A 113204-nucleotide genomic window follows, 5' to 3' on the forward strand; every position below is an offset into this window, starting at 1 on the left:
ACCGATCCGTCCCAGTCGGGCAGGCCGGCGGTGTGCGAGAGCAGCTGCCGTACCAGCACCTTCTCCTTGCCCGCCGCCGCGAACTCCGGCCAGTACCGGGCGACCGGTGCGTCCGGGTCGAGTGCGCCGCGGTCGGCCAGGACGAGGGCGCACAGCGCGGTCATCGTCTTGGTCACGGACCAGACGTTGACGATGGTGTCGCGCTGCCACGGGACGGTGCGGTCGGCGTCCGCGAATCCGCCCCAGACGTCCACGACCGGCCTGCCGTCCACGAACACGGCTGCGGAACCGCCCGCGTCACCCGCGTCCAGCATGGCGGCGAGCGCGTTCGGGACGGCGCGGAAGAGGTCGTCGTAGGACCCCTGGATGTCGGCCATGTGCCCCATCCAGCCCGCGCGGCCCCTCCCCGGTCAACCGAATTTCAGACCCGCGACCGGTACAGCCCGAACTCCACGAGCCGCGCCGCGGCGCGCGAACCGGTCACCCGCACCCGCCACCGCCGAGCCCGCACCGGTGCCGCCAGCAGGAGGATCCGGCTCGCGCCGATCACCCCGGCCCGGGTCACCTCCGTCCAGGCCCCGTCGCGCCGCGCCTCGACGACGAAGCTCTCCACCTGCTGCCCGTACCGGATGTCCTCCGCCAGCCGGATCCGGTCCACCTCCCGCTCCCGGCCGAGGTCGACCGTCACCCGGCCCGGCGAGGCGCTGGTCCGGGCGTCGCGGGCCAGGTCCTCCGGGAGTTCGCGGTCCACGCGCTCGCGGAACTCCCGCAGCCGCGCCACGTCGGCGGCGGGCAGCAGGCCGTTCGTGTCCGGTGGGACGTTGAGCAGCAGCACCGAGTTGCGGCCCACGGACCGGAAGTAGATGTCCGTCAACCGCTCGACGCTCTTGGGCTGTTGGTCGGCGTGGTAGAACCAGCCGTCGCGGATGGAGACGTCGCATTCGGCCGGCCACCACTGGAGGTGGTCCGCCGTCGGCCGCGCCTTGACCAGCGCGGCGCGGCTGCCCATGTCGGGGGCGTCGTACGCGAGGGCGTAGTCGGTCCGGCCGTAGTCCTTCTCCTGTACCGGGACGACGCTCCACTCGTCCTCGCGCGCCAGCCCGCCCTCGTTGCCGACCCAGCGCACGTCCGGTCCCGAGACGGCGATCACGGCGTCCGGCGCGAGCGAGCGGACGAGGGTGTACCAGCTGTCCCAGTCGTACTTCTCCACCTTGTCCGGCGGGATGCGCCCCTGCGCTCCGTCGAACCACACCTCGTCGATCGGCCCGTACTCGGTGAGGACCTCGTAGAGCTGGTTGAGCATATGGGCGCCGTAGTCGGTGGCCGGAAGGGTGTACGACCTCGGTGGTGTGCGGTCGTCGCCCTCGACGAGGGTGGGGATGGTGCGGTCGGCGCGGGCGCTGCCGTTGGCGTAGACGCCGTGGAGGTACTGGTTCTCGTCGGCGGGTGAGATGTAGACGCCGACCTTGACGCCGTGGCGGCGCATGGAGTCGGCGAAGGAGCGCAGGACGTCGCCCCTGCCGTCGCGCCAGGTGCTGGACGCCACCGAGTGGTCGGTGTAGCGGGACTGGTGGAGCACGAAGCCGTCGTGGTGCTTGACGGTGAGGATGGCGAGCTTGAAACCGCCGTCGCGCAGGGCGCGGGCCCACTGGTCGGTGTCGAGGCCGGCCGGCTGGAACACGTCCGGGTCCTCGTCGCCGGTGCCCCACTCCAGGCCGGTGAAGGTGTTCACGCCGAAGTGCAGGAACGCGGTGCGCTCCAGGCGCTGCCAGGCGATCTGCCGTGCGGTGGGGCGGACCTGGGAGGCTTTTCGGACGAGGTCGGCCTCGGTGTCGTCGGGGCCGACGGGGATGCGGTAGTGGGGGTCCTGCGACACAGGCGCGGGCGCCGCGAGGGCGGGTCCGGTGGCGCCGGTCGCGGCGAGGGCGGCGGCTGTCGCGACGAAGACGCGTCGGGAAACGGCCATGGGAAGGCTCCTCGGGTCAGGTCCTCAGGTCAGCTGCTCAGGTGCCATACGGCGGGGGTGCGCCGGTCCGGCGGGTACTGCACGAGCCGGCCGTCGTCCGTGACGCTCACCGTCATCCGGGTGATGGCGTTGACGAGGCGGTAGCCACCGGCCGCGGGCTCCAACTGCCAGCGCTGGAGGGTGTTCCCGGCTTCGCACGTCTGCGGCGCCGCTTCCACTGCGGGCTGCAGCGGCACGTTGAGCGTGAGCTTTCCGCCGCGGATCTCGAGGCAGCCGTCGGCCGTCCGTACGGTCGCGTAGCCGTCCGCGGTGCGCCTGACCTCGGCGTCGAAGGAACGGCCGTCCGTACGGAAGGTGTACGAGCCGTCCGGCACCGGCACCCGGGTCAGGTCCCGCCATCCCGGTGCGTGGCCGACGGCCGTGCCGCGCGCCCCGAACTCGGCGTACGTGGCGTCGGGGTGCGGATCGCCCCAGGTGGCCTGGGCGATGTGCCGCAGCGCCGGCCACAGGGCGACGGCGACCTCGTTCTCGGTCTCGCCCCGGCCGTTGTCGGGCCAGAGGCTGATCTTCGCGCCGGTGATGCCGTCGGCCGAGGCCAGTTTCTCGCCCTCGAAGCCGCGCGGGTCCCAGCTCTGGTCGTACAGCCCCTCGGTGTCGCTGTGGAAGCCGCCGCGGACCAGGTAGAGGGCGTAGGCGGCGTTCATCAACGGGTAGCCCTGGGCCAGGAGTCGGCTGGGTTTGACCGCCACGTTCAGCCAGTGCTCGACCGTCGTTCCCGCCGCCACCGGGACGGTGTTGGCGCCGGTGAGCCCGTCGTTCCAGATCCGCAGCTTCCTGCCCTTGCCGGCCGCGTAGTCGTGGACGCGGTTGACGAAGTCGATGAAGGCGTCCTGCGGGGTGGCGTCGGGGCCGTATCTGTCCTGGGCGTACTTCAGGATCTGCGGGTACTTGGCGAAGTCGGAGCCGAGCATGTACTCGTCGGCTCCCATGTGCCAGGACTTCGACGTGAAGACCTGGGCGTACTCGTCCATCAGGCTCGTGTAGTAGGCGAAGGCCTCCGGCCGGGTAATGTCCAGGCGCGAGGGCTGCTTGTCGCCGTCGGAGTCGGTGAGCTGCAGGTCGGGGCGGTTCTCGAGCCACGGGTCCATATGGCCCGGGGAGTTGATCTCGGGGATGATCTCGACGTGGTACCGCTTGCCGAGGGCGACCAGTCGGCGGATCTCGTCCTCGGTGTAGTAGCCCCAGGTGTTGGCCTCGGGGTGGGCGTCGCTCTTCACCTTCAGTTCGAGAAGCAGCTGGTTGAGCTTGTGGTACGCCATCTCGCGGACCAGGTTCTCCAGCCAGGGCATGGAGACGTGGATGTAGCAGGCGCAGACGCCGACGCCCCGCTCCTTGTAGCGCGGTACGTCGACCGTACGGCCGGCGGGGATGCGGTCGCCCTGGGCGAGGAGTTGGAGGACGGTACGGGTGCCGTAGAAGGCGCCGGTCTCGGTCGCCGCGGTCACCGACAGCCGCTTGCCCGCCCGGAGTTCGTAGCCCTCGCTGCCCAGGGAGGTCCGGGAGGGCTGTACGTCGATGACGATGTCGCCGGGGCGGGCGGCGCCCGGCACGACGGGCACCGTGCCGTGTCCCGCGTCGCGCAGGTCGTCGGCGAGGGTGTCGGCGACCCGCCGCTCGCTCGCGCCGTCGGCCACGAGGCGGGCGGAGCGCTCGTGGGTGTAGCTGCCGGATGCCGGTGTCCAGGCGGTCAGGGCGGGCACGGTGACCGGTGTGGCCGGCTCCTCCCGCGCGACCGCCGGCAGCGGTGCCGTGAGCAAGAGCGTCAGGGCCACGAGGACTCCGACCGTTCTCCAGCGTCTCCTCATAAGACACCCCCATTCATCGGATGTCTGATCATTGAGCCGGCCCCAAGGGCTGTCAATGGGAGCCGAGTTGGGCCGAGTTGGCTCATTGATCGGATGACGCGCAGGTCAGCAGGGCCGCGCGGATGAGGGACCGCGCGAAAAGTCCAAGAAGAGCCCCGCGAATATCCAAGCCCGACACCCTCTCGACGCCAGGCCCGCCGCCCGGCAGAGTGCTCCTAGATACTCGTGAGTAATCCTGAGGAGCGCCCGTGACCAGCTGGGTCGGCCGGACCGCCGCCGAGATCGCCGCCGCCGTACGCGAGAAGCGGGCCACGCCGCGTGAGGTGGTGGCCGAGCATCTCGCCCGGATCGAGCGGCTCGACGACCGCGTCGGCGCGTTCCGGGTGGTACGGGCCGAGGCGGCGCTCGCCGAGGCCGACGAGGTGGCCTCGCGGGGCGATCTCGCCGAACTGCCGCTGGCCGGTGTGCCGGTGGCCGTCAAGGACAACCTCGCGGTGCGCGGCGAGTCCAACCGCATCGGCTCCGCGGCGACGCCGGACACCCCGGCCGACCACGACCATGTGACCGTGGCCCGGCTGCGGGCGGCCGGCGCGGTGGTCGTGGGGCTGACTAACGTCCCCGAGCTGTGTGTCTTCGGCACCACGGAGGGTGTGCACGGCACCGCCCGCAACCCGTGGGACACCTCGCGCACGGCGGGCGGCTCGTCCGGCGGCAGCGCGGCCGCCGTCGCCGCGGGCATGGTGCCGATCGCCCTCGGCAACGACGGCATGGGCTCGCTGCGCATACCGGCGGCCAACTGCGGCCTGGTCACCATCAAGCCCGGCACCGGCGTGGTCCCGGCCGGCATAGGCGACGGCGACTGGTTCGGCATGTCGGAGAACGGGCCCCTGGCGACGACGGTCGAGGACGCGCGCCTGATGCTGTCGGTCCTCGCCGACACCGAGGTCGTACACCCCGACGCGCCGGGCGCCCTCAGGATCGCCGTGTCCCTGCGCAGCCCGCTGGCCGGGGTCACCATCAGCAAGCCGTACACCGCCGCCGCCCGCGAGGCCGCCGCGCTGCTCATGAAGGCAGGTCACCAGGTACGGCGCGCCGACCCGCCGTATCCGCTGTCGCTCGGGGTCACTTCGCTGGCCCACTGGACCGCCGGCACCTCCGTGGACGCCCAGGCCCTGGACCCGCGGCAGCTCACCCGCCGGACCCGGGTGCACGCCACCGTCGGCCGGCGCTTCGTCGACCGGGTGCGGGCCGGGGACAGCCGGGAGGAGCTGCGCCGGCGCATGGAGCCGTTCTTCGCCGAGTACGACGTGCTGCTCACCCCGGCTCTCGCCCGCCGCTCCCCCAGGTCCGAGCCCTGGCACGAGCGGGGCTGGCTGCGGAACGTCATGGCCAACACCAACTACTCGCCGCTGACGCCGCCGTGGAACCTCACCGGCTGGCCCGCGATGGCGATTCCGTGCGGCACGCTGCCGTCCGGCGCCCCCACCGCCGTACAACTGGTCGGGCGCCCCGGCTCCGAGGCCCGGCTGCTGGCGCTGGCGGAGCGGATCGAGGAGCTGCGGCCGTGGCGGCGGACGGCGCCGCTGGATTAGGAGGGCACGCCCGGTGCCGTCGTCGCGAAGGGGCCCTCGCCCGTGAACGCCAGCTGTGCGAAGCGCTCGCCGATGCGGCGGTGGGTGGCGGCGTCCGGGTGGAGGTTGTCGGGCAGGGGCAGTTCGGCGGAGTCGGTCTCGCCGTAGAGGTCGCGGCCGTCGAGGTAGTGCAGGTTCGGGTCGTCGGCCGTCCGCTGCTCGACGATGCGGGACAGCTCGTCCCGGATGACGCCCAACGTCAGCTTGCCGCTCGCGCGTTCCGCCGGGTCGCCCAGGGCGACGAACCGCAGTCGTCCGCCGCTGAGCCCGCTGAAGTCCGGGGCACAGGGGCCGGGCGTGTCCTCGTGGATCGGGCACAGGATGGGCGAGACGACCAGCAGCGGGGTCGTCGGGTGTCCGTCCCGGACGGTGTCGAGGAAGCCGTGGACGGCGGGGCCGAAGGCGCGCAGCCGCATCAGGTCGGCGTTGACCAGATTGATGCCGATCTTGACGCTGATGAAGTCGGTGGGGGTGTCGCGCAAGGTGCGGGCGGTGAAGGGGTCGAGCAGGGCACTCCCGGCCAGGCCCAGGTTGATCAGCTCCACGCCGCCGAGGGTGGCGGCGAGGGCGGGCCAGATGCCGGTGGGGCTCGCGGCGTCGGAGCCGTGGCTGATCGAACTTCCGTGGTGCAGCCACACCTTGCGGCCCGGGTCGCTCGCGGGCTCGACGGGGGCGTCGGTGCGCAGGGCGATCAGTTCGGTGGTCTCGTTGTGCGGCAGCCAGATCTCGACGTCCTTGTCGCCGGCGGGCAGCCCGGTGAAGCGGACGGTGCCGGGGCGACCGGGCCGGGGCTCGGCGGTTCCGGCCATCATGTCGATGGTCACGACATTGCCGCTGGTCACGGTGTCCTGTCCGGCCGGGCGGCCGTCGACGACCAGGTCGTAGACGCCGTCCGGGCGGGGCGGTGCGCCCACGTAACTGCGCTTGGTGGGCAGCGTGTCCAGTTCGATCGCGGTGGCCCGGGTGCGGAAGGCCACACGTACGCCGGAGGACTGCGACTCGGCCATGGCCAGCTGCCCGTCGGTGTTCTGGGCACGCGCCCGGGCCGGCAGCCGGTGCGGCAGTACGCCGTGCTCGGTGCGCTCGATCTCGAGGGCGCCGCGCAGGAGGGCAGCGGTGACGGGCGTGGTGATCCGGTCGTGGTGGGTGTCCATGTCCTCAGCCTGTCGATCAAGGGGTGGGCTCGGTGGGCCAGTTGCACAGCAGGGCGTCGAGGGCGTCCAGGATCCGGGACCAGGTCTCCTCGGAGTCGGGGGCGCTGTGACTGAAGCCCCCCGCCAGCTCCAGGCTGGAGTAGCCGTGGAAGACGCTGCCGAGCAGCCGTACGGCATGTGTCGCGTCCGGCTCCCTGAGGTCGTAGCCGCGCAGGATCGCCCGCGTCATCTGCGCGTGCCGGACGCCCGCGCTCGCGGCGGCCGTCTCGGGGTCGAGCTTCATGCGTGCGGCGGCGGCACGGCCGGGATGCTCACGGCCGTAGTCGCGGTAGACGTTCGCGAAGGCGACCAGGGCGTCCTTGCCGGCCCGCCCGGCCACCGCGTCGGCGGCCCGGTCGGCCAGCTCCTCCAGCGCGAACAGGGCGATCCGGGTCTTGAGGTCCTGGGAGTTCTTGACGTGCGAGTACAGGCTCGCGACCTTGACGTCGAACCGCCGGGCGAGTTCCGACGCGGTCACCTGCTCGAAGCCGACCTCGTCGGCCAGCTCCGCGCCCGCCTGGACCAGGCGTTCCGTACTGAGCCCCACGCGTGCCATAACCATCCTCTCGCTTGCCAAAAGCGAGTATGCATCTACCTAAAGTGTTTAGGCAAACGGAGAGGCTCGAAGGCTGTCGGCTACAGGGCTCGGTGCATGATGTGCAGCCCCACTCGACCGTGCCGGGGGCGGCCCCAGGACGGTCGGGTTGGTCTCGACGACGGCGTTGAAGACCATGCCGCGGCCGGTGCGGTCGGGGTCGACCATGAAGCCCGCGTTGGCGATCCGGGCGGCGGAGCCACCGTAGTTGGGGGTGACACAGGCGGAGCCGACGACGGCTCCGGCTCGCCCTCGACGACGTAGACCCGCTTGGCCGGGCTCATCCACAGGGCCCGGGCGGCGTCCTCGGAGGTGTCGGGGTCCCAGGCTCAGGTCTCGCCGGCGGCGACGATCCGGTGCCAGAAAGGCCAAATCCGCGGCCAGTCGTCGGCCGCGGCTTCTCTGATCAGCATGGGCGTGAGTCTCGCACGCCCATGCGGTCCGGCGATCGCGAAGGGCTCTGCCGCGTCAGTCGACGCTGGGCAGGATGTGGGGCTCGGCGAGGTCGTCCTCGTACCCCGCCAGACGGATGGGGGCGGACCTGGCCCACACATCGAGACTTCCGATCTCCTTCGACCGGCGGCCCGCGCGCTCCGTGCGTTCCTTGGGGCGCTGCTCACGATTCGTCTTCTCAGGTGTCACCGCGCACTCCTTCTGTGTCGGATCACCCTCGGGGCGGGCCGGCCCAGTCTGCGGTCCGGTACCTGACGCCCGCTCGGGTCTTACTCAAAGTCGGCTCGGACGCGGTGGCGCCGGTAACTGGTGTGAGAGCAGGCCGTTGTGCACCGGCTTGTCCCGGGACGGACCATGGGTGTGGGTTGGGACCCTGTATTGCTGTCCGTCCGCTACAGATTAACCAAATGAGCGGACGTCCGCTCGATGGGGCTGCAAACAAGCTGTAACTATCCGGAGTCGACCGGTTTTCATTGGGCCACTATCTCCCGTTTCTTGCTTAATGTGCCGTTTACACGTCACCCGTTCGGCTCAAACAGCCTCTTGCCGCCCGGCTCGGAGCCGGAGGACGCCGCGCAGTTCAAGTCCCGTTGGCCGATTCGCAAGGCGGCCATGATCTGCTGGCGCACGGCAACGGCTTGTCCGGCGGGAGGACTGACGCATGGAGCTGCGCAGTGTCGAAGAGCTGATGGATCTGCTGTACGCCTGCCGGGGCACCCGGGACGCTCCGGGCCTCGGGAACACCCGAGTCGATCTCCACCAACACGCCCTGCAGACCGCCGCACTGCTGCGCCGAGTCCGCCCCGCCGACAAGGAACTCCAGGTCGCGGGGCTTGTTCATGCCATCGGCCCGCTGTTGTGCCCCGGCGATGCGGACCTGCACTCCGACCGCGCGGCGGACGCGGTGCGGCCCCTCCTCGGCGAACGGGTCTCCCGTCTCGTCCGCGACCACTGCCGGGCCCGTGACGTGGCCGACGACGACCTGCTGCGCCTGCACCAGGCCGACGAGGAGGGCCGCGGCGCGGAGTTCGACGCCGGGGTCCTGGAGGACTGGCGGGCGGTACTGGAACTGGTGGCGGCCAGGAACTCGCCGCTCGGGGCTGTCAACTGACGCACCGTCATGAGACGGTACGGCGATGACGTCGTCGTACGGTCCGCAGGGCGGGGACGCCGGTCTTCGGGGCAGGGCCGCCATCGTCACCGGCGCCACGCGCGGCATCGGGCACGCCGTCGCCCGGCAGCTGGCGGCCGCCGGAGCGCGGGTGTGCGTGACCGCGCGGGACGCGGACGAGGTGCGGCACACGGCTGCCGAGCTGGGTGGCGTCGGGGCGGCGGGCAGCGTCGCCGACCCGGAACATCTGGCGTCGGTCGTGGAGCTGACCCTGCGAGAGTTCGGCCGGATCGACGTGATCGTGAACAACGCGGCGACCAACCTGCCGTACGGCCCGCTCATGGACGTCGATCCCATGGCGTGGCGCGAGGCGTTCACGGTGAACGTGGAGGCACCGCTGCGCCTCGTGCAGTGCGCCTGGCGTGCGTGGCTGCGCGAGCACGGCGGCTCGGTGGTCAACGTCTGCACGGAGGGCGCCGCGCATGTCGGCCCCAACGTCGGCGCGTACGGCACCAGCAAGGCGGCCCTCCTTCATCTGACCCGGCAGCTCGCGGGCGAACTGGCCCCGAGGGTGCGGGTCAACTCGGTCTCCCCCGGCCTGGTCCGCACGGAGATGGCGCGGTTCGTGTGGGAGCGGGGCGAGGAGGAGCTGGCCGCCGGGCTGCCGCTGGGGCGCATCGGGGAGCCGGAGGACGTGGCGCGGGCGGTGCTGTGGCTGGCGTCGGACGCGGCGGAGTGGGTGACGGGGGCGGATCTGCTGGTGGACGGGGGGACGCGGGTGCGTGCCGCGGGGGCGCCCGGCGCGTATGCGGTTCATGAACGTCTGCGGGCACACGGGCCGGCCCGGGGACGCGGGGCTGGGTAGACCGCGTCCCTCTCACGAGCATGCTTACGCGGCCGGCGCCCCGCTCTGTACCGCCTTGCGGTGGCGTGCGGTCAGGCGCGAGCCGGACTCGCGGCGGGCGGCGCGGCGCAGGAGGGGGACGGCGAGGAGGAAGCCGAGGACGGCCCAGGCGGTCAGCACCAGGGCGACCCTGGACAGCTCCCAGGAGCCGGCCGCCTCGGCGGCGCGTGCCGCGTCCGGCAGCAGTGCCGAGCGCAGGCCCTGGGCCATCCACTTCAGCGGGAACACTGCGGACACCTGCTGCACCGCCACGGGCAGCGAGGTGATCGGGAACATCACTCCGGAGGTCATCAGCAGCGCCATCACGGGCAGCATGATCAGCGCCAGCGCCTCGCGCGGGTTGGGCAGCACGGCGCCGATGGCCGCGCCCAGCGGGACGACCGCCAGCAGCCCGAGCGTGGTCACCCACAGCAGCGTCAGCCAGGCGCCCGGACCACGTGGCAGCGGCCCGTCCGCCAGCAGCGCCGCGGCTCCCACCAGCAGCGCCAGGGTGCCGATCGACATGGCGATCACCAGCACGCACTTGGCGACGAGATACGCCGTGATCCCGCCGGGCGTGGCCCGCATCCGCAGCAGGACGCCCTCCTCCCGCTCGGTGACGAGCAACTGCGGGAGGTTGATCAGGCCGACCTGGAACAGCAGATAGGCGGCGAAGCCCGCGATCACCAGGTGGGCCATGGGGGTTTGGGTGCCGGGCACGTCGCTGCTGACGTAGGCGGCGATCACGATCGCGACGACCACGTTGCTCACATGCCCGGACATCTCCTTGGGGTTGCGCAGGAGGTGCCGCAGCTCGATGCCGCCGCGGCGGAGGCCGACCCGCAGGTTCCCGTTCGTCACGTGTGCGCTCCTCATGCGGCCTGTGCCTCCCCGTCCGCGTCCTCGTCCGTGCCGTCGTCCTCCCGGTGCACCATGTGCAGATAGGTGTCCTCCAGCGTCGGGCGGCGGACCTCCAGGTCGGCGATCGGGCCGGGCGCGGCCCGGTGGAGTTCCCAGACCAACCGGGAGGGGTCCGCGGTGCGTTCACGCCGGGGCCTGCCGTCGGTGGCCGTCCAGCGGACCTCGGCCTGTGCGGCGGCCCGGCGGGCCAGTTCCGCCGGGGAGCCGCAGGCCCGGATCCGGCCGCCGACCAGCATGGCGATCCGGTCGGCGAGCCGCTCGGCCTCCGCCAGGTCGTGGGTGGTGAGCAGCACGGTGACGCCCTCCTCGCGGGCCAGCCGTTCGACCAGGACGTGGAACTCGCGCCGCGCCTGAGGGTCGAAGCCGGTGGTCGGCTCGTCCAGGAAGAGCAGCTCGGGGCGGCCGACGATGCCCAGCGCGACGTCCAGCCGCCGGCGCTGGCCGCCGGACAGCCGGTCCACCTGCCGGTCCGCCTGGGCGGTGAGGCCGACCAGGGCCATCAGTTCGGCCGGGTCGCGCGGGTCGGGGTAGTACGTCGCGAAGTGCGACAGCAGCTCGGCGACCCGCCAGCGACGGTGGTCGCGCCAGGACTGCAGGACCAGTCCGATACGGCCGCGCCAGGCGTCGTCGCCCCGCGCCGGATCCACACCGAGGACGACGGCCTCCCCGCCGGAGCGCTGCCGGAAGCCCTCCAGGATCTCGACGGTGGTGGTCTTCCCCGCGCCGTTGGGACCGAGCAGCGCGAAGACCTCGCCGCGGTGGATGTCCAGATCGACGCCGCGCAGGACGTCGACATCGCCGTACGCCATGGTCAGGTCGCGTACCTGGATCACGGGGTGCGCTCGGGTGTGCACGTGCGTCGTCACAGTCCCGCCTCCGTGCGGGGCTGCGGCTGGGCCGCCCCGGCGCTGTCGACGATCGCCCGGAGCGCCGCCACGTGTCCCTCGAAGGCGGCGCGGCCGCGGTCCGTCAGCCGTACCTTCGTACGGCGTTTGCGGCCGCCGCCCTCCTTCTGGATCTCCAGGTATCCGGCCTCCTGCAAGGTGTGCAGCTGCTTGGAGAGCGCGGAGTCGCTGAGCGAGAGGCTGTCGCGGATGAACGCGAAGTCCGCCCATTCGGTGGCGGTGAGCAGCGCGACCACCGACAGCCGCGTGGCGGGATGGATCAGCTCGTCGAAGCCGGCCGGGGTGCTCATCGGCCCGCCCCCTCGTCGGCCGCCCGGTCGCCGCGGCCACGCACCGAGTCGGCCGCCCAGCGGTTGGCCGGGCCGAGGCAGAGGAGGTTCACGGCCACCGCGGCCGTGGCCTGGATCGGGCCGGCGTACATCGGCTCCAGTGATTCGGTCAGGTGGCTGGCCAGCACGACAGTCCCGCCGACCAGCACCCCGGCCGCGCCGAACGCGGCCCATGTCCGCCCGGTGACGCGGGAGCGGTGCAGTTGCATCCGGCTCCTGCGGCTGCTCCTCACGATCAGCGCGACCAGCAGGCCGGCGTAGGTGGCCATGAGCAGCCCGACACCCCACAGGGGCGGGTCCATGCCGATGCCGGCCAGGAACACCCACATGAGCGCGGCCATGACGAAGGTCATGCCGCGCCCGCCGGACACGGAGCGCTCGAACTCGTCGTACACGCGCTCCTGCGGCACCCGGATACGTTGCAGATCTTTCCAGGCCTGTTCGGCATCCACCGGTGTGCTCATGACATCGCCCCCAGAAGAGTTATTACTTTCCCGACAGGAAAGTTACTCCTGACTTTCCTGGCGGGCAAGTCAGAAGGCGATGTCGATATTGGTGCCGGTGTCGGGCCGCTACCACTTACCGGGCGCGTAGTCCTTCAGGAAGACCCCGTACACGTCCTCCCCCGCCTCGCCCCGCACGATCGGGTCGTAGACCCGGGCCGCACCGTCCACCAGGTCGAGCGGGGCGTGGAAGCCGGCCTCGGCCAGGCGCAGCTTGTCGTAGTGCGGACGCTCGTCCGTGATCCAGCCGGTGTCGACGGAGGTCATGAGGATGCCGTCGCTCTGGAACATCTCCTGCGCGCTGGTCCGCGTGACCATGTTCATCGCGGCCTTGGCGGCGTTGGTGTTCGGATGGCCCGCGCCCTTGTAGCCGCGGCCGAAGACGCCTTCCATCGCGGAGACGTTCACGACGTAGGCGCGCCCGCTCGTCGCCTGCTGCGCCGCCTTGGCCATGACCGGGCGCAGCGCGCTGATCAGGATGAACGGCGAGGTGTAGTTGCAGAGCTGGGTCTCGAGGAGCTCCACCGGGGAGATCTGGTCGATGGTCTGCACCCAGGTGTTGCTGTCGACGACGTCGGGGACCAGGCCGCCCGCGTCGATCGCGGTGCCGTCCAGGTGCCGCTCGACGCTGGCGTTGCCCGCGACGAGGGCGAGGTCGGCGACCTTCTGGGCGTCGAGGCCGCTGGTGCCCAGGGGCAGCGCGGCGAGGCCGTCGACCGCGCCGGAGTTGAAGGCGCCGATGACGTGGTGGGCGGGGAGTTCACCGGCGGGCAGCGGGGCGCTCTCGCCCTCGACCAGGGCGGCGTAGGCGGAGGGCAGGCGGCGCACGGTCTGCGTGGCGTTGTTGACCAGGATGTCGAGCGGGCCCGCCTCGGCGACCTGCTCGGCGAGGGCCACGGCCTGGGCCGGGTCGCGCAGGTCGATGCCGACGACCTCCAGGCGGTGCATCCAGTCCGCGGAGTCGTCCATGGCCTTGAAGCGGCGGATGGCGTCCTTGGGGAACCGCGTGGTGATCGTGGTGTGCGCGCCGTCGCGCAGCAGCCTGAGCGCGATGTACATGCCGATCTTGGCACGGCCGCCGGTGAGCAGGGCGCGCTTGCCGGTGAGGTCGGCTCGGGCGTCGCGCTTGGCGCGGTTCAGTCGGGCGCAGTCGGGACAGAGCTGGTGGTAGAAGTAGTCGACCTCGACGTACCGGGTCTTGCAGGTGTAGCAGGAGCGCGGGCGCTGGAGTATCCCCGCGACCCTGCCCTCCTCGGTGCTCGACGACGGCAGCAGGCCCTCGGTCTCGTCGTCGATGCGCTGGGCGGAGCCGGTTGCCGTGGCCTCCGTGACCGCCTTGTCGTGGGCGGTCTTCGCGGCCCGGCGCTCCTGGCGGCGGCGCTGCTTGACGGTGCGGTAGATGCCGGCGGTGGCCCGGCGCACGGCGATGGCGTCGGGGTGGTCGACCTCCAGCCGGTCGAGTTCCTCGAGCACGCTGAGGCAGACGGCCAGCCGCTCCGGGTCGATGCCGGGCCCGTACACCACCTCGTCCGTGGTCGCCGAGCCTTCCTCTGTCACCGTCATCGCGCTGCCGTTTCCCTGCTGACCGTGCGGCGCTCCGACCGCGTCCGCTTTCGAACGGGGGATTCTACGGAGCGCCGGGCCGGTCCTCCAAAACCCGCCGGGGTCAAGGAGCGCAGGCGGTGATGAGCGTCTCCACCTCCTCGGACACGGCCCTGGCCAGCACATCGAGGTCCGGTACGGCCTCGGCGTCGGCGACGAACCCGTAGTGGACGCGCCCGCGGTACGTCGAGACCGCGATCGCCAGGGACTGGCCGCGGGCCAGCGGGGCGAAGGGATAGACCTCGGTGACGGGGTGGCCGCCGAGCTTCAGGCCGATGCCGGGCAGCGGCACGCTGGTGACGAGGATGTCGAACCAGAGCCGGGCGGCCCCGCCGACCAGCGGTCCGCCGAGCCGGTGGCCGAGCGCCGGGACGTGGTCGGCGAGCAGGGCCACGGCGCCCGCGCCCCGGTTGGGTCCCGCGTCCTTGTTGCGGTCCATGGCGGTGCGGACGGCGGCCAGGCGGCGCAGCGGGTCGGGGTCGTCCACCGGGAGCCGTATCAAGTAGCCGGAGAGCCGGTTGCCCTGGGGATGCGCGGTGCGCGGTCGGCGTTTGGAGACGGGGATCAGGGCGCGGGGCGCGACGCCCTCGCTGCCGTCGCCGCGCTCGTCGAGCCAGCGGCGCAGGGCGCCCGCGACGACCGCGATCAGCACGTCGTTGACGGTGCCGCCGACGGCCTTGCGGATCACGTGCACGTCGTCGAGGTCGACGACGACCCCGGCGGTACGGCGGGTGCCGCTGGGCTCGGCGGCCAGCGCGGCGGACGAGCGCATCCCCAGGGTCGACACGGCGACGGAGGCGCCGATGTCCAGGGCCCGGCCCGCGTCGGACAGGGCGCCGCGCACCAGTCCCGGCAGCCTGCGCACATCGGGCAGGCGGCTGCGCGCGGGCTCCTCGGGGCGGGCCTTGCGGGCGGGCAGGTCCATCGGGTCCAGGACGGCGGCGGCGAGCGTCAGCGCCCGCAGCCCGTCGGCCAGGGCGTGATGGAACTTGAACAGCACCGCGAACGACACACCGTCCTCGCCGGGCAGCACATGCGCCTCCCACGGTGGCCGGCCGCGCTCCAGCGGACGCTCCATCAGCCCGCCCGCCACCGCCTGGAAGTCGGCGGTCGGGGCGTGCAGCCGGACGTGGTCGAGCGGGTCGAAGTCCGGGGCGGGCTCGCGGGTGGCGCCGCCGAAGGAGAACGGCTGGAGCAGGGCGCGTGGCTGCCAGGCGTCCCGGATGCGCATCCGCAGCCCCGGCACGGCGGCGGCGCGGGCGGCGAGCAGGTCGGCCGCGTGGGCGCCGGCGGTCGGCGAGTGCGCCGCGAAGACACCGAGGGCGCCCAGGTGCATGGGGTGTTCCGCGGACTCGATGTTCCAGAACGCCAGGTCGAGAGGTGCGAGCAGGTCAGAAGTCAATGGCTTGCCTCGCGTCGACGACGGGTGGATCAGAAGTCAATCGCCCTGAAGCGATTACGGTCAAGTACGATCAAGCTACGCACAGTTAACAGCAGATTAAGTCCCGCCCCTCGTGAAAGGGGCGGGACTCATAGTGCATATGAGGTCACTTCACCACGGGTAGCGGCACCGGGCATCCCGAGGGAGTCACCCGGGAGGCGTCACGGATCAGCGCCTCGTGAGCCGCCCTCAGCCGTGCCGCGTCCGGTTTCAGCACCGCGCGGTCGTAGGTCAGGAGCCCGTTCAGCTCCCCCTCGACGTCCGTGATCTGGGTGTACACGGCGCCGTTGCTGCCCCGGCAGACCAGGGCGCGCACCTCGTCGAGCTTGGTGAGGTAGTCGTCGGTGTAGGTCGCCGGGTCGACGTCGACGTACGACTGCTGCACCGACCAGGCGTGCCCGGGCACCGCGAGGCCGAGGCCGCCGTACTCGCCGCTGACCAGTGCCCGTTCGCCGTCGGGGCGCGGTGGCAGGGCCGGGCTCGGATAACCGTGCTCGTCCATGATGTCGCCGGCGTGGCCGTCGTCCCCGAGGTTCAGCCCCGACTGGCCGTTGACCAGCCGCGTCGGATCCCAGGCCTTCGCCTGCTCGGCGATCCGGCCGATGTCGTACTGCCCCCACCCTTCGTTGAACGTCACCCACATGACCACCGACGGGCTGCTGACGTGCTCGTCGATCATCTGCTTCATCTCGCGCTCGTACTGCGCGCGGGCCGCGGCGCTCGGATTCACCCCCGCGGTCATGGCGGGCATGTCCTGCCACACCAGCAGACCCAGCCGGTCGGCCCAGTGGAACCAGCGGTCCGGCTCGACCTTGATGTGCTTGCGCACGGCGTTGAAGCCCAGCTCCTTGTGCGCCTTCAGGTCGTACGCGAGAGCCTCGTCGGTCGGCGCCGTGTGCAGACCGTCCGGCCAGAAGCCCTGGTCCAGGGTGGCCATCATGAAGATCGGCGCTCCGTTGAGGACCGTGCGCGGGACCCCGTCGATCTTCTCGACGGCGATGGAGCGCATGCCGAAGTAGCTGCCGACGCGATCGGCGCCGACTCTCACCTTGAGGTCGTACAGGAACGGGTCGTCCGGCGACCACAGGTGCGCGTCCGGGAGGGCGAGCGTCAGCGGCTGCCCGGTGCGGCCGCTCGCGGTCGCCACCTTGCGCCGTCCGTCGTACGCCGTCGCCGTGACGGGTACGCCGTCGCGCACGCCCTGTGGCTCGACGGTGAGCGTGCCCGCCTCGACGTCCGGGGTGAGCTTGAGTCCGGCCACGTGGTCGGGGGCGACCGGCTCCATCCACACCGTCTGCCAGATGCCGGAGGACGGGGTGTACCAGATGCCGCTCGGGTCCAGGCGCTGCTTGCCGAGCGGGGGGTTCTCGCCATCGGCCGCGTCGGTCGGGTCGTACACGCCGACGATCAGCTCCTGGGTGCGGCCGGGCTCGAGCGCATCGGTGATGTCGGCGCTGAACTTGTCGTAGCCGCCGGTGTGCTCGGTGACCTTGGTGCCGTTGACGAACACCTCGGTCCGCCAGTCGACGGCCCCGAAGTTGAGCTTGAGGCGCTTGCCGGAGCCGATGCGCCAGTCCGCCGGCACCGTGAAGGTGCGGCGGTACCACATGCGGTCCTCGTGGCGCTGCAGGCCGGAGAGCTGGGACTCGACCGGGTACGGGACGAGGATCCGCTCGGCGAGGTCCTTGCCGACCGGGGGCCGCTCGCCCTCCTCGGCCGCCGCGAACTGCCAGCGGCCGTTGAGGTTGCGCCAGGCGCTCCGGGTGAGCTGCGGACGCGGGTACTCGGGGTGGGCGTTGCCGGGGCCCACCTCGTCGGCCCACTTCGTGCGCAGCTCGTGGGTGGAGCGGTTGGGGCAACCGCTCACGAAGGCCTTGGCAACGTTGCCGTCGGCGTCGGTGAGGCCGCCTTCGCCGTCGTAGCGGACGTCGGCCGTGCCGCGTGCCGTGCCGGTCTTGTTGCCGACGACGGGCTCCTTCAGCGCGACGAGGAGGGCCTTGGAGTCGGCCGGGTCGACCTTGGCGGACCCGAGGGGCCACGCGGCGCCGCCGATGACCGCCTTCAGGTGGCCGGTGACGCCGGCCGGGGGTGCGGCGAGGGTGCGGGCGAAGTCGAGCTTGAGGGTGCGGCCGTCTCCGAGGACCGTGGTCGCGATCGCCCCGTCGTAGTCGTAGCCGTCGGGAAGGCGGAACGCGGACTGCGGGACCGGCTCCTTGGTGCCGCCGGGCTCGGTCCAGCGCAGGTGGAGATTGGAGCCGCCGTAGTGCTCGAAGTACTCGACCTTGATGTCGTAGGCGGTGCCGGCCGTCAACTCGACGGGGGCCGCGGTCTGTTCGCGGCCCCAGTCGTCGACCCAGTGGTCGATGGCGAGCTCTCCGTCGATCCAGAGGCGGAAGCCGTTGTCGCCGATGATCGAGAAGGTGTGGGCGCCGGTCCGCTCCGGCACGACCCTTCCGGTCCAGCGGACGCTGACGTCGTCCGAACGGCCGGTGGTGAAGGCCAGGCGCGGCTCCAGGTCGTCGAAGTCGAGGCCGGGGTCGAGGGCGGTCGCCTTGAGCTCGTGGAAGTCGAAGGCGCCGGGGGCGGACTGGGTGTAGTACTCGCCTTTCAGTCCGTGGATCTCCACGGGGTCGTCGGCCGCGGCGGGGGCGGGTGTCGCGGTCAGGCCCGCGAGGCCGAGAGCCCCGGCGAGGAGGAGCACGAGTCGGTTTCTGAGCCGTCGTGTGTGCACAGAGCCTCCATAACAACGTTGTCATGGACAGTAGTTGGCATGACAGCACGGAATCGACCACTCGTCCAGGAACATGACAAGTCAGCGCCGGACTTCGACTTCGTCAATTTGCGGTACCGAACAGACAATTGACGGTTCATCAGTTGCGATATCAAGTACAACTTTGCGAGTTCTTGGTGTAGCTCGGCCGTCGATTACGTGAGCCTCGTGGGCACCACGCACAACGAGAGGCAACAATCATGACGAGGAACCGCGCACTGCGGTACGGCGGCCGCACCCTGGTGCTGGGCGCGACGGCGTTCGGGATGGTCGCGGCGGCCGTGCCCGCCGTGGCCGAGGAGCAGCCCACCGCGGAGCAGATCGTGGCCGACTGCGCCTCCGGAGAAGGCAAGTGCAGCTTCAACTCCCCGGAGATCGGCCGGGCTTACCTCGGCGCACCGCGTCAGGTCTCGGACCTGCTCTACAACTGCACCACCTCGCCCGCCTCCCAGTCGATGACGTGGTCCGACACCGTGGGCTCCGCCCACTCGGTCGGAGGCTCGGTCACGGTCGGTGGGGGCATCGAAGGAATCATCACCGCCAGTGTGACCGCGACGTACAACTACACATGGCAGAGCTCGCACACGGAGACGAGTTCCTTCACCGTGAACATCCGGCCGGGAGAGGTGGGCTGGGTCTCCCGCTCGCAGGTGATGCAGCGGATATCCGGGACGTGGCAGACCCACTACGACGACCCCAAGTGGGACCACTACTACTGGTTCGTCCCCGATGTGATCACCGGCCCCGCCCCGAACGGCACCGACGGCATGCACAGCGCGGTCGTGGTCAAGTCCCGCAAGATGACGGCCGACGAGAAGAAGCTCTGTTCCACCGCCTCCACCCGGAACAAGGTCTTCACCCGCCACCCGCGCGAGCAGAACACCCCCTAGGGCACCCGCTGCCCCTTCCCCAGCGCGATCACCCCGCCCTTGGAGACGGTGTACAGCTCCGCGTCCCGCTCCGGGTTGACGCCGATCGTCGCGCCCGGGGGCACCTCGACGTTCTTGTCGAGCACCGCGCCCCGCACCACCGCGCCCCGCCCGATCCGCACGTTGTCGTGCAGCACCGCCCCCTGCACCACCGCCCCCGGGTCGACCACCACCCCCGGCGAGAGCACCGACCGCGTGACCTGCCCCCGGATCAGGCAGCCGGCGCTGATGATGGACTCGCTGGCCATGCCGCCCGCGTTGAAGCGGGCCGGGGAGAGCTGGTTGGAGTGGGTGTAGATGGGCCAGCTGGTGTTGTAGAGGTTGAAGGCGGGACGCTCGGCGATCAGATCCATGTGGGCGTCGTAGTACGCGTCCAGGGTGCCCACGTCCCGCCAGTAGCCCCGGTCCCGGTTGGTCTCGCCGGGGACGTGGTTGGCGCTGAAGTCGTAGAGCTGGGCCTCGCCCCGCTCGGTGAGCTGGGGCAGCAGCGAACCGCCCATGTCGTGCACGGAGTTCTCGTCCTCGGCGTCCCGCTGGAGCGCCTCGATGAGGACCTTGGTGGTGAAGATGTAGTTGCCCATCGAGGCGAAGACGGTCTCCGGGTCGTCGGGCAGACCGGGCGGGTCGGTGGGCTTCTCCAGGAAGCGCTCCACGGTCAGGCCGTCCGAGCCGGGGCTGATGACGCCGAAGGAGGAGGACTCGACACGCGGGACGCGTATGCCCGCCACCGTCACGCCGGCGCCGCTCTCGATGTGCTGGGCGAGCATCTGACGCGGGTCCATGCGGTACACGTGATCGGCGCCGAACACCGCGACGTACTCGGGGCGCTCGTCGTGGATCAGGTTCAGGGACTGCAGGATCGCGTCCGCGCTGCCGAGGTACCAGCGGGGTCCGAGCCGCTGCTGGGCCGGGACCGGGGTGACGTAGTTGCCGAGCAGGCTGGACATGCGCCACGTCGTGGTGATGTGCCGGTCCAGGGAGTGCGACTTGTACTGCGTGAGGACGCAGATGCGCAGGATGTCGCCGTTGACGAGGTTGGAGAGGACGAAATCGACCAGGCGATACGTTCCTCCGAAGGTGACCGCGGGTTTCGCGCGGTCCGTGGTCAGGGGCATCAGGCGTTTGCCTTCCCCGCCCGCCAGTACGATTCCGAGCACCGAAGGTCCGCCACGACGCATGGCCGCTCCCCTCACCGTGGTTGATCCCAGCCTGCCCCTGAGCAGCGCGCGCTAAGCCTGTTTGAGGATCTCCCGGTACAGCCGGACCGTCCGCCGCGCCACGGCGTCCCAGCCGAACTCCCCCACCGCGCGCTCCCGTCCGGCCTCGCCCATCCGGCGGGCGGTCTCCGGGTCGCCGATCACCGAGTCCAGCGCCCGCGCGAGGCCCGGCTCGAAGTCGTCGTCGAGCGGGACGAGCAGGCCCGTCTTGCCGTCGTCGACGACCTCGGGGATCCCGCCCACCTGCGAGGCCACCACGGGAGTACCGCAGGCCATCGCCTCCAGGTTGACGATGCCGAGGGGTTCGTACACCGAGGGACAGACGAACACGGCCGCGTGCGTGAGGAGTTGGATCACCTCGGGCCGCGGCAGCATCTGCGGGATCCAGTGCACGCCCTCGCGGATCCGGCTCAGCTCCTGGTAGAGGTCGCGGAACTCCTGGTCGATCTCCGGGGTGTCGGGCGCACCGGCGCACAGCACTACCTGCGCGGCCGGGTCGATGTCCCGCACGGCGCGCAGCAGATGGGGCACGCCCTTCTGGCGGGTGATACGGCCGACGAACAGCACGTACGGGCGGTCGGCGTCGAGGCCGAAGCGGGCCAGGACGTCGGTGCGGTGGTCCGGCCGGTACAGGGCGGTGTCGATGCCGTTGTGCACGACGTGGACGCGGGCCGGGTCCAGTGACGGATAGCAGCCGAGGATGTCCTCGCGCATGGCGCCGGACACGGCGATCACCGCGTCGGCGGACTCGATCGCGGTGCGCTCGGCCCAGCTGGACAGGGCGTAGCCGCCGCCGAGTTGCTCGGCCTTCCAGGGGCGCAGGGGCTCCAGGGAGTGGGCGGTCATCACATGCGGGATGCCGTACTGGAGCTTGCCGAGGTGGCCGGCGAGGTTGGCGTACCAGGTGTGGGAGTGGACGATTTCGCGGCCTTCGAGGCCCGCGGCCATGGCGAGGTCCACCGAGAAGGTGCGCAGCGCGTCGTTGGCGGTGTCCAGCGCGGACCAGGGGCGGTGACGCACGACGCCCACCGCGCGGCCCTCGCCCCAGCAGTGCACCTCCAGATCGACGAGGTCCCGCAACTCCCGGGCGAGGAACTCGACATGGACACCCGCGCCGCCGTACACGTCCGGCGGGTACTCCCGGGTCAGCAGTCCCACTCGCACCCGGAACCCCCTGTCTCAGCGGCTGGTTGCCTTCATGGTCACTCAGATGGGGCGCGTGGGGAAGAGCGCGGGGCTCGTGTGAAGCAACAGTCACCGCATAGGCCGCCGCCCGGCACCCGGTAGTAGAGGCAGCAGCTGCGGCGCCGGAAGGCGGTTCCGGTGAGGGTGCCGGTGCCGGCGAGCAGCGGGTGGGCGAAGAGCTCCGCGGTCAGGGCGTGGGCGTGTGCCGCGGCGTCCGTACGGCCGTGGGCGCGCGCCCACTGGACGAGTTGGCGGGCCGCGCCGGCGAGAGCGGATCCCGCGTTGCCCCACAGCAGTCCGGCGGCGACGCGGTGGCGGGCGTTCAGGGCGGCGGCCAGCGGTTCGAGGTGGCCGTGCAGGACGGCGTCCGCGACGGTGGCCGGATCCGCGGGCAGCGGGCGCACCTCGGCGAGCCACAGGTCGTCGGGGGCGCTGCCGTCGGGGTCCCAGTGCAGCAGGCGCGCGTCGAGGTCCGGGAGGTGGCCGTACAGGGCGGCGCAGCCGAGGGCCACCGACCACAGCCGGGCGGCCAGGCCCTGCTGGGCCACGGAGGCGGCGATCCGCGATTCGGGGGCGCGCAGGGTGTCCGCGACCTTGCGAACCCGGAACGTCAGGGGATCCGCGCGCCCCGCCGGTACCGGATTGCCGTACGCCCGCGCCAGGGTCGGAAGTGACTGAAGAGCTTCCCCTGCCGTGCGTAGGACGAAGAAGCCGCCGAGCGGCCGCAGCACGGCGAGATCAGGGTCGAGGTCCACGAACAGCAGTAGTAGCAGGGCCTGTCGGGACGTTCCCCTGAGGGTGTCCGCCTCGGGTCACCCGCCTGAGGGATGACCTCGGCGTCGTCGTACTCCATCGGCAGTACGACACAGTGCGTGCTCTGGTACGACGACGGGAAGAGGTTTCCGAGGCATCGTGTTGATTGTGAAAGCCGACCGTTCGCCGCGCCGGGGTGACCGCCCCCGCCTCTCGCAGAGGAGCAGCTCATGAGCGCCCTCGCGTTGTCCGTGCTCCTGTCGCTCGTCTCCGCGGTCGCCTACGCGGGCGGGGCGATCGTGCAGGAGCGTGTCGCGGTGTCCTCCCCGGGGCAGCAGTTCGCGCCGATGCGTCGGCCGGGCTGGTGGGCGGCGGTCGCGCTGAACGGTCTCGGGGGTCTGCTGCACGTGGTGGCGCTGGCCTTCGGTCCGCTGAGCCTGGTGCAGCCGCTGGGCGCCCTGACGATCGTGTTCGCGCTGCCGATGGCGGCGCTGTTCGTGGGCCGCAAGGCCGGGTCGACGGCCTGGCGCGGCGCCATCATGGCGACCGTGGGCCTCGCCGGGCTGCTGTCCCTGGTCGGCGCCTCCGAGTCGCAGTCGCTGGGCACCGCCGAGCGGGCGGCCGTGGCGCTGGTGACGGGCGGCATCGTCGTGACGCTGATGGTCGCGGGCCGGGCGGCCCACCGGCATCCGGCGGTGCGCAGCATGCTGCTCGCGACCGGCTCCGGCATAGCCTTCGGCATGTCCTCGGTGTTCACCAAGATCGTCGCGGTCGACTGGGACGGCGGGGTGTCGGCGGCCGACCTGCCCGCCCTGGCCACCATCGGCGTCTTCGCCACCGCGGGACTGCTGCTGTCCCAGGCCGCCTACCGGGGTGCGGGACTCGCGGCGCCACTGGCCACGCTGACGGTCGTGAACCCGGTGGTGGCGGCCGCGGTCGGCATCACGATGTTCGGCGAAACCTTCCGGTACGGCACGACCGGCACGATGCTCGCCCTGAGCTGCGGTGTGGTGGCGGCGGGCGGCCTGATCCTGCTGACGACGGAGCGGATCGCGCGTACGGAGGCGGCGCTCCCCGAGGCGGTGCCGGCCGACGGGGCCCCGGTCGGGACGGCCCTGGACACGATGCCCGCGGCGGAGCTGCTCGGCGGCGTGCCGGAGCAGGTCGGGGCGGGGCGGCACGAGGACATCGTCGTACCGGACGGGATCGAGGGGATCCTCATCCCGGCCCCGGCGGCGCAGGGGGCGTACGAGGATCCGCGGCCACCGCGTCCCGAGCACCACGGGCTCCCGAACCTCTACGGCCCCTTCTACGGCGGTCCGTACGTCCCGTTACCGGTCCTCGACCGGCACCGTACGCGCGTCAAATCCTGACGCCGCCCGCCCGGAGGTAGGCCACCGGGTCGATGTCGGAACCGAAACCGGGCCCCGTCCGCACCTCGAAGTGCAGATGCGGGCCCGTGCTGTTGCCCGTGGACCCGGACCGGCCGATGCGCTGGCCGGCGCCCACCGACTGGCCGTCCTTCACGGAGATCGCCGAGAGATGGGCGTACTGGCTGTAGCGGCCGTCGGCGTGCCGGATCACCACCTGGTAGCCGAAGGAGCCCTCCCACCCGGCGCTCACGACCCGCCCGGCGCCGACGGCCTTCACGGAGGTGCCGGTCGGCACGGCGAAGTCGACGCCGGTGTGGTAGCCCCTCGACCACAGGGCGCCGGCCTTGCGGTACGGCGTTCCGGTGGACGCGCTGACGGGGGCGACCATTGAGCGGCTGCTCGTCGTGGCCTGCTCGTCCCGGTCCCGGGAGGTCTTCTTGGGGGTGGATTTCGGCGTGGATTTCGGGGTGGCTTTGGGGGTGGTTTTGGGGGTGGACGCCGGTTCGGTCGTCGTGGCGGCCTTGCCGCGCAGTGCGAGCCGCTGACCCGGCAGGATCAGGTCGGGGTCGGCCCCGATGGCCTTGCGGTTCGCGGCGTACAGGCCGCGCCAACCGCCCCTGACCTCCTGTGACTCGGCGATCCCGGAGAGGGTGTCGCCGCGGACCACGGTGTACATCTCGGCGGTTCCCGCCCTTGACTGGGGCGTGGTCTGCGGCTGGACGTCCTGGACGGAGGTCTTCGGGGTCTTCGGGGTCTTCTTGGGGGTGCCGGCCGGCTGGACGGCGGGGGTGTCCCCACCCCGGGTCAGCCCGGCCCGTACCGAGCACACCGGCCAGGCGCCGGGCCCCTGCCCGTCCAGCACCTTCTCCGCCACGGCGATCTGCTGGTCCTTGGTGGCCAGATCCGCGCGCGCCGCGTACCGCGAACCGCCGTACGCCTCCCATGTCGACTGGGCGAACTGCAGTCCGCCGTAGAAGCCGTTGCCGGTGTTGACGTGCCACCTGTTGGTCGACTCGCACGCGGCGACCTTGTTCCAGGTGTCCAGGTCGGCCCCGTGCGCGACGCCGGTGCCCATGAGCGGGAGCGCCATTCCGGCGCCGCCCGCGGTGACGGTGAGTGAGGCGCGGTTGATCCTGTTCGGCTGGTACCGGCGGTGCCGGCCGCGTACGGCCATGAAGGAGCCCCCCATTGACATGCGTCAGGAGGGGCAAAAGTAAGCGCTGCGAACAGGCCATGACAAGACGGCAAATCAGCCGCTCGTTCACGCCAAGTGGCGCGGAACCGGCGCACGTTGTCCGGCAGCCGGGACGGCTGAGTGCGCCGGGGCGTTTCGTGCGTATGTGCCTGCGACATCGCGCCACCCCGGATGTGCGCTCGGAGTACCGGCACGTCAGGATGGACGATGGGGCAACACTGGCGGGCATGACCGGCACCGCTGATATATCGAGGTCACTAGGAGCCAACGCATGAGCACTTCGGCGCAGATCGGCGTCACGGGTCTCGCGGTCATGGGCCGCAACCTCGCCCGGAACTTCGCCCGCAACGGCTACACGGTCGCGGTGCACAACCGGACGCCGGCGCGTACGCGCGCGCTGGTGGAGGAGTTCGGCGGCGAGGGCGAGTTCATCGCGGCCGAGACCGCCAAGGAGTTCGTGGCGGCGCTGGAGCGGCCGCGCCGGCTGGTGATCATGGTGAAGGCCGGGGACCCGACCGATGCGGTGATCCAGGAGTTCGCGCCGCTGCTCGAGCCCGGCGACATGATCATCGACGGTGGCAACGCGCACTTCGCCGACACCCGGCGCCGCGAGCGGGACCTGCGCGAGCAGGGCATCCACTTCGTCGGCATGGGCGTCTCCGGCGGCGAGGAGGGCGCGCTGCACGGGCCGAGCATCATGCCCGGCGGCCCCAAGGAGTCGTACGACTCCCTCGGCCCGATGCTGGAGAAGGTCTCCGCGAAGGCGGCGGACGGCGCCCCCTGCGTGACGCATGTGGGTCCGGACGGCGCCGGGCACTTCGTGAAGATGGTCCACAACGGCATCGAGTACGCCGACATGCAGCTCATCGGGGAGGCGTACCAGCTGCTGCGCGATGTCGCCGGGTACCAGCCCGCCCAGATCGCGGAGATCTTCCGCACCTGGAACCGGGGCCGCCTGGACTCCTACCTGATCGAGATCACCGCCGAGGTGCTGTCGCACGTGGACGCGGCGACGGGCAAGCCGTTCGTGGACGTGGTGGTCGACCAGGCCGAGCAGAAGGGCACGGGACGCTGGACCGTGCAGATCGCGCTGGACCTGGGCGTGCCGGTGTCCGGGATCGCGGAGGCGGTCTTCGCCCGCTCCCTGTCGGGGCACGCGGCACTGCGCGAGGCCTCGCGCGGGCTGGCCGGTCCGAAGGCGACGCCGCTGAGCGAGTCGGAGGCGGCGGCCTTCGCCGACCGGGTCGAGCAGGCGCTGTACGCGTCGAAGATCGTGTCGTACACGCAGGGCTTCCACGAGATCGACGCGGCGCGCGCCGAGTACGACTGGGACATCGACCTGGGAGCCGTCTCGGCCATCTGGCGCGGCGGCTGCATCATCCGCGCGGCGTTCCTGGACCGGATCCGTGCCGCGTACGACGCCCGGGCCGACCTGCCGAGCCTGCTGTCGGACGACACGTTCGCGCAGGAGATCGCCGCCGCGCAGGACGACTGGCGCGAGGTGCTGATCGCGGCGACCCGTCAGGGCGTGCCCACGCCGGGCTTCGCGGCGGCTCTCGCGTACTACGACGCCCTGCGCGCCGAGCGTCTGCCGGCCGCGCTCACCCAGGGCCAGCGGGACTTCTTCGGCGCCCACACCTACCGGCGGACCGACCGGGACGGGTCGTTCCACACGCTGTGGGGCGGGGACCGCTCGGAGGTCTCGGCCTGAGGGCTGTGCCCCCTGTGTCGCTGTATCTGAAGGTCAGAAGGCCTGAAAGTCAGAAGGTCTGAAGGACTGAAAGGGGCCGTCGCCCGGAGAGGGTGACGGCCCCGGCCCGTGGCGTGCCCGGCGATCAGCCGGCGTACACCCGGCCCTCCTTCACGACGTAGTGCGCCGGCTCGGAGCAGCCGATGGACGGCGTGACCAGAAGGCTCACCGTCAGCGGCGCGGGCTCGGTGCTCGCGGTGCTGAACTCGCACACAGCGCCCTTGCCCGTGAGCGGGTACCAGAACCACCCCTCGACCTCGCCCACGGTGACCCGGTCGGACTCCTTCCAGACGCCGCCGCTGTGCGTGTAGACCTGCAGCCGGACGGAGGCGGCGTACTCGTCCCGCGTCGACCGGAGCGCGGTCAGCGTGATCTTGTAGTCGCTCCCGAGGACGGACGAGGCGATCCGCTGCTTCTGCGGTGCCGCGGCGGTGGCGTTGGAGGTTCCGGCGCCCGCGGCGCCGAGGGCGCCGGCCATCAGGAGCGTGACGGACGCGAGGGCGGCGCGGGTGGTGCGGTTGCGGTGACGTTTGCCGGTCAGGTTCATGTGTTCCCCCGTTGAACCGAGTTGTACCGAAGGGTCTGAATTGGTTCGTACGGTGGTGAAGACCGGTCACCCGGCCTCAGGGTTGTACGCCGAGAGACCCCGGGACCGCGAGCGGCACCTCAGCGCGGAGCGATCGCTGCTTCGGCCGCCGTCCTGATCCTCGCGCCGAACGCGTCGGCGTCCTTGCGGGCGGCGACGAGGGCGAGGCCGACGAGGAGTCTGCCGAGGCCGTGGCCTTCGAGGACGTTGAAGATACGGACCCGGGTCCTGCCGTCGGCCAGCGGCTCGAGATCGTAGCCGCCCTCGCTGACCGTCACGCTGTTCTTCGACACCTCGGCCCACCGGATCCTCGACGGGGCCGTGAGGTCGGTGATGCGGAACTCCCTGGCCGTCTTCATCCCGGCGTCCTTGACCGTGCTGCGGAAGACCGTGCCCACGGTGGTCGGGGCGTCGGGGACCCGCTCGATCTTCAGTACACGGGGGCTGAACTGCGGATCGTTGCGTCCGTCGGCAAGGTAGGCGAACACCTCCTCGACAGGTCGATCGACCTCGGCCGTCGCTTCGAACCGTCCTGACATGAGCACTCCCCAATCGTCCGAGCCTCAGCCGTGCCCTCCGGAGGTGAGGAGTGCCGGGAGGGCGCACGGGAGCGGGACTGTCGCCGGGTGTCCGGGGATGGTCCCGCTGTCCGCCGTGCGGCCATGGGGCTCAGGTGAGCGGCGGCCCGGGCTCGGGGTTCGGCACCGGCTCCGGTCCCGGCGGGATCGGGGACGGGGAGGGCTCCGGGGGCGGGGATGGCGGTGGTGGCGGCCCCGGAGGTGACGGTGGAGGCGGTCCCGGCGTGGGCGGGGGTCCCGGAGGCGGGCCCGGAGTGGGGGGCGGCTCGGGAGCCGGTGGAGGTTCCGGGGGCGGGACCGGGTGTGGCTCGGGGTGCTGGGGCTCCGGGCCCGGGGATGGACCCGGAGGGGCGGGGTCCGGATACGGGTTCGTCATGGTGTCCTCCAGCCAGTCCGTGGCGTCGGCTCTGGACTACTCCCCCACGTACCCGACGGCCGCGCGGCCAGTCACTCAGCCGCGTCAACGCGGGCGGCCAAGTGGGCCTGTCCGCGACGCCGTCGGCTAAGACACGGCGTCGTCAGAAGCGCTCGGGGTGCTGCCGCAGCCAGTCCTTCGCCGCCTCCAGCAGTTCCGGGTCGGCCGCCGGGGCCTCGTCGGGGTGGCGTTCGGCCCACTTCACGACGTACGGGCACAGCGGCGCGACGACGACTCCCTCGCGCGCCGCCATGCCGTACAGCTCGCGTGCCAGGGAGCCCGCGATGCCCTGCCCCTCATGGGCCGGTTCCACGATGGTGTGGACGGGGACGAGGGCGCGCGCCGGGGATTCGAGGACGAAGTACTCGATGCGGCCGGTGACTTCGTCGCCCTGCAGGGCCTCCAGTCGGCCCGCCGCCCGGTCGTCGCGGATCTCGATGTCGCTCATGGCACGCTCCTGGTCCGTCTCGGCGTATGACGACGAGTGCGCTCAGGCCACCGGCACGGCCTGCGGGCTGCGCTCCTGGTCGGAGCCCGGCACCGGCTCGGACGGGTCGGCGCCGAGGGCCACGATCCGGTTGGCGCCGTCCACGTGCACGACCCGCGGCCGGTACTCCCGCGCCTCGGCGTCGGTCATCTGAGCGTAGCTGATGATGATCACGAGGTCGCCGGGGTGGACGAGATGGGCGGCGGCACCGTTGATCCCGATGACCCCCGAGCCACGCTCGCCCTCGATGACGTACGTCTCCAGGCGGGCGCCGTTGGTGATGTCGACGATGTGGACGAGTTCGCCGGGCAGCAGGTCGGCGGCGTCGAGCAGATCCGCGTCGATGGTCACCGATCCCACGTAGTGCAGGTCGGCCTGGGTGACCGTGGCGCGATGAATCTTGGACTTGAACATGGCACGCAGCATTCGCAACTCCCTGAATTCGCTCCCTGCCCGCTTTCGCAGGTCAAAGGCTGTTCGCTCAGCCTAACGGCCCGCTCTCCGGCTGACGCCGGCCACTCGTCGAGATCCCCGTCACGTCATCAGGCCTCCGCGAGGGTGTGCGCGACGAGAGCGTTGGCGTGGCCGTGGCCCAGCCCGTGCTCTGCCTTGAGCCAGTTCACGAGCTCCATGTGCTTGGTCAGGGGCGAGGAGCGGATCAGGTCCTTCCACTCCGCTATCGGGCGGCCGTACTTCTTCTCGATGGACGGGAAGTAGCTGGCAGGTCCCTTGACGGCGTCAGTCATGTCGGCGGTTTCCATCCGGTTGCGGAGCGGTGTGGTCACCACCTATGACCGGCGGGCGCTGCTGAAGTCATCGGCCATCAGCCGGCGCGTCGGCATCTCCGGGCTGGCAGGTCAGTCCCGCACCGAACCGGGTGAGCCCCCGAGGAGCAGTGGCCACACGCTGGGCATCTCGGCCACCGGTACCTCGATCAGTGACGGTCCCGGTTCGCCGAGGCACTCCTTGAGGGCTCCGGCGAGCCGTGCCGGGGTCTCGGCCCGGACGGCGGGGACCGAGAACGACTCCGCGAGGCGTACGAAGTCGGGGCTGGTCAGGTCGCTGCCGATGAAGCGGCCCTCGAACTCGTCCGCCTGGATGCGCCGGACGTTGCCGTAGGCGTTGTCGTTGAAGACCACCGCGGTCACGCCGATGCCGTACTTGCGGGCGGTCGCCAGTTCCTGCATGTTCCAGCAGAATCCGCCGTCCCCGTTGAGGGAGACGACCGCCCGGTCCGGGTTGCCGACCTTGACGCCCAGGGCCGACGGGTAGCCGTAGCCCAGGGTGCCCTGGTACCCGGGCGTGAGGAACGTTCCCGGGTGGTGTACGGGGTAGCCGACGGCGGCCAGATAGCCCACCTGGGTCAGTTCGTTGACCAGGAAGCCGTCGTCGGGGATCGCCTCGCGCAGAGCCTGGACGTACGACCACTGCGGTTCGACGCTCTCGACCTTCCGTGCGCACCAGGCGCGCACCTCGGCCAGTTCGGCGGGCTGCCATCCGGTCTCCGGCCTGGGCCGGGCGGAGGCCAGTACGGCACGCAGGTCCTCCAGTGCCGTGCGGGCGTCGGCGCACAGGGTGAGCCCGGCGGGTCGGGGCGGGCCCAGATCGGCCGGGTCCGCGTTGATCAGGGCGACGGCCGCTCCGGGCGCGGTCGGCGGTGCCGTGCCGCGTGGGGACACGAAGCGGCTGCCCACGACCAGCACCGCGTCCGCCGCCGGCAGCAGGCGCGGCGCCGCGAGGCTGGTGAAGGCGAGCCCGTGCCGCGCGGGAACGGCGCCGCCCGCGTTGCGGCTCATGACGACCGGGGCGGCCAGTTCCTCGGCCAGGGCGGTCAGGGCGGCGCCGGCCCGCGAGGCGAGCACACCGCCGCCGGCGTAGAGCAAAGGCCGGCGGGCCTCTCGCAGCACGGCGGCGATCTTCGCGAGGACGTCCGTCTCCGGTGCCGTGGAAGGGTCGGCATCCGGTCCCGTGAACCCGTCGGTACGGCCCTCCGCGCCGGGCCGGTCCTCCTCCCCGCCCCGCCCGCCCCGCCCGGCGGGCGCCGGCTCCGTTTCCGCCCGGGCGGTCAGCACATCCGCCGGGATCGTCAGGGCCACCGGCCTCGGGCGGCCGGACCGCGACCGCCGCACCGCCTCGTGCACCAGACCGGGGATCCGGTCGGGGGCCCCGGCTCGCGCCGACCATTTGGTGACCGAGGCCAGGACGCCGTCCTGGTCGGGCAGTTCGTGCAGCATGCCCAGGCCGCGGCCGGCCAGCGGAGACGGGATGTCGGCCGCCACGCACAGCATCGGCGACGAGCAGGCGTACCCGGTGGCCACCGCGGGCAGGGCGTTGAGCACACCGGGTCCGGGGACCACCAGGCAGACGCCGGGGCGCCCGGTGGTGCGGGCGTACGCCTCCGCCATATGGGCCGCGCCCTGCTCGTGCCGGGCCGCGACGTACTCGATCGAGCCCCCGGCGCCGCCGGCTCGGGCCAGCGCGTCCAGCACGTGGTCGAGCTGGACGCCCGGCACGCCGAAGACATGGCGGACGCCCTCCCGCTCCAGCTGGCCGACCAGCGCCTGCGCCCCGCTCAGCTCCATGTCGCCACCGTCTTCTCGTCCTCGTCCTGACGTATGTCGGAAGTCGGGCGCCTCCTGGCGTCCCGGCGGTCCAGCCGGCTCAGTACCGGAACGGTCATGACCGTGGTGACCAGGGCGACGAGGACGAGCGCGGCGAACAGTTCCTCGCTGACGATGCCGGCCGCCAGCCCGACGTTGAGCGCGATCAGCTGCATCAGCCCGCGGGCGTTCATCAGGGCGCCGACCCGGACGGCCACGGAGCCGGGTTCGCCGCGCAGCCGGGCGGCGGCCCAGCAGCCGCCGAACTTGCCGATCACGGCCAGGACGACGGCGGCCGCCCCGAACGCCATCACGGACGGGTCGGAGAACACGTCGAACCGGGTGTTGAGGCCGGAGTAGGTGAAGAACATCGGGACGAACACCACCTGGGTCACGGACTGGGTGGTCCGCACCAGCCGTTCGGACACCTCGCCGCGCGGCATGGCCATCCCCACGCAGAACGCCCCGAACACGGCGTACAGGTCGATGATGTCGGTGAACCAGGCGGCGCAGAACAGCACGGCGACGGTGAACATCAGCCGGGTGTCATCGCCGAGGCCCGGCCGGTTCACGATCCAGGCCAGCAGGCGGCGTCCCAGCAGGAACAGGACGGCCACGAACAGCAGGGAGCCGCCGGCCGCGGTCAGGACGGGCCCCGCCTGGCCGGAGGCCACGCTCAGCACCCCGGCGAGCATGATCCAGGCGACGGCGTCGTCGGTGGCCCCGGAAGCGAGGGAGAGGGAGCCGAACCGGGAGCCGGACAGGCCGCGTTCGGTGATGATGCGGGCCAGCATCGGGAAGGCGGTGATGGCCAGGGAGACACCGACGAACGCCGCCGTCACCCAGACCGAGACCCCGTCGACGAAGATGTCGACATGGCCGTGGGCCACGAGGGTCAGTCCCATGCCCAGCGCCAGCGGGATCGCCACGCCGGCCGAGGAGACCGCGACGGCGGTGCCGGCCAGTCCGCGCCCGGCATGCGCCCGGAACTCGTATCCGGCGGCGAACATCAGGGTCACCAGACCGATCTGTCCGGCCACGTACAGCACCGGCTTCAGCTCCGGCGGGAAGACCTCGGCGGACAGCCCCGGGGCGATCAGTCCGAACAGCGAGGGGCCCAGCAGCACACCGGCGATCATCTCGCCGACCACGGGCGGCTGGCCGAAGCGGCCCGCCACCAGCACGACCAGACGGCAGGTCAGCAGAATGACGACGACGGCCAGGAAGAAGGCGGGAGCGAGCTCCACGGGAGTCATGGTCTCGGCCCTCTCAACGGCCGGCCGCGACAGAGGTGGTGGAGCCGCCGGAAGAGGCGGCGAAGTAGTTCCGGCACAGCCCCTGGCGCCGGGCGTCCCACACCATGTAGCTGCCGAGGACGAGCTGCGTGAGGCTGCGCGGGACCGCGGCCCAGCGATCGGCGAGGCGCATCACCGCGAGCCGGGTGCGTCGGCGGGGCGGGCTCCCGTCCGCCGCGTCGCCGCGCGGGACGAGCAGGCAGGGGCCGCGGCTGGGCAGCGACCGGGTGTGCCGGGCCGTGGAGTCCAGCCGGAAGCGGCGCAGCGTCTCCTCGGCGGCGACCCGCATGGTGAGGACGGCGAAACCGCGGGCCGGGCAGGGCCGGTTGGCGGTCACCCCGAACGGGATGGACGCCGCGGGCCTGGTGTCCGGGGACAGCCACCGGTCCGGGTCGAACCGCTCGCCGCCGGCCGGGCCGGACCCTTGGTATTCGGGGTAGTTGAACAGCAGGACCGAGCCGGCCGGGATGGGGTCCCGCCCCGGCCTGGGGATGTCCCCGGAGGTGATCCGGTGGGCGACCCCGAACAGCGGGAAGTGCTGCAGCGTCTCGTTGATGACCCGGTCCAGGAAGCCCGGGTCCGCCTCGCCGGCCAGCAGGCGGTCCTGCACCGGCCGGTGTGTGGCGAGGGCCAGCAGCAGATGGGCCATCGCCTCCGACATCTGCACCACGGCGGTGTTGAAGAACGTGCCCTGCAGGTAGTACGCCTGCTCCTGCCGGGAGAGCGAGGACGGCAGCGGCACGGGCGGCGGGTCGTCCGCCAGCCGGGCCAGCAGGTGCTCCGTGAGCCGGGCCCGCCGGTCCATGTGCCTGAGGCTGGTGCACTTCAGGGCGCTGACCACGTCGTCGGCATTGCCGGTGATCAGGTCCCGGACGTGGCGCGGGCACGGTTCGCGGAAGACCACCTCGTAGTAGACCTCGGCCCAGACGGGCATCATCAGGTCGCGCAGCCTGACCCGGTGCACCTGTGCCCGGTCGGGGATTTCGTCGAGCACCCGCCGGGTGCAGCGGCCGACCAGCTCCGTCCACTGCTCCCGCGACAGCCCGGCCAGGATCTGCCGGGTGGTCCTGGCCACGTCGTCGTAGCGGGGGCCGGGCTCCAGGTGCTCCTGGTGCACCTCCGGGCCGGGCGACAGCCAGTACCAGAACAGGTCGGACAGCGCGGCACCCCGGCTGCGGCCGTTGGCCGCCGGATGCCCGTACACCTCCTTGAACTCCTCGGCGGGCACCTCCCGGCCGGGCGCCTTGACGCCCTCCTCGCCGCCCACCCAGGCGAAGATGCGCACGCGCAGAGCGATCACGAGCCCGGGCAGCCAGTACGGCAGTCCGGCCACCAGGGGCACGGCCGCGCCGGCGATCAGCCATCCGGTGGGCGTCACTCGATCACCCCGCCGAACCGGTTGTCCGCCCCCGGAGCCACGGCGGGACCCGGCGTCGGCCCCCAAGTGGGCACGCGGACCAGCTCGGGCGTCAGGTCGGCGAGCCTGGACGCCCCGCACAGGGCCAGGGTGTCGTCGAGCTCGTCGCGCAGCAGCTCCAGCAGCCGCCGTACGCCGTCCTCGCCGCCCTCGGCCAGCGCCCACATCACGGGCCGGCCGATGCCCACCGCGGACGCGCCGAGCGCCAGCGCCTTGACCGCGTCGGTGCCGCGCCGGACGCCGCCGTCCAGGATGACCGGGATGCGGCCCGCCACCGCGGCGACGAACTCGGGCAGCAGCTCCAACGTGGCGGGCACGGTGTCGAGTTGGCGACCGCCGTGGTTGGACAGCAGCAGCCCGTCGACGCCGTGCCGGACCGCGAGCCTGGCGTCCTCGGGGTGCAGCACGCCCTTGAGCACGATGGGCAGCGAGGTGGTGCGGCGCAGCCAGTCGATGTGCTGCCAGTTCAGCTCGGGTGACATGGCGATCTGCCGTACGTGCCCGCGCTCGCCGTCGCGCAGGTCCACCAGGTTCTCGCAGCGCAGTCCGGGCGGCAGGTCGTGGAAGCCGTTGCGCCGGTTGCGCTCGCCCGCGCCCAGCACCGGGGAGTCCACGGTGACCACCAGGGCGCTGCATCCGGCGTCGGTGGCCCGCCGTATCAGCGTCTCGGTGATCTCCCGGTCGGGCTGGATGTAGAGCTGGAACCACAGCTGTGCGTCGGCGCCCATCGCGCGGACCGCGTCGGCGATGTCACCCACCGCCACCGTGGACGCCATGGACACGATCATGATCGCGCCTGCGGCGGCAGCGGCACGGGCGGTGGCCAACTCCCCTTCCGGATCGACCAGTTTGTGGAAGGCGGTCGGGGACAACAGGATGGGCATGCTCGCCCGGCTGCCGAGCAGGGCGATGTCCAACTCCCGTACGGCACTCCCCCGCAGCACCCGCGGCAGCAACTGCAGGCGCCCGAACGCCGCCTCATTGGCCCGTACGGTGATCTCGTCGCGTGCCCCGCCGGCGATGAAGTCGGCGTGGACGGGGTCCAGTTTCGCGCGGGCGGCGGTCTCGAAGTCGTGGACGGTCAGCATCATGGCCGTCACCGCCGCACGGCGCTCGGCTGGAGGTCCAGCTCGTGGGCGAAGAACCGGGCGAGCGGGGCGCGATGGACCTCCGGGTGGTCCCACTCGTTCTCCAGGTTCTCGGCCATGTGATGCGTGCCCAGCGGCTCACCGGCCCGGAAGTGGCGGATCACCGGGTGCAGATAGGCGGCGTCGAAAGCGTCGTCGACCGAGTTCTGGGCGGTGCGGCGCACCGTGATGTCGAAGGGGTCGACCTTGTCGTGGTCGGGCCCGTACTCCAGGGTGACGGTGAAGTACTCGGCGCCGTCGGTGAGTTGGCTCTCGTGGGCGTACGCGACCGGGACCTCCTCGTGGTAGCGGGCCGGTTCGCCGGGTGCCGTGACGATCAGGTCCCCGAGGACGCCGAACTGCTGCCAGAGCGCCGAGCTGCGGTTGACCCTGGCCACCACGGCGTCCGCCAGCGCGGAGGGGGACGTGTCCAGCGGCTCGTGCGGCCAGGGCCGGTCGTGGTGGCGTTCGTCGAGGATGCGGCTCAGGGCGCGTACGGCGTAGCGGAAGCCGTGGATGAAGCCGCCGGTGGACTTCTTGAAGTCACGCTGCTGCATCAGGGTGCCGGCGAAGTACAGACCGGGCACGTTCACCGACTCGTACGCCGGGGTGAGGGCGGCGAAGCGGTCGTCGATGACCAGTTCGGGCCGGCAGTCCGGGGCGAAGACCGAGGCGTCGAAGCGGAAGCCGGTGCACACGATGACCCGGTCGTAGCGCAGTTCCTTCACCACCTCGTCGGCCCTGGAGAAACTGAAGCGGACGCGGTAGCCGGTTCCGTCGGGGTCCTTGTCGATGGCCAGTACGTGGCCGTCCAGCAGGGCGTTCTGGGACTTGAGCTGGTAGGTGTCGAGGAAGTTGTTGTTGACGGCGCGCAGATGGCCGACGTAGTGGCTGTTCCAGGCCATCCGTATGGAGTGCGGCCCGGCCACATGGATCACCGCCGCGGTCTCGACGAGGTTGTCCGCGGTCTCCAGGGCGGAGTTGCCCTTGCCGAGGATCAGGACGCGTTGGTCGGTGAAGTCCTCGGGGTCCACCGACACGACCGAGTAGTCCTCGGCGGTCTCGATACCGGGAATCTCCGGGGTGTTGGGCCGGGTCAGGCCGGTGGCCATCACCAGTCGGCGCGCGTGATGCTCCTGCCCGTGCTGATCGGTGACGACGAAGCCGCCGTCGGCGCCGCGCCGGATCCGCTCCGCCCGGGTGTCGTACGCGATGTCCAGCTTGAACGCCTCGGCGAAGTCGGCGAGATAGCGCACCAGGTCGTCGGCGTGCGGGAAGTAGCGCTTGCTGTAGCGGGTGAACAGCAGCCGGTCGTCCGGGGACAGCAGGGAGTTCCAGTCCATTCGGAGGTTCAGCTCGGGATCGTCGGTGCCGTTGTGCACCTTGTTGATGGAGATCAGCTTGCGGTGGCGGGGGAAGGTACGGAAGAAGGTGCCCGCTGCCGGGCCGCTCTCCAGGATCCGGTATCCGCGGCCGGCCGCCTGGAGTAACTGCCCGAGCTGGAGCCCGGCGGGGCCGCCGCCGACCACGAGGTAGTCGAGCGGCTCGCTCTGCGTGGAGTCCATGGAACTCTCCTTCTGTTCCAGGCGAGGACATGCCTGAAGACGGGTGGGGGGTGAGACGGGGAGGGCCCGGTACGCAGCCTGAAGTGCGATCCGCGTCGGCGGACGGGGAGGAACAGCGGGCGTCCGAAGATGGACCCGCAGGCCGGCATCAGCCCACGCGGGTCAGCCGGCCGTGCGGACGGGCCGTGCTTCGCGGCCAGGGTGAGCAGTTCGGGATTCGTTCGCAGGTGCAGCCAGGGATGGTGCAGTGCGTTCCGGCAGGGGCATGACAGACCCTTCCATCGGATTTCCCGTTGAAATCTCAAGGAGCACGGTAGTAACGGGCGGCGCGCAGGGGCAACCACGCCTCGGGGATGACAGGAATTCGACAGGTGGGTCCCGCGAGCGGACGTCACCGAACCGTAAGCACCCCGGCCGACCCCGACTCCGCCCGGCCCCGCTTACAGTTCAGCCGACCCCGACGACGAGGAGCTGTCCTCCATGCACGCCCGCCTGCTGTTCACGGCTGTCGTAGCCACCACCGCGCTCACCCTGTCCGGCTGCGGCACCCAGGACGACACGTCCTCCGGCGCCGCCGCGGCCACGGACAGTTCCTCCGCCTCCGACTCCTCGACGGCGGCACAGGACGGGGACGGATCCGGAGCAGCGGCGGTCCCCGAGGCGCTCCGGTTCACCGGCACCACCGTGGACGGCAAGCCCTTCGACGCGGCCACACTGGCGGGTAAGCCCACCGTCCTGTGGTTCTGGGCTCCGTGGTGCCCCACCTGCAAGGCCCAGGGCCCCGAAACCGCCAGGGTCGCCGACCGGTTCGAGGGCAAGGCGCATGTGATCGGGGTGGCCGGGCTCGACAAGCCCCAGGCCATGAAGGACTTCGTCACCGACACCAAGGTGGGCGCCTTCCCGAACCTCTCCGACGAAGCCGGGGACATCTGGAAGAAGTTCGAGATCACCGAGCAGAGCGTCTACGTGATCCTCGACAAGGACGGCAAGACCGTGTTCACCGGCGGCCTCCCGGCCGGCAAGGGACTCGCCGACAAGCTCAGCCCGCTCGTCGGCTGAATCCTCATGTCCGATCTACCCCTCGCCCTCGCCCTGACCGCGGGCATGCTCGCCGCCGTCAACCCCTGCGGCTTCGCCCTCCTGCCCGCCTACCTCTCCCTCCTCGTCCTCGGCGACGACACACCGACCCGCGCGACCGCCGCCACCCGGGCCCTGGTGGCGACCACCGCGATGACCGCCGGATTCGCCGCCGTGTTCGCCCTGTTCGGCCTCGCCATCACCCCCGTCGCCGGGCAGGTGCAACAGCACCTGCCCTGGTTCACCATCGGCTTCGGGTTCCTTCTGGCCCTCGCCGGCGGCTGGATCCTGGCCGGCCGCGACCTGCCCAGCCTGCTGCCGAGACTGCGCCGTGCCCCGACCGTCACCCGCTCCCTGCCGTCCATGGCCCTGTTCGGCGCCGCCTACGCGATCGCCTCCCTCGGCTGCACCATCGCCCCGTTTCTCGCCATCGTCGTCTCGGCCTTCCGCAGCGGATCCACCCTGGAGGGCATCGCCCTGTTCACGGCGTACGCGGCCGGGATGGGCCTGATCGTCGGCACCGCGGCCCTCTCCGTCGCCCTCACCCGCACCGCCCGCGTCGGCCGGCTGCGCCGACTCGGCTCCGTCGCCTCCCGCATCGGCGGCGGACTGCTGCTCCTGGTCGGCGCGTATGTCGCCTACTACGGCTGGTACGAGATCCGCGTCCAGCGCGCGCCGGCCACCCAGGATCCGGTCATCGACACGGCCGGCGCGATTCAGCGCTCCCTCGCCGACGCCCTGGACGCGACCGGCCCCGCCGTCCTCGCCGTCCTCCTCGCCGCCCTGCTGATCGGGGCCGTGGCAGTCCGCCGCCGACGCTCCCGGTAAGCGGATTCACGGTGCGGCGCACCTCCACCCCGATCACGGTGCGTAACGAATCTTGCAAACCGTGACTCACGTACCCAATGCCCGTATTCTCATCAGTGCCAGATTTATCCGATTAGCGCATTGTCGAGAATGCGAGTGAGCGAAGCGTGGTTGGGTCCGGCGGCGAATCGATGCTGACGGGGAGTGCGGCAGGCGGCGCGGGACCCGTCCGCTTTCGTGAGCGGTTCTTGCAGGGTGAGCCGGTCGAGACGGGTGTGCGGTCCTCGATCCTGGACTCCTGGCGGCGCTCTCGGGACCTGGGCCTGTCGCCGGACCAGTCCGACCTTCCGTTCCGGGCGGACTTCGAGCCGGACGGCCCGATCGTCCGTGCCGCCGCGCCGGTGCTCGACCGGTTGCGGTCGAGGTTCGACGGCAGCGAGATGAACATCTCCGTCGCCGATGCGAACGGAACGGTTCTCCTGCGCCGTTTCGGCAAGGAGTCGCTGGTCAGGAGTCTCCCCGCGTTCCAGAGCGTCCCGGGGTTCGTGTTCGCCGAGCGTGTCGCCGGCACCAACGGCATCGGGCTCGCCCTGGCGGAGCGGCAGCTCATCCGGGTCTACGGTGCCGAGCACTTCGCCGAGCGCTCCCAGCGCAGCGCCTGCCGCGCGCTTCCCCTGCGCGACCTGCTCAGCGGGCGTATCGAGGGTGTCCTGTGCTTCGGCTACCCGCGCGACGTCGAGGACCCGTCCCTGGAAACCGTGATACGCAGAGCGGCAGCCGTCATCGAACGGCGCCTGCTGCGGCAGAGTTCCGCCCGTGAGCGCGCGCTGCTGCGGGCCTACCTGGACGCCGGGGCCGCAGCCGCGGCAGACCGGCGCCGCCTGGTCGGAGTGGACGAACTGGCCGCCGAGCTGCACCCGGGGCAGCGGGCGGTCCTCCTGGAGAAGGCGGCCGAGCTGATCTCACGCGCCCAGCGGGGCGCCGTCGACGTGCCCCTGTCCGGTGACCGGCGGATCACGCTCGTGAGCCATGCGATGACCGGCGCCGGCGGAGTGGAGGGCTTCGCCGTCGAGGCCGTGCTCTGCGACCACCCACCGGGCGCGACCCCCGCCATCCCGCACCAGGTCCACGAACCGCTGGACCTCTCCCCCGCGCCCACCGGCGCCCCCGTCGCCCTGCTCTCCTCGGCCGCCCCCGCCGACACGACGGACGACCACCACGACTCCCCGTCCACCGCGCGCGGGCTCGTACTGGTCGGAGAGCCACAGGTAGGGGCGTACGCCCTGGCCGCGCGGCGCCGTCTTGAGCTGCTGTCCGAGGCCGGTACCCGCATCGGCACCACCCTGGACGTCCGCCGCACCGCCCGGGAACTCGCCGAGATCGCGGTGCCGCGGCTGGCCGACTTCGTCACCGTCGATCTGCCCGAGCCCGTACTGCGGGGCGAGGAGTCCACCGATCCCCTCCATGACCTGCACCGCACGGTGGTCCACGGCATCCACGACGACCATCCCTTCCACCCGGTCGGCAAGCGGGTCGAGTACGGGCCGGCCACGCCGCAGCTCCGTTGCCTGACGAGCGGGCGGGCCGTGCTGGAACCGGACCTGAGGGCCGCCTCGGGCCCGCTCGCCCCGGACGCCGACCATTCCGCGCGGCCGCTGAGCCGGGTCCACTCCCTGATCGCCGTGCCCCTGGTCGCGCGCGGCGTCGTGCTGGGCGTCGCCAGCTTCCACCGCGCCGAGGATCCCGCTCCCTTCGAGGACGACGACCGCTCACTGGCCCAGGAGCTCGCCACCCGGGCCGCACTCTCGATCGACAACGCACGGCGCTACACACGCGAACGGACCATGTCCCTGGCCCTGCAGCACAACCTGCTCCCCCAGTGCCTGCCCGACCAGGACGCCGTCGACGTCGCCCATCGCTACCTGCCCGCCGAATCGGACGTCGGCGGCGACTGGTACGACGTCATCCCCCTGTCGGGCACCCGCGTCGGCCTCTTCGTCGGTGACGTCGTCGGCCACGGCATGCTCTCCGCCGCCACCATGGGCCGGCTGCGGACCGCCGCCCGAAGCTTCGCCGAGCTCGACTTCCCTCCGGACGAGGTCCTCACCCACCTCGACAACCTCGTGGCACGACTGGACCGGGAGGACCCCGCCTCCGACGGCGCCGGCATCATCGGCGCGACCTGTCTGTACGCCGTCTACGACCCGACCTCGCAGCAGTGCACCATGGCCCGGGCCGGCCATCCCCCACCCGCGCTGGTCACCCCCGACGGCACGGTGTCGTTCCCGGACCTGCCCGCCGGGCCGCCGCTCGGCCTCGGGGGCCTGCCCTTCGAGGCCGCCGAGATCGCCCTCCCCGAGGACAGCCGACTGGTCCTCTACACCGACGGGCTGATCGAGGACCGGAACCGAGACGTCGACGAGGTCCTCGACCGGCTGCGCGGTGCCCTGGCCCACCCGGGGCGCACACCGGAGGAGACCTGCCAGGCGGTCCTGGACACCGTCGCGCCCGCCGGACCCTACGACGACATCGCCCTGCTGGTCGCCCGGACCCACGCCCTCGACCCGCACCGGATCGCCACCTGGGAACTGCCCGCCGACCCGGCCCGGGTCAGCGACATCCGTGCCGCGGCCATGCGGCAGCTCACCGACTGGGGACTCGACGAGGCCGCGTTCGCCACGGAACTGATGCTCAGCGAGCTGGTCACCAACGCCATCCGGCACGGCACCGGCCCCATCCAGGTACGGCTGCTGCACGACCGCACCCTGGTCTGCGAGGTCTCCGACACCAGCGACACGGCGCCCCATATGCGCCGGGCGGCCATCACCGACGAGGGCGGCCGCGGCCTCTTCCTGGTCGCGCAGCTCTCACAGAGCTGGGGGACGCGCTACACCCCGCAGGGCAAGGTCATCTGGGCCGAATGCGAGCTCCACGGCGGGTGAGACGGCCGCTGACCCGTTGGGGGCATAAGGTATCAATCTGATCGATACATCTACATAACCGTCGTTAGTATCGCTCGTGACAGTCGGGAAGAACCCGCCAGGCCGATCACCGGGGATCGCCGTGCAACCTCTGGTCCGTGTCCGTGGGCTCGCCAAGCGGTTCGGGGGGACCGTCGCGCTGGCCGGGGTCGATCTCGACGTCCACGCCGGCAGCGTCCTCGCCCTCCTCGGTCCCAACGGAGCCGGAAAGTCCACGCTCATCAAGGTGCTGGCCGGCGTCCACCACGCCGACGCGGGGCAGATCACGGTGGGCGGGCACCCGCTCGGGAGCCACGGCGCCTCCCGCGCCATGTCCTTCATCCACCAGGACCTCGGTCTGGTGGAGTGGATGACGGTCGCCGAGAACATCGCCCTCGGCACCGGGTATCCGCGCCGCGCCGGACTGATCTCCTGGCGGCGGACCCGGGAGCACTGCACCGAGGCCCTGCGGAGCGTCGCCGGACAGCTCGACCCCGACGCGCCGATCGCCGGGCTCGCTCCGGCCGAGCGCTCACTGGTCGCCATCGCACGGGCCCTGTCGGCACGGGCCGGGCTCATCGTCCTCGACGAGCCGACGGCACGCCTGCCCGCCGCGGACTGCGCCCGGCTCTTCGGCGCCTTGCACGCCCTGCGCGACCGAGGGCACGGCATCCTCTACGTCACCCACCGCCTGGACGAGGTGTACGAGGTCGCCGACACCTTCGCCGTGCTGCGCGACGGCCACCTGGTCAGCCACGGCCCGCTGACCGGCCACAGCCCGGCACGCCTCGTGCGCGACATCACCGGCGAGGAGCCGACCTCCCCCAGACTCCGTCCGGGGGGACCCCCATCTCGCTTCGCTCGCCGCCGCGCCTTGGCCCCCGTCACCGGACCGGCCGTCCTGGCCCTCGACGGCGTACGGACCGCGGGCGCCGGGCCGGTCGACCTCGAACTCGGGGCCGGGGAGGTCGTGGGACTGGTCGGCCTCACGGGCGCGGGACACGCGGAGCTGGGCCGAGCCGTCGCGGGTGCCCGGCCGCTCCGAGCCGGGCGCGCCCTCCTCGGCGGCCGCCCCTACCGCCCTCGTGCGATCGCCGACGCGGTCGCGCACGGCGTCGCCCTCGTACCCGGCGACCGGCAACTGGAGGGCTGTCTGGCCGAGTTGACGGTACGGGAGAACCTCCTGGCCAACCCGGGCGCGGGCGGCCCGCCGACGCCGCGCTGGATCGGTCCGCGACGCGAACGCCGCCAGGCCGCCGCCCTGATCGACCGTTTCTCGGTGCGCCCCCGGGACGGCGAGGCCCCCATCGCCACCCTGTCCGGCGGCAACCAGCAGAAGGTCATGATCGGGCGATGGCTCCGCGTGGGCCTGCGGCTGCTGGTCCTCGAGGAGCCGACGGCCAGCGTGGACATCGGCGCCAAGGCCGCGATCCACCGGCTGCTGGACGAGGCGCTGGCCGCCGGTCTCGCGGTGCTCCTGGTCTCCACCGACTTCGAGGAGGTCGCGGACGTCTGCCGGCGTGCCCTGGTCTTCGTCCGCGGGTCGGTGGCGGCGGAGTTGAGCGGCCCGTCCCTCACGGTCGCCGGGCTCACCCGAGCGGCCTCGACGCTGCCTCCCGCCGAAACAGCGACCGACCGGTGACCGCCTCGACCCGGCCACGGCCTCGACGACCGGGCGGGCCGACCCGGCTCGCCCGGCTGCGCGACTCGGGCGGACATCTCGTCGGCGCCTACGGCCTCCTGGCCCTGACCGCCCTGCTCTTCCTGGTCTTCTCCCTCACCCTGCCGCGTACGTTTCCCACCCTGGACACCGTCGACTCGATCCTGTCCACCCAGTCGATCCCGGCGGTGCTCGCGCTCGCCGCCATGGTCCCCATCGTGACCGGCGCCTTCGACCTCTCCATCGGCTACGGCCTCGGCCTGGCGCACGTCATGGTGCTGCGACTCGTCGTCCATGACGGGTGGCCCTGGCCGCTCGCCTGTCTCGCGGTGATCGTCGGCGGGTGTGTCGTCGGCGTCCTCAACGGCGTCATCGTCGAGTTCGGCCGGATCGACTCGTTCATCGCCACGCTCGGGACCGGCAGCATGATGTACGCCGTCACCGGCTGGATCACCGACGGCGGCCGGATCGTCCCCGGCCCGCAGGGCCTTCCGCCCGCCTTCACCGACCTCTACAACTCCACGTTCCTCGGCCTCCCGGTCCCCGCCTTCTACGTGCTCGCCGTCGCCGCCGCCCTGTGGCTGGTGCTGGAGCGGCTGCCGCTCGGCCGGTACCTGTACGTCGTCGGTTCGAACCCGCGCGCCGCCGACCTCCTCGGCATCCCGGTGCGGAAGTACACCGTGTACGCCTTCGCCACGTCGGGGCTGCTCGTCGGCTTCGCCGGAGTGCTGCTCGCGGCCCAGCAGCAGATCGGCAACCCGAGCGTCGGCCTCGACTACCTGCTGCCCGCCTTCGTCGGCGCGCTCCTCGGCTCCACCGCGATCAAGCCCGGCCGCCCCAACGCCCCGGGCACCCTCGTCGCCGTCGCCGTCCTCGCCGTCGGCCTCACCGGCATCGGCCAGATGGGCGCCGAATTCTGGACGGTCCCGTTGTTCCACGGCGGCACCCTGCTCCTCGCCGTCGGCCTCGCCGGCTACGCCTCGCGCCGCCGGCTGCGCACCGGCGCCACCGCGGCCCGCGACTCGCCCGGCGCGACAGCACAGCCGCCGACGCCCCCGCCGCAGGAGGGCGGCACCCCCTGACCCACAGCCGCGAGGAGTTCCCGTGCACCGCCATCGCAAGGCCAGATCCGCCGCCGCCGTCCTGCTGGCCGTGGCCACCGCCGTCGTCGGCTGTGAGCGCGGCTCGTCCAGCGGGCAGCGGGACTCCCCCTCCGGCCCGAGCGGCTGTCCCGCCGCCCACGCCGAGGCGCGGGCCGCCGTCAGCCGGGCGGAGCGGTCCGATGTGCCCTGGAACGGACCGACCAGCGGCCCCGGGGCCGTATCCGGCAAGAGCATCGTGTATGTCGCGCAGACCATGACCAACCCCGGGGTCGCGGGCGCCGCCGCGGGCGTGCGGGCCGCCGCGCGGGTCATCGGCTGGAACGTCCGGGTGATCGACGGCGGTGGCACCCCGGCGGGCATCCAGGCGGCCATGAGCGAGGCCGTCGCCCTCAGGCCGGCGGGCATCGTCATCGGCGGCTTCGACCCCAACTCGACCTCGCGGCAGGTGGCGCGGGCGAACGCGGCCCGCATCCCGCTCATCGGCTGGCACGCGGTCGCCTCGCCGGGCCCCAGCCGGCGCCCCGCGCTCTTCACCAACGTCACCACCGACGTCGAGGAGGTGGCCCGGATCAGCGCGCAGTGGGTGATCTCCGAGTCCGACGGCGACGCCGGCGTCGTGATCTTCACGGATGCCTCGATCCCCTTCGCCAGGAACAAGTCCGAGCTGATCAGGGACGAACTCGCCACCTGCGCGGGCGTGGAGCTGCTGGCGTACGAGAACATCCCGATCCCGGACGCGAGCAGCCGTACGCCCCGTGAGGTCGCCTCGCTCCTCTCCCGCTTCCAGAACCGGTGGACCCATTCCGTCGCCATCAACGACCTGTACTTCGCCGATGCCGCACCGGCCTTCCGCGCGGCCGGCCGGGACGGTTCCGGCCCGCCTCTCAACATCGGCGCCGGAGACGGCGATCCCTCCGCCTTCCAGCGCATCAACAGCGAGCAGTACCAGGCGGCCACCGTGCCCGAACCGCTGTCCCTGCAGGGCTGGCAGATCGTCGACGAGTTCAACCGCGCCTTCTCCGGGCGGCCCGCGAGCGGCTATGTGGCGCCGGTCCACATCAGCACGGCCGACAACAGCGAGGGCGCGACGACATGGAACCCGGTGGGCTACCAGGAGGCGTACCGGAAGATCTGGGGCAGGTGAGGGGCGGGTGCACGCGGCGGGGTCCCGGCAGCGCGCCGGGACCCCGTTCGCGTTCGGCGTCACTCGGCCGCCGTGGGCCTCCGTGACGCCGTCATCGCCTCGTCCAGGTCGGTCAGCGGGCGCAGCCGGTAGGTGTAGGAGTAGTCGCGGTTCGCGAACAGCTTGTACTCGTCGTGCGTGTGGGCGCCCCAGCTGTTGTCGCCGCCCACGCCCATCTGCCGGTGGCTGAGCCGCAGGACGACCTCGTCGCGCGGCGTCAGCTGGTAGTCGTGGCGCGCGCCCACCGACAGGTCCTCCGGCGTGAAGTGCGAGGCGCTGACCTCGAGGAGCGGTTCGCCGGAGACCAGCAGCCCGGCGCCGTGGCCGCCGGTCAGCGCCACCCAGCGGACGTCGGTCTTGTTGCCGTTCTCCTGCGGGCGGATGTAGGGCTCCCACTGGCCGGAGACGGTCCCGGACCAGCGGCCCACGTCGGTGCCGTTGTTGCGGTCCCAGTGGTTCTCCTCGGGGCCGCGACCGTAGTAGTGCAGACGGTTCAGACGACCGGGCAGGAACAGCAGGGTGCCGACCTCGGGGAGGTACGGCAGGGAGGCCGCGCCCGGGTGCAGGGTGTTGTCGACCTTGATCTCGCCGTTGCCGAAGACCGTGTAGGTGGTGGTGTACGACGACTCCGTGGTGGTCGGCAGGGTGCCGCTGACCTTGATCTCGACGGCCCTGTCCCGCAGCGCGCGGACGGCGACGCCGGTCACCTCGCGCCGGCTGCCGGCGTCACGCCAGGTCTGGTTGCGGGTGTGCTGGCCGTTGCCCTTGTCGTTGTCGGTGGGCGCCCGCCAGAAGTTCGGGGCGGGGCCGGAGGAGATCAGCTGGGCGCCGCGAGCCTTGTAGGAGGTGATGACGCCCGTCTTCTTGTCCACGGTGACGGCGAAGCCGCGGCCGGAGACGGAGACCGCGCCGTCGGTGTCCTCGTAGGTCACGGCCGGAACGCGGTCCAGCGGGACCGGAGTCACCGCCGGGCTGCCCGCGTCGACGGGGAGTTGCTGCTTGGCGACCTCGAAGCCGGCCCGGGCCCACTTCGTCGTCTCCTTCGTGGTGAAGGACAGCTCCAGGAAGTACTCCGTGCCCGGCGCCGGCCTGTCCGGCACCCTGAAGGGCACGGTGATCTTCCTGCTGGACAGCGGGGCGACATCGAGCTGTGTGCGGCTCAGCCGTCCGCGCTGCACCACCTCGCCGTCGGCGACGAGCGCCCAACGCCCGTCGAACTCACGGAGGTTGGTGAACAGGTTCTCGTTGGTGAGCAGCACCGCCGCGCCGGGGGCGAGCCGGTCGCCGGCGGCCGGTGCGGCGTTGATCGCCTGGTAGATCCGCTTGATCTCGGCGGCCTTGCCGGTGTGCCGGCGGTCGGCGGTGACGATGCCGTCGGCGACGAAGTTGAAGTCGTTGGGGTTGTCGCCCCAGTCGCCGCCGTACGCGAAGAAGGTCTTCTGCCTCGGCCGCTTCTCGGTGAGGGCGACCGTCGCCGCGTCGAACCAGAACCGCACCCCGTCGTCATCGGGGCCGCGGCCGTCCGAGGCCAGTTCGCCGGCGCTCAGGGCACGGGCGTACACGCGTGCTCGCCGGATGGTGCCGCTGAACTCCCGGCTGGGGTTGTCCATGTCGGTGGCGAGCGCGAGGGAGGCGGTGTTGCGGGCGGGCTTCTGGGTGGTGGTGCGGGTGGCCCTGGCCTCGCCGTCGACGTAGAGGGTGAGCCTGCCCGCGTCCGCGTCGAAGACGCCGGCGACATGGTGCTCGGTGCCGGTCCAGTTGTCGGGCAGCGCCCAGCTCGCGGTGATCCACTGTCCGCCGCCGTGGATGAAGAACTCGAGCTTGTCGTCGGTCTGCTTCAGGGCGTACTGGGTGTCGCCCTTGGCGATGATCGGCTGGTGGTAGCCGAGGTGGTGCGGGGTGATCCACGCCTCCAGCGTCAGGGAGCCGGTGAGGTCGAGGCTCGCGTCGCGGGCGAAGACCGTGCCGCCGAAGACGCCCTTGGCGCGGTCGAAGGTGCCGCTGGGGGCCATGATCTCGCCGCGCAGGCCGGCCGGCCCGGCGTCCGTGAACTGCTTGCGGGTCGGGGTGGGCCAGCTCAGGGCCTGGTCCATGAAGTCCCAGACCCAGCCGCCCTGGAGGACGTCGTAGCGGCGCACGAGGTCCCAGTACTTCTTGAAGTTGCCGTTGGAGTTCCCCATCGCGTGGGAGTACTCGATCATGACGTACGGCCGGGTGTCGGCGGTGTCCTTGGCCCGGGACTCGACGCGCGAGGGGCTGTCGTACATCTCCGAGCGGATGTCGCTGATCGCCGGCCGGTCGTCGCCCTCGTACTGGATGACGCGCGTGGTGTCGTACGACTTGATCCAGTCGTGCATCGCGACGAACGTGCTGCCGCCGCCCGCCTCGTTGCCGAGCGACCAGATGACGACCGAGGCGTGGTTCTTGTCGCGGTGGACCATGTTCTGCGCGCGGGAGACGCAGGCCTCGGTCCAGTCCGCGTGGTTGCCCGGGTACTCGCCGCGGATGCCATGGGTCTCGAGGTTGGTCTCGTCGACGAGGTACAGGCCGTACTCGTCGGCGAGTTCGAGCCACTGCGGGTTGTTGGGGTAGTGCGAGGTGCGGACGCTGTTCATGTTCATCCGCTTGATGATCTCGATGTCCTCGATCATGTCCGCGCGGGTGAGGGCGATACCGCGTTCGGGGTGCATCTCGTGCCGGTTGGTGCCGCGGAAGGAGACGGGCTTGCCGTTGATGCGCATCTGGCCGTCCTTGAGCGCGAACTCGCGCAGGCCGACGCGGTGGGACAGGGTCTCGATCACTCTTCCGGCGGGGTCGCGCAGCCGGAGGACGGCCGTGTAGAGGTACGGGTGTTCGGCCGACCAGAGCTTGGGCGCGGGGACGGCCCGGTCGGCCCGTACGGTCACGTCCTCGCCGACGGCGCCCACGTCGACGCGCTGGTGCAGGGGGCGGGACCAGACCGGGTGTCCGTGCGCGTCGTACAGCTGCGTCTCGACCGTGTACCGTCCGCCGTCGCCACCGCCGTAGGCGCGCACGCTCGCCGTGACCGACAGGGCGGCCGCCTGACAGCCGTCGCTCAGCGGGGTGTCCAGCTTGAAGTCGCGCAGGTGCACGGCCGGGGTGGAGTACAGGTAGACCGAGCGGAAGATGCCGCTCAGCCGGATCATGTCCTGGTCCTCCAGCCAGTCGCCGTCGGAGTAGCGGTAGACCTCGACGGCGATCTGGTTGGTGCCGGGCTTGAGGTGCTCGGTGATGTCGTACTCGGCGGGGGTGAAGGAGTCCTCCTTGTAGCCCACCAACTCGCCGTTGATCCACACGTAGTGGGCGGACTTGACGCCCTCGAAGTGCAGGAAGGTCCGCCGGCCCTTCCAGTCCCGCGGGACCGTGAAGGTCCTTCTGTACTGGCCGACCGGGTTGTAGCGGGTGGGGGCGTTCGGCGGCTGGGGTTCCTCGCCGAGGCCGTTGGGGCCCCACCACGGGTAGGTGATGTTGACGTAGATCGGGAAGTCGTAGCCGTGCAGCTGCCAGGCGGAGGGGACCGGGATGGTGTCCCAGTCCCGGTCGTCGACATCCGTGCGGTAGAAGTCGGTGTCGCGGTCGTCGGGGCGGTCGGCGTAGGCGAACTTCCATCTGCCGTCGAGGCTCAGGCGGTACGGCGAGCGGGTGCGGTCGGCCTCCAGGGCCTGTCTGACGTTCGCGTACGGCATCAGCGTGGTGTGGGGTGGCTCGGCGCCCACCTGGAAGAGGTTGATCCTGCCGTTCCACTCCGGGGATTCGGCCGCGGCCCCGTCGGCCGCGCGTGCCACGGCCGCCGACGAGCCGGACAGGGCGAGCGCGCCGAGGACGGCTGCTCCGCCCTCCAGGAGGCGACGGCGGCTGACGGGCGCGCCCTGGGGACGGGACGGGCCGGCGGGAAACAGGGGGGTGTCCGGCATGACCATGGCCTTCCTCGCAACGGCGGTACGTTGCACGGCTTGAGGGAGCGTCAGATCTTGTGCGGTGCTGTTGGTAAACCGAACGGAACCCTAGGATGCCAACCCATGTGAAGCAATGACGCTGTCGGTCTTTGTTTGTTCCTGAGGGGCGAGTTGGCCCTCGAACTGCGTCCGGTGCAGCTCGGCGTAGCGTCCCCCGGCCGCCAGCAACTCCTCGTGGGTGCCGCGTTCGACGATCCGGCCGGCCTCGACCACCAGGATCTGGTCGGCCGCCCGCACGGTGGACAGCCGGTGGGCGATCACGACCGCGGTCCTGCCCTGAAGCGCCTCGGCGAGCGCCTCCTGCACCGCCGCCTCCGAGGTGTTGTCGAGGTGGGCGGTGGCCTCGTCGAGGATGACGACGCGCTGGCGGGCCAGCAGCAGCCGGGCGATGGTCATCCGCTGGCGTTCACCGCCGGAGAGCCGGTAGCCGCGCTCGCCGACCACCGTGTCGAGGCCGTCGGGCAGGGACCGTACGAGAGCGTCGAGGCGGGAGCGGCGCAGGGCGTCCCAGAGTTCGGTGTCGGTGGCCAAGGGGCGGGCCAGCAGCAGGTTGGCGCGGACGGTGTCGTGGAAGAGGTGCCCGTCCTGGGTGACCATGCCGAGGGTGGAGCGCAGGGACTCGGCGCTCAGGTCGCGGACGTCCAGGCCGCCCACGCGTACGGCGCCCTCGTCGACGTCGTAGAGACGCGGCAGCAGTTGGGCGATGGTCGACTTGCCGGCGCCGGACGAGCCGACCAGGGCGACGGTCTGCCCGGGTTCCGCGCGGAAGGAGATGCCGTGCAGCACCTCGGTGCCGCCGCGGGTGTCGAGGGACGCCACCTCCTCCAGGGAGGCGAGGGAGACCTTGTCGGCGGACGGGTAGCCGAAGCGGACGTTCTCGAACTCCACCGGCACCGGGCCCTCGGGGACCTCCTTCGCGTCCGGCCGCTCCTCGATCAGCGGCTCGAGGTCGAGCACCTCGAAGACCCGCTCGAAGCTGACCAGGGCGCTCATGACCTCGACACGGGCGCCGGCGAGTGCGGTGAGCGGGGCGTACATGCGGGTCAGCAGCAGCGCCAGGGAGACGACGGCGCCCGGCTCCAGGGTGCCGCGCAGGGCGAAGAAGCCGCCGAGGCCGTAGACCAGGGCGAGGGCCAGGGCGGAGACCAGGGTGAGCGCGGTGATGAACACCGACTGGGCGGTGGCGGTCCGTACGCCGATCTGTGCGACCCGCCCGGCCCGGGCCGCGAACTCCTGCGACTCCTCCCGCGGGCGCCCGAAGAGCTTGACCAGCGTGGCGCCGGGGGCCGAGAAGCGCTCGGTCATACGGGTGCCCATCGAGGCGTTGAGCGCGGCCGCCTCGCGCTGCATCCGCGCCATGCGGTGGCCCATGCGCCGCGCCGGGATCACGAACACCGGGAGCAGGACGAGGGCGAGCAGGGTGATCTGCCAGGACAGGGTGAGCATGACGGCGAGGGTGAGCAGCAGGGTGACGAGGTTGCTGACCACTCCGGACAGGGTGTTGCTGAAGGCGCGTTGTGCGCCGATGACGTCGTTGTTGAGACGGGAGACGAGCGCTCCCGTACGAGTACGTGTGAAGAACGCGACCGGCATGCGCTGCACATGATCGAACACAGCCGTCCGCAGATCGAGGATGAGTCCCTCGCCGAGGGTCGCCGACAGGCGCCTGGCGAGGATCCCGAGGACCGCCTCGGCGACCGCGATCAGGGCGATCAGCAGGGCGAGGCGGACGACGGTGCCCTCGTCGCCGCCCGTCACGATCGCGTCGACGACGCTTCCGGCGAGCACGGGGGTCGCGACGGCGAGCAGCGCGGTCATCACCCCGAGCACGACGAAGAGCGCGATCCGGCGGCGGTGCGGGCGGGCGAACGCGCTGATGCGGCGCAGCGTGGCGCGGGCGAACGGGCGGCGCTTCTGCTCGGCGTTCATGACGCTGTGCAGCTGGGTCCAGGCTGTGGTCTCCATGCTCATGGGAAGGAACGTAGAACCTCAAGCAACATTGAGGTCAATCCCTGCCCTGTCGGCGGCTTCGCGAAGGCCGACGGCCGTCCGCAGCCGGTCCGTCATGCGCCGTCCGCGCTGTCGCAACCCGCCGTTGGCGCGGCGCGGAGAACCTCTCCGAGTGTGACAGCGGTACGACTCCTCCCGGGACGCCTGCTCCGGCGGCTCCCGCTCCGCCAGATACTCGTCCTGCTCCCGCTCGTCCTCGTGGTCGTGATCGCGGTGCGGCACCGGGCCGTGCTCATTGAGGGCATCGGGCATCTGGCGACGGCCAAGTGGCCCTGGCTGCTCGCCGCGGCCGGCGCCACCTGCCTGACGTGGGTGGCGGCCGCGGTGACCCGGCAGGGCGCGGTGGTCGACCGGCTGCCCAGACTGCGGCTGCTCGTCACGCAGTTCGCGGCGGGCTCGGCCAACCACCTGCTGCCCACCGGGCTGGGCGCGAGCGCCGTCAACCTGCGCTTCATGACGGTGTGCGGGCTGCCGCTCGCCCGCTCCTCGGCCGCGCTGGCCCTGTATCTGCTGGCGGAGAGCATCGCCCGGGTCGGTCTGCTGGCCGCGCTGCTCATCGCCTTCCCGCACGCGCTGCGGCTCGGGCCCCTGCTCCCGGAGGGGTCATGGGGCCCGCTGCTGCTGATCGCCGGCGCGGCGGCCGTCGTGGTCGTGGCCGTCTTCGCCGTCGTACGGCGGCTGCGCACCGCCGTGACGTCGTTCCTGCGCACCGCGCTGGGCGAGGCGCGCTCGGTGCACGCCCGCCCCTCCCGGGCGCTGGCGCTGTGGGGCGGCTCGCTGGCCTTCCCGGTGCTCCAGGCGTCGGGGCTGGTGCTGGTCGGGCTCGCCCTGGGCCTGGAGGTGCCGCCGGCCCACATGGCGCTCGCGTATCTGGCGGCGACCGTCGCCGTCGCGGTGGTGCCCACGCCGGGCGGACTCGGCTCGGTGGAGGCGGCGCTGATCGTGGCTCTGGTGGCGGCGGGCGGCCCGGTGGCGGTGACGACGGCGGTGGTGCTGGCGTACCGGATCATCACGGTGTGGCTGCCGCTGCTGCCGGGGGCGTTGACGCTGGGGGCGCTGGTGCGGTGGAAGGTCATCTGACCGGGCGGTTCCGGTGGAAGCTCATGTGACCGGCCAGTAACGTACGGGGTCCGCCCACGGAAGGGGACCCCGCCATGCCGGTCCGAGTCGAGCGCCAGGGTCACGTCACCACCGTCGTCCTCTCCCGCCCCGAGGTCCGCAACGCGGTCGACGGCCCGACCGCCGCCGAACTGGTCGCCGCCTTCCGGGAGTTCGAGGCCGATGACGAGGCGCGGGTGGCGGTGCTGTGGGGTGCGGGCGGCACGTTCTGCGCGGGCGCCGATCTCAAGGCGCTCGACGGCGAGCGGGACAACCGGGTCGCCGAGGAGGGCGACGGTCCGATGGGGCCGACGCGGCTGCGGCTGTCGAAGCCGGTGATCGCGGCGGTCGCCGGGCACGCCGTGGCCGGTGGCCTGGAGCTGGCGCTGTGGTGCGATCTGCGGGTGGCCGAGGAGGACGCCGTCTTCGGCGTGTTCTGCCGCCGCTGGGGCGTACCGCTGATCGACGGCGGCACGGTACGGCTGCCCCGGCTGATCGGCACGAGTCGCGCGCTGGACATGATCCTGACCGGACGCCCGGTGCCCGCGGCCGAGGCCCATGACATGGGGCTCGCCAACCGTGTCGTGCCGACCGGGCGGGCCCGCGCCGAGGCGGAGGAGCTGGCCGCGGCGATCGCACGGTTCCCGCAGGCGTGCCTGCGCGCCGACCGCGCCTCCGTGCTCGAGCAGGACGGGCTGGACGAGCCGGCCGCGATGCGGGGTGAGTTGCGTCACGGCATGGGTGTGCTGGCGGAGAGTCTGGAGGGCGCGGCCCGCTTCGCCTCGGGTGCGGGGCGGCACGGGTCGTTCACGGACCTGTGACGGGGCCCGGCCGCCGGAGCGCGCGCGGACGTGCGCGGCCCTTGTGCGTCGCTCACGCATCAAGCGAGCCCCGGAGTGCGGTCGTTCGGGCCTCGAAGGCGGCGCGGGTCCGAGGGAGAATGCCCGAAAGCGACTGATGAGGCCGTCCGGCCGACGATCCTGGAACGAACACGTGTGCCAGATACGGCAGGATGAGCCTTCGCGCCGGTCTCGGGGGATGGGGTGGCCGGTGCGACGGCACATCGCGGAATCGAGCAGGTGACAACGTGACGAGACTTCACATCGGGCCGTCGGCGAAGGGATTCGCCGCAGCGCTCCGCCCCGGAGGTGACCGGTGAACCGGACGCTCACCATGGACGACCTGGTCATCCCCGGAATCTGGCTGGCAGCCGGCCTGCTCGCGGCCTTCCTGCTGCGGATGCTGCTGCGCTGGCTGGGCAAGCACGCCGACCGCACCCGCTGGAGTGGCGACGACCTCATCGTGGACGTGCTGCGGACGGTGGTGCCGTGGGCGGCCTTCCTCGGCGGCGCGGCCTCCGCGGGCGCGGCGCTGCCGCTGACCAGGACGGTCCAGCACAACGTCAACCAGGTCCTGACCGTGGTGCTCATCTTCGTGGTGACGCTGACGGCGGCCCGCGGGATCGCCGGGCTGATGCGGACGGTCACCCAGTCCCGCCCCGGCGTCGCGGGCTCCGCCACGATCTTCGTCAACATCACCCGGATCCTGATCCTGGCCATCGGCTTCCTGGTGGTGCTGCAGACGCTGGGCATCTCCATAGCGCCCCTGCTCACCGCCCTGGGCGTCGGCGGTCTCGCGGTCGCGCTCGCCCTTCAGGACACGCTCGCCAACCTGTTCGCGGGCATCCACATCCTCGCCTCCAAGACCGTCCAGCCCGGCGACTACATCAAGCTGGCCAGCGGCGAGGAGGGCTATGTCGAGGACATCAACTGGCGCCAGACGACCGTGCGCGCACTGTCCAACAACCTGATCGTGATCCCCAACGGGGAGCTCGCGAAGACGAACATGACCAACTTCATGCGTCCCGAGCAGGAGTTGACGATCCTGGTCCAGGTCGGCGTGGCCTACGACAGCGATCTGGACCATGTCGAGCGGGTGACGAACGAGGTCATCGGCGAGGTCATGACCGAGGTCGAGGGCGCCGTCCAGGACCACGAGCCGATCATCCGCTTCCACACCTTCGGCGACTCCCGGATCGGCTTCACCGTCATCCTGGGCGTCGGCGAGTTCAGCGACCAGTACCGGATCAAGCACGAGTTCATCAAGCGTCTGCACCGGCGCTACCGCAAGGAGGGCATCAGCATCCCGGCGCCCACGCGCACGGTGGCGATCCAGCAGGGGACGGTCGCGATCCCGCAGCAGCGCATCCCCGAGGAGGCGGACGGAATGGCCCCCGTCCGCCTCGACTGACGTACCCGGATACCCCTAGAGGGTGGCCGAGTTGTCGTGGTGGCCGCCCTTGCGGCGGTGCGGCGCGGCGAGGGACGGGTCCACCGGGGTGACCGTCCAGTCCGGGTGCCCCGGCATCCGCGGCGTCTTCGTGCCGTACAGCCAGTCCCGCAGGAATCCGGACAGATCCTGACCGGTGACCTCCGAGGCGACGGTGATGTAGTCCCGCGTCGACGCCGAGGAGTCGCGGTGCCGGGCGAGGAAGGCCCGCTCGAGGGCGTTGAAGGCCACCTCGCCGACGAGGTTGCGCAGCGCGTACAGGACCAGGACACCGCCCAGGTAGCGCTGGGACTCGAACAGGTTCTCCGCGTTCGGCGCCGCGACCGGCCCCCAGTCGTGGCGCCACTGGTCGCCGCGCGCGTAGGTGTCCTTCATACGGGCCTCCAGGGTGGTCAGGCCCATGGAGTCGGCCCAGCCGCGCTCATAGCGGTAGAGCAGCCCGTAGAAGTCGGCGTGGCCCTCGTTCAGCCACAGGTCGGCCCAGGTGGCGGGGCTGACGCTGTTGCCGAAGTAGGAGTGGACCAGCTCGTGCATCATGTGCGAACCGATCTTCTTCTCCTCCTGGAGCAGGAAGTTCGGCTTGTACAGGGTGAGGGTCTGGGTCTCCAGACCGGTGAAGTCGAAGGCCTCCGGGTCGTCGGAGTTGCAGGGCAGCAGTCCGTACGTCTCGAAGGGGTACGCCCCGAGCCTCGCCTCCAGCCATGCCACGATGCCCGGCGTCAGCGCGAGCGCCGGTTCCAGCGCCTCGGCCCGGGCGGTCGGGACGATGTCCCGCAGCGGGAGCCCGTGCGGGCCCTGCCGCTCTCTGACCACGTAGTCGCCGACCGTGATCTGCACCAGCTCGGTGGCGATGGGCTCGCGCGAGCGGTACGTGTACGCCGTACGGCCGCCGTCCAGGTTCTCGGTGCGCACCAGCAGGCCGCTCGCCACGCCCCGCAGGCCGCCGGGGACGGTCAGGCGGAAGGTGAAGTCGGCCTTGTCGGAGGGGTGGTCGTTGCAGGGGAAGACGGTGTGCGCCGAGTTCGGCTGGGGGCACACCGCGAAGCCGTCCGGCGTGTCGACCCAGGCGGTGTGCGCCAGGGCACGGCGCGGGTCCGCCGAGTACTCCACGCGGACCGTGACCCAGGACTTCGCCGGGAGGGTGCGGGCGGGCGTGACGCGCAGCTTCTCGTCGACCTGCTCGTGGGCCGCCCTCCGGCCGCCGACCCGGACGGAACGGATGTCGAGGCCGAGACAGTCGAGGGAGAGCCGGCTCAGGGCCTGGGTGGTGCGGATCCGCAGGGTCGCGGTGGCGTCGACCAGGTGGGTGGTGGCGTCGTAGGAGAAGTCGAGGTGGTAGGCGGCGACGCGGTAGCCGTCGTTGCCGAGGGCCGGGTAGACGGGGTCGCCGAGGGTCTCGGGGCCCGGGGTGCCGGAGGTCCCGGCGGCCGACGTCCCCGTCGTCGGCGTGGCGTGGGCGGAGGGCGCGACGGTCAGGGCCGCCGCGGTGCCGATCAGGGCGGCCGCGGGGGCCGTCACTCTGCTGCGATATCTCATGGTCCGCTTTCGCTGGGGCGGCCGGGTGGTCAGGACCGGCCGCGGGATCGGTGATCTGCCTGCATGACTGTTGGAGCAGGCGATCAGGTTGCCCGGAGGAGGTACTTCCTCTTGCGTGGATCCCGGATGTCGGCACACATCCCCCACCTGTGTGCGGACCCCTGTCGAGTACGGGCCGATCACGAGATATCTTGATGTCGAGCAATGTTGCAGACGTGGAGCGGAGCACCCGGTGACTGACTCGACCATCATCTATACGCACACTGACGAGGCCCCGGCCCTGGCGACGTATTCCTTCCTGCCGGTGGTCCAGGCGTACGCCTCGCAGGCGGGTGTCGCCGTGGAGACGCGTGACATCTCGCTGGCCGGCCGCATCATCGCGGTGTTCCCGGAGTACCTCACCGAGGACCAGCGCATCCCGGACCACCTCGCCGAGCTGGGTGAGCTGGCCAAGACGCCCGCCGCCAACATCATCAAGCTGCCGAACATCTCGGCGTCGATCCCGCAGCTCAAGGCCGCCATCGCCGAGCTGCAGGCCCAGGGCTACGCGCTGCCGAACTACCCGGACGACCCCAAGACCGACGAGGAGCGGGACATCCAGGCCCGCTACGACAAGGTCAAGGGCTCCGCCGTGAACCCGGTCCTGCGTGAGGGCAACTCCGACCGGCGCGCCCCCGCCTCGGTCAAGAACTACGCCAAGACCCACCCGCACCGCATGGGCGCCTGGACCCCCGAGTCCAAGACGAACGTGGCGACCATGGGCGAGAACGACTTCCGCTCCACCGAGAAGTCCGTCGTGATCTCCGAGGCGGGCTCGCTGAAGATCGAGCACGTCGCCGAGGACGGCTCCACCACCGTCCTGCGCGAGTCCGTACCGGTCCTCGCCGGTGAGGTCGTCGACGCCTCCGTGATGCGCGTCGCCGCGCTGAACGAGTTCCTCAAGGCTCAGGTCGCCCGTGCCAAGGCGGAGGGCGTGCTGTTCTCCGTGCACCTGAAGGCCACGATGATGAAGGTCTCCGACCCGATCGTCTTCGGCCACGTGGTGCGCGCCTTCTTCCCGAAGACCTTCGCCCAGTACGGCGCCGCCCTCGCCGCCGCCGGTCTGTCCCCGAACGACGGTCTCGGCGGCATCCTCAAGGGCCTGGACGCGCTGCCGAACGGCGCCGAGATCAAGGCGTCCTTCGAGGCGGAGATCGCCGAGGGCCCGGAGCTGGCCATGGTCGACTCCGACAAGGGCATCACCAACCTGCACGTGCCGTCCGACGTGATCGTGGACGCCTCGATGCCGGCCATGATCCGCACCTCCGGCCACATGTGGGGCCCGGACGGCCAGGAGGCCGACACCCTCGCGGTGCTGCCGGACTCCTCCTACGCCGGCGTCTACCAGGCCGTGCTCGACGACTGCCGGGCGAACGGCGCCTACGACCCGTCGACCATGGGCTCGGTCCCGAACGTCGGCCTGATGGCGCAGAAGGCCGAGGAGTACGGCTCGCACGACAAGACCTTCGAGGTCAAGGCCGCCGGTACGGTCCGGCTGGTCGACCAGGCCGGCAACGTGCTCATCGAGCAGCCGGTCGCCGAGGGTGACATCTTCCGCGCCTGCCAGACCAAGGACGCGCCGATCAAGGACTGGGTGAAGCTGGCCGTCACCCGCGCCCGCGCCACCGGCGACCCGGCCGTGTTCTGGCTGGACGAGACCCGCGCCCACGACGCCAACCTGATCGCCAAGGTCAACGCCTACCTGCCGGAGCACGACACCGAGGGCCTGGACATCCGCATCCTCGCCCCGGTCGAGGCCACCAAGCTGTCGGTGGAGCGCATCCGCCGCGGCGAGAACACCATCTCGGTGACGGGCAACGTCCTGCGTGACTACCTCACCGACCTGTTCCCGATCCTGGAGCTGGGCACCAGCGCCAAGATGCTGTCGGTCGTCCCGCTGATGGCGGGCGGCGGCCTGTTCGAGACGGGCGCCGGCGGTTCCGCGCCGAAGCACGTCCAGCAGCTGGTCAAGGAGGACTACCTGCGCTGGGACTCCCTCGGTGAGTTCTTCGCGCTGGTGCCCTCCCTGGAGCAGTACGCGACCGCCACCGGCAACACCCGCGCCAAGGTCCTCGCGGACACCCTCGACCGCGCCACGGCGACCTTCCTCAACGAGGACAAGTCCCCGACCCGTCGCGTCGGCGGCATCGACAACCGCGGCAGCCACTTCTACCTGTCCCTGTACTGGGCGCAGGAGCTGGCCAAGCAGACCGACGACGCGGAGCTGGCGAAGGCCTTCGCCCCGCTCGCCGAGACGCTCGCGACGAACGAGCAGAAGATCGTCGACGAGCTGATCGCCGTCCAGGGCAAGCCGGCCGAGATCGGCGGCTACTACCAGCCCGACCCGGCCAAGGCCGCCGCGGTCATGCGTCCGTCGGCGACCTGGAACGAGGCGCTCGCGTCCCTGAGCTGACCCGGGCGCCCCTGACAGGGGCCGAGCGGTCCGACAGGTCCGCATGAGCAACCCGCCCCGGCCGTGCCTCGCCCGGCCGGGGCGGAGCCATGTTCACGGCTGCTTCGGCAGCACGAGCTCCAGCTCCAGCCAGCGCGCCAGGTCCTCGATCTCACGGCCGACCTCGGCGCTCACGGTCCGGTCGAACGGCTCGTCCTGGTGGATCGCGTCGACCCTGAGCTCCCCTTTCCCACGGTCGGCGGTGGCGTCGAGCTTGCCCACCAGCCGGTCGCCGTACAGGATCGGCAGCGCGAAGTAGCCCCAGCGGCGCTTGGCGGGCGGCTTGTACATCTCCAACTGGTAGTCGAAGCCGAAGAGGTCCGTGGTGCGTCTGCGGTCGTGGATCAGCCGGTCGAACGGCGACAGCAGGGCGGCCCGTCCGGTGAACGGCTGCCCCAACTGGGCCGGATCGACCCGCCACTTGCCCCGCACGCCCTCGACGACCGCCGGCTCACCGGCCTCCCCCACGTCCGCCGGCTCGACCTGGCACTCCGGGCCCCGGGCGCGCGCGATGCCCAGGGCGCGCAGCCGCCGCTCGTCCCGGATGCGCAGCGCCTCCTGCACGGGGACCGCGGGCGCGTCGGGGTAGACCCGCTCGGCCAGGTCCCACAGCCGGTCGCCACCGCTGCGCCCCGCCACGGCGACCTCGCCGCGCTGCACCATCAGCTCCAGCAGCTTGGTGACATTGCGGTTGTTGCTCCACCCACTGGACCGCCACGGAAGCTCGCAGGTGTCGGGCAGTTCACGGGAGGGCAGCGGCCCCGCGGCGGCGAGCCGGACGAGTATGTCCCGGCGGCAGGAGTCGTTGGCGGTCACCCACATGCCGTGGTACTCGCGCCAGGACGACGGCGTCCCCCGCTGCGGCCACTCGGCCATCTCGGCGCGGTACAGCGCGAGATCCTCACCGGGCCGGATCATCGCCCGCAGCTCCAGCAAGGTCCGGTCCGCCAGCGCGGCGGTCAGCTCGGCCGGCGCGTACCCCGCGGAGCCGAGCCTGCTCCAGGCCACGAGGTCGGCGTTGGGCGCGACGGCGGCGGTCGGGTCGACCTGGAGCAGGGTCAGCCGCCGTACGACCTCCAGCAGTCCGTCCGGCCGCCGGGCACCGTCCAGCAGTTGGGCGCGCACGGCGATGCGGCGGGCGTCGGTCCGGGAGAGCCGGTGGGTGGTCACCTGCTGGTTGCCGATGGTCATGTTGTGATGGTGCACCACGCCACTGACAACGCCCCGGGAGCAGCCGTGACGCCCTCTGCCGCGCCGTCGTTCGAACTGCTCCCCGGGGCGGCCCGGTCGCCGGTGATCCTGCATGTGCCGCACTCGGCCCGCGAGATACCGCCCGAGGTGCGCGCGGGCATCGTGCTGGACGACCGGGCGCTGGAGCGGGAGCTGGACCACATCGTCGACGCGCACACCGCGGAGCTGGCAGTCCGGGCGGCCGGGGAGTCGGAGGTCGTCCCGTGGCGGTTCGTGAACCGGCTGTCCCGGCTGGTCGTCGACCCGGAGCGGTTCCCGGACGAGCGGGAGGAGATGCTGGCCGTGGGCATGGGCGCCGTCTACACACGGACCACGCACCTCACGGAGCTGCGGCCCGCCGGCACCGACCCCGAACCCCTCGTCGAGCGGTACTTCCGGCCGTACGCGAAGGCCATGACCCGGGCCGTGGCCGACCGGCTGGCCGCCACCGGCCGGGCCGTGATCGTCGACGTGCACTCCTATCCGAGTGCCCGGCTCCCCTACGAGCTGCACGGCGAGGGCCCGCGGCCACCGGTCTGTCTGGGCACGGACCCCTTCCACACCCCGCCCGAGCTGCTCGCCGCGGCGCGGGAGGCGTTCGCGCCGTGCGGGGAGACGGGGCTGGACAGTCCGTTCAGCGGGACGTACGTCCCGCTGGAGTTCTACGGCCGTGAGCCGCGCGTCAGTGCCCTGATGATCGAGATCCGGCGGGATCTGTACATGACGGAGCCGGGCGGTCCGGCCGGTCCCGGACTCACCCGGCTCGCACGGTCGCTGACGGCACTGGTGAACGCCGCCTCCCGCTGACCCGGGGGCTCAGGCCCGCAGCCACTCGGTGACCACGACCTCCCCGCCGGTCCGCAGCCGCAGGGCGAACGGGCCGGTGGGCGGTGCGTCGCTGGTGAAGCGGCCCATGTCGTCGGCGTCGACCGACATGGCCGTCTGCGGTCCGCCGAGCACCTCGATCCGCGCCTGCTGCGGCGGCAGCACCTGCCCCATCAGACCCTGCGCGGTCACCTCCACGTCGACGGTCACCTCGCCCGCGCGGAAGGTCAGCATCCGCGGCACGTCCGTGGCCCCCCTGACCGGAATGGCGTCCACCACCGAGTCGAAGGTCAGCTCGGCGATGCGGGCGTCGAGGTCGTGCAGGGCGAACGCCTCGACGGCGAGCTGCCTGAGCTGGGGCGGCACGGGGTCGAGGATGGCCGCCGCCTGGCGCAGTTCCTCCTCCAGCAGTTCGACGTCGAACCCGTCGTCGTCGAAGGGTTCCTCGTCCGTCGCCTCGTCGTGCATGTCGTCGTTCACAGCGCTCCCCGTGCGTCGAGTCGGTCCCGGAGTCGGCGCAGACAGCGCTGGCGCAGCGGCCCGATGCTGCCCACGGCGATGCCCAGTGCGGCGGACACCTCCTGGTAGCTGGGCGGCGGCGAGGCCATCAGCACCCGCAGCAACTGGCGGCAGCGTTCGCCGAGTTCCTCGAACTCCTGCCACATCCAGCGAATGCGCTCCGACTCGGCGGCGGCCTCCTCGGAGTCCAGGACCGACTGCTCGGGCGTGCGGTCCTCGCTGACCCGGTCGAGCAGTTGCGGATCGTTCGTGACGGTCAGCCGCCTCAGGCTCTTGAGGACCTTCAGGCACTCGTGCCGTGCGGTGCTCGCGAGCCACGAACCGGCCTTCTCGGGTTCGCGGATGCGCCCGAGGTGCTGAGCGAAGCGGAACCAGACGGTCTGGTACACCTCGTGCGCGTCGGCGTCCCCCAGCCGGTGCGCGCGCACGACGGACCACACCAGCGGGCTCAGCCCTTCCACGAGCGCTTTCCAGGCCGCCGCGTCCCCGTCGACGGCGGACTGGACCAACGCACCGACATCTGCACGGTCCACAGTCCCACCCCTCGTGTACGGCAAGTCATCGTACGCCGCGGAGGGGATGGTTCCGACCCTCATGACCGAGGAGCCGGGGGTGTGACGGCGGCAGGACGCCAGGTGGCGGGGCGGAGCGCCGGAACGTGCGCCCCCCGCACCTCCGCGTACCCGGAGTGCGCCGCGAGCATCTTGTACCGGGCGACGCGCGGGTCGCTCTCCTGCTGCGCGGTCATGTGGGCGGCGATCAGGCCGGCGACGAGCGGGGTGGAGAACGAGGTGCCGCTCCAGTGCGCGACCCCCTCGAACATCACCTGGTCCGGCTTGGCGTTGCCGCCCTCCTCGCTCAGCACACCGGTGTGGCGCGGGGACTGGCAGGTGCAGGCGTAGCCGAAGCCGTAGCGGCAGGCGTCGTAGGTGGAGTGCCGGTAGACGTACGGCACGGGCGCGTCGAAGCCGGTGAGGACGCCGGTGAGGCGCTCGCCGGGCGCGTACACCTTCACCCAGGGGCCGTGGTTGCTGAAGCAGGCGCCGAACTCGCCGTCGGTGCGCAGGGCGCCGACCGACACCACGGCGTCCTGGTAGTCGGGCAGGTCGGCGTAGGCGGCGGGCCAGAACGGCGTGGCGCTGCCGTTGTTGCCGGCCGCCGCAACCAGCAGGGTGCGCTGTTCCCGCAGCTCCCGCATGAAGGCCTCGACGCCGAGCAGGCCGTCGGTGCGGCCGTTGGCGGTGCCGGCGGAGAGGCTGAGGATGTCGGGCCAGCCGCCGTCGACGGCCTCGAAGAGCTTCTCGCCGAACTCGGACTCGAGGATGGCGCCCGCGTCGGTGAGGCTGTTGCGGACCGTGACGTCGGTGTTGGGCGCGACGGCGGCGACGAGCCCGGCGATGAACGTGCCGTGGCCGACGTACTCCTGGAGGATGCCCTGGTCGTCGCACTCCCTGAGCTGGGCGTCGCCCTCGGTGTGGGCCAGCAGCGGGTGGGACCGGTAGTCGTGCATGAGGCCGGTGTCGACGACGAGGACGCCGACGGCGGTGTCCGCGTCGTAAGTGCCCTCGGCCGCCGCGGGGTTGAGTCCCTCGGCGCGCCGGGCGGGCGCGGGCTCGTCGCCGGGGCAGGAGTTGACGCCGCCCGTGATCCCCACGAGGTGGTTGCGGCTGACCAGCCGCCGTCCGGCCCGGCCCTCCGTCTCCCGCAGCGCGCGCAGGGCGTGCGCCACGGTGCGGTCGCCGCTGCGGTCGCCCTCGCCGGGGTCGCCGACCTTGATGCGGGTGATGCCCGAGCGGTTGGTCTGCGGACCCGCGCGGCGCACATTGTCCTGAACCAGGTCGGGCTCGGCGGTGAAGTGCGCCCGTACGGTGTCCTCGACGAGGCGAGCGTCGTCACCGTCGCGGACCAGCACATAGCCCTTCTCGTAGATGAACTCGGCCGAGTCGTCCGGTCCCATCGCGAGCGGGACGTCGGGCATGGAGCGCTGGATCAGCTCGAACTGCTCGTGGAATCGCTGTGGTGCCATGGCGTGTCCTCCCCCTGAGGCGACGTTCTTCAGTCAGAGCCGTGGGGCCGGCGTTTGATACAGCGCCAAACCCGTGTGGCACGGTTCCGAGGCAACTACCATCCGTGGAGTGACAGCGGGAAGCGACTCGGTTCTCGAACTGCTGCCGATGGTGTTCGCCGCCCCGAACGACGCGCTGGCGAGGGCGGAAGGGGTGCTCGACGCCGATCCGTCGCCGTTGCACGCCTCCGTCGCCCATCAGGTGATCGGCATCTGGCAGCGGGACTGGGGCGACATGCGCATCGCCCTCCATCATCTGCGGCGCGCCCGGGACTTCGCGGCACGCGCGGAGTCGGCCGACCGGGAGGCGGATGTCCTGGCGGCGCTCGGGGTCGCGTTGGTGCATGCGGGGCGCACTCAGCAGGGGCTCGCCGCGCTGGAGCGCGGGATCGAGCGCGGCAGCGGACACACCCGCGCCCGGGTGCTGTTCCGCCGGGCCTACGCCCGCTGGGTCCTGGGCCGGCACCGGGAGGCGCTGGAGGACGTACGCCGGGCGATACCCGTGCTGCGGCAGGTGGACGACGTCATCTGGACGGCGCGGGCGCTGACCCTGCGGGCCACCGTGCATCTGACGCTGGGCGCGGTGGACCGGGCGGACGCCGACTTCACGGCAGCGGAGGCGCTGTGGGACACCACGGGCCAGGAGCACGACAAGGCCGACGCGGTGGAGAGCCGGGGGCTCGCGGCGTTCCGGTCGGGCGACATCCCGGTGGCGCTGCGGCTGCTGGACGAGGCCGAGGAGCGGTACGCCAAGCTCGGCACGCCGACGTTCATGCTCAACATCCGCCGCTGCGAGGTGCTGATGGCCGCCGGGCTGGCCCCGGAGGCGCTGGCCGAGGCGGACGGGGCGATCGCCGTGCTCGACGGCATCGGCGGCCAGTCCACCCGCAAGGCCGAGCTGCTGCTGGCCGCCGCGCAGGCCGCCCGCCTCGCGGGTGACGCGCACACCGCGATCGCGCGCGCCGACATGGCCGTGCGCCTGTTCGCCGGGCAGCGGCGCAGCTGGTGGGAGACGCATGCCCGGCTGGTGCTGATCGAGGCGCGGGTGGCCGCCGGGCGCAGTTCGGGCCGGCTGGTGGCCGACACGGCGGCGGTCGCCGACCGGCTGGCGTCCTTCGGCGCCCCGGCCGCGCCGGAGGCGTCGCTGCTCGCCGGCCGGATCGCGCTCACCCTGGGCTGGCGGGCCGACGCCGAGCGGCATCTGGGCGTCGCCGCCCGCAGCCGGCACAGCGGGCCGCCGCTGGCCCGGGTGACGGGCTGGGCGGCGCAGGCGCTGCGGGCGCGGGCGGCCGGTTCGGGGCGGGGCGTCCTGGAGGCCTGCCGGCGCGGCCTGGACGTGCTCGACGCCCACCGGATGACGCTGGGCGCCTCGGAGCTGCGTGCCCGCGCCACCGCTCAGGGCGCCGAGCTGGCCGCGCTGGCCCAGCAGGCCAGCCTCGACTCCGGCAGCCCGCGCCGGCTGCTGGTGTGGAGCGAGCGCTGGCGCAACACCGCGCTGTCGACGCCGCCGACCCGGCCGCCGGCCGATCCGGAGCTGCAGAGCGACCTGACCGCGTTCCGGGAGATCGCGGCGCGCGCCGAGGAGGCGCGCCGGGACGCCCGTCCGATTCCGGCGCTGGAGCGCGAGCAGCGGCGCCTGGAGCGCGAGATCCGCTCCCGGACGTTGCACCTGCGCGGCGACACGCCCGGCGACGGCCACCGCTTCGACCCGGTCCGGCTGCTGCGGCGGCTGGGCGACGACACGCGGCTGGTCGAACTCGCCGTGCTGGACGGGCGGGTGCAGGTGCTGCTGTGCGGGCAGGGGCGGGTGCGCCGGTTCGAGGCCGGGCTGCTGGCCGAGGCGGAGCGGGAGACCGAGCACGTCCAGGCCGGGCTGCGGCGGCTGGCCCACCCGGGCGCGGAGGGGCGGCTGGCGGTGGTGGAGGCCGCCGGGCGGCGCCTGGAGGAGTTGCTGCTGGGCCCGGCGGCGGCACGGCTGGGCGACGGTCCGGTCGTGGTCGTGCCGCCGGCCCGGCTGCACCGGGTGCCGTGGGCGCTGCTGCCGGCGCTGCGGGAGCGGGTGCTCAGCGTGTCGCCGTCGGCCAGCGGCTGGCTGCGCGCCCGGGACACCGAGCCGCCGCCGGGCGGCCGTCAGGTGCTGGTGCGCGGTCCGGGGCTGGCGACGGGCGGCGCGGAGGTGCCGCACCTGGCCGGACGGTACGGCGGTGCCGTCGTCCTGGAGCACGCCGAGGCGCGGGTGCCGCGCGTGCTGGAGGAGCTGGACGGAGCCGCGCTGGCCCATATCGCCGCGCACGGCACGTTCCGGGCGGACGGCCCGTTGTTCTCGTCGCTGCGGATGGCCGACGGGCCGCTGATCGTGCACGACTTCGAGCGCCTGGACCGCAGCCCGTACCGGATCATCCTCTCCTGCTGCGACACCGCCCGCTTCGCCTCCGTGGGCGCCGACGAACTGCTCGGCCTGGTGACCGCGCTGCTGCCGCTGGGCACGGCGGGCGTGGTGGCGTGCACGGCTCCCGTCAACGACGCCGCGGTGGTCCCGCTGATGCTCGCGCTCCACAAGGGTCTCGGCGAGGGCCGCTCCCTTGCGGAGTCCCTGCGCGACGCGCGGGCGGCCCTGCCGGGGGATGCGCTGCATCGGGCCACGGGGTGGGCGTTCTCGGCGTTCGGGGCGGCGTGACGCCGCGCTGGGCATGAACCGGCGGGTTCTGCCGAGCGGAAACCGGGACGTGCGCCGGGTCGCAGGCCACGCGGACTCGGCGACGTCCCCGGGGCCGTGGCGGGCGAGGCGCGCGTGTCGCCTCACCCGTCGGCTCGGCGCCCCCCGACCACGGCGGATCGGCACGCGGATCACACCGGCCGCTCCGGCCCCTCCGGGACGGCTCACGCCGACTGCGTGTCCGGCAGTTCCACCAGCCACGGGAGCGCGCCGCGGTCGCTGGCGCCGAGGCGGGCGTAGGCGCTGTAGAGGTGGTTGCCGACCGTGCGGACGGACAGGGTGAGCTTCTCGGCGATCTGCCGGTTGCTCAGGCCCTTCGCCGCGAGCGTGACGATCTGCCGTTGACGGACGGTCAGTTCGCCGAGGACCAGTCCGGACAGGGCCGGGGTGCGCGCCCCCTGGCAGCGGCGGGCCAGGGCGACGGCACGCGTGCGTGAGGTGCGGGCGGCGCGCGGGTCGCGGTGGGCGCGTACGGCCTGGGCGTGCGCCTCCGCCGCGAAGAGCAGGAAGCCGCGCTCCCGGAGCCGTTCGGCCACCCGGTCGAGGGCCGGGCCGTCGGCGCGGGCGAGGGCGTCGGCGTGCTCGGCGAAGACGCCGGTCAGGCGGCCCGCGGCAGGCTCGGGGACGCCGAGGCGGACGGCGTCGTAGACGTCATCGCCGACGATCGCCTCGGCCGCCTGGCCGGCCTCGCCGCGGACCGCTGCCGGCCGGGTGACCGCCCCACCCCCGTCGGGGCGGCCACCCAGGATCTGGTGCGCGGCGGTCGGGTCGCCCGACTGCACCGCGGCGAGGGCGAGTTCGCGACGGCAGGACGGGTCGGCGCCGTCGGCCCGCAGCCCCTCCCGCGCCCACGCCGCCGCCTCCCGCAGCTCACCGCGCAGCCGCGCGAACCGGGCGCGCACGGCCGCGTATCCGGCCGGTACCGGCGCGCCCTCCGCGACCAGCCACTCCCCCACGGGCGTCGGCATCGCCCGTACGTCCGCCCGCTCGATACGACGGCTCAGCGCGGCCCGCTCGGCGTCGACGGCGGGGCCCCACTCCTCGGGCGTACGGGACAGCCGCCTCGCCCGCAGCCTGCCGGTCGCCGCCCGCAGCACCGGACCGTGCAGGGGGTGGGCGAGGCGGACGGCGCCCCGGTCGTCGACGTGGACCAGGGCGTCGGCCTCCAGGTGTTCGAGGGCGCGCGGATCGAGCCGGTCCTGCTCCATGTCCAGCGGCAACGGCTCGGCGAAGGCGAGGCGTTCGAGGATCTCGCGCTGCTCGGGGCAGGGGCGGTCCAGGACGGGTGCGGTGCGCTCGCGCACGGTCGGTGTCAGCGGCACCGGGCCGCGCCACGCCCATTCGTCGGCGCCCGGGACCCGGCTGAGCAGCCCGCGCTCGCGCACCGCGCCCACCAGGTCGCGCAGCAGCCTCAGGTCGCCCTGGCACAGGCGGTGCAGCCGGTTGACGGTGAGCGGTTCGAGGCCGGCGCCCGCGGCCTCGGCGGCGAGCAGCAGAGCCGTCTCCTCGCGGGGCAGCGGCTCCAGGGTGAGGCGGGGCAGGAGTTCGCCGGTCCACAGCCGGGTGATCGCGCCCGGGGCCCGGGCGCCGTCGGCGGTGACGACCAGGAGACGGGTGCGGCCGTGCACGGCGAGCTGGTGGACCAGGGCGGCCGAGGCGTCGTCGAGCAGATGGGCGTCGTCGACCAGCAGCAGCCGTACGCCGGACAGGTGCTGGAACGCGATGTGCAGGGAGGCCGTCTCGGGGACGAGGTGTGCGAACGCGGCGAAGCGGACACGGCGGGTCCCGGGGGTGCCGGCCACCCGGGCGCAGTCGGTGCCGCGGACGGCCTCGGTGACGAGCCGGGTCTTGCCGCTGCCGGCCGGTCCCGTGATCACGATGCCGTGCCGGCCGGCGCTCAAGGCGCCCCGGACCAGTTCGAGTTCGTCCTCGCGGCCGGTGAACCGCCACGGCAGTTCCAGGGTCTTCGCGTCGCGTTCGAAAATCGTCACGGCAATAGGAGCGCCGTGACTCACCTCTGATACACGCGTACTTGAGTAGCCCTCGACTCAGGCGCCCGGCGCGGCCCCACGGCAACCTGTTCGCCATGACCGCTCGCTACTGCTCCCTCGCGCAGCAGTCGGCGCCCGCCTTCGCACCGGGGCTGGCCGCCGAGCGGCTCAACGCGCTCATCAGCGGGCACCGGATGTGGGTCAACGGCACGGTGCTGCACTACTACTTCTTCGACCGGGACTCCGACGCGTCCTCGATCCCGGACCCGGAGACCGGCGAGACCCGGCGCGTCGCGTGGGCCGGCAGCAAGGAGCAGCAGGACGTCGTACGCGAGTGCTTCCAGGAGTGGCAGGGCCTCGGCATCGGGCTGTCGTTCCAGGAGGTGCGGGACCGGTCGGAGGCCGAGCTGCGGATCGGGTTCCAGCTCGGCGACGGGTCCTGGTCGACGGTGGGCAAGGACTCGCTGCGGATCGGCCTGAACGAGCGCACCATGAACTTCGGCTGGGACCTGACGGTGCCCGGCGAGCGCGGGACGGCGCTGCACGAGATCGGGCACGCGCTCGGCATGCTGCACGAGCACCAGAGCCCGTTCGCCGGCATCCACTGGGACGACGAGGCCGTGTACGCCGATCTGGCGGGCCCGCCGAACTTCTGGAGCCGGGACAAGACGTTCTTCAACATCCTGCGCAAGCTCGATCCGAACGAGGTCAACGGTTCCGTCTGGGACCCGCACTCGATCATGGAGTATCCCTTCTCGGACGGGCTGATCCTGGAGCCGGAGCAGTTCCGTGCGGGCCTGAACCCGCCGGGTGTGCTGTCCAGGGCCGACAAGGAGTTCGTCCGCCGCTGGTACCCGCCCACCGAGGCCCCGGGACCGCGTGAGCTGGTGCCCTTCCGCTCGGTGCCGCTGCGGCTCGGCCCGGCCGAGCAGGCCGACTTCGTCATCGAGCCGCCGGAGACCCGCGAGTACACGCTGGGCACCTTCGGCGACAGCGACACGGTCGTGGTGATCTTCGAGGAGCGGGACGGCGAGCCCCGCTACCTCACCGCCCAGGACGACGGGGGCACCGCGCACAACGCCACGCTCAAGGCCCGTCTGGTCAAGGGCCGCCGCTACTTCGTCCGGGTGCGCCTGTACGCCAACTGGGGTTCGGGGGAGACAGCGGTCATGTGCTGGTGACGGCACGGATCCGCTGCCGCGTACGGGGATCAGAGTCCGCAGTCCGGCGCCGGGGGAAAGGGCCGGTGCACGCCGCCTTCGGGGGAGGGCGACGTGCACCGGCCGATCCATGTCCCGCCGGACGGGCGATGCCCCTCACTCCGTACAATTTGGTCCCGAACGACATCGCGTTCCGACGCGCCCGCGGCGAAGGAGTGTGCCATGCCCGGCCAACGATCGATCACCGCTGCCGAGAAGCTGGCCGAGGCCAAGCTCGGCGGCATCCCGCTGCACCGGGAGCAGATGGCGGTCGTCGCCAACATCTACCGCGCGGCCTCCACGGTCCGCCAGCACCTGGAGAACTCCGTGCTGCGCGGGGCCGACCTGACCTGGACGGCGTTCGTGGTGCTGTGGGTGGTCTGGGTGTGGGGCGAGTCGGAGACCCGGCATGTCGCGGAGGAGGCCGGGATCTCCAAGGGGACGCTCACCGGCGTGTCGCGGACGCTGGAGGGGCGGGGCCTGCTGAAGCGGGCCGGGCACCCCGGCGACGGCCGGCTGGTGCTGCTCAGCCTCACCGAGGAGGGCGAGGCGCTGATGCGACGGCTGTTCCCGGCGTTCAACGAGGAGGAGGCGTTCGTGGCGGGGCGGCTGAGCGAGGCGGAGTGCCGCAGCGTCGCGGACGGGCTGCGCCAGGTGGTGCTCCAGGTCGAGGAGCAGGGCGAGGAGCGGCGGCTCGCCCTGCTCGACGGTGCCGAGCCGGCGCCTCGGCGCAGCGGGCGGCGGCCGAAGGCCTGAGAGCCTGTTCAGCGGCGCTCGTGTGCGGCCGCCCGCACCAGGGCGTCGAACAGTCCCTGCTGGGACTCGTCCCGGTGCGCGGTGTCCTCGGGGTGCCACTGCACGGCCGTGAACCACCCCTTCGCGCCCGGGAGTTCGACCCCCTCCACCGTTGCGTCGGCGGCGCGCGCGGTGACCGTGAGTCCCTCGCCCAGGCGGTCCACGCGCTGGTGGTGGTAGCAGGACGCCTCCGCCTTCTCGGCGCCGGTGGACTGTTCCAGCAAGGTGCCGCGCTCGATCGCCACCGGGTGCACGAGGTGCCGGTGTTCGCGATCGGGGCCGCCCATGTCCTGCTCCAGCGTGCCGCCGAGCGCGACGTTCACGACCTGCATGCCCCGGCAGATCGCCAGCAGGGGCAGGCCGAGGTCCAGTGCCCGGCGGGCGACCGCGAGATCGAAGGCGTCCTGGAGTTCGTCCACGTCGTAGACGGCCGCGTGGGTTTCGGTGGCGCCGTAGCGGTGGGGAGCGAGATCGCCGCCGCCGGGGAGCAGGACGCCGTCGAAGCGGACCAGGCGGGCCGCGACGTCTCCGGCGGCGGGGTGGACGCCCGCCGGTTCGCCGCCCGCTCGCCACACCGCCTCGATCAGGGCGCGGGCGTTGACCTCGGCGGCGTACCGGAGGGCCGAGGTGGTGGCGGAGAAGCGGGCGGGGATCGCGATCAGGGGGCGGGTCACAGCTGGATCCAGGTGGTCTTGAGCTCGGTGTACTTCTCCAGGGCGTGCACGGACTTGTCGCGGCCGTTGCCGGACTGCTTCATGCCGCCGAAGGGGACGGTGAGGTCGCCCTCCTCGTAGCAGTTGACCCAGACCGTGCCGGCCTTCAGGGCGCGGGAGACGCGGTGGGCGGTGGAGAGGTCGGAGGTCCACAGGCCGGCGGCGAGGCCGTACTCGGTGGCGTTGGCCAGCCGTACCGCCTCGTCCAGGTCGTCGAAGGCGAGGACGGACAGGACGGGGCCGAAGATCTCCTCGCGGGCCAGCCGCATCCCGGGGTCGACCCGGTCGAAGACGGTCGGCTCCAGATAGGTGCCGCCGGACTCGGCGAGGGCGCGCTCACCGCCGGTGCGCAGCCGTGCCCCCTCGTCCCGACCGGTGCCGATGTGGCCGAGGACGCGGCCGAGGTGGGCCTCGCCGACCAGGGCGCCCATCTCGGTGGCCGGGTCGAGGGGGTCGCCGACCCGCAGCTCGCGCGCCCGGCGTACGACGGCCTCGGTGACGCGCTCGGCGACGGAGGAGTGCACCAGGAGCCGGGAGGGGGCGGTGCACATCTCGCCCTGGTTGAAGAAGATGCCCCAGGCCGCGGTGGCGGCGGCCCGCTCCAGGTCGGGGGCGTCGGGCAGGACGAGGTTGGGCGACTTGCCGCCGAGTTCGAGCCAGACCCGCTTGAGGTTGGAGTCTGCGGCGTAGTGCAGGAAGTGGCGGCCGACGGCGGTGGAGCCGGTGAAGGCCAGGACGTCGACGTCGGGGTGGAGTCCGAGGGCGCGTCCGGCGACGGGGCCGTGGCCGTTCACGACGTTGAGAGCGCCCGGCGGCAGGCCGGCCTCGGTGGCCAGCCGGCCGAGCAGCAGGGCGGACAGCGGGGAGTTCTCGGACGGCTTCAGTACGACCGTGCAGCCGGCCGCGAGCGCCGGGGCGACCTTCCAACTCGCCAGCGTCAGGGGGAAGTTCCAGGGCACGACGGCCCCGACGACACCGGCCGGCTCACGGGTGACCAGGGCGAGGGCGTCGGGGGCGGTGTGCGGGGACTCGTCGGTGAGCTTGTCCGCGAGCTGGCCGTACCAGCGGAACGTGTGGACGGCGGCGCGCAGTTCGATGTCGTACGCGTCCGTGATCGGTTTGCCCATCTCCAGGCTGACGGTCAGCGCCAGTTCCGCGCGCCGTTCCTCCAGCAGGTCGGCGAGGCGCAGCAGCACCCGGCCGCGTTCGACGGGCGCGAGGCGTGGCCATGACCCGGCGTCGAAGGCCCGGCGGGCGGCCGCGACGGCGGCGTCCACCTCGGCGGCACCCGCGTCGGCGACCTGGGCCAGCGCCTGTCCGTCCCGGGGTGAGACGACCGCGAAGGCCCCTCCCCCGCCCGGCTCGTCGGCGCCGTCGATGTGATGGGCGCCGGACAGTTCCAGGGACTTGGCTCGACGCAGCCACTCCTCGTGGGAGACGGCGGGCATGCGGGACCTCCAGATCAGACTCTTCGATGTCGACGAAATGGCCGCACAGGGACGGCCGCCGCCATCCGGCCGGGGTTCCGCGACCGGATGGCGGGCGGGCCCTACGGACGTGCCGAGCGCGTCAGCCGACCCGCGACGACGCCCAGCACCAGCACGGCCGGGACCGTCAGCTGGAGCCATACGGCGGTGGTGCGGTCGCCGCCGATGAGGGTGGTGAAGTTCTCGACGATCAGCCAGAGGGCACCGGCGATTCCGACCGCCCCCAGCGCCGGGGCGATCAGCGTGTTCCACGGCCGGGTGTCGAGGCGCTCGCGCCGGAAGAAGGCGACGACCGAGACCGAGGTCAGGAAGTACAGGAGCATGATCGACAGTACGGCGATGCCACTCCCCCACGAGAACAGGGTGAGCACCGGATCCTTGCCGGCCAGGGCGAACGGGATCACCAGCAGGACGGCGATCGATGTCTGCACGAAGCCCGCGACACCCGGCGAGTGCCGGCGGTTGACCGCCGACAGCCCGCGCGGCAGGAGGCCCTCGCGGCTGAGCGAGAACAGGTAGCGGTTGGCCGAGTTGTGGAAGGCGAGGATGCCGGCGAAGAGCGAGGTGGCCAGGAGGACGGGCAGGACGTCGTTGACCCAGGTGCCGAACTCGGCGGCGATCGGTGCGAAGACGAACGCCGTGGAGTCACCGCCCTCCAGCGCCTGCCCGGCCGCTCCGGCCGCGTTCGAGGCGCCGTAGGAGGAGATCAGCATCCAGGAGGCGAAGGCGAAGAAGCCGGTGACGAGGGCGACGGCGAGATAGGTGGCCCGGGGCACCGTCCTGCGGGGCTCGCGCGCCTCCTCGCCGTAGATCGCGGTGGCCTCGAAGCCGATCATCGACGCCACGGCGAACATCAGGGCCACGCCCGGCGCCCCGTCCAGGGCCGCACCGGGCGAGAAGGTGTCCGCGAAGCCGAGCCCCTCGGGCCCGCCGCCCTTGGCGAAGGTCACGACCGCGAAGACGCTCAGGATGCTGAACTCGGCCAGCACGAACACGGCCAGCACCTTGGCGCCCATCTCGATGCCCAGGGCGCCGAGGACCTGCACGATCGCCATGGTGACCAGGGCGCACACCCACCAGGGGACGTCGGCGCCGGTGTGGTGCGCCAGCAGACCGCTGACCGTGGCGCCGTACAGGCCGTACATGGCGGCCTGGATCGCGCAGTACGCGAAGAGGGCGATGCCGGCGCTGCCGTTGCCGATGTTCCGGCCGAGCCCCTTGCCGATGTACCGGTAGAAGGCCCCGGCGTCCACCACATGCCGGCCCATGGCGACGAAGCCGACGGAGAACAGCAGGATGATCACGCCCGCGGCGAGATACGCGGCCGGGGCGCCGGCCCCGTTCCCGATGGCCACGGCGATGGGGACGGCGCCCGCGACGCCGGTCAGCGGCGCCTGGGCGGAGAGGACGAAGAAGAGGATGCCCAGCACGCCGAGGGAGTTGGGCTTGAGCTTGCCTGCGGTGGAGGCGTCGGGCGCGGCCTGTCTGTTCGGGACCGCTGTCTGACTGTCCACTCGGATCACCTGCCAGGAGAAAGGGGACTTCGTTTCAGGCCAAACGAGTTGCCTCATGGTGGGCTGGAACTATCCGTTTGGCAAGGGGGGTGCCGAGAATTGCCGAGAATTGATACGGCAACGCGAGTGGACCCCGGGCCACAGCTCCCCGGGGTCCTCAAAACCGCAGGTCAGCTGGCGTTCTCGGGTGCCTCGTCGCTGTCGGCCGCCAGCAGCCGCAGCAGGCCCCGCAGCTCCTCGATCGCGGCGTCGGTGGTCTCGGGCTCGCCGAAGACGAGCTGGTGCAGCACCAGCCCGTCCAGGGCGGCGAACACCAGCCGGGTCAGCGGGCGGCCGGCGGCGTCGGGCAGCATGCGGGACAGCTCGCGCTCGGTGGCGTCGAAGTAGTCGTCGTACAGGGCTCGGATCTGCGGGAGCAGCTCGGGGCGGCGCCGGGCCTCGAGGAGCAGCTCGTACTGGAAGGCCTGGATGTCCGGGTCGGCCATCACCATGTCGGAGACGCCGACCGAGAAGTCGGCGACCTTGCCGGTGCCCGGTTCGAGCGCGCTGGTGTTGAGCGAGGTGCGGATGGCGTGGGCGAGGGCCTCCTCGATCAGCGCGTCGCGCGACCCGAAGTGGTGCACGACCAGTCCGTGCGTGGTGCCCGCCTCCTGTGCGACCGCCCGGTAGGTGAGCTTGCGCAGCCCGCCCCGCGCCACGACCCGCACCGCGGCGTTGAGCAGGGCCTCGCGGCCCTCGCCGTAGTTCATGCGCCGGCGCGGCTTGCGGCCCTCGGAGCCCTGGGGTCCCCCGGCTCCCTCGTCGGATGCGGTCATGTTCGCGACCTTACCCGCAGCCTCGGACACCGCCGCACGCTCGGCCCCGGCCGTACGCACGGTCAGCGCTTGGGCGGGCGGATGCCGCGGAACTCCCAGTCGCCGCCGAGCGCGGTGGACAGGACCTCCTCGGACTCGGTGGGCTGGGCGCCGACGTCGGCGCGGATCGGGGTGGGGCCGGTGACGATGTGGTTGGTGAGCCGGCCGAGGCCCTCCACCTCCACCTCGACGACGTCGCCGGGCTGGACGGGGCGGGAGTTGGCGGGGGTACCGGACAGGAGTACGTCACCGGGGTGGAGGGTGATGGTGCGGGCGATGTCGGCGACGAGGTAGTGCATGTCCCACTTCATCTCGTCGGTCGAGCCGTCCTGGACGACCTTTCCGTTGACATAGGTGCGCAGGCTCTTGCCGTGGAAGTCCCAGTCGGTGACCAGGCCGGGCCCGAGCGGGCAGAGGGTGTCGGAGCCCTTGACGCGGAGCATGGAGCCGGCGTCGGTGTCCCGGAAGTCGTGCAGCCCGTAGTCGTTGGCGACGGTGTAGCCGGCGATGTACTGGCCCGCCTCGGCCGGGGAGATGTTGCGGGCGGTCTTGCCGATGACGATGGCGACCTCGCCCTCGTAGTTGAGCCATTTGCAGCCCTCGGGGCGGACGATGGCGCCCCGGTGGGAGTTGAGGGCCGAGGTCGGCTTGTGGAAGTAGGTCGGGGTGTCGGGCAGGCCGATCCGGAACTCGTCGACCCGGCTGCGGTGGTTGAGGTGGACGGCGATCACCTTGGAGGGCACGACCGGCGGCAGGTGCTGAGCGTCGTCGGTCTTGACACGGCGGCCGTCCCCGGCGACGAGTTCGTCGCCGTCGACGGTGACCTGGACGGCGGCGCCGTCGAGGAGGATGCGGCGGTACTCAGGCATGGGCGGGCTCCTGGTTGGTCGTGGTGGGGGTGGCGGTCCAGCCGCCTTCGGGGCGGTCGAACCAGAGGTGCGCCTGACCGGTGCCGACGGAGTTCTCGTACTCGCCGTACTGGCGGGCCCTGGCGACACAGGCCTGCTCGCCGAGGGCGCCGGCCATCATCAGGTAGTGGAAGAACTTCGCCTCGGGCTTGACCTTCCAGAACTCGTCCATGGTGTCGAGAACCTTGTCGTGACGGCCCTCCTTGAACCAGGCGATCCGCTCGTGGTCGGCCTCGCGGGCCTGCGGGGTGAAGATGTGCACCGGGTCGCTGGCCTCGTGGTCACGCAGTTCGCGCAGCGGCCAGAAGGTGTGCGACAGCGCCCCGGAGGCGATGAGCAGGACCCGGCGTCCCGGGGTGGCGGCGATGCCGTCGGCCAGGGCCCGGCCGAGGCGCAGATGGTCCTCCATGTCCCCGGTCTGGCAGACGCCGATGGTCACCCACCGCTTGTCGGGCAGTCCCTCCCCGAGGAACTTCCACAGGTTGATGGTGGCGTAGTAGATCGGCAGGTAGTCGTCGTCGATCGCCGTGATCCAGGTGCCATGCTTGTCCGCGAACTTCTCTACGTTGCGGGCGAGTTCGGGGTCGCCGGCGAAGTCGTACGGCATCCGGCACATCCCGCGCGGCAGCTCCTCGGAGGTGAACAGCCCGGCCCGGCGCGCTTGCGCGGTGACGACGAACTCCACGGTGGTGGCCCAGTGGGAGTCGAGGACGACGACGGTGTCGTAGTCGTCGCGCTCGAAGACGTCCCTGCGCAGCTGTTCCAGACCGGTGACGAGGGTGATCTCCTTGCCCTCGTTGAGCTCCAGCCGGTCGGCCTCGGGCAGCACGATGGTGGGGACATGGGCCAGCAGCCCGGCCCCGACGATCTCACCCATGGTCCTTCCACCCCTTCGGTGCGGTGACGGTGTTCTTCAGGTCGCAGTAGAAGTCGAAGCTCCAGGTGCCGCCTTCGCGCCCGACGCCGGACTGGCGGGAGCCGCCGAAGGGCGCCTGCAGGTCACGTACGAAGAAGCAGTTGACCCAGACCGTGCCCGCGACCAGCTGTGCGCTGACGCGTTCGGCGCGCTGGGGGTCGCCGGTGGCGAGGGTGGCGGCCAGCCCGAACCGGGTGTCGTTGGCGAGCCGGATCGCCTCGTCCTCGTCGGCGAAGGTCTGCAGGGTCAGGACGGGGCCGAAGACCTCCTCCTGCACGATCTCCGAGTCCTGGGCGACGTCGGTGAGCAGCGTCGGCGCGTAGTACTGGCCGCCGTTGCGATGCCCGCCGATGACCGCGCGCGCTCCCGCGTCGAGCGCCCGCCGCACGAAGCCGTCGATCTTCTCCAGCTGGCGGGGGTGGATGTTGGGCCCGATGTCGGTGGCCTCGTCCCGGGGGTCGCCCTGTGTGAGCGCGGCCGCCTTCTCGACGAACCGGCGGGTGAACTCCTCGGCGATCGGCTCCTCGACGAGAAGACGCGTCCCCGCCAGGCACACCTGCCCGGCGTTGTCGTACTGCTCCACGGCCAGATCGACGGCGAGATCGAGATCGGCGTCGGCGAACACCAGCAGCGGTGACTTGCCCCCGAGTTCGAGGCTGAGCGGCGTCAGGTTCGCCGAGGCCGACGCCGCGATACGGCGGGCGGTGGGCACCGAGCCGGTGAAGCTGATCCGGCGTACGTCCGGATGCGAGGTGAGGGCGTCACCGACCTCCGAGCCGTAGCCCTGGACCACGTTCAGCACCCCGGCGGGCAGCCCCGCCTCGGCGGCGATGTCCGCCAGCAGCGAGGCGGTCAGCGGGGACCACTCGGCGGGCTTGAGGACGACCGTGTCGCCGGCCGCGAGCGCCGGCGCGACCTTCCAGGTGGCCAGCATCAGCGGCGCGTTCCACGGGGTGATCAGCACACAGGGCCCGGCCGGGTCCCAGCTGACATGGTTGGTGTGGCCGCGCGTCTCGAAGTCCTCGTGCTCCAGCTTCAGCAACCAGTCGGCGAAGAAGCGGAAGTTGTGGGCGACGCGCGGCATGACGCCCCGGCGGTGGGAACGCAGCAGTGCCCCGTTGTCAGTGGTCTCGACGATCGCCAGCTCTTCGATCCGCTTGTCGACCCCGTCGGCGATCGCGTGCAGGATGCGGGCGCGTTCCGCGCGGGAGGTGGCCGCCCAGGCGGGGAACGCGGCCTTCGCGGCGGCCACGGCGGCGGCCGCCTCCGTGGCCGCGCCACGGGAGATGTCGCCGATCGTGCAGCCGTCGATCGGTGAGACGTCCGGGAACGTCTGTGCCGAGGCGACGCGCTCGCCGCCGATCCAGTGCCGGGTATCGACGCTCACCCCGGCAACGGTGATGGTGTGTTCGCTCATGGTCTGCTCCTGCGGTCTCACTGGGTGGCGGGGTCTACTCGGCGTCGGAGGTGCCGGATTCCAGCAGTCGGCCGCCGTCCCAGACGACGCCGACCTGGCGGTAGTAGGCGGCGATCGGCTCGCGGACCTCCAGCCGGGCCAGCTCCTCCGTAGGCGCCTCGAACAGCTCCAACTCGGCGTCACCGACCCACGGTTGACCGCCCTCGAAGGAAGCCGCCCCGGACTCGATCAGCTCGTCGAGCGCAAGCCCCTTCCCCTTCTCGATCGAGGGAAGCCACCGGTGATGGGCCATCGGATGCCCGTTGACGAACCCGTTCGTCTCCGCCGGCTCCCGCAGCGTGACCACGGCCTGCGCCAACCGCCGGTCCGCTGCGGCCAGCGTCGCCCCGAACCGTGCCCCCGCCTCGATCCGAGGAGCGGGACCGAACGGATGCGGTCGGGTCTGGTGGATGGACCCGAGCTTCTTGGGATACCCCTGGTGCAGCCCGCGCGCGATGGCGAAGTCCTTGTCGACCCAGATGTGGACGCACCGCGAATAGGTCCGCCCCCGGTACTTGCACCGGACGACGGCGAAGGCCTCCTTGTACTGGGACAGCACGGGATCGAGCAGTTCGGCCCCCGACTGAGCGCACGACTGCCAGTCGGCCCAGATCAGCGCCACCGCACCGGGATCCTCGTCGGCCGGTTCCAGCGGCTCGGGCAGCAGTTCCCGCACGCGCGCCGGATCCGTCCGGTACTCGACGGTCAGCAGGTCACCCGAGTAGCGCCAGGGCGGCGACGGAATCAGCGACGAGGCACCACTCGCCGTCTTGGGATGGAAGTAACCACGGACTGAGGACATGACGGGTTCCTTATGTTCCTTATGCGGTGAGAGCGGGCTGCTTCAGCAACTGGGCGCGACAGCGGGCGGCCCCCATGGCGGCGCCGTGTCCACCGAGCGCCACGACGCCGACGAGGCGGCCGTCGACGTGGTAGCCCACCAGGACGTCGCCGGCGGGGTCGCCGTCCAGGACACGTACGTCGTCGAGGCCGAGCACGGGCGCGCCGAAGGACTGCAACCGGAAGTCGTGCTGGTCGCTCCAGAAGGTGGGCAGGGGCGCGAAGGGAGCCGGGTCGGGTCGGCCGCCGGCCAGATGCGCGGCCAGGGTGCGCGCCGCGTGCTTGGCGGTGTCGGTCGGGATGGACCAGTGTTCGACGCGGCGGGACACACCGTCGTAGCGGGCGTTGGGAAAGCGGGCCACGTCACCGACCGCCACGACCTCGGGGCGGCCGCCGACCCGCAACTGCTCGTCGGTCAGCACTCCGTCGGTGAGGTCGAGTCCGTTGCCGTCCAGCCATTCGGTGTTGGCGACCGAGCCGACCGACTCGACGACCACGTCGGCCGGCAGCACGGTGCCGTCACTCAGCACGACGCCGGTGACCCGTTCCTCTCCCTCGAACCCGGCGACCCCGGTGCCGAGTGCGAAGCGCACCCCGCGCTGCTCGTGCCGCCGCAGCAGGGCCCTGCCGAGCAGGTCTCCGAGCGGCCCGACCATGGGCAGGGGCAGCGGGTCGACGACGGTCACCTCGCGGACACCGAGTCCTACGGCCGTGGCGGCGACCTCGCAGCCGATGAAACCGGCGCCGACCACGACCACGCGGGCGGCGGGGCGGGTCAGTTCGTCACGCAGTTCCCGTGCGTCGGCGATCGTGCGGACGGTGTGGCGTCCCGCGAGCGGGCCGGGGCAGCGCAGTCGCCGGGGCCGCATGCCGGTGGCGACGACCAGTCCGTCGTACGGCAGCTCCGAGCCGTCGTCGAGTGCGACGGTCCGCTCGGCCAGCCGCGAGGCGACGACTCTCGTGCCCAGCCGCCACTCGACGTCGGCGGTGGCCGCCTTCGGGGTGAAGGCCAGCGATGCGAAGGGCGCCTTGCCCGCGAGGACCTCCTTGGACAGCGGAGGCCGGTTGTAGGGCATGTGGGGCTCGTCGCCCACGACGGTGATCGCGCCGGTCCAGCCGGCCGCGCGGAGCTGTTCCGCCGCGCGCAGGCCGCCCATCGAGGCGCCGGCGACGACTACGCGTCCGGTCACGGGGTTCAGCCCTCGATCCGGATGGCCTGGAGCGGGCAGACGTCGGCGGCTTCCTCGACCTCGTCGCGCAGCGTGTCGTCGGGGTCGGAGACGTGGACCAGGTGTCCGTCGTCGTCCATGGAGAAGACGTCGGGGGCCGCGAAGACGCACTGGCCGTGGTCCTGGCACTTGTTCATGTCGACTACGACCTTCATGGCCGGTCCTCCTGGGAGTGAGGGCGTCGGAGCGGTGACGAAGGGGGTGAAGGGCCCGGCCGGCCTGCGGCCGGGCCCTTGCCAAAGGGACGCGAGAGCCGCACCCCTGACTCGTTTGGCTTCAAACAACATAGGAAGCGGCGGGACCCTGGTCAATACCTGTCCAGGTGGATAAATTTTTGGGGCCGCCCTCTTGCGGGACCACGAATCCTGTCCATACCGTTCGGACTCAAACGACGAAGTAGCGGCCCCGTGGCGGCCCGTGCACAGGTCGTCGGCACACCCCCTCCCCCATCCGCCCCGAGGAGACATCGGTGAGCGATCACGACATCCCAGACATCCGCCGGCACATGGAGCGGCTCACCGCCGAGGATGTGGACGTGGTCCGGGTGATCTATCCCGACCTCATCGGCACCGACCGCGCCCGCGACGTGCTGGTGGACCATCTGCCGTCGGCCTGCGCGCACGGGCTGGCCTTCTGCCGGGCCGTCTACCACACCAGCCCGCAGGGCGACGTGGTCCCCGTCGCGGGCGGCCTGGACGCCGGCCTGCCCGACGTGACCGTGCGCCCCGCCCTGTCGACCCTGGCCGTGCTGCCCTGGGAGCCCGGCGTCGCCACCTGTCTCGGCGAGGTCACCGACCCGGCGACCGGCGCCCCCGCCCCGGAGTCGCCGCGCGACCTGCTGCGCACGGTGCTCGCGCGCTGCGCGGAGCAGGGCCTGCGTCCGATCGTCGGCCCCGAGCTGGAGTACTTCCTGCTCGAGCCCGCCCCGGACACCGCCACCGGCTGGCGCCGCTCACCCGAGACAACGGGCGCCGTCTACACGGCCGGGCTGCGCGCCGATCCCGACAACCATCTGCTGCGCACCCTGCGGCACCTGCGTGACCTGGGCCTCGGCGTCGTCACCGGAAACCACGAGTTCGACGGCGGCCAGTACGAGATCAACCTCACCCACTCCGAGGCGCTGGACGCGGCCGACCGCTCCTTCCGCTTCAAGGCCGCGGTCAAGGAGCTGGCCCGCAAGGAGGGCCGGCTCGCCACCTTCATGGCCAAGCCGTTCGGGGACGCGGGCGGGTCCGGCTTCCATCTGCACCTGTCGTGCGACGACGCCGACCACCGCAACGCCTTCGACGACCCCGCGGGCGCTCACGGTCTCTCGGCCACCGCCCGGCACGCGATCGCCGGCATCGTCGCCCACGCTCCCGCCCTCGCCGCGCTGCTCAACCCGACCGTGAACTCGTACAAACGGTTCGGCCCGGACACCCTCGCGCCCTGGCTGATCGACTGGGGCCTGGACAACCGCAGCGCCATGGTCCGCATCCCGCCCGAGCGCGGCGCGGGCGCACGCCTGGAGCTGCGCCTCGGCGACGCGAGCGCCAACCCCTATCTGGCCGTCGCCGCCACGCTCGCCGCCGCGCTCCTCGGCATCCGGGCCGGTGAGGAGCCCCCGCCCCCGCTGGAGGGCTACGGCTACGACACCGCCCGATCGGCGGTGCTGCCCACCGATCTGTCCGCCGCGCTGGACGCGCTGGAGGCGGACACCGACCTGGCCGAGCTGCTCGGCAAGGACTTCACCACCTCCTATCTGACCTACAAGCGCAACGAGGTCGAACGCTTCCAACGGCACGTCACCGACTGGGAGTTCACCGAGTACGCCTACCACCTGTGACCTTCTGGAGCCATCGATGACCTCCGCCACCGAGCCGATGCCGCTCGCCGACGTCAACCTCGCCGACCTCGACAACTTCACCGACGGTGTGACGCCCTGGCGCATGTTCCACACCCTGCGCCACGAGGACCCGGTGCACTGGCAGCCCGAGGAGGCCCCCAACTCCGGTTTCTGGGCGGTGACCCGGCACGCCGACATCGCCCGCGTCGACCGCGACCCGGAGACCTTCACCTCGACGAGGTTCGTCAACCTCGAAGAGGTCGACGACGACCAGATCAACAAGCGCGCCTCCATCCTGGAGATGGACGGCGTCCGGCACCGCGCCCTGCGCAGCGTCATCCAGCGGCAGTTCGGCGCGAGCGTCATCAACAGCTACGCCGACTTCCTGCGCGGGCTGACCGCGACGACCCTGGACGCCGCCCTGGCCAAGGGCACCTTCGACTTCGTCGCCGATGTCTCCGCGGACTTCCCCATCAACGTCCTCGCACGGCTGCTCGACGTGCCGCCGGAGGACAACCAGCAGCTCATCGACTGGGGCAACCGCATCATCGGCAACACCGACCCCGACTACGCGGATGTGCTGCTGCACAGCGAGGAGAGCGAGAAGTACCGCGATCTGCCGTTCCGCTCCCCCGCGTCCGTCGAGGTCTTCGAGTACGGACGGGAACTGGCCCGGCAGCGGCGCGGCGGCGACGGCACGGACCTGATCTCCCGGCTGGTCAACACCATGCCGCGCGACGGCGTGCCGCTCTCCGCACAGGACTTCGACAACTACTTCCTGCTCCTCGTGGTGGCCGGCAACGAGACCACCCGGCACACCATCTCCCACTCCATGCTCGCCCTCCTCCAGCACCCCGAGCAGCTCGCCCGCCTGAAGGACGACCCCTCCCTGATCCCCACGGCGGTCGAGGAGTTCCTGCGCTGGGCCTCCCCCGTCTACCACTTCCGCCGCACGGCCACCCGGGACGTCGAGCTCGGCGGCAAACAGGTCAAGGAGGGCGACAAGGTCGTCATGTGGTTCGCCTCCGGCAACCGCGACGAGAAGGTCTTCGGCAACCCCTACGACTTCGACGTCACCCGCACCGACAACGACCACGTCACCTTCGGCAAGGGCAGCCCGCACCTGTGCCTGGGCAACCTGCTCGCCCGCACCGAGATCCGCATCATGTTCGAGGAGCTGATCCCGCGCATCGCCGGCATCAGGCTGGCCGGCGACGTCCCCCGCGTGCGCTCCAACTTCGTCAACGGCATCAAGAAACTGCCGGTGGAGGTCACGCTCGCCTGATCGACAGGGCGTGGTGGAAGACGTCGCGCGGATCCCACTTCGCCTTGACGCGCTGGAGGCGGCGGTGATTGTCGCCGAAGTACAGGGTCTGCCAGGGAGCGCCGGTGTTCCGGGCCGGGTCGGCGAGGTCCGTGTCCGGGTAGTTGATGAACGCGCCGTCGGCCGCCGCGGGGGCGCCGCCGGTGTCGGCGTACAGGTCCTCGTACAGCTCGCGCAGCCAGCCGATGTGCCGGGCGTCGTCCTCGGGGTCCTCCCAGCCGTTGACGTAGAACATCTTGATGCTCGCGTCGCGGTGGGGTGTCGCGGTCGCGTCCGGGGCCACGGTGTTGACCTTGCCGCCGTGGGTGTAGAGGCTCACGCCGCCGCCCGGGTGGTCGTGGTCGGTGCGGGTCAGGCCGGTCCGGGTGGGGCGGGCAGGATGTCCCGTGCCCGTCCTGGGCCGCCGTCGTGGCGATCAGGCCGCCGCGCAGCATGTTCCTTCGACTTAATGCGCTCATTGTGTCTCCTCGCCTCGCTCGCGTCAGTCACGAAGCTAGGTCGCCGGGACGCCGAGGGCAGTCGTCCCAGCCCCCCCGGTCGCGGTGGTGCCGGCACCCGTGTCGACGCCCGCGGAAATTCGGGTGCCGCGGCAGGGGGGCAGGCAGTACGGTCCCGGCGTGACCGATGACGACGGCTACTTCGGAGAGAACATCGCGGCCGGCTACGACGATGAGGAGTCGGACGTGTTCCGCCCCGACGTGGTGGGCCGGACGGTCGACCTGCTGGCCGAACTCGCCGGCGACGGCGCGGCGCTCGAACTCGGCATCGGCACCGGCCGTATCGCGCTGCCGCTGGCCGACCGGGGCGTGCCCGTGCACGGCATCGACATGTCCCGGGCGATGGTGGACCGGCTGCGCGCCAAACCCGGCGGCGACGCCGTCGGGGTGACGATCGGGGACTTCGCGACGACCCGGGTGGCGGGCGAGTTCACGCTCGCCTACCTGGTCTTCAACACGATCAACAATCTGACGACCCAGGACGCCCAGGTCGACTGCTTCCGCAACGCCGCCGACCATCTGCGGCCCGGCGGCCGCTTCGTGGTCGAGGTCGGCGTACCCGATCTGCGACGGCTGCCTCCCGGGCAGCGCGCCGTACCGTTCCACATCAGCGACACACACTGGGCGTTCGACACCTACGACCCCGCCACCCAGGCGATGAGCTCGAACTACGTCACCATCGTCGACGGCCGCGCCGAGCACTCGTCCATCCCGTTCCGGTACGTGTGGCCGTCCGAGCTGGACCTGATGGCGCGGCTCGCCGGCCTCCGTCTGCGCGACCGCTGGGAGGACTGGACGCGCGAGCCGTTCACCAGCGAGAGCGGCAAGCACGTGTCGGTGTGGGAGAAGCCTGCCGACTGAGCGTCAGGGGTTCGTCCACGCCTCGGGGTCGTTCGCGAGGCCCAGTACGTCGTCGGGGAGCTTGGCCGCGGCCACATCCGCCAAGGTGACCTCGCCGAGGATCTTGCGGACGTTGGCGCGTACGGCGATCCACAGCGGCAGCAGGGATTCCGCGGGGCCGCTGTAGGAGAGGTCGGGCGGGCGTACGCCGCGCACCGAGACCAGGGGGCCGTCCGCGACGCGGATCACGTCGGCGATGGCGATCGAGCCGGCCGGGCGGGCGAGCCGGTAACCGCCCTTGCCACCGCGCTGGCTGACCACGAGCCCGCCCCGGCGCAGATCACCCAGGATGCCCTCGAGAAACTTGTGCGGGATGCCCTGCGCCTCGGCGATGGCCTCGGCCTTCAGCGAGGTGTCGTCCCCTGCCGCGGCCAACTCCAAGGTCGCCCGCACCGCATAGTCCGCTCTGGCCGAGATCCGCATGCCGGGATTATCCCTCACCCGCGGTCCACTATGTGAACAAGCCCTTCGGGTGCGCGCAACCTTCTGCCACTATCCCCATCAACCAGGTAGGAAAACTAGGAAACTGTGAGGTGGCTATGCGCGCCCTCGTCGTCACAGCGGCGCTCGCCGTGCGCTCAACTCCGGCTCCGTCGACATCGCCTGGATCGGACCCTCGCCCGCGGTCAACGGCTACACCAAGGCCGGTGGCGACAATCTGCGGATCATCTCCGGTTCGGCGTCGGGCGGCGTGAAGCTGGTCGTGAACCCGGAGAAGATCACTCAACTGGGTCTCCGGGCAGGGCTGGAAGGTCGACGCGGAGAGCGGCCAGGGCGACTGGCCGGACACCGACACCGGCAAGCCGCTGCCCGCCGATGTCATCGACCCGGCGTGGACGTCGGTCCAGGTCACCGACGACCCGCTGGCGGCCACGCTGCGCACCGAGGCCGAGCACGCCGTGCAGGCCGGGCTGCTGCAGCAGCCCGACCTCAAGGGCATCTACGACCTGACCCCGCTGAACAAGGTCCTCAAGGCCGAGGGCGAACCCGCGGTCGACGACGCCCACCTCGGCGTCGAATAAGCCCCGTTCCCACAGTTCTCAGGAGGTGACGACCATGGCAACCGCCCTCGCCAAGGCCGCGGACACGGACGTGTCCGCCGCGCACGCCGCCCGCATCGACCACGTGTCGAAGTCCTTCACCGGCCCCGCCGGCAAGCAGCTCGTCCTCGACGACATCACCCTCGACGTCGCACCCGGCGAGTTCGTCACCCTCCTGGGAGCCTCCGGCTGCGGCAAGTCCACCCTGCTGAACCTGGTGGCCGGCCTCGACCGGCCCAGCACCGGCACCATCACCACCGACGGCCGCCCGGCCCTGATGTTCCAGGAACACGCCCTGTTCCCCTGGCTGACCGCCGGCAAGAACATCGAACTCGCCCTCAAACTGCGCGGCATCGCCAAGACCGAACGCCGCGAGCGGGCCGAGGAACTCCTCGAACTGGTCCGCCTCAAGGGCGCCCACGGCAAGCGGGTGCACGAACTGTCCGGCGGCATGCGCCAGCGCGTGGCCATGGCCCGCGCCCTGGCCCAGGACAGCAAGCTGCTGCTGATGGACGAACCCTTCGCCGCACTCGACGCCATCACCCGGGACGTGCTGCACGACGAACTCACCCGCATCTGGCGCGAGACCCAGCTGTCGGTGCTGTTCGTCACCCACAACGTCCGCGAAGCCGTCCGCCTGGCCCAGCGCGTGGTGCTGCTGTCCTCCCGGCCCGGCCGGGTGGCCCGCCAGTGGACGGTCGCCATCCCCCAGCCCCGCCGCATCGAGGACGCCGACGTGGCGGAACTGTCCCGACAGATCACCGAAGAACTGCGTGGGGAGATCCGCCGCCATGGCCAGCACTGACACCACCGCCAAGGACGGCTCCGAGGACCTGGCGGGCGTTGAGGCCGGGCTCGACGCGCTGGACTCCGTACAGGTCGGCCGTACGCCGCTGCGCGAGACCCTGATCCGCAAGGTGCTGCCGCCCGTCACGGCCGTCGCCCTGGTCCTGGCGGCCTGGCAGTTGCTGGTGTCGACCGGGGCGGCCGGCGACCCGACCAAGCTGCCCGCGCCGTCCGACGTGTGGGGCGAACTGCGCGCGTCCTGGCTGCAGGGCACCCTGCACGAATACATCTGGACCTCCGTCTCCCGCGGCCTGCTCGGCTTCCTGCTCGCCCTGGCCATCGGCACCCCCCTGGGCCTGCTCGTGGCCCGCGTGAAACTCGTACGCGCGGCCATCGGACCGATCCTGTCCGGCCTGCAGTCCCTGCCCTCGGTCGCCTGGGTACCCCCCGCCGTCATCTGGCTGGGCCTGAACGACCGCATGATGTTCGCCGTGATCCTGCTCGGCGCCGTCCCCTCCATCGCCAACGGACTGGTCTCCGGCGTCGACCAGGTACCACCCCTGTTCCTGCGCGCCGGCCGCACCCTCGGCGCCACCGGCCTCAAGGGCACCTGGCACATCGTGATGCCCGCCGCACTGCCCGGCTACCTGGGCGGCCTGAAACAGGGCTGGGCCTTCTCCTGGCGCTCACTCATGGCAGCCGAGATCATCGCCTCCTCCCCCGACCTCGGCGTCGGCCTCGGACAGCTCCTGGAGAACGGCCGCAACACCAGCAGCATGTCCATGGTGTTCTTCGCCATCCTGCTCATCCTGATCGTCGGCATCGCCATCGACCTGCTGATCTTCAGCCCGCTGGAACGGCGGGTACTGCGCAGCCGCGGTCTGCTGGCAAGGAGCTGAACGGCAACAGGGAACCGTCACGGGCGGCGCGGCGGCCGGATCCACCCCAGGGACCGCTCGACGGCCCGCTTCCAGGACTCGTACTCCCACTCCCGCCGTTCGGGGTCCATGTCCGGCAGCCACTGGCCGGCCATGTGCCAGTTGCGGCGCAGGACCTGGAGGTCGGGCCAGTAGCCGGCCGCGAGCCCGGCCGCGTAGGCCGCGCCCAGCGACACCGTCTCGTGGACGAGGGGCCGTACGACGGGGACGTCCAGGACGTCGGCGAGGATCTGCATGAGCAGATGGTCGGACGTCATGCCACCGTCCACCTTGAGCTGCTTCAGGGCGAGCGCGGAGTCGGCGTTCATGGCGTCGACGACCTCCCTGGTCTGCCAGCCGGTGGCCTCCAGGACGGCGCGGGCCAGGTGGCCCTTGGTGATGTACGAGGTGAGTCCGACGATGACGCCGCGTGCGTCGCTGCGCCAGTAGGGGGCGAACAGTCCGGAGAACGCGGGGACGATGTAGCAACCGCCGTTGTCCTCGACGGTGCGCGCCAGCGTCTCGATCTCGGGGGCGCTGTGGATCAGGCCCAGCCGGTCCCGGAACCACTGCACCAGCGAGCCGGTGACGGCCATCGGGCCTTCCAGCGCGTAGACGGTGGGCTGGTCCCCGATCTTGTACGCGACGGTGGTGAGCAGCCCGTGCTCGGACCGTACGAGCTCGGTGCCGGTGTTCATGACGAGGAAGCTGCCGGTGCCGTAGGTGCACTTCGCCTCGCCCGGTGAGAAGCAGGTCTGTCCGAACAGGGCCGCCTGCTGGTCGCCGAGAGCGGCTGTGATGGGCACGCCGGGGAGCAGGGCGCGGGCTTCGCCGTAGTGCTCTGCGGAGGAACGGATCTCCGGGAGCATCGCGCGGGGCACACCGAAGAAGTCCAGGAGTGCGTCGTCCCAGGTGAGGGCGCGGATGTCCATGAGCATGGTGCGGCTGGCATTGGTGGCGTCGGTGATGTGCAGGCCGCCTTCGGTGCCGCCGGTGAGGTTCCAGATGAGCCAGCTCTCGATGGTGCCGAAGAGGACCTCGCCGTCGCGGGCGCGCTGTTCCAGGCCGTCGACATTGTCGAACAGCCAGCGGATGCGGGGTGCGGAGAAGTAGGTCGACGGCGGGAGGCAGCAGTGTTCGAGGAAGAACTCGTCTCCCGGGTCCGTCCGCAGTTCCTCGACGAGCGGGGCGGTGCGGGTGTCCTGCCAGACGATCGCCCGGCCGAGGGGGACGCCCGTGCGCGGGTCCCAGAGCACGGACGTCTCGCGCTGGTTGGCGATCCCGATGGCGGAGATCTGCCCGGCGTCGATGCCGGCGTTGGAGAGGGCCTCGGGTACGACGCGCTGGAGGTTGCGCCAGATCTCGACGGCGTCGTGCTCGACCCAGCCGGGGCGGGGGAAGTACTGCTGGTGCTCGCGCTGGGCGACCGCGGCCAGCCGCCCGGCGTGGTCGAACAGGATGCAGCGGGTGGAGGTGGTGCCCTGGTCGATGGACATCACATACCGGTCAACCATGATCGGCCCTGCCTTCCGATGTGTCGCGGAGGTGCCGGTGACCTACCAGCGGGCCGCGCCCAGGTCTCTGGAGATCGCGCGTGCCGCCTCCCGCAGCACGGTGATCAGGGCCGGCAGCGGCCGGCCTTCGGTGTCGCAGATCCGCTCGACGGCGCCGGACACCCCGATCGCGCCCACCACGAGGCCCCCCTGCCCGCGGATCGGCGCGGCGATCCCGGCCTCGCCCATGCTCATCTCCTGCACCTCGGCGCCCCATCCGACCTCCCGTATCTCGCCGAGCGCCCGGTCGAGCTCCTCGGGGTGGACCAGGGTGTGCCGGGTGTACGCCTCCGGTTCGGCGTCCATCACGGGGTCCAGGGGCGTGACTCCGAACGCCAGCAGGACCTTGCCCAGTGAGGAGGCGTGCAGCGGCAGCAACGCGCCGACGTCCAGGGTCTGCAGGGTGTCGTCCGGCCGGAAGACATGGTGGATGACGAGCACCTTGCCCTCCAGGGGCGCGCCCAGGCGGACGGCCTCCCCGCTGCGGGCGGCCAGGGCGTCGGCCCAGTTGATGGAGCGCGAACGCAGTTCATTGACGTCGAGGTAGCTGGTGCCGAGGTGCAGCAGGGCCGCTCCGAGCTGGTACTTTCCCGTCGCCGGGTCCTGCTCGACGAAGTCCACGTGTTGCAGGGTGCGCAGGATTCCATGAGCGGTGCCCTTGGCGAGCCCCAGCGACGACGCCACCTCCCCGAGGCCCAGCCGACGGGAGCCGCTGGCGAGCAGGCGCAGGATCGCCGCCGCCCGCTCTATCGACTGGACTGGGCCGGCCATGAAGCGATGGTAGTACCGCTCGCTCCGATTCGGGACTGCTGTTCGGTAATGCCGACCGATGTTCGTTGACTGCTCGCTTTGCCGCCCTTAGCGTTCTTCGGGTCCGGCCGGCCGCCGGCAGGGCTTCCCCGAGAAGGAGGAAACATGATCACAGCGCAGCTCGACGCCGCGCCGCGCGGGGAAGCCGAGCACGTCTTTTCGCTGCCGCACGCCCCGGGAGCGGTCTCGACCGCTCGCCGGCACATCCGCGCGGTCCTCGCCGACTGGAGGCTCGCCGCGGACATCGCCGAGGACGTACTGCTCGTCGTCTCGGAACTGCTCACCAACGCGATCGTCCACGCCCTGCCCCCGGCGACGCTGAGGCTCTCACGGAGCCGGGCGGACCGGTACGGAGCCGTACGCGTCGAGGTCACCGACATGGGCCCCGCGACGCCACCGGGCCTGCTCACTGCCCCACCGGACCCGGACGAGCACGGCCGCGGCCTCGACATCGTCACCACCTTGTCGACCCGATGCGGAGTACGCGTGCACTCCGACGGGACCAGCCGCTGGGCGGAACTGCCGTTCGTCGTCCGGGGCGAGGGTGTCGAGGGCGGCGGTGAAGAGCGCGGCGCACCGGTTCTCGTGGATCAGGATGCCGGGTGCCGGCGTCGTCCTTCCTGACGAACATCAGGTCCAGGATGCCCCGGCCTGCTCACCTCGGTACGCCGTTCAGTCGACCATGAACCTGGGCTCCCCGCTCACCGGTCACACCGAGGCGGTCGTGTTGCCGGCGGTGCCATCGGGTGGTTGTCGTGGATCAGGTCCGGGTACCAGCAGCTCGACTCGCCGCCGAGGAAGCCGTACAACGCGTTCCGGCCGGTCATCAGCGAGGCCCTGGTCGGGGAACACAGTGCCGTGGTGTGGAAGTTGGAGTAGCGCACACCCGTGTCGGCCATCCGCGACATGCTGGGGGGCCGGACCGTCGAGGGCGATCTTGCCCTTGAAGGATTCGGGCAGGACGAATCTCCTCTCACGTCTTGACGCCTGATGACGCACGACGGGTGACGTCAACGCGCGACGATCCGGCGCTGCGCAGCCTGGGGGACGGGACCGCCCTCGGGCAGTTCCCGGCCCGTGGCCGTGGTCCGCTTGTGCCAGCGGCCGTACCGGTCGGCGAGGGCGACGGCCGAGACGCCGTGCAACAGAACACTGAGCCCGACGGTCACCGCCACCACCTGGCCCAGCAGCACCACTCCGCGGACGTGCTCCTCCACGACGATGAGCCCCAGCACGACGGACGCCAGCCCACGCGGCCCGAACCACCCGATGTACGCCACCGTGGGCGGCCGCAGCCCGCTGCCGGCGAGTGCGAGGGCCACGGGCAGCATCCGTACGACGGTGAGGCTGAGCGCCGCGTAGCCGACGATCCGCCAGCTCAGGTCGTCCAGCGTCGGCCCGAGCAGGACCGCCCCGAAGACCAGCAGGCCGACCGAGGCCAGGAGGCCGCCCAGGTTCTCGGCGAAGTCGGCGGGGCGATCGGGGCCGTCCGGGTCCTCCCGCGGGCTGGTGGCGCGGTACCGGCGCAGCGCGTGGCCGAAGGCGAAGCCGGCGACCCAGGCCGCGATGAAGCCGCTGCCGTCCGACACGTCGGCCGACATGTACGCCGCCATGGCGACGGCCGGGACGAAGAGCTGCGCCCATTCCCGGGCGACCCATCCCCGCGCCTGCGCCCAGCACAGCAGCCGGCCGCCGCCGGCCCCGACCAGCAGTCCCAGCGCCGTGCTCAGCACGAGCGCGCGCCAGAAGACGCCGGCCACCCCCTCCGCCGCGGCGGACGTACCCGGAATGGCGGCCAGGAACAGCACGAAGAACGGCAGCACCATGCCGTCGTTCAGTCCGCTCTCCACGTTCAGCCCCTGCCGCACCAGCGGCGGGACCCGGGGGCTGGACATGGCCGTCTTGCCGAGGGCCGCGTCCGTCGGCGCGAGGACGGCGCCCACCAGAGCGAGCTCCCACAGGGTCAGTCCCGGCAGCAGCGGCCACGCCAGCAGCCAGCCGGCCCCGATGCTCAGCGGCAGCCCGATGCCGAGGAGCCGACCCGGCAGGAAACCGCCGGAGCGCAGGTCCCGTCGGCGCACCGCCATGGCGTCGGTGAACAGCACCAGGGCCAGGGCCGCTTCGAGCAGGGTGAGGACCGGGCCGATGTCGCGCTCCGGATCGATGAGATCGAAGACGGCGGGGCCCAGGAGCACGCCGCAGCCGACGAACACCATCGCCGACGACACCGGCGTCGACGCCAGCCGGCGTGAGCACAGCGCGTACGCGCCGAGGACGCCCGCCACCGCCACACCGGTCCAGGCCTCACCGCTCATGTCCGGGCCTCCTGCACCGTGCGCGGCCGTGTCCCTCGGCCGGTGCGTCCGCTCCAGGGCACCAGAGCCCCACCGCGGGGACATCACCCGTCATGGGTGATCACCTGCCGCCGACCGCCGGGCGAGGCGCGCGGTCCGGTGCCGGAGGTGGCGGTGGCCTGGCAGGGGGACGAACCGTGGCACGCTCATCGACGCCGAGTGGGCCCGCTTCTTCCGGGACAACGACTTCCTGGTCGGGCTCCCGGTGCGCGCTGGAACGCCCTGACCACCCTGCACGACGCCAACGCCGGGCACGGACGCGAGGTCTATGCCTTTCTCGGCGACGACTGCGGCGCCACCCACCTGCCGTTCATCCCGATCGTGGAACGCGCCACCGCGCATGAGCTGCCGCTGGCCGACGACGGCTGGGGCGCCCGCGCCAAGGACCGGCTGCTGTACCGGCAGCAGGGCGACCGCGTCGCCCCCTCGCTCTGTGTCCACTCGCGGACCTGCGGCAGTGCCCTCGCCGCGGCAGCGGAAGTCCGGCCGAGCCGGGCCTGAACCACCTGTGCGCCGGCTCCAAGGCGTTCTTCCAGCATGTGGACCGCCCGCCCGATGCGCACGATGGCCGCACTGCTGCGACAGGGCCGGGCTCCCGCCCTGATCATGTGCGAGTACGCGTCCGCCGGCGCCAGCCGCTCGCGGGGGCGTCGACGCCCGGCCCTCAGTCGCCGACCGTTCCCACGTCGATACGTCGCCCGCGCATCAGGTCCACCACGACCGGGACGCCGTTCGGGACCTGCCCCTCGAGCCGGTCGAGCAGTGGCTGGACCGGCGGGACGTCTCCGGGCGTGCGGACGTGGATGTACAGCGTCCGGGACGTCGCGTCGACGCTGGTGACGGACGCGTCCGGGGAGTCGGCCAGCCACTGTTGCGCCGCGTCCTTGGCTCGGCCGGTCCACATGTTGATCAGCAGGGTGAGCGTGGTGTTGGCCGCGAGCGGCACGAACACGACGACGAACAGCAGGGCCATGGCGGCGTAGGCGTGACGGGCGGGCCGTCCGGCTGCGTCCTCGGCCCGAGTGCCGTATCCGAGGGCGGCGAAGACCACCATGCCGCCGAAGACCAGGGCGAAGAGGTTGGACACGAACAGCACCAGCGCACCCAGTGCGAGCCACCCCTCCAGACTTCCCAGGCAGACTCCGACGACCACCAGCGGCGGGACGAGCGAGATGGCGATCGCGACGCCGGGCAGCACGGCGGCGACGTCCCGCCGGGCCAGCGCCACCGCGCCGGCGAAGCCGGTGGCCAGCGCGGCGATCAGGTCCAGCAGCCCCGGTGACGTCCGGGACGCGATCTGACTGTTGGAGAGCAGGTCGTAGTCGCCGGGCAGCACCAGCGAGAACACCGCCCCGAACGCGATCACCACCAAACAGGCGGCCAGCACGATCATGACCGCTCCGTTCCTCCGGCGCTGCACCGAGCCCAGGGCGATGCCCATGATCGGCGTCGACAGCGGCGCGATGATCATCGCGCCGATCACGGTGGCCGTGGAGTCCGTCAGAACCCCGCCGGCCGCGATCACCGACGACAGCGTCAGCATGGTCCAGAAGGCCGAGCGCTTGGACCTGGTGTCCCCGGACCCCAGATCCAGATCCTCCGCCAGCTCGTCGAGCGAGCGGCGCTGGGAGGCCGGCAGGACAAGGGCGCGCACTCCGCGAGGCATGTCCTTACGTAAACATGAGCGGCACGGCTTCGACGGCCGGGACACGGCGCGTACGAGCGGTCCGGCCCGATCACCTCGAGGCCGGGGTGACACACACGAAAAGGGCCCTCGCGGACTCTCGCCCACGAAGACCCTTCACACCGTCGGGACGACAGGATTTGAACCTGCGACCCCTTGACCCCCAGTCAAGTGCGCTACCAAGCTGCGCCACGTCCCGGTGCATACCGCGCGGTGAAGCGCGTGATCATGCAGGTCAACCCTACCTCATACGGGCACCGTCCCGGCCGGTCCAACCCTTGACTCATAATTGTCGTCACCTACAATTGTCCAACTCAACAGAATTCCCCGAGTGGGCGGGCCCCAAGGGCCGCGACCGAACGGAGCCACATGTCCTTCCTGGCCCGACCCGCGGTGGCCACCTTCGTCGCCAAGGTGATGCAACGCGCGACCGTCATGGCGGACCGTCGCTCCGGCGGCCGGAATTCCGCCGCGGCCTCGCACGCCCGCTTCCCCGAATACCCGCGCAAGATACGCCGGTTGACGATCCCCACCTCGATCGCGCCCGCCCGGGCGACGGTGTATCTCCCCCAGCACACCGACAGCGACACCGCGCCGCCGGTCCACGTCAACTTCCACGGCGGCGGCTATGTCATGACGCTGACCGAGTTGGACGACCCGCTGTGCCGGTTCCTCGCCGCGGAGGCGGGGGTGGTCGTGATCAACGTGGACTATGTCGTCGCGCCGCAATTCCCCTTCCCCGCGCCGCCCCGACAGGCGTACGAGATCGTCCGGTGGGTCGCGGAGCACGGTGCCGACGAGGGGTGGGACGGCGAGCGGCTCACCGTGGGTGGGCAGAGTGCCGGCGGCGGGCTCGCGGCGGCCGTCGCGCGGCAGGCGCTCGAAGCGGGCGGACCCTCGATCGCGCTCCAGGTACTGCACTATCCCCCGCTGGACCTGGCGACGAACGCCCGGGACAAGCGGGCGGCCATCGCCCGTCCGGTGCTGCGGCCCTGGATGGCCGACGTCTTCGACACGTCGTACGTCCCCGATGTACGGCGGCGCGGTGACCCGCTCGTGTCACCCGCGCACTCCTCGGACACCGCCGATCTGAAGGGCATCGCGCCGGCGCTGGTGATCGTCGCCGAGCACGACCTGCTGCGGGCCGAGGGCGAGCGGTACGCCGAGCGGCTGCGGGCGGCGGGGGCGCTGGTCGGGCGCCATGACGTGGCCGGCGCGGATCACGGGTACGACGGGAGCGATGACGAGAAGGCTCGGGAGAGCTATGCGGTCATCGCCCGGTGCTTGCGGGAGGCCACCGGGACCAGTCTCACCTGAGTGCCCCGCCTCACCTGAGTGCGCGGTCCGCCGCGCCGGTCGGCGCCTGCGCGTCCCAGTCGTCCGGGCCCACCGCACCTGAGTGCACCGAGGCGGGCGGTACGGCCGGACGGTGGTCGGTCGAAGGCTCCGTCGGGCCGAAGGCGATGGTGCTTCTGGTGCCTCGGGCCGGGCCGCCGGACACCCCCGCGGCGAACCCCGCCGTCAGCAGGGCCACCGCCGCGACCACCCACCACGGCAGACCTGCCTTGGCCATGTACCCGACGACGGCCACCACCGCAAGAAATGCCACCACGTCCCCCGTTCCCCCTTCATCGTCCAACTCACTTGCCCCCGGCATCCCGAAAGCCGCCACGCGTCACAGCGGGCATATGACGCAACAATACGCGAGAGCGTCGAATATCCCAGTTCGGCTCATCAGTACATATGACGGGCCATTAGATATGACATTGCATCGCTCCTGGTTCGCAGCGGGAGCACACCGAACCAGAACGCGGCGCGCCAGCCGAGGGGTTCGACGACCCACAGGGCGACGTAGGCGGAGTGGATCCCGCCCTTGTAGTGGGCGGCCATCAGCATGCCGACGGTGAGCACAGTCCAGTGGTGTCTGAAAGTGGTGTCCGGAAGGAGGGGCGCGCGTCAGGCGACCGGCGGAGTCCCGTGCGTGTGGAAGGACTCGATCGTCTTCAGGCCCCACGCCTGCCCCTTGGCCCGCTCGGCCTCGGTCCAGGTGATCAGCGGCCAGTCCGGGGCCAGCACCAGACGGGTGAGCGGGTTGCACAGCTCGATGCGGTTGCCGCCGGGCTCGTAGACGTACAGGAAGAACGTCTGCTGGATGGCGTGCTTGTGCGGACCCGTCTCGATGAACACGCCGGAGTCGATGGCGAGGTCGGCGGCGCGCAGGATCTCCTCGCGGGTGTCGGTCGCGAAGGCGATGTGGTGCAGCCGGCCGGTGGAGCCGGTCCAGTCCGAGGTATAGACGACGTCGTACGACTTGTCCGTGAAGGTCAGCCAACGGGCCGCGATCTTCCCGGAGTCGAGCTGGATCTGCTCGGTGGGCCGGGCCCCCAGCACCTGTTCCTGGAACTCGGCGTTGGCGAGCACGTCCGCCGCGAGGAAGTTGACGTGGTCCAGGCGGCGTACGCCCACGCCCCGGTCGGGCTTGGCCTGCGGCTGGTTCTTCAGCGCCGGTCGCAGCGCCTGGGGCGCCTGGTAGTGCTCGCTCTCCCAGTACAGGGCGTGTTCATGCCCGTCGGGGTCGGTGGTGAGGTACAGCCTGCCGAGTCCGGGCTCGTCCTCGACCCACTTGCCAGTGCCGCCCGCCGACTCGACGGCCTCGATACGGCGGTGCAGCGCCTCCTCGCTGGAGGTGCGCAGGGCGAGTCGGCCGAGGCCGGGCTGGTCGCGGGCGGTGAGCACCAGGCTGTGGTGCTCGTAGTCGTCGTAGGTCCGCAGATAGACGGTGTCGCCCTGCCGGCCGTTGACGGTGAGGCCCAGGTAGTCGGTGAAGAAGGCGACGCTGGCGTCCAGGTCGGGGGTGAAGAGCTGGGCGTGGCCTATGTGGGCGATGTCGCCGAGCGGCGGGGTCATCGGGGGCCTCCGGGGGTGAGTACGGGGAGTGGAGCCGTTTCGGCAGGGCTGGGGAAGACGGCGCCGTCGAAGATCTTGCGTGCGGTACGGACGACGGCCGTACGGCGGGCGACCGGGAGGCCCGCGGCGTCGGTGCCGAGGCTGCTCTCGATGTCCAGGAATCCCGTGGGGTGTTCAATGCGGATGCGGTCGCCGGTGTCGGGACGCTGTGCGATGTCCGCGCCGACACCACCTGCGATGCGCAGACCGGCGGCGACGCTCGCCGCGCCGAGCACTCCGATCGACGTGTGGCAGCGGACCGGGATGAAGGTGCGGGTGGTGATCGCGCCGCCGCGGCGGGGTGGGGCGAGGAGGGTGAGCTTGGGGACGGTGGTGTCGGACACGTCACCGAGGCCCATCAACTCGCCGGCCGCCAGGCGCAGTTCGTGGAGCCGGTCAGCGAGCGCGAGGTCCGCTTCCAGGTCCTTGGGTGTCTCGAAGCCGGTGATCTTGAGGTCGGTGGCCTGGACGAGGACGGTGGGCATGCCGTTGTCCACGCATGTCACGGGGATCCCGTCGATCATGTCGCGGACGTCGCCGGTGGGCAGCAACTTCCCTTCACCGGGCGGGAATTCGATCACGACGGGGGCGGCGGTACCGGGCACCCCGGAGATCTCGGCGTCACCCGTGTACCGCACCCGGCCGCCCGGGGTCGGGAAGGTCGCCGTGGCGAGGTCGCCGGAGTTGACCATACGGATCCGTACGGCGGTCTCCTCCTCCCCGGCCGCGACCAGCCCGCGCTCCACGGCGAACGGGCCGATGCCGGCGAGGATGTTCCCACAGTTCTGTCGGGCGCTCACTTCGGGTCGGTCGACGGCGACTTGGAGGAAGAGGTAGTCGACGTCGGCCCGCGGGTCGGTCGACGGCGACACCACGGCCACTTTGCTGGTCAGGGGGTGCGCTCCGCCCAGACCGTCGATCTGTCGCTCATCGGGGCTGCCCATGACGCGCAGCAGCAACTCGTCGCGGGCGGCGGGGGCGGTGGGCAGGTCCCTGGCGAGGAAGTAGGCGCCCTTGGAGGTGCCGCCGCGCATCAGCATGCAGCGGACCTCCGCTGGCCGCCGCCCGGTCACGAGGGGTCTCCGTCGCGCGGGCGGTCGTCACGGGCATGGTCGCCGGACACGTGGTCGTCTCGCACATAGGTGCTCCCCACATGGCCGTCCGCCACATGGCCATCCGCCACGTGGTCATCCACCACATGGGCATCCACCACATGGGCATCCGCCACATGGGCATCACGCACACAGGCGCCACCCACACGGCCGTCCCGCACATGGGCGCCGCCCACACGGTTGTCACCCACATGTCCACCGGCGGCACCACCGACACCACCGACACCCACATAGTCGTCGTACGACGTGTAGACGACCCCCAACCGCACCAGCTTCTCCCGCAACCCGTACCGGTCCAGTCCGAGCTGGCCGTCGAGGAAGGCCGCTCGCGTCGCCGCCTCCTTGGCCTCGCGGGCCTCGGCCTTGTCGACCGTCTCCCGGGCGCGCTCGCGCGGGACGACCACCACTCCGTCGTCGTCGGCGAGGATCACGTCGCCCGGGCGGATCATCTGGCCGTCGATGGCGATCGGCACGTTCACCGAGCCGCCGGTGGCCTTGACGGTGCCCTGTGCGGAGACGGCGCGGGACCAGGCCGCGAATCCCATGGCACGCAGTTCCCGGGTGTCGCGGATGCCGGCGTTGATGACGAGGCCGCGCACCCCACGCCGGTGCAGGGCGGTCGCGAACAGTTCGCCGAACAGGCCGTCCGTGGACGGGGACGTGGTGGTGACGACGAGGAGGTCGCCCTCGCCGCACTGCTCCACCGCGGCGTGGATCATGAGGTTGTCGCCGGGCCAGCAGAGCACGGTGACGGCGGTACCGGCGACTCGTACGCCCTGCTGGACGGGGCGGATCCCCGGGCCCAGCAGGCCCGTGCGGCCCATGGCCTCGCTCACGGTCGCCACGCCGAAGCGAGCCAGCGCGTCGACGTCCTTCAGGTTCGCCTTCGGCGGGTCGGTGACGATCACGCCGCTCATGCCAGCTCCTTCGCGATCTGCGGGTAAGGGCGCATGTACGCCTCGGCCATGGTCCTGTGGGCCAGGCCGAGGTTGGGTCCGGCGTTGCGCCTGAGCTGGACGCCGCGGCGGACGGCGAGGTCGGTGTAGTAGTCCCACAGGTGCTGCTGGGCGCCGAGGCACTCCATGGCCTTGCGCTTGGTCTCCCACACCTCGGTGATGTCGAGCAGGACCTCGGGCTTGAAGCCGCTCATCTCGGGCTGGTGCGGCTCGAAGTAGAAGACGGGCGGGGCGCCGATGATGTCGCCGTCGCCCGGGTAGCCGATGGCCTGCGCGAGGATCCGGGCCTGCAGGGCCATGCGGTTGGCGGCCGGGTGGTCGCCGTTGTACGGGTCCTCGACCGGGTGGGTGAGCACGACGTCGGGCTGGGTCTCGCGGTAGACGGCGACGAGCTGGTCGGTCAGCTCGGGGGTGGCGAGCAGCGGGTAGTCGCCGGCGTCGAAGAAGCGGACCTCGGCACCGAGGGTGGCGGCGGCGCGCTCGGCCTCGTCGCGGCGTATCGCCTTGATCTCCGCCAGCCGCCTGCCCTCACGCCAGGCCTTGGCGGACTCGCCGCGCTCGCCGAAGGTGAGGCAGGCGATGGTGGCCTTCTCGCCCCGGGAGGCGGCCAGGGCGATGGCTCCGCCCGCGCGCCACACGAAGTCGCCTGCGTGCGCGGTGATGACGAGGGTCGAGCGGGGTGGGGTGGTGGCGGGCGCGTCGGGATGCGTCATTGCGGGGTCTCCTCGAGTGACAGGGTGCGCCCGCCTCGTCCGGCTCGCTCAGTCGCGCAGCGCCTCGATCACGCTTCCGAGGTGGGCGCGGACGGCCGCCTCGGCCGCCTGCGGGTCTCTGGCCCGGATCGCCTCGATCATGGCCAGGTGCTCGTTCAGGGAGTGCTGCGGACGACCGGGCCGCAGCGCCAGCTGGAAGCGGTGGCGCACCAGTTGTGCGTTGAGCCGCTCCAGCAGCTCCCTGGCCGTGCGCTGGCCGGAGAACTCCTGGATGCTGGCGTGCAGTTCCTGGTTGAGGTCGGAGTACGTCATCGGTTCGCCGTCGGTCACGGCCTTGGTCATGGCCGCGCCGAGGTCGGCGAGCCGGGTCAGCTGCTCGTCGCTGGCGGCGACGGCGGCCTTGGCCGCGCAGAGCCCTTCCAGCACCATGCGGCACTCGGTGATGGCGACCGCTTCCTCCACGGTCACCACCCGCACCCGCGAACCGCGGTTGCGGATGCGTTCGACCAGGCCCTGGGCCTCCAGGTCGATGAGTGCCGCGCGGATGCTGGCCCGTGTCACACCGAACTGCTCGGCGAGCTCGTTCTCCACCAGCCGCTGCGCCGGTGCCATCTCGCCGTGCAGGATCGCCTGCCGCAACTGCGTGAGCGCATGCTGTTTGGCCTGCTCTCCGGTGCTCGGCTGGGCTTCGTCCGGCATGTGCCCTCCCTGCGTGAGTGCCTGTCGAACGTAAATCTAGCCAAACAAGATTGTCAACAATTTTGTCCGCCGTATTGGCGCGGAAGCGCTGACGACCAGGCCAGGGCTAGGGCGTCAGACGAGGGGGTGCCGTCGAGCCACGGATCTCCAAGGCGGGCGTGGCGAGATGGACTTCGCCCGCTCCCCCGCCGCCCTCGAACCGGTCGAGCAGACAGCGGGCCGCGCGGCGGCCGACCTCGTGGCTGGCGTTGTCGACGGTGGTGAGCCAGACGTGGCGCAGACGGGCGATGCTCGTGTTGTCGTAGCCGACGACGGACAGGTCGCCCGGAACCCGCAGCCCCGACTCCTCGGCCGCCGACAGCGCGCCGATCGCGGCGATGTCGTTCACGGCGAAGACGGCCGTCGGCCGCTGCGCGCGACTCAGCAGCCGTACCGTCGTGCGGTAGCCGCCCTCCTCGGTCATGTCGCTCGGTTCCACGACCGCCTCGTCCGCGAGGCCGTGCTCCCGCATCGTCGCCTCGAAGCTGCGTCGGCGCAGCTCGCCGACGGCGCCGTAGCCGGCGATGTGCGCGATGTGCCGGTGGCCGAGCCCGATGAGGTGCTCGGTGACCAGGCGGGCGCCCCGCTCGTCGTCGTTGGCGACGACGTCCACACCGGGCAGGGTCGGTTCGCGCGCGCCCGCGACCACCACCGGGAGCCGTTCGGCCACCGTCCCGAGCGCGGCCGGGTCGGGCAGCGTGCCCACCACGACCAGGCCGTCGACCCGCAGGTCCAGGAAGGGGCCGGTGGGGTCCTGGCCGGTTCGCCGGTTGAGGCGGGAGTCGGCCAGCAGCATGTGCAGGCCGTTGTCGTGCAGGAGTGAGTTCAGGCCCTCCAGCATGTCGACGAACCAGGGGTTGCGCAGGTCGTTGAGGAGGACGCCGACCGTGCGGGTGCGCTGCTCGCTGAGGCTGCGCGCGGCGGCGTTCGGGCGGTAGCCGAGTTCGCGTACGGCCCGCAGGACGGCTTCCCGCTTCTCCGGGCGCACCTGCTCCGAGCCGCGCAGTACGAGCGAGACCAGCGATTTGGAGACGCCTGCCCGGTCGGCGACATCGCGGATGGTCGGCGGTCTCATGAACATGGACCGTTCCATGTGGCGCCCGGCTTGTCAAAGGGAGACAGAGAGGAGGCAGAGAGAAAGCGGAGAGGAGACGGGCAGGGTTGACAGCGGCACCAAGCCGCACCCAAGGTGAGCTGGACAGAAAATGGACCGGTCCAAAGAGGGGCTGCAATGGTGGACACGCTCGGCGTCGCCGTCGTCGGATTCGGCTGGATGGGGCGGGTGCACACCCAGGCGTACGCCCGTATTCCGCACCACTACCCGCAACTGCCCCTGCGCCCGCGGCTGGTGACCGTCGCCGAGGAGGTGCCCGGCCGGGCCGAGGAGGCCGCCGCGCAGTTCGGGTTCGCCTCGACGACCCGCGACTGGCGCGAGGTGGCCGCCGACCCGCGGGTGCGGGCCGTCAGCATCACGGCCCCGAACTTCCTGCACCGCGAGATCGGTGTCGCGATGGCGGAGGCCGGCAAGCACATCTGGATCGAGAAGCCGGTGGGCCTGACCACCGAGGACGCCCGCGCGGTCGCGGACGCGGCGGCCAAGGCCGGTGTGCAGAGCGCGGTCGGCTTCAACTACCGCAACGCGCCCGCCGTGGAGACCGCCCGCGAGCTGATCGCGTCCGGCGAGATCGGCACCGTCACACATGTCCGCGTCCGGCTCTTCAGCGACTACGCGGCGCACCCTCAGTCCGCTCTGACCTGGCGCTACGAGCGGGAGCGCGGGGGCAGCGGAGTGCTCGGCGACCTCGCTTCGCACGGCGCCGACCTGGCCCGCTTCCTGCTGGGCGACATCGCCTCGCTGACCGCCGACACCGCGATCTTCGTCCCCGAGCGGGCCCGCCCGACCGGCGCCACCGCCGGGCACACCCTCGCCACCGGGGAACTGGGCCCGGTCGAGAACGAGGACTACGTCAACTGCCTGCTGCGCTTCGCCTCCGGCGCCCGCGGTGTGCTGGAGGCCTGCCGGGTCTCGGTCGGCGAGCAGAACAACTACGGCTTCGAGGTGCACGGCACCAAGGGCGCGGTGTTCTGGGACTTCCGCCGCATGGGCGAGCTCGGCGTCAGCCAGGGCACCAGCTACCAGGACCAGCCGGTCAGCACGCTGTACGTCGGCCCGGCGCACGGCGAGTACGGCGCGTTCCAGCCGGGCGCCGCGACGAGCATGGGCTACGACGACCTGAAGGTGATCGAGGCGCAGCGCTTCCTGCGCTCGGTCGCCGAGGGCACCCCGCACGGGGCCACCCTCGCGGACGCCGTGCACAGCGCCACCGTCCTGGACGCCATGTCCCGGTCCGCCGAGAGCGGCTCCTGGGTGGACGTGGAGGTGCCGGCATGACGGTCCGGGTGGGCGTGATCGGTGCGGGGGTGATGGGCGCCGACCATGTGCGGCTGCTGCACGGCTGTGTCCCGGACGCCGAGGTCGTCGCGGTGGCGGACGTCGACGGGGCGCGGGCCAGGGCCCTCGCGGACACCGTGCCGGGCGCGCGGTCCGGCACCGACGCGCGGGCGCTGATCGCCGATCCCGGCGTGGACGCGGTGGTCATCGCCTCGCACGACTCCACCCACGCCGAGCTGACCGTCGCCGCCGTGCGCGCCGGGAAGCCGGTGCTGTGCGAGAAGCCGCTGGCGCCGACCGTCGCGGAGTGCGTCGAGGTGGTGCGGGAGGACGACAAGGCGGGCGGCGGGCTGGTCTCGGTCGGGTTCATGCGCCGGTTCGACCCGGCGTACGTCGCGCTGAAGGCGGTGCTCGGCGAGGGCGGGAGCGGCAGGCCCCGGGTGGTGCACTGCGTGAGCCGGGGTGTGACCTCGGCGTCGGGCGCGGTCAGCGAGTTCAGCGTCACCGGGTCGGCGATCCACGAGTTCGACACCGTGCCGTGGCTGCTGGACTCGCCGGTCACGGCGGTCTCCTGGCACGCTCCCGAGGGTGAGTCGGCGCCCGGCCTGCGCGACCCGCAGATCATGCTGCTGCACACGGCGGACGGCACGCTCACCACCGTCGAGACCTTCCTCAACGCCGGCTACGGCTACGACATCCGCTGCGAGGTCGTCTGCGAGCGCGGCGCGCTGCAACTGGCCGACCCCGCCCTGGTCGTGAGCCACCTGGACCGGGCCCGCTCCACCGGCTACCCGGCGGACTGGCGGCCCCGTTTCGCCGACGCCTACCGGCTGGAGCTCAAGGCGTGGATCGACGCCCTCGTCGCCGGACGGCCCTCCCCGCTGGCCTCCGCCCGCGCGGGCCTGACCGCCTCCGGGGTCGCCGATGCCGTGATCGCCTCCATGCGCGACGGCGGCCGGACCGTGCCCGTCTCCGTCCCCGCCCTGTGACCCCCGGGAGCCACGTCGTGTCCGCACTCCCCTCTCCGCGCACCCCCGACCCGATGTCCGCACCGGCCCTCGACTGGGGTGTGCTCGGCACCGGTTGGATCGCCGAGCGGTTCATCGGCTCGGTCCGACGCCACACCCGTCAGCGCTTCACCGCCGTCGCCTCGCGCGACGCGGCCCGCGCCGAAGAGTTCGCCGTACGGCACGGCGTCACGCGCGCGTACGGCTCGTACGCTGAACTGGTGGCCGACGACGAGGTCGACGTCGTGTACGTCGCCACCGAGCACACCGCCCATCTCGCCGGTGCGCGACTGGCGTTGGAGGCCGGCAAGCACGTCCTGGTCGAGAAGCCGCTCGGCCTGAACGCGGGGCAGGCCGCCGAGATCGCCGAACTCGCCGCCGAGCGCGGGCTGTTCTGCGCGGAAGCGCTGTGGACGTTCTTCCTGCCGCGCTTCGACGTCGTACGTCAGGTGCTCGGCTCCGGGCTGCTCGGCGAGGTCCGCTCCGTGCTGGCCGACCTGGGCGAGTACTTCGACCCGGCCGGCGGTCACCGCATCCTGCGCGCCGACCTCGCGGGCGGTCCGCTGCTCGACCTCGGCACGTATCCGGTGTCCCTGGCGACGTGGGTGCTGGGCACGCCGGACACCGTCCAGGCGTCCGGCGTGGCGCATCCGGCCGGGGTGAACGGGCAGGTCGGGGCGGTGCTGAGCACCGCTCGCGGTGACCAGGCGGTCGTCCACACCACCCTCTTCAGCGACACGCCGACCACCGCCGTCATCGCGGGCACGAAGGGCACGCTCACCCTGCCGGGGCCCTTCTACCAGCCGGGCGACGTGGTGTTCACCCCGGCCGGGGGCGGCACCCCACTGACGTACACCGAACCTCATATCGGGCACGACGGGCTGCACTTCGAGGCCGCCGAGGTCGCCCGGCGCGTCGGGGACGGCCATCTCGAGACGCCGCTGCGCCCGCTCGCCGACTCGGTCGCCACGCTGCGGGTGCTGGACGGGATCCGGCGGCGATGCGGCATCGTGTTTCCCGGCGAGCCGGCACCCGCCGCCTGAGCGCTCCGCTGGGGGTGCCGGGACATGCCGTCGACCGGCTGCGGCGCCATCGTGGCTGGTCGCGCCCGCACGGCGAAGCCGCACAACGCCACAACCCCGCGCCCCCTCAGCGCTTCACCGCACCACACCGGATCCACCCAACCCACCCAGCGCCCCGCCGACAGCACCACCCCAGTGCCGCAGATCGCTACAGCCCCGCGCCCTTTCGGGTGCTCGTCCCCTGGGGCGGTTCGGTCTCAGCCGAGCGTCGGCTGGGACGGCATGTTGTAGGGCGTCACCACCTGGATCGGCGACGGCGTCGTCGGCCCGGCGGGCGGCAGTGCGCCGTGGGCCCGCATCACGGTGTGGCAGGCCTCGCGCATGTCCTGGCGCAGATCGTGGTGGAGCACGGCGGACAGGCGGTGCTCGCGCAGCAGGCGGGTGTTGTCGTGGTCGAGGTCGTGTGCGATGAGCACGGCGCATTCGCGGCCCGCGTCCTCGAAGGCCCGCAGCGTGGCGATGTTGCCGCCGCCGATCGAGTAGACGGCGCGGATGTCCGGGTCGCGTTCCAGCGCGGCCCGGACGAGGTCGTACTGGGTGGCGTCCAGGCCCTGTCCCTCGGCGATCTCGACGAGTGTGCGGTCGGGGTGGCGGGTCCGCATGACGCTGCGGAAGCCCATCTCGCGCTCCTCCTCGTTGCGGAAGAAGCCGCTGCTGAGGCTGGTCAGCACATGGGCGGGGCGGTCGCCGAGCCACTGGCCCATGAGGTAGGCCGCGGTCGCGCCCGCCGCCCGGTTGTCTATGCCGACGTAGGCGAGGCGCGCCGTGGCGGGCAGGTCCGTCACCAGGGTCACCACCGGGATGCCGGCCTCCGCGAGCCGGGCGACGGCGGCGGTGACCTCGGGGACGTCCGGGGCCTTGAGGATCACGCCCTGCGAGCCGCGCCGGGCGATGCGGTCCAGCGTCCCGGTCAGCTCCCGCACCGGCCCGGTCTCCCGGAAGTGGAAGCGTGAGCGCACGACCGCCGGGTGCAGGGACGGCAGCTCGGCCTCCAGGGCGGCGCGTACGGCGGTGGTGAACCGCTCGGGCGCCTGCACCACCATGTCGATCATGAAGGTACGGCCCTGCAGCCGGACCTGGGTGCGCTGCCGGTCCAGGTCGGCTATCGCCTGCTGGACCTCCCGCGCGGTGCTCTCGCGCACTCCTCCCCGGCCGTTCAGGACACGGTCGACGGTGGCCTCGCTCAGGCCCGCCTGACGTGCGATCTCCCGGATCGGGAAGGGGTGGCCCATGCGTCGGCTCCTGAGGGGTTTTTGATGGGCGGCTGCTGGTTGTTCGACGGGATTGTCATGACAAGAATGGCACCGCTGAGTCGCCCCTGTCACCGAGAGGACGCCGATGTCCTTCACCTCCGTACACCGCCGGGCCTGGCTGTCCGAGCGCGACTGCGACCTCGCGGAATTCCGTGCGCTCGTGGAGCGGACGACCGGCCTCGCCGACTACCCGTACGCCTCCGCCGTGGAGCGGGGCGTCCTGGTCTACGACAGCGACCGGCTCCGCAGGGCGGACGACCACCGTGGGGTACAGGCGGAACTGGTCCGTGCCCTCACCGACGGACCGGGCATCGTGGTCTTCCAGGGCGCCTTCCCGGACCCGGAGGTCGTCGACCGGCTCAGTGCCGTGTTCGACGCCCTGATCGCCGAACAGCGGGCCTCGGGAGCGGCCGCCGGGGACCACTTCGCCAAGCCGGGCGCCAACGACCGGGTCTGGAACGCGTTGGAGAAGGCGGCCCGCCACGACCCGGATGCCTTCGCCGACTACTACGCCAACGACGTCCTGGCCCTGGTCTCGACCGCCTGGCTCGGCCCCGGCTACCAGGTGACCTCGCAGGTCAACGTGGTCAACCCGGGCGGCGCGGCGCAGTCCGCGCACCGCGACTACCATCTGGGCATCCTCTCCAACGAGGCCGCGGCCGCCTACCCGGCCCATGTGCACGCCCTCTCCCCCGTGCTCACCCTCCAGGGCGCCGTCGCGCACTGCGACATGCCGGTGGAGTCGGGGCCCACGCTGTACCTGCCGTACTCGCAGACCTACGAGCCCGGCTACCTCGCGTGGCGGCTGCCCGGGTTCCGTGAGTACTTCGAGGCGCACCACGTCCAGTTGCCGCTCGCCAAGGGTGACGCGGCCTTCTTCAACCCGGCACTGTTCCACGCGGCCGGCACCAACCGGTCGGCGGCCATCCGGCGCATGGCCAACCTCCTGCAGGTGTCCTCCGCGTTCGGGCGCGCCATGGAGACGGTGGACCGCAAGGCCGTCGCGAACGCCGTCTACCCCGTGCTCCTGAAGCGCCTGCGCGAGGGCGCGGACGAGACGTGGGCGGCGAACGTGATCGCCGCGAGCGCCGAGGGCTACCCCTTCCCCACCAACCTCGACAGCGATCCGCCGGTCGACGGGATGGCCCCGCCCTCGCAGGCGGACGTCGTACGGCGGGCGCTTCGCGAGACATGGACGCCCGAGTCGCTGCGCGACGAACTGCGGGCCGGCGCCGAGCGGCGCCAGAGCTGATCAGAGCTGAAAGGACCCGGAAACACATGGGACTTCTCGACGACAAGGTCGTCCTCGTCAACGGCGGCAGCCAGGGCGTGGGTGCCGCCATCGCGCGGGCCGCCGTCCGCGAGGGGGCGGTCGTGGCCGTCACCGGGCGGCGTCCGGAACCCGGTGAGGCGCTGGTGGCCGAGCTGGCCGCCGACGGGGGCAAAGCCATGTTCGTGCAGGCCGACCTGTCGGACGCCGAGCGGGCGAAGGCCTCCGTCGCGGAGGTCGTGGACGCGTACGGGCGGATCAACTGCCTGGTCAACTCGGCGGGGCTGACGTCCCGGGGCACGCTGCTCGACACCACGCCCGAGCTGTTCGACCAGCACATCGCGATCAACCTCAAGGCACCGTTCTTCGCGATGCAGGCCGCCGTCTCGGACATGGTCGCCCGCAAGGCACCCGGCACGATCGTCAACATCATCACGTCCTCGGCGCACGGCGGGCAGCCCTTCCTCGCGCCGTACGTCTCCGCCAAGGCCGGCCTCATCGGCCTGACCCGCAACGCCGCGCACGCCCACCGCTTCGACCGGGTCCGCATCAACGGCCTGAACATCGGCTGGACGGCGACCGAGGGCGAGGACGCCACGCAGAAGGCCTTCCACGGCGCCGGCGACGACTGGCTCCAGGAGGCGGCCGCGAAGCTGCCGATGGGCAAGCTGGGCCAGCCGGACGAGATCGCCGACTTCGTGGTCTTCCTGCTGTCGGACCGGTCCGGGGTGGTCACCGGGTCGGTGATCGACTGGGACCAGAACGTCCTCGGCGGACTCGACTGAGAACTCCCCGCAAGAAACCCGCACCGTCCCTAGGAGCAACATCCCCATGCGTATCGGAATCCTCGGCCTCGGCCGCATCGGCGCCTTCCACGCCGAGACCCTGTCCGCGCTCGACGCGGTCGACTCCCTCGTCGTCACCGACCCGTTCGCGGACGCCGCCAAGGCCGCCGCGGAGCGGTTCGGCGCCGAGGTCGTGGACTCGCCGGAGGACCTGCTCGCGGCCGGTGTGGACGGCATCGTCGTCGCCGCCGCGACCGACGCCCATCCGGCGCTGATCCTGGCCGGTGTCGAGGCCGGCATCCCCGTCTTCTGCGAGAAGCCCGTCGCCAGGACCATGAGCGAGGGCGTCGAGGTGCTGAAGGCCGTCCAGGGCAAGGACGTGCCGATCCAGATCGGCTACAACCGCCGCTTCGACACCGGTTTCGTCAACGCCCGCGCCGCGGTGCACAGCGGTGAGCTCGGCAAACTGCACACGGTCCGCTCGACCACCCTGGACCCGGCGCCGCCGCCCGCCGCGTACATCGCCGCCTCCGGTGGCATCTTCCGGGACTGCTCGGTGCACGACTTCGACATCATCCGCTGGGTGACCGGCCGCGAGGTGCGCGAGGTGTACGCCGTCGGCGGCAACAAGGGCGCCGACTACATCAAGGAGGCGGGCGACGCCGACACCACCGGGGCGATCCTCACCCTGGACGACGGCACCATCGCGGTGGTCTCCAACTCCCGCCACAACGCCCGGGGTTACGACGTCCGCATGGAGATCCACGGCTTCCAGGACTCCATCGCGGTCGGCCTGGAGGACAAGCTGCCGCTGCGCTCGGTCGAGCCCGGCGTGACCTTCCCGGCGGGCACCCCGCACGACTTCTTCATGGACCGCTTCACCGCGGCCTACCGCGCCGAACTCACCGCGTTCACCGAGGTCGTGGCCGGCTCCCGGCCCTCCCCGTGCACGATCGAGGACGCCCTGGAGGCCGGCTGGATCGCGGACGCGTGCACACTGTCGCTTCAGGAGCACCGTCCGGTGACGATCGAGGAGGTACGGCAGGCATGAACGACTCGGGCCCGCAGCCGCTGCGCATCGGAGTGCTGGGCGCGGCACGCATCACCGAGCTCTCCCTCGTCGGCCCGGCCCGCACGACCGGCCACCGCCTCGTGGCGGTGGCCGCGCGCGACCGGTCCCGCGCCGCGGCGTTCGCCGACGAGCACGACGTGGAGCGGGTGGTGGACTCCTACGCCGATCTGCTCGCCGACCCCGAGGTCGAGGTCGTCTACAACCCGCTCGCCAACGGTCTGCACGGGCCGTGGAACCTCGCCGCGCTCGCGGCCGGCAAGCACGTCCTGACGGAGAAGCCGTCGGCGAGCAACGCCGACGAGGCGGCCGAGGTGCTGCGGGCGAGCGCGAAGGCCGGGACGGTCTTCATGGAGGCGTTCCACTACCTCTTCCACCCGGTCACCCGGCGCCTGCACGAGATCCTGGCCAGCGGTGAACTGGGCGATCTCCAGCGGGTGGAGACACTCGTGGCCATCCCGGCACCCGGCGACTCCGACCCCCGCTGGTCGCTGCCGCTGGCGGGCGGCGCCGTGATGGACCTCGGCTGCTACGGCCTGCACGCGGTGCGGATGCTCGCGCCCTGGGCGGGCGGTGCGCCGCGCCTCGTCTCCGCGCGTGGCGGGGAGCGGGCGGGCGCACCGGGCGTCGACGAGTGGCTGGACGCCGAGCTGGCGTATCCCGGCGGGGCGACCGCCTCCGCGCGCTGCCACATGGCGTACGGCGAGCTGGAGATGAGCTGCCGGATCGTCGGCACCCGGGGCGAGGCGTTCGCGCCGAACTTCGTGCTGCCGCACCGGGACGACCGGGTCGTGGTGCGCACGGCGGACGGTGAGCGCACGGAGCGGCTCGGCACGCGCTCGTCGTACACCTACCAGCTGGAGGCGCTCGCCGCGCACATACGGCGGGACGCGCCGCTGCCGTTGGACGCGCAGGACGCGCTGGCGACGATGACGCTGATCGACGAGTCCTACCGCGCGGCGGGCTTCGAGCCGCGGCCGCGTATGTCGCTCGCGGGCTGAGGGAGCGTACGGCGGACACGGCTGAGGGCCGGGGACAGTGTTCCCCGGCCCTCAGCCGTGTCCGCCCCGCCGGCCCTCGGCCAGGTCGGGCCGGCGGGCCGGCGTGCCGTCAAGCCGCGTACAGCGCCGGCCGGTCGACCAGGTCCACCGGGACCCGGCCGCCCTCCTGAAGCGCCCGTACGCTCGCCTCGCACACCGCGGCCACGGCGTAGCCGTCCCAGGCGCTCGGGCCGATGACCTCGCCGCGCCGGGTGGCGTCCACCCAGGCCTGGACCTCGCGGTCGTAGGCGTCGGCGAACCGCTCGATGTAGTCCTGGGCGACGATGCCGCCCCAGCGGCCGGCGGCGTGGGTGATCATGGCGTGGCCGTCTCCGACGCGGGCGGTGCCGCGTTCGCAGACGACCTCGGCCTGGACCTGGTAGCCGAAGCCGCAGTTGACGTAGATCTCGACGTCGACGACGGCCCCGCCGTCGGTCTCGAACACGACGAACTGCGGGTCGCGGATGCCGTCCGGCGCGTTCCCCGACGGCGTGGGGGCGAGCACGGTGACGGCCGTGATCTCCTGGCCGAGCAGCCAGCGGGTCACGTCCATCTCGTGCGTCACCGAGTCGTTGATGAGCATCTCGGAGGTCCAGCCGGGCGGGCTGGCGACATTGCGGTGCCGGTTGTGCACCATCAGGGGACGGCCCAACTGGCCCGTCTCCAGCAGGGACTTGAGCTTCATGTACTCGGCGTCGTAGCGCCGCATGAAGCCCACCTGGACCCGGCGGTGCCCGAGCCCCTGCTCGGCCTCCAGCACGCGCAGCGCGGCGGCCGCGTCCGGGGTGAGCGGCTTCTCGCACAGCACCGGCAGGTCGTGCTCGAAGGCCGCGAGGAGCGCCGCCTCGTGGGCGGGGCCCGGCGAGGCGACGATCACCGCGTCGACGTCGGCCGCCGCCATCGCTGCGGCCGGGTCGGTGTGGACCGTGCAGCCGTCGACGCGGGCGGCGACGGCCTTCGCGCGATCCGCGTCGACGTCCACCACGGCGGTGACCCGCGCCCCGCTGATGACGTCCTCGATGCGGCGGACATGGTCCGCGCCCATCTTTCCGGTACCGATGACTGCGACTCCGAGCGTGTGCGGACGCTGGGTCATGGTGATCGGCCGTCCTTTCGGGTCGTCAGGCGCCGCAGGACCTCAGGAACTTGCGGGTACGGACCGCGATGGGCATGGGCTTGTCCGGCTCGCAGGGGTACATGTCCTGCTCGACGATGGCGAACAGGTCCACGTTCAGCTTCTGCGCCGCCTGCAGGACCGGCCCCAGTTCCGGTACGCCGGCCGGGGGTTCGCACATCACGCCGCGCTGGACCGCGGGCCCGAACGGGATCTCGTCGCGCACCACGTCCGCGAGGATCTCCGGGTCCACCTGCTTGAGGTGCAGATAGCCGATGCGCTCGCCGTAGGTCTCGATCAGCTTGACGCTGTCGCCGCCGCAGTAGGCGTAGTGACCGGTGTCCAGGCAGAGGTTGACCAGGTCGGAGTCGGTCGAGTCGAGGAAGCGCTCGACGTGGGCCTCGGTGTCGATGTGGGTGTCGGCGTGCGGGTGCACCACGATGTCGAGGCCGAACCGCTCGCGCACCTCGTGCCCGAGCCGCTCCATGCCCTTGGTCAGGTGCGCCCACTGCTCGCCGGTGAGCTCCGGCGGCTCCAGGATCTCGGCGGTCTTGTCGTCCCGCCAGAAGGAGGGGATGACGACGAGGTGCTTCGCGCCCATGGCCTGGGTGAGCGCGGCGACCTCGCTGACGTGCTGCCAGGTGGACTCCCAGACGGCGGGGCCACGGTGCAGGCCGGTGAAGATCGTGCCCGCCGACACCTTGAGGTCGCGCTTGTCGATCTCGTCGGTCAGCCGCGCCGGGTCGGTTGGAAGGTAGCCGTACGGTCCCAGCTCGATCCAGTCGTAGCCGGCCTCGGCGACCTCGTCGAGGAAGCGTTCCCAGGGCACCTGCACGGGGTCGTCGGGGAACCAGACACCCCAGGAGTCGGGGGCCGAGCCGACCCGGATGCGGTCCAGTACAGGGGCCATGTCAGGACTTCCCTTCCGCGCTCGCCACGGGTGCGGTGAGGTCGGCCTCTTCGGGCAGTTCCTCGACGTCGACGCCGCGGACGGTGCTCAGTTCGTGCTTGAGTGCGGCGAGTTCGGCGCCGCCGGCCATGTGGTTGGTCAGCTCTTCCAGGCTGACCTCGGCACGGGAGGCGTTGAGCTCCATGGTGCCCAGGCGCAGGACGCTGAAGTGGTCGCCGACCATGTAGGCGTGGTGGGGGTTGTGGGTGATGAAGATGACGCCGAGGCCGCGGTCGCGGGCGGCGGCGATGTACTTCAGGACCACGCCGGACTGCTTGACGCCGAGGGCGGCGGTGGGCTCGTCCAGGATGAGGACGCGGGCGCCGAAGTAGACGGCGCGGGCGATGGCCACGCACTGGCGCTGGCCGCCGGAGAGGGTGCCGATGGGCTGTTCGAGGTCGTCGAGGACGATGCCCATCTCGCGCAGCTCGTGGTCGGCGGTCTTCTTCATCTGCTCGATGTCGAGGCGGCGCAGGGGCCAGGGGCCCTTGGTCATCTCGGAGCCGAGGAAGAAGTTGCGCCAGACCGGCATCAGCGGGACCACGGCGAGGTCCTGGTAGACCGTCGCGATGCCCTTGTCGAGGGCCTCGCGCGGGGTGGAGAAGCGCACCGGCCGGCCGTCGACGAGGAACTCGCCCTCGGTGTGCTGGTGCAGGCCGGAGATGATCTTGATGAGGGTGGACTTGCCCGCGCCGTTGTCGCCGAGGACGCAGGTGACCTGGTTGGGGAAGACCTTGAGGTCGACGCCGTGCAGGGCGCGGATGTTGCCGTAGGCCTTGCCCGCGGCCTTCAGCTCGACGACCGGGGCGTCCTTCTCCGGGGCCTTGTCCTCGAGGACGGCGCCGTGGGTGCCGGTTTCTTTGCTGGTCATTCGGGTCACCTCCGGGTCGCCGTGCGCTGGACCCACAGATTGATGATGACGGCGCCGAGGAGCATGACGCCGAGGAATGCCTTGAACCAGTCGGGGTTCCAGCCGGCGTAGACGATGCCCTGCTGGACC

General features: G+C 71.8%; 99 protein-coding genes, 1 tRNA gene and 3 pseudogenes (2 of these 103 cut by a window edge). 36 read left to right on the forward strand and 67 right to left on the reverse strand.

Going from position 1 to position 113204, the window contains the following annotated elements; all coding sequences use genetic code 11:
• The 3 genes in view from IM697_RS27260 to IM697_RS27270 are tightly spaced (at most 44 nt apart) and all read right to left on the reverse strand, a layout consistent with a single transcriptional unit that may run on beyond the window.
• Nucleotides 1-377: the 5' portion of a serine hydrolase domain-containing protein gene (locus IM697_RS27260; RefSeq protein ID WP_194038753.1), read on the reverse strand. The gene continues 745 nt to the left of window position 1, outside the view; only the first 377 of its 1122 coding nucleotides appear in the window; its start codon is at nt 375-377; the stop codon falls past the left edge of the window.
• A 44-nt stretch (nt 378-421) separates the two neighbouring features.
• The gene (locus IM697_RS27265) at nt 422-1966 is read right to left on the reverse strand and encodes an alpha-L-fucosidase (RefSeq protein WP_194038754.1); all 1545 of its coding nucleotides are present in this window, start codon (nt 1964-1966) and stop codon (nt 422-424) included.
• Nucleotides 1967-1995: 29 nt separating this feature from the next.
• Nucleotides 1996-3831 carry a family 20 glycosylhydrolase gene (locus tag IM697_RS27270; RefSeq protein WP_194038755.1) on the reverse strand — a complete coding sequence of 612 codons (1836 nt, stop codon included), beginning with the start codon at nt 3829-3831 and terminating at the stop codon, nt 1996-1998.
• A gap of 248 nt (nt 3832-4079) precedes the next feature.
• On the opposite strand from IM697_RS27270, the gene IM697_RS27275 reads away from it, so the two are divergent.
• The gene (locus IM697_RS27275; RefSeq protein ID WP_194038756.1) at nt 4080-5423 is read left to right on the forward strand and encodes an amidase; all 1344 of its coding nucleotides are present in this window, start codon (nt 4080-4082) and stop codon (nt 5421-5423) included.
• Here IM697_RS27275 and IM697_RS27280 read toward each other — a convergent pair.
• The 4 genes and pseudogenes from IM697_RS27280 to IM697_RS27290 all read right to left on the reverse strand — a co-directional run bounded on the left by IM697_RS27280 (nt 5420) and on the right by IM697_RS27290 (nt 7892).
• Nucleotides 5420-6616, reverse strand: coding sequence for an SGNH/GDSL hydrolase family protein (locus tag IM697_RS27280; protein ID WP_194038757.1), 1197 nt, complete (start codon nt 6614-6616; stop codon nt 5420-5422). The two genes, IM697_RS27275 and IM697_RS27280, sit on opposite strands and share 4 nt — an antisense overlap.
• Nucleotides 6617-6632: 16 nt before the next feature.
• A complete protein-coding gene (locus tag IM697_RS27285; RefSeq protein WP_194038758.1) occupies nt 6633-7211 on the reverse strand; it encodes a TetR/AcrR family transcriptional regulator in 579 nt (192 codons plus the stop codon).
• Nucleotides 7212-7291: 80 nt separating this feature from the next.
• Nucleotides 7292-7663 (reverse strand): annotated as a pseudogene (locus tag IM697_RS45005) (N-acetyltransferase family protein).
• Between the two features lie 55 nt (nt 7664-7718).
• Entirely contained in the window at nt 7719-7892 is a 174-nt protein-coding gene (locus tag IM697_RS27290; protein ID WP_107086874.1) for a hypothetical protein, read from the reverse strand.
• Nucleotides 7893-8364: 472 nt separating this feature from the next.
• On the opposite strand from IM697_RS27290, the gene IM697_RS27295 reads away from it, so the two are divergent.
• Entirely contained in the window at nt 8365-8814 is a 450-nt protein-coding gene (locus IM697_RS27295; protein WP_194038759.1) for a hypothetical protein, read from the forward strand.
• 25 nt (nt 8815-8839) lie between these two features.
• Nucleotides 8840-9679, forward strand: a complete 840-nt coding sequence (locus tag IM697_RS27300; RefSeq protein WP_194038760.1) for an SDR family oxidoreductase — start codon at nt 8840-8842, stop codon at nt 9677-9679.
• A 24-nt stretch (nt 9680-9703) separates the two neighbouring features.
• Here the strand turns inward: IM697_RS27300 and IM697_RS27305 are convergent, their stop codons facing one another.
• The 7 genes from IM697_RS27305 to IM697_RS27335 all read right to left on the reverse strand — a co-directional run bounded on the left by IM697_RS27305 (nt 9704) and on the right by IM697_RS27335 (nt 18129).
• Nucleotides 9704-10573, reverse strand: a complete 870-nt coding sequence (locus tag IM697_RS27305) for an ABC transporter permease (RefSeq protein ID WP_194038761.1) — start codon at nt 10571-10573, stop codon at nt 9704-9706.
• Nucleotides 10570-11427, reverse strand: a complete 858-nt coding sequence (locus IM697_RS27310; RefSeq protein WP_194049885.1) for an ABC transporter ATP-binding protein — start codon at nt 11425-11427, stop codon at nt 10570-10572. The genes IM697_RS27305 and IM697_RS27310 overlap by 4 nt, the downstream gene beginning before the upstream one ends.
• Before the next feature lie 53 nt (nt 11428-11480).
• Nucleotides 11481-11813: a transcriptional regulator gene (locus IM697_RS27315; protein WP_194038762.1), complete on the reverse strand. Its 333-nt coding sequence runs from the start codon at nt 11811-11813 to the stop codon at nt 11481-11483.
• Nucleotides 11810-12316, reverse strand: coding sequence for a hypothetical protein (locus IM697_RS27320; protein WP_194038763.1), 507 nt, complete (start codon nt 12314-12316; stop codon nt 11810-11812). The genes IM697_RS27315 and IM697_RS27320 overlap by 4 nt, the downstream gene beginning before the upstream one ends.
• A gap of 108 nt (nt 12317-12424) precedes the next feature.
• Entirely contained in the window at nt 12425-13918 is a 1494-nt protein-coding gene (locus IM697_RS27325) for an SDR family NAD(P)-dependent oxidoreductase (RefSeq protein WP_194038764.1), read from the reverse strand.
• Nucleotides 13919-14021: 103 nt separating this feature from the next.
• Nucleotides 14022-15359 carry a wax ester/triacylglycerol synthase family O-acyltransferase gene (locus IM697_RS27330; RefSeq protein WP_194038765.1) on the reverse strand — a complete coding sequence of 446 codons (1338 nt, stop codon included), beginning with the start codon at nt 15357-15359 and terminating at the stop codon, nt 14022-14024.
• A gap of 145 nt (nt 15360-15504) precedes the next feature.
• Nucleotides 15505-18129, reverse strand: coding sequence for a PA14 domain-containing protein (locus IM697_RS27335; RefSeq protein ID WP_194038766.1), 2625 nt, complete (start codon nt 18127-18129; stop codon nt 15505-15507).
• Nucleotides 18130-18368: 239 nt separating this feature from the next.
• Here IM697_RS27335 and IM697_RS27340 point away from each other — a divergent pair, with 239 nt between their 5' ends.
• Nucleotides 18369-19058 (forward strand): hypothetical protein, encoded by a 690-nt coding sequence (locus tag IM697_RS27340; RefSeq protein ID WP_194038767.1) that lies wholly within the window; start codon nt 18369-18371, stop codon nt 19056-19058.
• Here the strand turns inward: IM697_RS27340 and glgC are convergent.
• Genes glgC through IM697_RS27355 form a run of 3 tightly spaced genes read right to left on the reverse strand, consistent with a single transcriptional unit; the run spans nt 19055 to nt 22254 of the window.
• The gene (gene glgC, locus IM697_RS27345; protein WP_194038768.1) at nt 19055-20275 is read right to left on the reverse strand and encodes a glucose-1-phosphate adenylyltransferase; all 1221 of its coding nucleotides are present in this window, start codon (nt 20273-20275) and stop codon (nt 19055-19057) included. The genes IM697_RS27340 and glgC overlap by 4 nt on opposite strands.
• A gap of 51 nt (nt 20276-20326) precedes the next feature.
• Nucleotides 20327-21478, reverse strand: a complete 1152-nt coding sequence (gene glgA, locus IM697_RS27350; RefSeq protein ID WP_194038769.1) for a glycogen synthase — start codon at nt 21476-21478, stop codon at nt 20327-20329.
• Between the two features lie 38 nt (nt 21479-21516).
• The gene (locus tag IM697_RS27355) at nt 21517-22254 is read right to left on the reverse strand and encodes a (2Fe-2S)-binding protein (RefSeq protein ID WP_228044188.1); all 738 of its coding nucleotides are present in this window, start codon (nt 22252-22254) and stop codon (nt 21517-21519) included.
• A 228-nt stretch (nt 22255-22482) separates the two neighbouring features.
• Here IM697_RS27355 and IM697_RS27360 point away from each other — a divergent pair, with 228 nt between their 5' ends.
• Nucleotides 22483-23625, forward strand: a complete 1143-nt coding sequence (locus tag IM697_RS27360) for a DMT family transporter (RefSeq protein WP_194038770.1) — start codon at nt 22483-22485, stop codon at nt 23623-23625.
• On the opposite strand, the gene IM697_RS27365 is transcribed toward IM697_RS27360, so the two are convergent.
• Entirely contained in the window at nt 23615-24799 is a 1185-nt protein-coding gene (locus IM697_RS27365; protein WP_194038771.1) for a peptidoglycan DD-metalloendopeptidase family protein, read from the reverse strand. The genes IM697_RS27360 and IM697_RS27365 overlap by 11 nt on opposite strands.
• 292 nt (nt 24800-25091) lie before the next feature.
• Here IM697_RS27365 and gndA point away from each other — a divergent pair, with 292 nt between their 5' ends.
• Nucleotides 25092-26531: an NADP-dependent phosphogluconate dehydrogenase gene (gene gndA, locus IM697_RS27370; protein WP_194038772.1), complete on the forward strand. Its 1440-nt coding sequence runs from the start codon at nt 25092-25094 to the stop codon at nt 26529-26531.
• A 124-nt stretch (nt 26532-26655) separates the two neighbouring features.
• Here the strand turns inward: gndA and IM697_RS27375 are convergent, their stop codons facing one another.
• From IM697_RS27375 to IM697_RS27420, 10 genes are all read right to left on the reverse strand, one after another.
• Complete coding sequence (locus tag IM697_RS27375; protein WP_194038773.1) at nt 26656-27117, reverse strand: hypothetical protein; 462 nt, start codon at nt 27115-27117, stop codon at nt 26656-26658.
• Between the two features lie 119 nt (nt 27118-27236).
• Complete coding sequence (locus tag IM697_RS27380) at nt 27237-27695, reverse strand: SRPBCC family protein (RefSeq protein ID WP_194038774.1); 459 nt, start codon at nt 27693-27695, stop codon at nt 27237-27239.
• A gap of 557 nt (nt 27696-28252) precedes the next feature.
• Nucleotides 28253-28597 carry a GNAT family N-acetyltransferase gene (locus tag IM697_RS27385; protein ID WP_194038775.1) on the reverse strand — a complete coding sequence of 115 codons (345 nt, stop codon included), beginning with the start codon at nt 28595-28597 and terminating at the stop codon, nt 28253-28255.
• 42 nt (nt 28598-28639) lie between these two features.
• Complete coding sequence (gene panD, locus IM697_RS27390; RefSeq protein ID WP_194038776.1) at nt 28640-29062, reverse strand: aspartate 1-decarboxylase; 423 nt, start codon at nt 29060-29062, stop codon at nt 28640-28642.
• 116 nt (nt 29063-29178) lie between these two features.
• A complete protein-coding gene (locus IM697_RS27395) occupies nt 29179-29382 on the reverse strand; it encodes a DUF4287 domain-containing protein (protein WP_194038777.1) in 204 nt (67 codons plus the stop codon).
• A gap of 111 nt (nt 29383-29493) precedes the next feature.
• Complete coding sequence (locus tag IM697_RS27400) at nt 29494-31218, reverse strand: thiamine pyrophosphate-dependent enzyme (RefSeq protein WP_194038778.1); 1725 nt, start codon at nt 31216-31218, stop codon at nt 29494-29496.
• The gene (locus IM697_RS27405) at nt 31209-32492 is read right to left on the reverse strand and encodes a cation:proton antiporter (protein ID WP_194038779.1); all 1284 of its coding nucleotides are present in this window, start codon (nt 32490-32492) and stop codon (nt 31209-31211) included. Before IM697_RS27405 ends, IM697_RS27400 begins: the two co-directional genes overlap by 10 nt.
• A gap of 13 nt (nt 32493-32505) precedes the next feature.
• On the reverse strand, nt 32506-33909 hold the full coding sequence (locus tag IM697_RS27410; protein WP_194038780.1) for a cytochrome P450: 1404 nt from the start codon (nt 33907-33909) through the stop codon (nt 32506-32508).
• The gene (locus tag IM697_RS27415; RefSeq protein ID WP_228044189.1) at nt 33906-35039 is read right to left on the reverse strand and encodes an alpha-hydroxy acid oxidase; all 1134 of its coding nucleotides are present in this window, start codon (nt 35037-35039) and stop codon (nt 33906-33908) included. The genes IM697_RS27410 and IM697_RS27415 overlap by 4 nt, the downstream gene beginning before the upstream one ends.
• Before the next feature lie 5 nt (nt 35040-35044).
• A complete protein-coding gene (locus IM697_RS27420) occupies nt 35045-36640 on the reverse strand; it encodes an NAD(P)-binding domain-containing protein (RefSeq protein ID WP_194038781.1) in 1596 nt (531 codons plus the stop codon).
• Nucleotides 36641-37120: 480 nt separating this feature from the next.
• On the opposite strand from IM697_RS27420, the gene IM697_RS27425 reads away from it, so the two are divergent.
• The 6 genes from IM697_RS27425 to IM697_RS27450 all read left to right on the forward strand — a co-directional run bounded on the left by IM697_RS27425 (nt 37121) and on the right by IM697_RS27450 (nt 45391).
• Complete coding sequence (locus IM697_RS27425) at nt 37121-37699, forward strand: redoxin domain-containing protein (RefSeq protein WP_194038782.1); 579 nt, start codon at nt 37121-37123, stop codon at nt 37697-37699.
• Nucleotides 37700-37705: 6 nt separating this feature from the next.
• The gene (locus IM697_RS27430) at nt 37706-38545 is read left to right on the forward strand and encodes a cytochrome c biogenesis CcdA family protein (RefSeq protein ID WP_194038783.1); all 840 of its coding nucleotides are present in this window, start codon (nt 37706-37708) and stop codon (nt 38543-38545) included.
• A gap of 170 nt (nt 38546-38715) precedes the next feature.
• Complete coding sequence (locus tag IM697_RS27435) at nt 38716-41466, forward strand: SpoIIE family protein phosphatase (RefSeq protein ID WP_407699552.1); 2751 nt, start codon at nt 38716-38718, stop codon at nt 41464-41466.
• A 121-nt stretch (nt 41467-41587) separates the two neighbouring features.
• A complete protein-coding gene (locus IM697_RS27440; protein WP_228044190.1) occupies nt 41588-43126 on the forward strand; it encodes a sugar ABC transporter ATP-binding protein in 1539 nt (512 codons plus the stop codon).
• Nucleotides 43123-44226: an ABC transporter permease gene (locus IM697_RS27445; RefSeq protein ID WP_194038786.1), complete on the forward strand. Its 1104-nt coding sequence runs from the start codon at nt 43123-43125 to the stop codon at nt 44224-44226. The genes IM697_RS27440 and IM697_RS27445 overlap by 4 nt, the downstream gene beginning before the upstream one ends.
• 22 nt (nt 44227-44248) lie before the next feature.
• Nucleotides 44249-45391 carry a substrate-binding domain-containing protein gene (locus IM697_RS27450; protein ID WP_228044191.1) on the forward strand — a complete coding sequence of 381 codons (1143 nt, stop codon included), beginning with the start codon at nt 44249-44251 and terminating at the stop codon, nt 45389-45391.
• A gap of 59 nt (nt 45392-45450) precedes the next feature.
• On the opposite strand, the gene IM697_RS27455 is transcribed toward IM697_RS27450, so the two are convergent.
• A complete protein-coding gene (locus tag IM697_RS27455) occupies nt 45451-49365 on the reverse strand; it encodes a glycoside hydrolase family 2 TIM barrel-domain containing protein (RefSeq protein ID WP_194038787.1) in 3915 nt (1304 codons plus the stop codon).
• A 90-nt stretch (nt 49366-49455) separates the two neighbouring features.
• Complete coding sequence (locus IM697_RS27460; protein ID WP_194049889.1) at nt 49456-51372, reverse strand: ABC transporter ATP-binding protein; 1917 nt, start codon at nt 51370-51372, stop codon at nt 49456-49458.
• A gap of 159 nt (nt 51373-51531) precedes the next feature.
• On the opposite strand from IM697_RS27460, the gene IM697_RS27465 reads away from it, so the two are divergent.
• The 3 genes from IM697_RS27465 (at nt 51532) to IM697_RS27475 (ending at nt 54765) form a co-directional block, all read left to right on the forward strand.
• A complete protein-coding gene (locus tag IM697_RS27465) occupies nt 51532-52497 on the forward strand; it encodes a lysylphosphatidylglycerol synthase transmembrane domain-containing protein (protein WP_194038788.1) in 966 nt (321 codons plus the stop codon).
• Between the two features lie 74 nt (nt 52498-52571).
• Nucleotides 52572-53336: a crotonase/enoyl-CoA hydratase family protein gene (locus tag IM697_RS27470; protein WP_194038789.1), complete on the forward strand. Its 765-nt coding sequence runs from the start codon at nt 52572-52574 to the stop codon at nt 53334-53336.
• A gap of 334 nt (nt 53337-53670) precedes the next feature.
• Entirely contained in the window at nt 53671-54765 is a 1095-nt protein-coding gene (locus IM697_RS27475; protein ID WP_194038790.1) for a mechanosensitive ion channel family protein, read from the forward strand.
• Between the two features lie 15 nt (nt 54766-54780).
• Here the strand turns inward: IM697_RS27475 and IM697_RS27480 are convergent, their stop codons facing one another.
• Nucleotides 54781-56340 (reverse strand): M1 family metallopeptidase, encoded by a 1560-nt coding sequence (locus tag IM697_RS27480; RefSeq protein WP_194038791.1) that lies wholly within the window; start codon nt 56338-56340, stop codon nt 54781-54783.
• A gap of 232 nt (nt 56341-56572) precedes the next feature.
• Between IM697_RS27480 and IM697_RS27485 the strand changes: the two genes are divergently transcribed.
• Complete coding sequence (locus IM697_RS27485) at nt 56573-58792, forward strand: NADP-dependent isocitrate dehydrogenase (RefSeq protein ID WP_194038792.1); 2220 nt, start codon at nt 56573-56575, stop codon at nt 58790-58792.
• Nucleotides 58793-58885: 93 nt separating this feature from the next.
• Here the strand turns inward: IM697_RS27485 and IM697_RS27490 are convergent, their stop codons facing one another.
• Nucleotides 58886-60022 carry a DNA glycosylase AlkZ-like family protein gene (locus tag IM697_RS27490; RefSeq protein WP_194038793.1) on the reverse strand — a complete coding sequence of 379 codons (1137 nt, stop codon included), beginning with the start codon at nt 60020-60022 and terminating at the stop codon, nt 58886-58888.
• Between the two features lie 6 nt (nt 60023-60028).
• Between IM697_RS27490 and IM697_RS27495 the strand changes: the two genes are divergently transcribed.
• On the forward strand, nt 60029-60868 hold the full coding sequence (locus IM697_RS27495) for an N-formylglutamate amidohydrolase (protein WP_194049890.1): 840 nt from the start codon (nt 60029-60031) through the stop codon (nt 60866-60868).
• 9 nt (nt 60869-60877) lie between these two features.
• On the opposite strand, the gene IM697_RS27500 is transcribed toward IM697_RS27495, so the two are convergent.
• The 3 genes from IM697_RS27500 to IM697_RS27510 are packed head-to-tail and all read right to left on the reverse strand — an operon-like array spanning nt 60878 to nt 63431.
• On the reverse strand, nt 60878-61366 hold the full coding sequence (locus tag IM697_RS27500) for a hypothetical protein (RefSeq protein ID WP_407699553.1): 489 nt from the start codon (nt 61364-61366) through the stop codon (nt 60878-60880).
• Nucleotides 61363-61938, reverse strand: coding sequence for an RNA polymerase sigma factor (locus IM697_RS27505; RefSeq protein WP_194038794.1), 576 nt, complete (start codon nt 61936-61938; stop codon nt 61363-61365). Before IM697_RS27505 ends, IM697_RS27500 begins: the two co-directional genes overlap by 4 nt.
• Before the next feature lie 59 nt (nt 61939-61997).
• The gene (locus tag IM697_RS27510; protein ID WP_194038795.1) at nt 61998-63431 is read right to left on the reverse strand and encodes a S8/S53 family peptidase; all 1434 of its coding nucleotides are present in this window, start codon (nt 63429-63431) and stop codon (nt 61998-62000) included.
• A gap of 148 nt (nt 63432-63579) precedes the next feature.
• On the opposite strand from IM697_RS27510, the gene IM697_RS27515 reads away from it, so the two are divergent.
• Nucleotides 63580-66147, forward strand: coding sequence for a CHAT domain-containing protein (locus tag IM697_RS27515; RefSeq protein WP_194049892.1), 2568 nt, complete (start codon nt 63580-63582; stop codon nt 66145-66147).
• A 203-nt stretch (nt 66148-66350) separates the two neighbouring features.
• On the opposite strand, the gene IM697_RS27520 is transcribed toward IM697_RS27515, so the two are convergent.
• Nucleotides 66351-68177, reverse strand: coding sequence for a LuxR family transcriptional regulator AbsR2 (locus IM697_RS27520; protein WP_194038796.1), 1827 nt, complete (start codon nt 68175-68177; stop codon nt 66351-66353).
• A gap of 95 nt (nt 68178-68272) precedes the next feature.
• On the opposite strand from IM697_RS27520, the gene absR1 reads away from it, so the two are divergent.
• Nucleotides 68273-69358 (forward strand): beta-glucuronidase AbsR1, encoded by a 1086-nt coding sequence (absR1, locus tag IM697_RS27525; protein WP_194038797.1) that lies wholly within the window; start codon nt 68273-68275, stop codon nt 69356-69358.
• Nucleotides 69359-69559: 201 nt separating this feature from the next.
• A complete protein-coding gene (locus IM697_RS27530) occupies nt 69560-70132 on the forward strand; it encodes a MarR family winged helix-turn-helix transcriptional regulator (protein WP_194038798.1) in 573 nt (190 codons plus the stop codon).
• Nucleotides 70133-70140: 8 nt separating this feature from the next.
• On the opposite strand, the gene IM697_RS27535 is transcribed toward IM697_RS27530, so the two are convergent.
• The 10 genes from IM697_RS27535 to IM697_RS27580 form a co-directional block, all read right to left on the reverse strand.
• Nucleotides 70141-70845 (reverse strand): gamma-glutamyl-gamma-aminobutyrate hydrolase family protein, encoded by a 705-nt coding sequence (locus IM697_RS27535; protein WP_194038799.1) that lies wholly within the window; start codon nt 70843-70845, stop codon nt 70141-70143.
• Entirely contained in the window at nt 70842-72332 is a 1491-nt protein-coding gene (locus tag IM697_RS27540; RefSeq protein ID WP_194038800.1) for an aldehyde dehydrogenase, read from the reverse strand. Before IM697_RS27540 ends, IM697_RS27535 begins: the two co-directional genes overlap by 4 nt.
• Nucleotides 72333-72433: 101 nt before the next feature.
• A complete protein-coding gene (locus tag IM697_RS27545) occupies nt 72434-73885 on the reverse strand; it encodes an APC family permease (protein WP_194038801.1) in 1452 nt (483 codons plus the stop codon).
• A gap of 170 nt (nt 73886-74055) precedes the next feature.
• Nucleotides 74056-74700, reverse strand: a complete 645-nt coding sequence (locus IM697_RS27550) for a TetR/AcrR family transcriptional regulator (RefSeq protein ID WP_194038802.1) — start codon at nt 74698-74700, stop codon at nt 74056-74058.
• Nucleotides 74701-74762: 62 nt separating this feature from the next.
• On the reverse strand, nt 74763-75608 hold the full coding sequence (locus tag IM697_RS27555) for a fumarylacetoacetate hydrolase family protein (protein WP_194038803.1): 846 nt from the start codon (nt 75606-75608) through the stop codon (nt 74763-74765).
• A complete protein-coding gene (locus IM697_RS27560) occupies nt 75601-76524 on the reverse strand; it encodes a 3,4-dihydroxyphenylacetate 2,3-dioxygenase (RefSeq protein WP_194038804.1) in 924 nt (307 codons plus the stop codon). The genes IM697_RS27555 and IM697_RS27560 overlap by 8 nt, the downstream gene beginning before the upstream one ends.
• Nucleotides 76517-77980: an aldehyde dehydrogenase gene (locus IM697_RS27565; RefSeq protein WP_194038805.1), complete on the reverse strand. Its 1464-nt coding sequence runs from the start codon at nt 77978-77980 to the stop codon at nt 76517-76519. Before IM697_RS27565 ends, IM697_RS27560 begins: the two co-directional genes overlap by 8 nt.
• A gap of 34 nt (nt 77981-78014) precedes the next feature.
• A complete protein-coding gene (locus tag IM697_RS27570) occupies nt 78015-78821 on the reverse strand; it encodes an acetoacetate decarboxylase family protein (RefSeq protein ID WP_194038806.1) in 807 nt (268 codons plus the stop codon).
• 19 nt (nt 78822-78840) lie between these two features.
• The gene (locus tag IM697_RS27575; RefSeq protein ID WP_194038807.1) at nt 78841-80049 is read right to left on the reverse strand and encodes an NAD(P)/FAD-dependent oxidoreductase; all 1209 of its coding nucleotides are present in this window, start codon (nt 80047-80049) and stop codon (nt 78841-78843) included.
• 5 nt (nt 80050-80054) lie between these two features.
• Nucleotides 80055-80243, reverse strand: coding sequence for a ferredoxin (locus IM697_RS27580; protein WP_194038808.1), 189 nt, complete (start codon nt 80241-80243; stop codon nt 80055-80057).
• 350 nt (nt 80244-80593) lie between these two features.
• Between IM697_RS27580 and IM697_RS27585 the strand changes: the two genes are divergently transcribed.
• The gene (locus IM697_RS27585) at nt 80594-81913 is read left to right on the forward strand and encodes a glutamine synthetase family protein (protein ID WP_194049893.1); all 1320 of its coding nucleotides are present in this window, start codon (nt 80594-80596) and stop codon (nt 81911-81913) included.
• Between the two features lie 16 nt (nt 81914-81929).
• Nucleotides 81930-83198 (forward strand): cytochrome P450, encoded by a 1269-nt coding sequence (locus tag IM697_RS27590; protein WP_194038809.1) that lies wholly within the window; start codon nt 81930-81932, stop codon nt 83196-83198.
• On the opposite strand, the gene IM697_RS27595 is transcribed toward IM697_RS27590, so the two are convergent.
• Nucleotides 83185-83556 carry a BBE domain-containing protein gene (locus IM697_RS27595; protein WP_228044192.1) on the reverse strand — a complete coding sequence of 124 codons (372 nt, stop codon included), beginning with the start codon at nt 83554-83556 and terminating at the stop codon, nt 83185-83187. The two genes, IM697_RS27590 and IM697_RS27595, sit on opposite strands and share 14 nt — an antisense overlap.
• A gap of 298 nt (nt 83557-83854) precedes the next feature.
• Between IM697_RS27595 and IM697_RS27600 the strand changes: the two genes are divergently transcribed.
• A complete protein-coding gene (locus tag IM697_RS27600; protein WP_194038810.1) occupies nt 83855-84595 on the forward strand; it encodes a class I SAM-dependent DNA methyltransferase in 741 nt (246 codons plus the stop codon).
• A gap of 3 nt (nt 84596-84598) precedes the next feature.
• On the opposite strand, the gene IM697_RS27605 is transcribed toward IM697_RS27600, so the two are convergent.
• A complete protein-coding gene (locus tag IM697_RS27605) occupies nt 84599-85057 on the reverse strand; it encodes an RrF2 family transcriptional regulator (protein ID WP_194038811.1) in 459 nt (152 codons plus the stop codon).
• 151 nt (nt 85058-85208) lie between these two features.
• Here IM697_RS27605 and IM697_RS27610 point away from each other — a divergent pair.
• The 3 genes and pseudogenes from IM697_RS27610 to IM697_RS27620 form a co-directional block, all read left to right on the forward strand.
• Nucleotides 85209-85656: pseudogene (locus IM697_RS27610) on the forward strand (sulfate ABC transporter substrate-binding protein); the annotation flags it as partial.
• Nucleotides 85657-85690: 34 nt separating this feature from the next.
• Complete coding sequence (locus IM697_RS27615; protein ID WP_194038812.1) at nt 85691-86479, forward strand: ABC transporter ATP-binding protein; 789 nt, start codon at nt 85691-85693, stop codon at nt 86477-86479.
• The gene (locus IM697_RS27620) at nt 86466-87359 is read left to right on the forward strand and encodes an ABC transporter permease (protein ID WP_194038813.1); all 894 of its coding nucleotides are present in this window, start codon (nt 86466-86468) and stop codon (nt 87357-87359) included. Before IM697_RS27615 ends, IM697_RS27620 begins: the two co-directional genes overlap by 14 nt.
• A 17-nt stretch (nt 87360-87376) precedes the next feature.
• On the opposite strand, the gene glpK is transcribed toward IM697_RS27620, so the two are convergent.
• Both glpK and IM697_RS27630 read right to left on the reverse strand, forming a co-directional pair.
• Complete coding sequence (gene glpK / locus IM697_RS27625) at nt 87377-88891, reverse strand: glycerol kinase GlpK (RefSeq protein WP_194038814.1); 1515 nt, start codon at nt 88889-88891, stop codon at nt 87377-87379.
• Nucleotides 88892-88933: 42 nt separating this feature from the next.
• Complete coding sequence (locus tag IM697_RS27630) at nt 88934-89701, reverse strand: IclR family transcriptional regulator (RefSeq protein WP_194038815.1); 768 nt, start codon at nt 89699-89701, stop codon at nt 88934-88936.
• Nucleotides 89702-89845: 144 nt separating this feature from the next.
• Here IM697_RS27630 and IM697_RS27635 point away from each other — a divergent pair, with 144 nt between their 5' ends.
• The gene (locus IM697_RS27635; RefSeq protein WP_194038816.1) at nt 89846-90364 is read left to right on the forward strand and encodes an ATP-binding protein; all 519 of its coding nucleotides are present in this window, start codon (nt 89846-89848) and stop codon (nt 90362-90364) included.
• 77 nt (nt 90365-90441) lie between these two features.
• On the opposite strand, the gene IM697_RS46005 is transcribed toward IM697_RS27635, so the two are convergent.
• Together IM697_RS46005 and IM697_RS27645 are read right to left on the reverse strand one after the other, a co-directional pair.
• The gene (locus tag IM697_RS46005) at nt 90442-90648 is read right to left on the reverse strand and encodes a hypothetical protein (RefSeq protein ID WP_407699554.1); all 207 of its coding nucleotides are present in this window, start codon (nt 90646-90648) and stop codon (nt 90442-90444) included.
• Nucleotides 90649-90750: 102 nt separating this feature from the next.
• Nucleotides 90751-92055, reverse strand: coding sequence for a cation:proton antiporter (locus IM697_RS27645; protein WP_194038817.1), 1305 nt, complete (start codon nt 92053-92055; stop codon nt 90751-90753).
• 198 nt (nt 92056-92253) lie between these two features.
• Here IM697_RS27645 and IM697_RS27650 point away from each other — a divergent pair, with 198 nt between their 5' ends.
• On the forward strand, nt 92254-92595 hold the full coding sequence (locus tag IM697_RS27650) for a hypothetical protein (protein ID WP_194038818.1): 342 nt from the start codon (nt 92254-92256) through the stop codon (nt 92593-92595).
• 163 nt (nt 92596-92758) lie between these two features.
• Here IM697_RS27650 and IM697_RS27655 read toward each other — a convergent pair whose 3' ends face one another.
• Nucleotides 92759-93760, reverse strand: a complete 1002-nt coding sequence (locus IM697_RS27655) for a TIGR00341 family protein (protein ID WP_194038819.1) — start codon at nt 93758-93760, stop codon at nt 92759-92761.
• 143 nt (nt 93761-93903) lie between these two features.
• Nucleotides 93904-93977 (reverse strand) — tRNA-Pro (locus IM697_RS27660).
• A gap of 170 nt (nt 93978-94147) precedes the next feature.
• Here IM697_RS27660 and IM697_RS27665 point away from each other — a divergent pair.
• Nucleotides 94148-95095 carry an alpha/beta hydrolase fold domain-containing protein gene (locus IM697_RS27665; RefSeq protein WP_194038820.1) on the forward strand — a complete coding sequence of 316 codons (948 nt, stop codon included), beginning with the start codon at nt 94148-94150 and terminating at the stop codon, nt 95093-95095.
• A 10-nt stretch (nt 95096-95105) separates the two neighbouring features.
• On the opposite strand, the gene IM697_RS27670 is transcribed toward IM697_RS27665, so the two are convergent.
• The 8 genes and pseudogenes from IM697_RS27670 to IM697_RS27705 all read right to left on the reverse strand — a co-directional run bounded on the left by IM697_RS27670 (nt 95106) and on the right by IM697_RS27705 (nt 101318).
• A complete protein-coding gene (locus IM697_RS27670; RefSeq protein ID WP_194038821.1) occupies nt 95106-95390 on the reverse strand; it encodes a hypothetical protein in 285 nt (94 codons plus the stop codon).
• Nucleotides 95391-95512: 122 nt separating this feature from the next.
• Entirely contained in the window at nt 95513-95689 is a 177-nt protein-coding gene (locus IM697_RS27675; protein ID WP_228044194.1) for a hypothetical protein, read from the reverse strand.
• A 45-nt stretch (nt 95690-95734) separates the two neighbouring features.
• On the reverse strand, nt 95735-96685 hold the full coding sequence (locus IM697_RS27680; RefSeq protein WP_194038822.1) for a catechol 2,3-dioxygenase: 951 nt from the start codon (nt 96683-96685) through the stop codon (nt 95735-95737).
• Nucleotides 96682-97797: a 4-oxalomesaconate tautomerase gene (locus IM697_RS27685; RefSeq protein WP_228044195.1), complete on the reverse strand. Its 1116-nt coding sequence runs from the start codon at nt 97795-97797 to the stop codon at nt 96682-96684. Before IM697_RS27685 ends, IM697_RS27680 begins: the two co-directional genes overlap by 4 nt.
• A 263-nt stretch (nt 97798-98060) precedes the next feature.
• Nucleotides 98061-98753, reverse strand: a pseudogene (locus IM697_RS27690) (4-carboxy-4-hydroxy-2-oxoadipate aldolase/oxaloacetate decarboxylase); the annotation flags it as partial.
• Complete coding sequence (locus IM697_RS27695; RefSeq protein ID WP_194038823.1) at nt 98750-99505, reverse strand: PIG-L deacetylase family protein; 756 nt, start codon at nt 99503-99505, stop codon at nt 98750-98752. The gene IM697_RS27695 and the pseudogene IM697_RS27690, both read right to left, overlap by 4 nt.
• Nucleotides 99506-99553: 48 nt before the next feature.
• A complete protein-coding gene (locus IM697_RS27700) occupies nt 99554-100204 on the reverse strand; it encodes a GntR family transcriptional regulator (protein ID WP_194038824.1) in 651 nt (216 codons plus the stop codon).
• Between the two features lie 106 nt (nt 100205-100310).
• Entirely contained in the window at nt 100311-101318 is a 1008-nt protein-coding gene (locus tag IM697_RS27705; protein WP_194038825.1) for a LacI family DNA-binding transcriptional regulator, read from the reverse strand.
• 156 nt (nt 101319-101474) lie between these two features.
• On the opposite strand from IM697_RS27705, the gene IM697_RS27710 reads away from it, so the two are divergent.
• Genes IM697_RS27710 through IM697_RS27720 form a run of 3 tightly spaced genes read left to right on the forward strand, consistent with a single transcriptional unit; the run spans nt 101475 to nt 104685 of the window.
• Nucleotides 101475-102635: a Gfo/Idh/MocA family protein gene (locus tag IM697_RS27710; RefSeq protein WP_194038826.1), complete on the forward strand. Its 1161-nt coding sequence runs from the start codon at nt 101475-101477 to the stop codon at nt 102633-102635.
• A complete protein-coding gene (locus tag IM697_RS27715) occupies nt 102632-103624 on the forward strand; it encodes a Gfo/Idh/MocA family oxidoreductase (RefSeq protein ID WP_194038827.1) in 993 nt (330 codons plus the stop codon). Before IM697_RS27710 ends, IM697_RS27715 begins: the two co-directional genes overlap by 4 nt.
• A gap of 17 nt (nt 103625-103641) precedes the next feature.
• A complete protein-coding gene (locus IM697_RS27720) occupies nt 103642-104685 on the forward strand; it encodes a Gfo/Idh/MocA family protein (RefSeq protein ID WP_228044196.1) in 1044 nt (347 codons plus the stop codon).
• A gap of 236 nt (nt 104686-104921) precedes the next feature.
• On the opposite strand, the gene IM697_RS27725 is transcribed toward IM697_RS27720, so the two are convergent.
• Nucleotides 104922-105956 (reverse strand): LacI family DNA-binding transcriptional regulator, encoded by a 1035-nt coding sequence (locus IM697_RS27725; protein WP_194038828.1) that lies wholly within the window; start codon nt 105954-105956, stop codon nt 104922-104924.
• Between the two features lie 106 nt (nt 105957-106062).
• Here IM697_RS27725 and IM697_RS27730 point away from each other — a divergent pair, with 106 nt between their 5' ends.
• Genes IM697_RS27730 through IM697_RS27745 form a run of 4 tightly spaced genes read left to right on the forward strand, consistent with a single transcriptional unit; the run spans nt 106063 to nt 110102 of the window.
• On the forward strand, nt 106063-107229 hold the full coding sequence (locus IM697_RS27730; RefSeq protein ID WP_194038829.1) for a phytanoyl-CoA dioxygenase family protein: 1167 nt from the start codon (nt 106063-106065) through the stop codon (nt 107227-107229).
• Between the two features lie 26 nt (nt 107230-107255).
• Nucleotides 107256-108032: an SDR family oxidoreductase gene (locus tag IM697_RS27735; RefSeq protein WP_194038830.1), complete on the forward strand. Its 777-nt coding sequence runs from the start codon at nt 107256-107258 to the stop codon at nt 108030-108032.
• A gap of 46 nt (nt 108033-108078) precedes the next feature.
• Nucleotides 108079-109083 (forward strand): Gfo/Idh/MocA family protein, encoded by a 1005-nt coding sequence (locus tag IM697_RS27740; RefSeq protein ID WP_194038831.1) that lies wholly within the window; start codon nt 108079-108081, stop codon nt 109081-109083.
• Nucleotides 109080-110102 carry a Gfo/Idh/MocA family protein gene (locus IM697_RS27745; protein ID WP_194038832.1) on the forward strand — a complete coding sequence of 341 codons (1023 nt, stop codon included), beginning with the start codon at nt 109080-109082 and terminating at the stop codon, nt 110100-110102. The genes IM697_RS27740 and IM697_RS27745 overlap by 4 nt, the downstream gene beginning before the upstream one ends.
• Before the next feature lie 109 nt (nt 110103-110211).
• On the opposite strand, the gene IM697_RS27750 is transcribed toward IM697_RS27745, so the two are convergent.
• The 4 genes in view from IM697_RS27750 to IM697_RS27765 are tightly spaced (at most 25 nt apart) and all read right to left on the reverse strand, a layout consistent with a single transcriptional unit that may run on beyond the window.
• A complete protein-coding gene (locus IM697_RS27750; protein ID WP_194038833.1) occupies nt 110212-111237 on the reverse strand; it encodes a Gfo/Idh/MocA family protein in 1026 nt (341 codons plus the stop codon).
• A 25-nt stretch (nt 111238-111262) separates the two neighbouring features.
• Nucleotides 111263-112165 (reverse strand): sugar phosphate isomerase/epimerase family protein, encoded by a 903-nt coding sequence (locus IM697_RS27755; protein ID WP_194038834.1) that lies wholly within the window; start codon nt 112163-112165, stop codon nt 111263-111265.
• Nucleotide 112166: 1 nt separating this feature from the next.
• Complete coding sequence (locus IM697_RS27760) at nt 112167-113075, reverse strand: ATP-binding cassette domain-containing protein (RefSeq protein WP_194038835.1); 909 nt, start codon at nt 113073-113075, stop codon at nt 112167-112169.
• 5 nt (nt 113076-113080) lie between these two features.
• Nucleotides 113081-113204, reverse strand: the 3' portion of a protein-coding gene (locus tag IM697_RS27765) for an ABC transporter permease (protein WP_194038836.1). It continues 950 nt past the right edge of the window; only the last 124 of its 1074 coding nucleotides appear in the window; its start codon lies beyond the right edge, outside the window — the gene reads right to left on this strand; its stop codon occupies nt 113081-113083.

Origin of the sequence: Streptomyces ferrugineus (assembly GCF_015160855.1) — a bacterium.
Lineage (GTDB): Bacteria > Actinomycetota > Actinomycetes > Streptomycetales > Streptomycetaceae > Streptomyces > Streptomyces ferrugineus.

Bases quoted from the DNA above. Each gene is read 5' to 3' on its own strand.
- IM697_RS27460 (WP_194049889.1), bottom strand. From the start codon at position 51,372: ATGGAGACCACAGCCTGGACCCAGCTGCACAGCGTCATGAACGCCGAG.
- IM697_RS46005 (WP_407699554.1), bottom strand. From the start codon at position 90,648: ATGTCGCGGATGGCCGACACGGGTGTGCGCTACTCCAACTTCCACACC.
- IM697_RS27745 (WP_194038832.1), top strand. From the start codon at position 109,080: ATGAACGACTCGGGCCCGCAGCCGCTGCGCATCGGAGTGCTGGGCGCG.
- IM697_RS27430 (WP_194038783.1), top strand. From the start codon at position 37,706: ATGTCCGATCTACCCCTCGCCCTCGCCCTGACCGCGGGCATGCTCGCC.
- IM697_RS27550 (WP_194038802.1), bottom strand. From the start codon at position 74,700: ATGACCGCATCCGACGAGGGAGCCGGGGGACCCCAGGGCTCCGAGGGC.
- IM697_RS27325 (WP_194038764.1), bottom strand. From the start codon at position 13,918: ATGACGGTGACAGAGGAAGGCTCGGCGACCACGGACGAGGTGGTGTAC.
- IM697_RS27405 (WP_194038779.1), bottom strand. From the start codon at position 32,492: ATGACTCCCGTGGAGCTCGCTCCCGCCTTCTTCCTGGCCGTCGTCGTC.
- absR1 (WP_194038797.1), top strand. From the start codon at position 68,273: ATGACCGCTCGCTACTGCTCCCTCGCGCAGCAGTCGGCGCCCGCCTTC.
- IM697_RS27385 (WP_194038775.1), bottom strand. From the start codon at position 28,597: ATGAGCGACATCGAGATCCGCGACGACCGGGCGGCGGGCCGACTGGAG.
- IM697_RS27435 (WP_407699552.1), top strand. From the start codon at position 38,716: ATGCTGACGGGGAGTGCGGCAGGCGGCGCGGGACCCGTCCGCTTTCGT.
- panD (WP_194038776.1), bottom strand. From the start codon at position 29,062: ATGCTGCGTGCCATGTTCAAGTCCAAGATTCATCGCGCCACGGTCACC.
- IM697_RS27725 (WP_194038828.1), bottom strand. From the start codon at position 105,956: ATGGGCCACCCCTTCCCGATCCGGGAGATCGCACGTCAGGCGGGCCTG.
- IM697_RS27555 (WP_194038803.1), bottom strand. From the start codon at position 75,608: ATGCCTGAGTACCGCCGCATCCTCCTCGACGGCGCCGCCGTCCAGGTC.
- IM697_RS27655 (WP_194038819.1), bottom strand. From the start codon at position 93,760: ATGCCTCGCGGAGTGCGCGCCCTTGTCCTGCCGGCCTCCCAGCGCCGC.
- IM697_RS27320 (WP_194038763.1), bottom strand. From the start codon at position 12,316: ATGAGCACACCGGTGGATGCCGAACAGGCCTGGAAAGATCTGCAACGT.
- gndA (WP_194038772.1), top strand. From the start codon at position 25,092: ATGAGCACTTCGGCGCAGATCGGCGTCACGGGTCTCGCGGTCATGGGC.
- glpK (WP_194038814.1), bottom strand. From the start codon at position 88,891: ATGGTTGACCGGTATGTGATGTCCATCGACCAGGGCACCACCTCCACC.
- IM697_RS27360 (WP_194038770.1), top strand. From the start codon at position 22,483: ATGAGCGCCCTCGCGTTGTCCGTGCTCCTGTCGCTCGTCTCCGCGGTC.
- IM697_RS27570 (WP_194038806.1), bottom strand. From the start codon at position 78,821: ATGTCCTCAGTCCGTGGTTACTTCCATCCCAAGACGGCGAGTGGTGCC.
- IM697_RS27565 (WP_194038805.1), bottom strand. From the start codon at position 77,980: ATGAGCGAACACACCATCACCGTTGCCGGGGTGAGCGTCGATACCCGG.
- IM697_RS27615 (WP_194038812.1), top strand. From the start codon at position 85,691: ATGGCAACCGCCCTCGCCAAGGCCGCGGACACGGACGTGTCCGCCGCG.
- IM697_RS27740 (WP_194038831.1), top strand. From the start codon at position 108,079: ATGCGTATCGGAATCCTCGGCCTCGGCCGCATCGGCGCCTTCCACGCC.
- IM697_RS27455 (WP_194038787.1), bottom strand. From the start codon at position 49,365: ATGCCGGACACCCCCCTGTTTCCCGCCGGCCCGTCCCGTCCCCAGGGC.
- IM697_RS27750 (WP_194038833.1), bottom strand. From the start codon at position 111,237: ATGACCCAGCGTCCGCACACGCTCGGAGTCGCAGTCATCGGTACCGGA.
- IM697_RS27755 (WP_194038834.1), bottom strand. From the start codon at position 112,165: ATGGCCCCTGTACTGGACCGCATCCGGGTCGGCTCGGCCCCCGACTCC.
- IM697_RS27715 (WP_194038827.1), top strand. From the start codon at position 102,632: ATGACGGTCCGGGTGGGCGTGATCGGTGCGGGGGTGATGGGCGCCGAC.
- IM697_RS27395 (WP_194038777.1), bottom strand. From the start codon at position 29,382: ATGACTGACGCCGTCAAGGGACCTGCCAGCTACTTCCCGTCCATCGAG.
- IM697_RS27705 (WP_194038825.1), bottom strand. From the start codon at position 101,318: ATGAGACCGCCGACCATCCGCGATGTCGCCGACCGGGCAGGCGTCTCC.
- IM697_RS27365 (WP_194038771.1), bottom strand. From the start codon at position 24,799: ATGGCCGTACGCGGCCGGCACCGCCGGTACCAGCCGAACAGGATCAAC.
- IM697_RS27420 (WP_194038781.1), bottom strand. From the start codon at position 36,640: ATGGACTCCACGCAGAGCGAGCCGCTCGACTACCTCGTGGTCGGCGGC.
- IM697_RS27730 (WP_194038829.1), top strand. From the start codon at position 106,063: ATGTCCTTCACCTCCGTACACCGCCGGGCCTGGCTGTCCGAGCGCGAC.
- IM697_RS27380 (WP_194038774.1), bottom strand. From the start codon at position 27,695: ATGTCAGGACGGTTCGAAGCGACGGCCGAGGTCGATCGACCTGTCGAG.
- IM697_RS27510 (WP_194038795.1), bottom strand. From the start codon at position 63,431: ATGGCACCACAGCGATTCCACGAGCAGTTCGAGCTGATCCAGCGCTCC.
- IM697_RS27315 (WP_194038762.1), bottom strand. From the start codon at position 11,813: ATGAGCACCCCGGCCGGCTTCGACGAGCTGATCCATCCCGCCACGCGG.
- IM697_RS27590 (WP_194038809.1), top strand. From the start codon at position 81,930: ATGACCTCCGCCACCGAGCCGATGCCGCTCGCCGACGTCAACCTCGCC.
- IM697_RS27265 (WP_194038754.1), bottom strand. From the start codon at position 1,966: ATGGCCGTTTCCCGACGCGTCTTCGTCGCGACAGCCGCCGCCCTCGCC.
- IM697_RS27480 (WP_194038791.1), bottom strand. From the start codon at position 56,340: ATGAGATATCGCAGCAGAGTGACGGCCCCCGCGGCCGCCCTGATCGGC.
- IM697_RS27530 (WP_194038798.1), top strand. From the start codon at position 69,560: ATGCCCGGCCAACGATCGATCACCGCTGCCGAGAAGCTGGCCGAGGCC.
- IM697_RS27695 (WP_194038823.1), bottom strand. From the start codon at position 99,505: ATGACGCATCCCGACGCGCCCGCCACCACCCCACCCCGCTCGACCCTC.
- IM697_RS27340 (WP_194038767.1), top strand. From the start codon at position 18,369: ATGACGAGGAACCGCGCACTGCGGTACGGCGGCCGCACCCTGGTGCTG.
- IM697_RS27635 (WP_194038816.1), top strand. From the start codon at position 89,846: ATGATCACAGCGCAGCTCGACGCCGCGCCGCGCGGGGAAGCCGAGCAC.
- IM697_RS27280 (WP_194038757.1), bottom strand. From the start codon at position 6,616: ATGGACACCCACCACGACCGGATCACCACGCCCGTCACCGCTGCCCTC.
- IM697_RS27605 (WP_194038811.1), bottom strand. From the start codon at position 85,057: ATGCGGATCTCGGCCAGAGCGGACTATGCGGTGCGGGCGACCTTGGAG.
- IM697_RS27495 (WP_194049890.1), top strand. From the start codon at position 60,029: ATGGTGCACCACGCCACTGACAACGCCCCGGGAGCAGCCGTGACGCCC.
- IM697_RS27630 (WP_194038815.1), bottom strand. From the start codon at position 89,701: ATGGCCGGCCCAGTCCAGTCGATAGAGCGGGCGGCGGCGATCCTGCGC.
- IM697_RS27620 (WP_194038813.1), top strand. From the start codon at position 86,466: ATGGCCAGCACTGACACCACCGCCAAGGACGGCTCCGAGGACCTGGCG.
- IM697_RS27415 (WP_228044189.1), bottom strand. From the start codon at position 35,039: ATGATGCTGACCGTCCACGACTTCGAGACCGCCGCCCGCGCGAAACTG.
- IM697_RS27425 (WP_194038782.1), top strand. From the start codon at position 37,121: ATGCACGCCCGCCTGCTGTTCACGGCTGTCGTAGCCACCACCGCGCTC.
- IM697_RS27560 (WP_194038804.1), bottom strand. From the start codon at position 76,524: ATGGGTGAGATCGTCGGGGCCGGGCTGCTGGCCCATGTCCCCACCATC.
- IM697_RS27665 (WP_194038820.1), top strand. From the start codon at position 94,148: ATGTCCTTCCTGGCCCGACCCGCGGTGGCCACCTTCGTCGCCAAGGTG.
- glgC (WP_194038768.1), bottom strand. From the start codon at position 20,275: ATGCGTCGTGGCGGACCTTCGGTGCTCGGAATCGTACTGGCGGGCGGG.
- IM697_RS27645 (WP_194038817.1), bottom strand. From the start codon at position 92,055: ATGAGCGGTGAGGCCTGGACCGGTGTGGCGGTGGCGGGCGTCCTCGGC.
- IM697_RS27735 (WP_194038830.1), top strand. From the start codon at position 107,256: ATGGGACTTCTCGACGACAAGGTCGTCCTCGTCAACGGCGGCAGCCAG.
- IM697_RS27540 (WP_194038800.1), bottom strand. From the start codon at position 72,332: ATGCCCGCCGTCTCCCACGAGGAGTGGCTGCGTCGAGCCAAGTCCCTG.
- IM697_RS27515 (WP_194049892.1), top strand. From the start codon at position 63,580: ATGGTGTTCGCCGCCCCGAACGACGCGCTGGCGAGGGCGGAAGGGGTG.
- IM697_RS27400 (WP_194038778.1), bottom strand. From the start codon at position 31,218: ATGGAGCTGAGCGGGGCGCAGGCGCTGGTCGGCCAGCTGGAGCGGGAG.
- IM697_RS27585 (WP_194049893.1), top strand. From the start codon at position 80,594: ATGGAGCGGCTCACCGCCGAGGATGTGGACGTGGTCCGGGTGATCTAT.
- IM697_RS27310 (WP_194049885.1), bottom strand. From the start codon at position 11,427: ATGGCGTACGGCGATGTCGACGTCCTGCGCGGCGTCGATCTGGACATC.
- IM697_RS27490 (WP_194038793.1), bottom strand. From the start codon at position 60,022: ATGACCATCGGCAACCAGCAGGTGACCACCCACCGGCTCTCCCGGACC.
- IM697_RS27285 (WP_194038758.1), bottom strand. From the start codon at position 7,211: ATGGCACGCGTGGGGCTCAGTACGGAACGCCTGGTCCAGGCGGGCGCG.
- IM697_RS27300 (WP_194038760.1), top strand. From the start codon at position 8,840: ATGACGTCGTCGTACGGTCCGCAGGGCGGGGACGCCGGTCTTCGGGGC.
- IM697_RS27580 (WP_194038808.1), bottom strand. From the start codon at position 80,243: ATGAAGGTCGTAGTCGACATGAACAAGTGCCAGGACCACGGCCAGTGC.
- IM697_RS27270 (WP_194038755.1), bottom strand. From the start codon at position 3,831: ATGAGGAGACGCTGGAGAACGGTCGGAGTCCTCGTGGCCCTGACGCTC.
- IM697_RS27680 (WP_194038822.1), bottom strand. From the start codon at position 96,685: ATGACCCCGCCGCTCGGCGACATCGCCCACATAGGCCACGCCCAGCTC.
- IM697_RS27375 (WP_194038773.1), bottom strand. From the start codon at position 27,117: ATGAACCTGACCGGCAAACGTCACCGCAACCGCACCACCCGCGCCGCC.
- IM697_RS27700 (WP_194038824.1), bottom strand. From the start codon at position 100,204: ATGCCGGACGAAGCCCAGCCGAGCACCGGAGAGCAGGCCAAACAGCAT.
- IM697_RS27470 (WP_194038789.1), top strand. From the start codon at position 52,572: ATGCCGGTCCGAGTCGAGCGCCAGGGTCACGTCACCACCGTCGTCCTC.
- IM697_RS27295 (WP_194038759.1), top strand. From the start codon at position 8,365: ATGGAGCTGCGCAGTGTCGAAGAGCTGATGGATCTGCTGTACGCCTGC.
- IM697_RS27710 (WP_194038826.1), top strand. From the start codon at position 101,475: ATGGTGGACACGCTCGGCGTCGCCGTCGTCGGATTCGGCTGGATGGGG.
- IM697_RS27760 (WP_194038835.1), bottom strand. From the start codon at position 113,075: ATGACCAGCAAAGAAACCGGCACCCACGGCGCCGTCCTCGAGGACAAG.
- IM697_RS27305 (WP_194038761.1), bottom strand. From the start codon at position 10,573: ATGAGGAGCGCACACGTGACGAACGGGAACCTGCGGGTCGGCCTCCGC.